General features: G+C 70.2%; 90 protein-coding genes, 3 tRNA genes, 3 pseudogenes and 1 other annotated feature (2 of these 97 cut by a window edge). Of the genes and pseudogenes, 41 read left to right on the top strand and 55 right to left on the bottom strand.

The genetic code is table 11. The features are described 5' to 3' along the window. Nucleotides 1-931, top strand: a pseudogene (locus tag ACNYC2_RS04535) (acyl-CoA dehydrogenase family protein) (it extends 244 nt beyond the left edge of the window). A 172-nt stretch (nt 932-1,103) separates the two neighbouring features. On the opposite strand, the gene ACNYC2_RS04530 reads toward ACNYC2_RS04535, so the two are convergent. After that, a complete protein-coding gene (locus ACNYC2_RS04530) occupies nt 1,104-2,324 on the bottom strand; it encodes a trans-sulfuration enzyme family protein (protein ID WP_419705882.1) in 1,221 nt (406 codons plus the stop codon). 101 nt (nt 2,325-2,425) lie between these two features. Continuing rightward, a complete protein-coding gene (locus tag ACNYC2_RS04525; protein ID WP_419707775.1) occupies nt 2,426-3,733 on the bottom strand; it encodes an MFS transporter in 1,308 nt (435 codons plus the stop codon). A gap of 79 nt (nt 3,734-3,812) precedes the next feature. Here ACNYC2_RS04525 and ACNYC2_RS04520 point away from each other — a divergent pair, with 79 nt between their 5' ends. Continuing rightward, nucleotides 3,813-4,787: a GlxA family transcriptional regulator gene (locus tag ACNYC2_RS04520; RefSeq protein ID WP_419705881.1), complete on the top strand. Its 975-nt coding sequence runs from the start codon at nt 3,813-3,815 to the stop codon at nt 4,785-4,787. 75 nt (nt 4,788-4,862) lie between these two features. Then, nucleotides 4,863-5,558, top strand: a complete 696-nt coding sequence (locus ACNYC2_RS04515; protein ID WP_419705880.1) for an AMIN-like domain-containing (lipo)protein — start codon at nt 4,863-4,865, stop codon at nt 5,556-5,558. Between the two features lie 76 nt (nt 5,559-5,634). On the opposite strand, the gene ACNYC2_RS04510 is transcribed toward ACNYC2_RS04515, so the two are convergent. The 3 genes from ACNYC2_RS04510 to murA form a co-directional block, all read right to left on the bottom strand. Beyond that, entirely contained in the window at nt 5,635-6,669 is a 1,035-nt protein-coding gene (locus tag ACNYC2_RS04510; protein ID WP_419705879.1) for an NAD(P)H-dependent glycerol-3-phosphate dehydrogenase, read from the bottom strand. Further along, nucleotides 6,666-7,421, bottom strand: coding sequence for a lysophospholipid acyltransferase family protein (locus ACNYC2_RS04505; protein WP_419705878.1), 756 nt, complete (start codon nt 7,419-7,421; stop codon nt 6,666-6,668). Before ACNYC2_RS04505 ends, ACNYC2_RS04510 begins: the two co-directional genes overlap by 4 nt. A gap of 142 nt (nt 7,422-7,563) precedes the next feature. Then, complete coding sequence (gene murA / locus ACNYC2_RS04500) at nt 7,564-8,880, bottom strand: UDP-N-acetylglucosamine 1-carboxyvinyltransferase (protein WP_419705877.1); 1,317 nt, start codon at nt 8,878-8,880, stop codon at nt 7,564-7,566. A 300-nt stretch (nt 8,881-9,180) separates the two neighbouring features. Between murA and ACNYC2_RS04495 the strand changes: the two genes are divergently transcribed. Together ACNYC2_RS04495 and ACNYC2_RS04490 are read left to right on the top strand one after the other, a co-directional pair. After that, nucleotides 9,181-10,560, top strand: coding sequence for an MFS transporter (locus ACNYC2_RS04495; RefSeq protein WP_419705876.1), 1,380 nt, complete (start codon nt 9,181-9,183; stop codon nt 10,558-10,560). 62 nt (nt 10,561-10,622) lie between these two features. Further along, a complete protein-coding gene (locus tag ACNYC2_RS04490; RefSeq protein WP_419705875.1) occupies nt 10,623-11,369 on the top strand; it encodes a sulfite exporter TauE/SafE family protein in 747 nt (248 codons plus the stop codon). Between the two features lie 92 nt (nt 11,370-11,461). Here the strand turns inward: ACNYC2_RS04490 and ACNYC2_RS04485 are convergent, their stop codons facing one another. From ACNYC2_RS04485 to ACNYC2_RS04470, 4 genes are all read right to left on the bottom strand, one after another. Then, nucleotides 11,462-12,970 carry a tripartite tricarboxylate transporter permease gene (locus ACNYC2_RS04485; protein ID WP_419705874.1) on the bottom strand — a complete coding sequence of 503 codons (1,509 nt, stop codon included), beginning with the start codon at nt 12,968-12,970 and terminating at the stop codon, nt 11,462-11,464. Between the two features lie 10 nt (nt 12,971-12,980). Continuing rightward, complete coding sequence (locus tag ACNYC2_RS04480; RefSeq protein WP_419707774.1) at nt 12,981-13,484, bottom strand: tripartite tricarboxylate transporter TctB family protein; 504 nt, start codon at nt 13,482-13,484, stop codon at nt 12,981-12,983. 49 nt (nt 13,485-13,533) lie between these two features. Beyond that, nucleotides 13,534-14,538 (bottom strand): tripartite tricarboxylate transporter substrate-binding protein, encoded by a 1,005-nt coding sequence (locus ACNYC2_RS04475; protein ID WP_419705873.1) that lies wholly within the window; start codon nt 14,536-14,538, stop codon nt 13,534-13,536. Between the two features lie 118 nt (nt 14,539-14,656). Further along, nucleotides 14,657-15,697, bottom strand: a complete 1,041-nt coding sequence (locus ACNYC2_RS04470; protein WP_419705872.1) for a cupin domain-containing protein — start codon at nt 15,695-15,697, stop codon at nt 14,657-14,659. A 123-nt stretch (nt 15,698-15,820) separates the two neighbouring features. On the opposite strand from ACNYC2_RS04470, the gene ACNYC2_RS04465 reads away from it, so the two are divergent. The 3 genes from ACNYC2_RS04465 to ACNYC2_RS04455 all read left to right on the top strand — a co-directional run bounded on the left by ACNYC2_RS04465 (nt 15,821) and on the right by ACNYC2_RS04455 (nt 17,910). Further along, nucleotides 15,821-16,660, top strand: a complete 840-nt coding sequence (locus ACNYC2_RS04465) for an NmrA family NAD(P)-binding protein (RefSeq protein ID WP_419705871.1) — start codon at nt 15,821-15,823, stop codon at nt 16,658-16,660. Then, on the top strand, nt 16,657-17,067 hold the full coding sequence (locus tag ACNYC2_RS04460) for a DUF4345 family protein (RefSeq protein ID WP_419705870.1): 411 nt from the start codon (nt 16,657-16,659) through the stop codon (nt 17,065-17,067). The genes ACNYC2_RS04465 and ACNYC2_RS04460 overlap by 4 nt, the downstream gene beginning before the upstream one ends. Before the next feature lie 69 nt (nt 17,068-17,136). Further along, on the top strand, nt 17,137-17,910 hold the full coding sequence (locus ACNYC2_RS04455) for a DUF899 family protein (RefSeq protein WP_419705869.1): 774 nt from the start codon (nt 17,137-17,139) through the stop codon (nt 17,908-17,910). On the opposite strand, the gene ACNYC2_RS04450 is transcribed toward ACNYC2_RS04455, so the two are convergent. The 4 genes from ACNYC2_RS04450 to ACNYC2_RS04435 form a co-directional block, all read right to left on the bottom strand. Then, on the bottom strand, nt 17,907-20,120 hold the full coding sequence (locus ACNYC2_RS04450; RefSeq protein WP_419705868.1) for an MMPL family transporter: 2,214 nt from the start codon (nt 20,118-20,120) through the stop codon (nt 17,907-17,909). The two genes, ACNYC2_RS04455 and ACNYC2_RS04450, sit on opposite strands and share 4 nt — an antisense overlap. Continuing rightward, nucleotides 20,120-21,283, bottom strand: coding sequence for an alpha/beta hydrolase (locus ACNYC2_RS04445; RefSeq protein WP_419705867.1), 1,164 nt, complete (start codon nt 21,281-21,283; stop codon nt 20,120-20,122). The genes ACNYC2_RS04450 and ACNYC2_RS04445 overlap by 1 nt, the downstream gene beginning before the upstream one ends. A gap of 95 nt (nt 21,284-21,378) precedes the next feature. Further along, nucleotides 21,379-22,383 carry an NAD-dependent epimerase/dehydratase family protein gene (locus tag ACNYC2_RS04440; protein WP_419705866.1) on the bottom strand — a complete coding sequence of 335 codons (1,005 nt, stop codon included), beginning with the start codon at nt 22,381-22,383 and terminating at the stop codon, nt 21,379-21,381. Further along, nucleotides 22,380-24,686 carry an MMPL family transporter gene (locus ACNYC2_RS04435; protein WP_419705865.1) on the bottom strand — a complete coding sequence of 769 codons (2,307 nt, stop codon included), beginning with the start codon at nt 24,684-24,686 and terminating at the stop codon, nt 22,380-22,382. Before ACNYC2_RS04435 ends, ACNYC2_RS04440 begins: the two co-directional genes overlap by 4 nt. Nucleotides 24,687-24,751: 65 nt before the next feature. Here ACNYC2_RS04435 and ACNYC2_RS04430 point away from each other — a divergent pair, with 65 nt between their 5' ends. Beyond that, nucleotides 24,752-25,249, top strand: a complete 498-nt coding sequence (locus tag ACNYC2_RS04430) for a MarR family winged helix-turn-helix transcriptional regulator (protein WP_419705864.1) — start codon at nt 24,752-24,754, stop codon at nt 25,247-25,249. Nucleotides 25,250-25,304: 55 nt separating this feature from the next. Here ACNYC2_RS04430 and ACNYC2_RS04425 read toward each other — a convergent pair whose 3' ends face one another. The 6 genes from ACNYC2_RS04425 to ACNYC2_RS04400 all read right to left on the bottom strand — a co-directional run bounded on the left by ACNYC2_RS04425 (nt 25,305) and on the right by ACNYC2_RS04400 (nt 36,268). Continuing rightward, the gene (locus ACNYC2_RS04425) at nt 25,305-26,861 is read right to left on the bottom strand and encodes an FAD-dependent monooxygenase (protein WP_419705863.1); all 1,557 of its coding nucleotides are present in this window, start codon (nt 26,859-26,861) and stop codon (nt 25,305-25,307) included. Further along, nucleotides 26,858-27,574 (bottom strand): HAD family hydrolase, encoded by a 717-nt coding sequence (locus ACNYC2_RS04420; protein ID WP_419705862.1) that lies wholly within the window; start codon nt 27,572-27,574, stop codon nt 26,858-26,860. The genes ACNYC2_RS04425 and ACNYC2_RS04420 overlap by 4 nt, the downstream gene beginning before the upstream one ends. After that, the gene (locus tag ACNYC2_RS04415) at nt 27,571-28,569 is read right to left on the bottom strand and encodes a ScbA/BarX family gamma-butyrolactone biosynthesis protein (protein WP_419705861.1); all 999 of its coding nucleotides are present in this window, start codon (nt 28,567-28,569) and stop codon (nt 27,571-27,573) included. The genes ACNYC2_RS04420 and ACNYC2_RS04415 overlap by 4 nt, the downstream gene beginning before the upstream one ends. Beyond that, nucleotides 28,566-29,657: an acyltransferase domain-containing protein gene (locus ACNYC2_RS04410; RefSeq protein ID WP_419705860.1), complete on the bottom strand. Its 1,092-nt coding sequence runs from the start codon at nt 29,655-29,657 to the stop codon at nt 28,566-28,568. Before ACNYC2_RS04410 ends, ACNYC2_RS04415 begins: the two co-directional genes overlap by 4 nt. Further along, nucleotides 29,654-35,008 carry a beta-ketoacyl synthase N-terminal-like domain-containing protein gene (locus ACNYC2_RS04405; protein WP_419705859.1) on the bottom strand — a complete coding sequence of 1,785 codons (5,355 nt, stop codon included), beginning with the start codon at nt 35,006-35,008 and terminating at the stop codon, nt 29,654-29,656. The genes ACNYC2_RS04410 and ACNYC2_RS04405 overlap by 4 nt, the downstream gene beginning before the upstream one ends. A 213-nt stretch (nt 35,009-35,221) precedes the next feature. Continuing rightward, complete coding sequence (locus tag ACNYC2_RS04400; protein WP_419705858.1) at nt 35,222-36,268, bottom strand: aldo/keto reductase; 1,047 nt, start codon at nt 36,266-36,268, stop codon at nt 35,222-35,224. Nucleotides 36,269-36,471: 203 nt separating this feature from the next. Between ACNYC2_RS04400 and ACNYC2_RS04395 the strand changes: the two genes are divergently transcribed. Beyond that, a complete protein-coding gene (locus ACNYC2_RS04395; protein ID WP_419705857.1) occupies nt 36,472-37,494 on the top strand; it encodes a DUF5937 family protein in 1,023 nt (340 codons plus the stop codon). On the opposite strand, the gene ACNYC2_RS04390 is transcribed toward ACNYC2_RS04395, so the two are convergent. The 7 genes from ACNYC2_RS04390 to ACNYC2_RS04360 all read right to left on the bottom strand — a co-directional run bounded on the left by ACNYC2_RS04390 (nt 37,436) and on the right by ACNYC2_RS04360 (nt 44,462). Beyond that, a complete protein-coding gene (locus ACNYC2_RS04390; protein WP_419705856.1) occupies nt 37,436-38,062 on the bottom strand; it encodes a TetR/AcrR family transcriptional regulator in 627 nt (208 codons plus the stop codon). The two genes, ACNYC2_RS04395 and ACNYC2_RS04390, sit on opposite strands and share 59 nt — an antisense overlap. 4 nt (nt 38,063-38,066) lie before the next feature. Then, complete coding sequence (locus ACNYC2_RS04385) at nt 38,067-40,622, bottom strand: PEP/pyruvate-binding domain-containing protein (protein WP_419705855.1); 2,556 nt, start codon at nt 40,620-40,622, stop codon at nt 38,067-38,069. Further along, nucleotides 40,619-42,085 carry an MFS transporter gene (locus ACNYC2_RS04380; protein WP_419705854.1) on the bottom strand — a complete coding sequence of 489 codons (1,467 nt, stop codon included), beginning with the start codon at nt 42,083-42,085 and terminating at the stop codon, nt 40,619-40,621. The genes ACNYC2_RS04385 and ACNYC2_RS04380 overlap by 4 nt, the downstream gene beginning before the upstream one ends. 118 nt (nt 42,086-42,203) lie before the next feature. Next, nucleotides 42,204-43,382 (bottom strand): NUDIX hydrolase, encoded by a 1,179-nt coding sequence (locus ACNYC2_RS04375; RefSeq protein WP_419705853.1) that lies wholly within the window; start codon nt 43,380-43,382, stop codon nt 42,204-42,206. An 80-nt stretch (nt 43,383-43,462) separates the two neighbouring features. After that, on the bottom strand, nt 43,463-43,915 hold the full coding sequence (locus ACNYC2_RS04370; RefSeq protein WP_419705852.1) for an SRPBCC family protein: 453 nt from the start codon (nt 43,913-43,915) through the stop codon (nt 43,463-43,465). A 26-nt stretch (nt 43,916-43,941) separates the two neighbouring features. Then, the gene (locus ACNYC2_RS04365) at nt 43,942-44,250 is read right to left on the bottom strand and encodes a DUF3140 domain-containing protein (RefSeq protein WP_419705851.1); all 309 of its coding nucleotides are present in this window, start codon (nt 44,248-44,250) and stop codon (nt 43,942-43,944) included. After that, nucleotides 44,247-44,462, bottom strand: coding sequence for a DUF2945 domain-containing protein (locus tag ACNYC2_RS04360; protein ID WP_419705850.1), 216 nt, complete (start codon nt 44,460-44,462; stop codon nt 44,247-44,249). Before ACNYC2_RS04360 ends, ACNYC2_RS04365 begins: the two co-directional genes overlap by 4 nt. Before the next feature lie 183 nt (nt 44,463-44,645). Between ACNYC2_RS04360 and ACNYC2_RS04355 the strand changes: the two genes are divergently transcribed. Continuing rightward, nucleotides 44,646-45,260: a hypothetical protein gene (locus tag ACNYC2_RS04355; RefSeq protein ID WP_419705849.1), complete on the top strand. Its 615-nt coding sequence runs from the start codon at nt 44,646-44,648 to the stop codon at nt 45,258-45,260. 190 nt (nt 45,261-45,450) lie between these two features. Beyond that, nucleotides 45,451-47,100, top strand: a complete 1,650-nt coding sequence (locus tag ACNYC2_RS04350) for an SIR2 family protein (RefSeq protein ID WP_419705848.1) — start codon at nt 45,451-45,453, stop codon at nt 47,098-47,100. A 724-nt stretch (nt 47,101-47,824) separates the two neighbouring features. Here the strand turns inward: ACNYC2_RS04350 and ACNYC2_RS04345 are convergent. The 3 genes from ACNYC2_RS04345 to ACNYC2_RS04335 form a co-directional block, all read right to left on the bottom strand. Next, the gene (locus tag ACNYC2_RS04345) at nt 47,825-49,087 is read right to left on the bottom strand and encodes a DNA sulfur modification protein DndB (protein WP_419705847.1); all 1,263 of its coding nucleotides are present in this window, start codon (nt 49,085-49,087) and stop codon (nt 47,825-47,827) included. Next, a complete protein-coding gene (locus tag ACNYC2_RS04340) occupies nt 49,084-51,642 on the bottom strand; it encodes a sigma-70 family RNA polymerase sigma factor (RefSeq protein WP_419705846.1) in 2,559 nt (852 codons plus the stop codon). Before ACNYC2_RS04340 ends, ACNYC2_RS04345 begins: the two co-directional genes overlap by 4 nt. A gap of 469 nt (nt 51,643-52,111) precedes the next feature. Then, nucleotides 52,112-53,203 carry a DNA cytosine methyltransferase gene (locus ACNYC2_RS04335; protein ID WP_419705845.1) on the bottom strand — a complete coding sequence of 364 codons (1,092 nt, stop codon included), beginning with the start codon at nt 53,201-53,203 and terminating at the stop codon, nt 52,112-52,114. A gap of 40 nt (nt 53,204-53,243) precedes the next feature. On the opposite strand from ACNYC2_RS04335, the gene ACNYC2_RS04330 reads away from it, so the two are divergent. From ACNYC2_RS04330 to ACNYC2_RS04295, 8 genes and pseudogenes are all read left to right on the top strand, one after another. Next, nucleotides 53,244-53,804 carry a very short patch repair endonuclease gene (locus ACNYC2_RS04330; protein WP_419705844.1) on the top strand — a complete coding sequence of 187 codons (561 nt, stop codon included), beginning with the start codon at nt 53,244-53,246 and terminating at the stop codon, nt 53,802-53,804. A 12-nt stretch (nt 53,805-53,816) separates the two neighbouring features. Beyond that, nucleotides 53,817-55,238: a hypothetical protein gene (locus ACNYC2_RS04325; RefSeq protein ID WP_419705843.1), complete on the top strand. Its 1,422-nt coding sequence runs from the start codon at nt 53,817-53,819 to the stop codon at nt 55,236-55,238. Between the two features lie 237 nt (nt 55,239-55,475). Next, nucleotides 55,476-58,271: a DUF1156 domain-containing protein gene (locus ACNYC2_RS04320; protein ID WP_419705842.1), complete on the top strand. Its 2,796-nt coding sequence runs from the start codon at nt 55,476-55,478 to the stop codon at nt 58,269-58,271. Then, nucleotides 58,271-61,729, top strand: a complete 3,459-nt coding sequence (locus tag ACNYC2_RS04315; RefSeq protein ID WP_419705841.1) for a Swt1 family HEPN domain-containing protein — start codon at nt 58,271-58,273, stop codon at nt 61,727-61,729. The genes ACNYC2_RS04320 and ACNYC2_RS04315 overlap by 1 nt, the downstream gene beginning before the upstream one ends. Next, complete coding sequence (locus tag ACNYC2_RS04310; protein WP_419705840.1) at nt 61,729-63,252, top strand: ATP-binding protein; 1,524 nt, start codon at nt 61,729-61,731, stop codon at nt 63,250-63,252. Before ACNYC2_RS04315 ends, ACNYC2_RS04310 begins: the two co-directional genes overlap by 1 nt. Continuing rightward, entirely contained in the window at nt 63,249-64,223 is a 975-nt protein-coding gene (locus ACNYC2_RS04305; RefSeq protein WP_419705839.1) for a PD-(D/E)XK motif protein, read from the top strand. The genes ACNYC2_RS04310 and ACNYC2_RS04305 overlap by 4 nt, the downstream gene beginning before the upstream one ends. Then, nucleotides 64,220-67,294, top strand: coding sequence for a Z1 domain-containing protein (locus ACNYC2_RS04300; RefSeq protein WP_419705838.1), 3,075 nt, complete (start codon nt 64,220-64,222; stop codon nt 67,292-67,294). The genes ACNYC2_RS04305 and ACNYC2_RS04300 overlap by 4 nt, the downstream gene beginning before the upstream one ends. Nucleotides 67,295-67,624: 330 nt before the next feature. Beyond that, nucleotides 67,625-68,871 (top strand): annotated as a pseudogene (locus ACNYC2_RS04295) (IS3 family transposase). A 139-nt stretch (nt 68,872-69,010) separates the two neighbouring features. Here ACNYC2_RS04295 and ACNYC2_RS04290 read toward each other — a convergent pair. Continuing rightward, a complete protein-coding gene (locus tag ACNYC2_RS04290) occupies nt 69,011-70,513 on the bottom strand; it encodes a hypothetical protein (RefSeq protein WP_419705837.1) in 1,503 nt (500 codons plus the stop codon). Nucleotides 70,514-70,848: 335 nt separating this feature from the next. Here ACNYC2_RS04290 and ACNYC2_RS04285 point away from each other — a divergent pair. Next, nucleotides 70,849-72,033: pseudogene (locus ACNYC2_RS04285) on the top strand (IS3 family transposase); the annotation flags it as partial. Next, nucleotides 71,137-71,252, top strand: a sequence feature (AL1L pseudoknot). (Overlaps the previous pseudogene by 116 nt.) Nucleotides 72,034-72,300: 267 nt before the next feature. Beyond that, the gene (locus ACNYC2_RS04280; protein WP_419705836.1) at nt 72,301-72,834 is read left to right on the top strand and encodes a hypothetical protein; all 534 of its coding nucleotides are present in this window, start codon (nt 72,301-72,303) and stop codon (nt 72,832-72,834) included. Nucleotides 72,835-74,472: 1,638 nt separating this feature from the next. Here the strand turns inward: ACNYC2_RS04280 and ACNYC2_RS04275 are convergent. The 4 genes from ACNYC2_RS04275 to ACNYC2_RS04260 form a co-directional block, all read right to left on the bottom strand. Continuing rightward, nucleotides 74,473-75,297: a hypothetical protein gene (locus tag ACNYC2_RS04275; RefSeq protein WP_419705835.1), complete on the bottom strand. Its 825-nt coding sequence runs from the start codon at nt 75,295-75,297 to the stop codon at nt 74,473-74,475. A gap of 1,070 nt (nt 75,298-76,367) precedes the next feature. Beyond that, nucleotides 76,368-77,771, bottom strand: coding sequence for a dihydrolipoyl dehydrogenase (gene lpdA / locus ACNYC2_RS04270; protein ID WP_419705834.1), 1,404 nt, complete (start codon nt 77,769-77,771; stop codon nt 76,368-76,370). Nucleotides 77,772-77,861: 90 nt separating this feature from the next. After that, nucleotides 77,862-78,305 (bottom strand): ribonuclease HI, encoded by a 444-nt coding sequence (gene rnhA / locus ACNYC2_RS04265; protein WP_419707773.1) that lies wholly within the window; start codon nt 78,303-78,305, stop codon nt 77,862-77,864. A 28-nt stretch (nt 78,306-78,333) separates the two neighbouring features. Next, the gene (locus ACNYC2_RS04260; RefSeq protein WP_419705833.1) at nt 78,334-79,251 is read right to left on the bottom strand and encodes an SMP-30/gluconolactonase/LRE family protein; all 918 of its coding nucleotides are present in this window, start codon (nt 79,249-79,251) and stop codon (nt 78,334-78,336) included. Between the two features lie 64 nt (nt 79,252-79,315). Here ACNYC2_RS04260 and ACNYC2_RS04255 point away from each other — a divergent pair, with 64 nt between their 5' ends. Both ACNYC2_RS04255 and ACNYC2_RS04250 read left to right on the top strand, forming a co-directional pair. Next, nucleotides 79,316-79,756, top strand: coding sequence for an Lrp/AsnC family transcriptional regulator (locus ACNYC2_RS04255; RefSeq protein WP_419705832.1), 441 nt, complete (start codon nt 79,316-79,318; stop codon nt 79,754-79,756). An 86-nt stretch (nt 79,757-79,842) separates the two neighbouring features. Further along, nucleotides 79,843-80,715 carry an LLM class flavin-dependent oxidoreductase gene (locus ACNYC2_RS04250; protein ID WP_419705831.1) on the top strand — a complete coding sequence of 291 codons (873 nt, stop codon included), beginning with the start codon at nt 79,843-79,845 and terminating at the stop codon, nt 80,713-80,715. A 91-nt stretch (nt 80,716-80,806) separates the two neighbouring features. Here ACNYC2_RS04250 and leuD read toward each other — a convergent pair whose 3' ends face one another. Then, nucleotides 80,807-81,442, bottom strand: a complete 636-nt coding sequence (leuD, locus tag ACNYC2_RS04245) for a 3-isopropylmalate dehydratase small subunit (protein ID WP_357510914.1) — start codon at nt 81,440-81,442, stop codon at nt 80,807-80,809. A 14-nt stretch (nt 81,443-81,456) separates the two neighbouring features. Continuing rightward, the gene (gene leuC, locus ACNYC2_RS04240) at nt 81,457-83,010 is read right to left on the bottom strand and encodes a 3-isopropylmalate dehydratase large subunit (RefSeq protein ID WP_419705830.1); all 1,554 of its coding nucleotides are present in this window, start codon (nt 83,008-83,010) and stop codon (nt 81,457-81,459) included. An 89-nt stretch (nt 83,011-83,099) separates the two neighbouring features. Here leuC and ACNYC2_RS04235 point away from each other — a divergent pair, with 89 nt between their 5' ends. The 3 genes from ACNYC2_RS04235 to ACNYC2_RS04225 all read left to right on the top strand — a co-directional run bounded on the left by ACNYC2_RS04235 (nt 83,100) and on the right by ACNYC2_RS04225 (nt 85,294). Continuing rightward, the gene (locus ACNYC2_RS04235) at nt 83,100-83,819 is read left to right on the top strand and encodes an IclR family transcriptional regulator (RefSeq protein ID WP_026365378.1); all 720 of its coding nucleotides are present in this window, start codon (nt 83,100-83,102) and stop codon (nt 83,817-83,819) included. A gap of 192 nt (nt 83,820-84,011) precedes the next feature. Beyond that, nucleotides 84,012-84,194, top strand: a complete 183-nt coding sequence (locus ACNYC2_RS04230) for a hypothetical protein (protein ID WP_133249756.1) — start codon at nt 84,012-84,014, stop codon at nt 84,192-84,194. A 128-nt stretch (nt 84,195-84,322) separates the two neighbouring features. Beyond that, complete coding sequence (locus ACNYC2_RS04225) at nt 84,323-85,294, top strand: PH domain-containing protein (RefSeq protein WP_419705829.1); 972 nt, start codon at nt 84,323-84,325, stop codon at nt 85,292-85,294. An 85-nt stretch (nt 85,295-85,379) separates the two neighbouring features. Here ACNYC2_RS04225 and ACNYC2_RS04220 read toward each other — a convergent pair. From ACNYC2_RS04220 to gltX, 6 genes are all read right to left on the bottom strand, one after another. Further along, a tRNA-Glu gene (locus ACNYC2_RS04220) sits at nt 85,380-85,452 on the bottom strand. Between the two features lie 37 nt (nt 85,453-85,489). After that, nucleotides 85,490-85,562, bottom strand: a tRNA-Glu gene (locus ACNYC2_RS04215). Between the two features lie 91 nt (nt 85,563-85,653). Continuing rightward, nucleotides 85,654-85,725, bottom strand: a tRNA-Gln gene (locus ACNYC2_RS04210). Nucleotides 85,726-85,868: 143 nt separating this feature from the next. Further along, nucleotides 85,869-86,675, bottom strand: a complete 807-nt coding sequence (locus tag ACNYC2_RS04205) for an HAD family hydrolase (protein WP_419705828.1) — start codon at nt 86,673-86,675, stop codon at nt 85,869-85,871. Next, nucleotides 86,672-87,721, bottom strand: a complete 1,050-nt coding sequence (locus ACNYC2_RS04200; RefSeq protein WP_419705827.1) for a CPBP family intramembrane glutamic endopeptidase — start codon at nt 87,719-87,721, stop codon at nt 86,672-86,674. The genes ACNYC2_RS04205 and ACNYC2_RS04200 overlap by 4 nt, the downstream gene beginning before the upstream one ends. A 51-nt stretch (nt 87,722-87,772) precedes the next feature. Further along, nucleotides 87,773-89,260: a glutamate--tRNA ligase gene (gene gltX / locus ACNYC2_RS04195; protein WP_419705826.1), complete on the bottom strand. Its 1,488-nt coding sequence runs from the start codon at nt 89,258-89,260 to the stop codon at nt 87,773-87,775. Nucleotides 89,261-89,463: 203 nt separating this feature from the next. On the opposite strand from gltX, the gene ACNYC2_RS04190 reads away from it, so the two are divergent. Then, nucleotides 89,464-90,000 (top strand): hypothetical protein, encoded by a 537-nt coding sequence (locus tag ACNYC2_RS04190; RefSeq protein WP_419705825.1) that lies wholly within the window; start codon nt 89,464-89,466, stop codon nt 89,998-90,000. A gap of 118 nt (nt 90,001-90,118) precedes the next feature. On the opposite strand, the gene ACNYC2_RS04185 is transcribed toward ACNYC2_RS04190, so the two are convergent. From ACNYC2_RS04185 to ACNYC2_RS04175, 3 genes are read right to left on the bottom strand one after another with little or no spacing between them, the layout of a single operon-like run. Then, complete coding sequence (locus tag ACNYC2_RS04185; RefSeq protein ID WP_419705824.1) at nt 90,119-90,562, bottom strand: hypothetical protein; 444 nt, start codon at nt 90,560-90,562, stop codon at nt 90,119-90,121. A gap of 3 nt (nt 90,563-90,565) precedes the next feature. Then, nucleotides 90,566-91,192, bottom strand: coding sequence for an NUDIX hydrolase (locus tag ACNYC2_RS04180; protein ID WP_419705823.1), 627 nt, complete (start codon nt 91,190-91,192; stop codon nt 90,566-90,568). Nucleotide 91,193: 1 nt separating this feature from the next. Beyond that, a complete protein-coding gene (locus ACNYC2_RS04175; RefSeq protein ID WP_419705822.1) occupies nt 91,194-91,976 on the bottom strand; it encodes a fumarylacetoacetate hydrolase family protein in 783 nt (260 codons plus the stop codon). A gap of 168 nt (nt 91,977-92,144) precedes the next feature. On the opposite strand from ACNYC2_RS04175, the gene ACNYC2_RS04170 reads away from it, so the two are divergent. Next, entirely contained in the window at nt 92,145-93,623 is a 1,479-nt protein-coding gene (locus ACNYC2_RS04170) for a serine hydrolase domain-containing protein (RefSeq protein ID WP_419705821.1), read from the top strand. Here ACNYC2_RS04170 and ACNYC2_RS04165 read toward each other — a convergent pair. Further along, a complete protein-coding gene (locus ACNYC2_RS04165) occupies nt 93,595-94,581 on the bottom strand; it encodes a class I SAM-dependent methyltransferase (RefSeq protein WP_419705820.1) in 987 nt (328 codons plus the stop codon). The genes ACNYC2_RS04170 and ACNYC2_RS04165 overlap by 29 nt on opposite strands. A gap of 150 nt (nt 94,582-94,731) precedes the next feature. On the opposite strand from ACNYC2_RS04165, the gene ACNYC2_RS04160 reads away from it, so the two are divergent. Continuing rightward, nucleotides 94,732-96,084, top strand: coding sequence for a heparan-alpha-glucosaminide N-acetyltransferase domain-containing protein (locus tag ACNYC2_RS04160; protein WP_419705819.1), 1,353 nt, complete (start codon nt 94,732-94,734; stop codon nt 96,082-96,084). Here the strand turns inward: ACNYC2_RS04160 and ACNYC2_RS04155 are convergent. The 4 genes from ACNYC2_RS04155 to ACNYC2_RS04140 all read right to left on the bottom strand — a co-directional run bounded on the left by ACNYC2_RS04155 (nt 96,069) and on the right by ACNYC2_RS04140 (nt 99,522). Beyond that, on the bottom strand, nt 96,069-96,944 hold the full coding sequence (locus ACNYC2_RS04155; protein ID WP_419705818.1) for a PhzF family phenazine biosynthesis protein: 876 nt from the start codon (nt 96,942-96,944) through the stop codon (nt 96,069-96,071). The two genes, ACNYC2_RS04160 and ACNYC2_RS04155, sit on opposite strands and share 16 nt — an antisense overlap. Nucleotides 96,945-97,029: 85 nt before the next feature. Further along, on the bottom strand, nt 97,030-97,992 hold the full coding sequence (locus tag ACNYC2_RS04150; RefSeq protein WP_419705817.1) for an aldo/keto reductase: 963 nt from the start codon (nt 97,990-97,992) through the stop codon (nt 97,030-97,032). A 43-nt stretch (nt 97,993-98,035) separates the two neighbouring features. After that, on the bottom strand, nt 98,036-98,953 hold the full coding sequence (locus ACNYC2_RS04145) for a nucleotidyl transferase AbiEii/AbiGii toxin family protein (RefSeq protein ID WP_419705816.1): 918 nt from the start codon (nt 98,951-98,953) through the stop codon (nt 98,036-98,038). Further along, nucleotides 98,950-99,522: a type IV toxin-antitoxin system AbiEi family antitoxin domain-containing protein gene (locus tag ACNYC2_RS04140; RefSeq protein WP_419705815.1), complete on the bottom strand. Its 573-nt coding sequence runs from the start codon at nt 99,520-99,522 to the stop codon at nt 98,950-98,952. The genes ACNYC2_RS04145 and ACNYC2_RS04140 overlap by 4 nt, the downstream gene beginning before the upstream one ends. 198 nt (nt 99,523-99,720) lie before the next feature. On the opposite strand from ACNYC2_RS04140, the gene ACNYC2_RS04135 reads away from it, so the two are divergent. From ACNYC2_RS04135 to ACNYC2_RS04120, 4 genes are all read left to right on the top strand, one after another. Next, a complete protein-coding gene (locus tag ACNYC2_RS04135; RefSeq protein WP_419707772.1) occupies nt 99,721-100,707 on the top strand; it encodes a 3-methyladenine DNA glycosylase in 987 nt (328 codons plus the stop codon). 238 nt (nt 100,708-100,945) lie between these two features. Then, on the top strand, nt 100,946-101,566 hold the full coding sequence (locus ACNYC2_RS04130) for a lytic polysaccharide monooxygenase auxiliary activity family 9 protein (RefSeq protein ID WP_419705814.1): 621 nt from the start codon (nt 100,946-100,948) through the stop codon (nt 101,564-101,566). A gap of 267 nt (nt 101,567-101,833) precedes the next feature. Next, the gene (locus ACNYC2_RS04125; RefSeq protein WP_419705813.1) at nt 101,834-102,496 is read left to right on the top strand and encodes a lytic polysaccharide monooxygenase auxiliary activity family 9 protein; all 663 of its coding nucleotides are present in this window, start codon (nt 101,834-101,836) and stop codon (nt 102,494-102,496) included. Nucleotides 102,497-102,688: 192 nt separating this feature from the next. Continuing rightward, on the top strand, nt 102,689-103,594 hold the full coding sequence (locus ACNYC2_RS04120) for a phosphotransferase (protein WP_419705812.1): 906 nt from the start codon (nt 102,689-102,691) through the stop codon (nt 103,592-103,594). On the opposite strand, the gene ACNYC2_RS04115 is transcribed toward ACNYC2_RS04120, so the two are convergent. Beyond that, the gene (locus ACNYC2_RS04115; protein ID WP_419705811.1) at nt 103,573-104,790 is read right to left on the bottom strand and encodes a DUF418 domain-containing protein; all 1,218 of its coding nucleotides are present in this window, start codon (nt 104,788-104,790) and stop codon (nt 103,573-103,575) included. The two genes, ACNYC2_RS04120 and ACNYC2_RS04115, sit on opposite strands and share 22 nt — an antisense overlap. 168 nt (nt 104,791-104,958) lie before the next feature. Between ACNYC2_RS04115 and ACNYC2_RS04110 the strand changes: the two genes are divergently transcribed. Continuing rightward, nucleotides 104,959-105,753 carry a phosphotransferase gene (locus ACNYC2_RS04110; RefSeq protein ID WP_419705810.1) on the top strand — a complete coding sequence of 265 codons (795 nt, stop codon included), beginning with the start codon at nt 104,959-104,961 and terminating at the stop codon, nt 105,751-105,753. Between the two features lie 43 nt (nt 105,754-105,796). On the opposite strand, the gene ACNYC2_RS04105 is transcribed toward ACNYC2_RS04110, so the two are convergent. Continuing rightward, nucleotides 105,797-106,345, bottom strand: a complete 549-nt coding sequence (locus tag ACNYC2_RS04105; RefSeq protein ID WP_419705809.1) for a CGNR zinc finger domain-containing protein — start codon at nt 106,343-106,345, stop codon at nt 105,797-105,799. A gap of 39 nt (nt 106,346-106,384) precedes the next feature. Between ACNYC2_RS04105 and ACNYC2_RS04100 the strand changes: the two genes are divergently transcribed. The 3 genes from ACNYC2_RS04100 to ACNYC2_RS04090 all read left to right on the top strand — a co-directional run bounded on the left by ACNYC2_RS04100 (nt 106,385) and on the right by ACNYC2_RS04090 (nt 111,583). Continuing rightward, complete coding sequence (locus tag ACNYC2_RS04100) at nt 106,385-107,401, top strand: EamA family transporter (RefSeq protein WP_419705808.1); 1,017 nt, start codon at nt 106,385-106,387, stop codon at nt 107,399-107,401. Between the two features lie 47 nt (nt 107,402-107,448). Beyond that, nucleotides 107,449-110,223: a DEAD/DEAH box helicase gene (locus ACNYC2_RS04095; protein ID WP_419705807.1), complete on the top strand. Its 2,775-nt coding sequence runs from the start codon at nt 107,449-107,451 to the stop codon at nt 110,221-110,223. A 115-nt stretch (nt 110,224-110,338) separates the two neighbouring features. Further along, nucleotides 110,339-111,583, top strand: a complete 1,245-nt coding sequence (locus tag ACNYC2_RS04090; protein ID WP_419705806.1) for a hypothetical protein — start codon at nt 110,339-110,341, stop codon at nt 111,581-111,583. Nucleotides 111,584-111,603: 20 nt separating this feature from the next. Here the strand turns inward: ACNYC2_RS04090 and ACNYC2_RS04085 are convergent, their stop codons facing one another. Further along, nucleotides 111,604-112,353 (bottom strand): sulfite exporter TauE/SafE family protein, encoded by a 750-nt coding sequence (locus tag ACNYC2_RS04085; protein WP_419705805.1) that lies wholly within the window; start codon nt 112,351-112,353, stop codon nt 111,604-111,606. A gap of 69 nt (nt 112,354-112,422) precedes the next feature. On the opposite strand from ACNYC2_RS04085, the gene ybaK reads away from it, so the two are divergent. Further along, nucleotides 112,423-112,923: a Cys-tRNA(Pro) deacylase gene (ybaK, locus tag ACNYC2_RS04080; protein ID WP_419705804.1), complete on the top strand. Its 501-nt coding sequence runs from the start codon at nt 112,423-112,425 to the stop codon at nt 112,921-112,923. A 91-nt stretch (nt 112,924-113,014) separates the two neighbouring features. Here the strand turns inward: ybaK and ACNYC2_RS04075 are convergent, their stop codons facing one another. Then, nucleotides 113,015-113,428 (bottom strand): YccF domain-containing protein, encoded by a 414-nt coding sequence (locus tag ACNYC2_RS04075; RefSeq protein WP_116676562.1) that lies wholly within the window; start codon nt 113,426-113,428, stop codon nt 113,015-113,017. Nucleotides 113,429-113,545: 117 nt separating this feature from the next. Between ACNYC2_RS04075 and ACNYC2_RS04070 the strand changes: the two genes are divergently transcribed. Together ACNYC2_RS04070 and ACNYC2_RS04065 are read left to right on the top strand one after the other, a co-directional pair. Beyond that, nucleotides 113,546-114,331 (top strand): YggS family pyridoxal phosphate-dependent enzyme, encoded by a 786-nt coding sequence (locus tag ACNYC2_RS04070; RefSeq protein WP_419705803.1) that lies wholly within the window; start codon nt 113,546-113,548, stop codon nt 114,329-114,331. Between the two features lie 76 nt (nt 114,332-114,407). Beyond that, the gene (locus ACNYC2_RS04065) at nt 114,408-114,923 is read left to right on the top strand and encodes a GNAT family N-acetyltransferase (RefSeq protein WP_419705802.1); all 516 of its coding nucleotides are present in this window, start codon (nt 114,408-114,410) and stop codon (nt 114,921-114,923) included. A gap of 102 nt (nt 114,924-115,025) precedes the next feature. On the opposite strand, the gene murQ is transcribed toward ACNYC2_RS04065, so the two are convergent. Further along, a protein-coding gene (gene murQ, locus ACNYC2_RS04060; RefSeq protein ID WP_419705801.1) for an N-acetylmuramic acid 6-phosphate etherase crosses the window boundary here: on the bottom strand, nt 115,026-115,343 show its end. Its footprint extends 642 nt past the window's final position; only the last 318 of its 960 coding nucleotides appear in the window; the start codon falls outside the window, past its right edge; the stop codon is at nt 115,026-115,028.

The following is a 115,343-nucleotide window of genomic DNA, read 5'->3' as shown; positions in this document are numbered from 1 at the left end:
GGGTGGGCGTCGGCCGCTACCTGCACGAACGTGGCGACTCGTCGCTGGACTGGCTGCTGGCGGAGGCCGCGTCGGGAGAGATCTTCGGCTTCGGCTACTCCGAGCCCGGCAACGACCTGGTGCTGCTCGGCTCACGTACCGAGGCGCGGCCCGACGGCGCGGGGGGGCTACTCGTTCCACGGCCGCAAGATCTTCACGTCGAACTCCCCCCGCCTGGACGCGGCTGGGCGTGCTCGGGCTCGACTCGTCGAAGAACGGACGGCGCGCCGAGCCCCGGCTCGTGCACGCCTTCGTCACGCGTGACGGCGGCGGGTTCGAGATCCTGGACGACTGGGACACGATAGGCATGCGCGCCTCCCAGTCGCGGTCCACGCTGCTCGACGGCGCGCACGCGCCCGCCGAGCGGGTGCTGCGGCTGCTGCCGCCCGGGCCGTCGCTCGACCCGTACGTCCTGGGCATCTTCACGTCGTTCGAGGTGCTGCTCTCCTCGGTCTACGCGGGGATCGCGGACCGGGCGCTGGAGCTCGCCGTCGAGGCCGCGGGGCGTCGCACGTCGATGAAGACCGGCAAGAAGTACAGCCAGGACCCGGACGTCCGCCGTCGGATCGCCGACATGGCCCTGGCGCAGGACAGCGTCTGGCTCCAGATCGACGGGATCACCCGCGACCTCGACGCCTCGGCGTCGGACAGCACGCTGGACCGGGGCGCGGGCTGGTTCCGGGCGACCGCCGGGCTGAAGGTGCGCGTCACCGAGACGGCGCGCGAGGTCGTGGACCAGGCCGTCCGGGTGTCCGGCGGCTCTACCTACTTCAACGGGTCCGAGCTGGGCCGCCTCTACCGCGACGTGCTCGCGGGGATCTTCCACCCGTCCAGCGACGACTCGGCCCACGCGATGATCGCCCAGTCCCTCCTGGGCCCCCTGGACGACTGACCGCTCCACGAAGCAGAACCCTGGCGAAGCAGAACCCTGGCGAAGTAGAGCGTGCGTCCGGACACCCCCTCTACTTCGGCGTCGTGGTGGGCGCGAGGTAGAGCGGGTGTCCGGACACCCGCTCTACTTCGCGGGGTCGGGTCGGGTGGGTGAGTTGGGTGAGTTGGGTGGGTCAGGGGGTGCGGAGGGCCTGGTCCAGGTCTGACCAGAGGTCCTCCACGTCCTCGATGCCCACCGACAGGCGCAGCAGGTCCTCGGGGACCGTCTGCGCCTCGGTGCCCCAGCGGCGGCGGCGCTCCAGCATGGACTCCACCCCGCCGAGCGACGTCGCGGGGAGCCACAGGCGCACGGCGTCGACGACGGCGTCGGCCCGGCCGACCGGGTCCGCGGCCCCCGCCCGCGCCTTCGGCCGGACGCCGATGATCGCGCCGAACCCGTTCATCTGGGCCTTGGCCCGTGCGTGGCCGGGGTCGCCGGGCAGCGAGGGGTGCCGCACCTCGGCGACCTCGGGGTGCTCGGCGAGGCGCCGGGCCAGCTCGGCCGCGCTCGCCTGGGCGCGCTCGAAACGCAGCGCCAGGGTGCGCAGGCCGCGCAGCGCCAGCCACACCTCGAACGGTCCGGCGATCGCGCCGTGCAGCGTGCGGTGCTCGCGCAGAGTCGCGGCGAGGTCGGCGTCGCGTGTCACGAGCGCGCCCAGCACGACGTCGGAGTGGCCCGCGAGATACTTCGTCACCGAGTGCAGCACGACGTCGGCGCCGTGCTCCAGCGGGCGCTGGCCCAGCGGCGTCGCGAAGGTGTTGTCGACCACCGAGCGGACGCCCGCGGCGCGCGCCGCACCGAGCACGGCGGGCAGGTCGGCGACCTCCAGCATCGGGTTGGTGGGCGACTCCACGAGCAGCAGGTCGGCGCCGTCGAGGGCCGCCACCACGGCGTCGGTGTCGGCGATGTCGACGTACCGCAGGGTCACGCCGTGCCGCTCCGAGATCTGGCGCGCGAGCACCATGCCCGCCTGGTAGGCGTGCCGGGGCAGCACGAGCGTGCCGCCGTCGGGCAGCAGGGAGAAGACGGCGGCGACCGCCGCCATCCCGGACGAGAACACGAGCGCCTCCGCGGGCTGCTGCGCACCGCCCGCCGCGTCGCCGTCCGCCGGCCCGGCCGTGCCGCCGTCCTCGAGGGCGGCCAGCGCCTCCTCGAACGGGTGCCAGGCGTCGTTGTCGCCGCGCGCGTACGACAGCTCGTCCGGCGTGACGACGCCGCGCGAGACGTACGTGGAGTTCATCGGGACGGACGGGTTGATGTGCCCGCCCTGGGCGCGGGCGGGACGCCCGGCGGAGACGACGATCGTGGCGGGCGAGAGCGCGGACCGCTCGGGGTGCTCAGGGGTGGTGCTCATGGCGGCGAGAATACGGCGGCCCCGCGGCCGGCGCCCCGTCCGTCCGCAGGGCGGCCCGACCCGGCAGGCGCCGTGTCAGACCCACAGGTCACCCAGGTGACTCACAGGTCTGACACGTGCACCCGGCGCTTCCGGATCACCAGCGACATGAGCGCGGCGCCCGCGCACAGGACGCCTGCGCCGTACCAGACGGCGTCGTAGGTGCCGGTCAGGTCACGCACCAGGCCGCCCGCGAACGCCACGACGCCGGCGCCGACCTGGTGCGAGGCGAGCACCCAGCCGAACACGATGGGCGCGTCCTCGCCGTAGAACTCGCGGCACAGGGCGAGGGTGGGCGGCACGGTCGCCACCCAGTCCAGCCCGTAGAACACGATGAAGAACACCATCGGCAGCTCCACGGAGGGCGCCATGAGCGACGGCAGGAACAGCAGCGCGACGCCGCGCAGCGTGTAGTAGACGCCCAGCAGGACGCGCGGCGAGTAGCGGTCGGTCAGCCAGCCCGACCCGATCGTGCCGATCACATCGACCACCCCGATGACCGCGAGCAGGCTCGCGGCGACCGTGATCGGCATGCCGTGGTCGTGCGCGCCGGGCACGAAGTGGGTGCGGACCAGCCCGTTCGTCGTCGCGCCGCAGATCGCGAACGCGCCGGCGAGGAGCCAGAACGGGCCGGTGCGGGCGGCGTCGAACAGAGCGGTGACCGCGCGCCTGGCGGCGCCACGGGCGGGCGCGGGCTTCGGCACGTACTCGCCGCCGTAGGGCGCGAGGCCCAGGTCCGCGGGGTGGTCGCGCAGCAGGAACAGCACGAGCGGGATCGCCACGAGCGCAGCGATGGCCACCGTGACCGACGCCGGGCGCCAGCCCTGGTTCTCGACGATCCACGCGAGCAGCGGCAGGAACACGAGCTGGCCCGACGCCGTCGCCGCCGTCAGCACGCCGCTGACCAGGCCGCGCCGCGCCACGAACCAGCGCCCGGTCACGGTCGCGGTGAACGCCAGCGCCATGCTGCCGCTGCCCACCCCGACCAGGAGCCCCCAGCCGAGGATGAACTGCCACGGCTCCGACATCCACACGGTCGACAGCGCGCCCACCGTGATGACGACCAGCGCGGCCGTGACCACCGGACGCATGCCGAACCGGTCCATGAGCGCGGCGGCGAACGGCGCCGTCAGCCCGTACAGGATGACCTGCAGGCCGACGCCGAAGCCGATGGTCGCGCGCGACCAGCCGAGCTCCGCGTTCAGCGGCTCCACGAACAGGCCGGGCGCGGCAGTGAACGCGGCGGCGCTCATGACGGTCACGAAGCTGACCGCGGCGACCCACCAGGCGGGATGGATCCGGGGTGTCCGAGGGCGGGGGGCCGACGGCGGGGCCGACGCGCCACCGGCGTCGGGCACGGGCGTGCTGATCTGTGTCACGGCCTCAGTCTGCTCGGGCGGAGCGACCGGTGACAGTGACCGGAAGGTCACTGTCCAATAGGATCGGGCCATGACCGCACCGCACCGCGTCGCCGTGCTGATCGTCGACGGGTTCATCCCGTTCGAGCTCGGGATCGCGCACCGGATCTTCGGCATCGCACGGGACGCCGAGCGCAGGCCCCTCTACGAGGTGGTGACGTGCACCGCGGGCGCGCCCGGCCCGGTGCAGTCCGACTCGGACGTGGTGGTGCAGGTCGCGCACGGCCCCGAGGCGCTGGAGACGGCGGACACGGTGGTCGTCCCGGCGTCGCACGAGTTCGGGCCGGTGTACGACCAGGGCCGGCTCACCCCGGAGCTCGAGGACGCCTTCCGGCGCATCCGGCCGGGCACCCGGATCATGTCGATCTGCATCGGCGCGTTCGCGCTGGCCGCCGCCGGGATCCTCGACGGCCGCCCCGCCACCACGCACTGGAGCTCGGCCGAGCACTTCCAGGACCTGTTCCCCCAGGTCAAGATGGATCCCGGCGTCCTGTACACGGACGACGGCGACGTGCTCACCGCGGCGGGCGTCGCATCCGGGATAGACCTGTGCCTGCACGTGGTGCGGCGCGACCACGGCGCCGCCGTCGCGCTCGACGTCGCCCGCCGCACCGTGGTGCCGCCCCACCGGGACGGCGGCCAGGCGCAGTACATCGCGCGGCCCATGCCTGACGCCGACGGGCCCGGCACCGCCGCGACCCGCGCCTGGGCGGCCGAGCGGCTGGCCGAGCCCGTGACGCTGGCCGCCATGGCCCGGCACGCGGCGATGTCCGTGCGGACGTTCACCCGCCGGTTCCGCGAGGAGACGGGCGAGAGCCCCGGGCAGTGGCTGCTGCGGCTGCGGGTCGAGCACGCACGGACCCTGCTGGAGTCCACCGACCTACCGGTCGAGCAGGTGGCGCGGCGGTGCGGTTTCGGCACCGCGCAGTCCTTGCGCGCACACGTGCAGGCGACCCTCGGCGTGACGCCGACGGCCTACCGCCGGACGTTCCAGGGGGCCGCCTGAACGCGCAGGTTGCAGTTCGGCGCCGTCCAGCGCCTCACCCGGCCGCACGGCCCCGGACCGGACTAGCCTCGGTCCATGGGGACACGACGGAGAGCTGCCACGTTCACGCGGGCCGGTGCGCTGCTCGCGGCGCTGCTCCTGGTCGGCTGCACCAGCGGTCAGGCAGGGCCCGACGAGCCGTTGCCGGGCGTGTCCGACCCCACGCCGGTCGTCTCGGAGCCGGCCGAGCCGACGCCGTCGGACACCAAGGCCACCGAGGACCCGGGGACGGACGGCACACCCGAGCCGGGCGCCACCGCCACCGAGACGGCCACGGGCCCGCCGTTCGCCGCCGACACCGAGCCGGACACCGCCGAGCCGACGGGCGAGGGCGAGACGTTCCTGTCCGTCACCGACATCCGTGTCGCCGAGCACGACCGCTACGACCGCGTGGTCTTCGACCTCGACGGCACGGGTAGCGGCCGGCCCGGCTGGCGCGTCGAGTACGTCGACGAGGCGACCGACGACGGCTCCGGGCACACCGTCCAGGTCGGCGGCGACGCGATCCTGCGGGTGTCGCTCTCCGGCACGGCGAACCCGATGGACAGCGGCGTCGAGGAGTTCCCGGGCGACCGCATCGAGCCCGACACGGAGTCGGTGGACGAGATCGTGTACCGCTACTGGTTCGAGGGGTACACGACGGCGTTCCTCGGGATCGACGAGGGCAAGCGGCCGTTCCGGGTCTTCCTCCTGGAGAACCCGACCCGCGTGGTGCTCGACGTCCAGCACTGACCCGTCCGCCCTGCGACGTGTCAGAAGCTCAGGTCACCGGAGTGACCTGAGCTTCTGACACGGACACCGGACGCCGTCAGCCGGCGACCTCCGACTTCTTGGGCCGCGCCAGCAGCGTGGCCGCGAGGTCGGCCAGCGGCAGCTTGCCGGCCAGCACCTCGACGACGCCCGCGGTGATCGGCATCTCGACGTCGTGCGCCCGAGCCAGCTCCAGCACCGACTCCGACGACTTCACGCCCTCGGCCGTGCCGCCGGTCACCTTGATCGCCTCAGCGAGCGTGAGCCCCTCGCCGATGTGCTTGCCGAGCCGGTGGTTACGCGACAGCGGTGAAGCGCAAGTCGCCGTCAGGTCGCCCATGCCGGCCAGCCCGGAGAACGTGGCGGGCTCGGCCCCGAGCGCGAGGCCGAGGCGCGTGATCTCCACGAGGCCGCGCGTGATGAGCGTCGCCAGCGTGTTCCAGCCGAAGCCCTGCCCCTGCGCCATGCCGGCGGCCAGCGCGATGATGTTCTTCACCGCGCCGCACAGCTCCACGCCGACCACGTCGGTGTTCGTGTAGGGGCGGAAGTACCCGGTCGAGCAGGCGTCCGCCACGAGCTGGGCGGTGGCCTCGCTGCGCGAGGCCACCACGGTCGCCGTCGGCTGCCGCTCGGCGATCTCGGGCGCCAGGTTGGGCCCGGAGACGACGGCGACCCGCTCGTCGGGCAGGTCCAGCACCTCGGCCATGACCTGGCTCATGCGCTTGTCCGTGCCGAGCTCGACACCCTTCATCAGGGAGACGACGACGGCGTCCGGCTCGACCAGGTCCTTCATCGACGACAGGGTCGCGCGGGCGACCTGGGACGGCACCGAGACGACCACGATCGACGCGCCCTTGAGGGCGACCGCCGGGTCGGTCGTGCCGTGCATCGCGGGCAGCTGCACGCCCGGCAGGTACTTCTCGTTGCGGTGCGTCTGGTCCACGGCGTCGAGCACCACGGCGTCGCGACCCCACAGGGTGACGTCGCACCCGGCGTCGGCCAGGACCATGGCGAAGGTGGTGCCCATCGAGCCGGCGCCGAGCACGGCGACCTTTGTCGGGTCGGGCAGGCTGACGGGCGGGGCGGCGCTCACGGGCGCTCCACCGGGGGGTAGGTAGTCATCTTGGCCTCGTAGTCGGGGTGCTTGCGCAGGTCGAACCTCGGCCTGGGCGCCACCTCGCCGCGGATCTGCTCGAGCTCGGCGGTGATGGCGTCCATGATGCGGCTGGTGGCCTCGCGCAGCGTAGCGGTGTCCTGCGGACGGTCGTACAGGTCGCTCAGGTCGACGGGCGGGCCGGTCTGGATGGTCACCTTCTTGCGCGGCCAGGGCCAGCGCAGCATGCCGTACCGCGGCATGATCTCGGTGACGCCCCACTGCGCCACCGGGAGCACCGGCAGGCGGGTCGTCAGGGCGATCCGGGCCACGCCGGTCTTGCCCTCCATGGGCCAGTACTCGGGGTCCCGCGTCAGCGTCCCTTCAGGCAGGATCGCCACGCAGGCGCCGTCGCCGAGCTGGCTCGCGGCCTCCTTGAGCGACTCGGTCGCCTTGGCGGACTCGCGGTCCACCGGGATCATCTTGGTGCCCCGCAGGGCCCACCCCGTCAGCGGCGAGGTGAACAGGCCACGCTTGGCCAGGATGCGCGGCTCACGGCCCATGTCGAAGAGGTAGTGCGCCAGCGTCAGTGCGTCGAGCTCGGTGACATGGTTGGCCGCGGCGATGAACCCGCCCTTGGCCGGGAAGTTCTCCTCACCCTTCCACTCGTACCTGCACAACGAGAACATGAGGTTCCGCACGATGAACGCGATGAAGCGGTACATGCGTGACTCAGGGCGTGGGATGGACACGGTCGGAAAGGATACTCGGCCCTGCTGCGCCGGGTGGCCGTGGGAGGTCTGTCGAAGTAGAGCGCTTGTCCGGGTCTCCCGGGGCTACCCCGGGGAGGCTCGGACAAGCGCTCTACTTCAACAGATCTCTCACCAGTTAAGGTCAGCCGCGGGTTACGTCTGCGCCCAGGGCGAGGAGCTTGTCCTGGAAGTTCTCGTAGCCGCGGTCGATGAGACCGATGCCGCGCACCGTGGACTGCCCCTTGGCGGCCAGGGCCGCGATGAGGTGGCTGAACCCGCCGCGCAGGTCCGGCACCTCGATGTCGGCCGCGGAGAGCGGCGTCGGGCCGGAGATGACGGCGGAGTGGTGGAAGTTGCGCTGGCCGAACCGGCAGTCGCGCCCGCCCAGGCACTCCTTGTAGACCTGGATGGTCGCGCCCATCTTGCGCAGCGCGTCCGTGAAGCCGAAGCGGTTCTCGTACACGGTCTCGTGCACGATCGACAGGCCGGTGGCCTGCGTGAGCGCGACGACGAGCGGCTGCTGCCAGTCGGTCATGAAGCCGGGGTGGACGTCGGTCTCGAGCACGATGGACTTCAGGTCGCCGCCGGCGTGCCAGAAGCGGATGCCGTCGTCCTGCACCTCGAACCGGCCGCCGACCTTCCGGAAGGTGTTGAGGAACGTCATCATCTCGGGCTGCGTGGCGCCCTTGACGGTGATGTCGCCGCCCGTGGCGAGGGCCGCCGCGGCCCAGGACGCGGTCTCGATCCGGTCGTTCAGGGCGGTGTGGCTGTAGCCCTCGAGGCGGTCGACGCCCTCGATGCGGATCACGCGGTCGGTGTCGACCGAGATGATGGCGCCCATCTTCTGCAGCACCGCGATGAGATCCATGATCTCCGGCTCGATCGCCGCGCCCGAGAGCTCGGTGATCCCGTCCGCGCGGACGGCTGTGAGCAGCGTCTGCTCGGTGGCGCCCACGGACGGGTACGGCAGGGAGATCTTGGTGCCCTGGAGACGGCGCGGCGCCCGCAGGTGGATGCCGTTGGGCCGCTTGTCCACGACGGCGCCGAACTGGCGCAGGATGTCGAGGTGGTAGTCGATCGGCCGGTCGCCGATGCGGCAGCCGCCCAGGTCAGGGATGAAGGCCTCGCCGAGCCGGTGCAGCAGCGGCCCGCAGAACAGGATCGGGATACGGCTGGAACCCGCGTGGGCGTCGATGTCGGCCACGTGCGCCGACTCCACGTTGGACGGGTCGAGGTCCAGGATGCCCGCGTCGGTGTCGTACTTGACGTTCACGCCATGCAGGTCCAGGAGCCCCGAGACAACCTTGACGTCGCGGATCTGCGGTACGTTCCGCAGCACGCTGGGGGTCTCCCCCAGCAGGGAAGCCACCATGGACTTCGACACGAAGTTCTTTGCGCCTCGAACGGTGATGGTCCCGTTCAACGGGTTGCCGCCGTTCACATACAGCAGATCGTTCATATCCTCGTCGTCATCTCGTTGTACCGATGATGGATTTCCGATGGCGGGGTCGGACTCTCAATGGCTGAGGGTGCCCGGGTCGGTCCTGATCCTTGCCCCCCACCGCCGGTCGTGCCAACACGGGCACGGGCGGGAGTATTCACCGTTCACTACACCTTCACTCGCGACGCACGCTGCCGCATCACGACACGCCAGGTGCGCACACGCCCGTGAGGTCGCGCTCGGCAGCCTACGTCAAGGGGCCATCCACACAATGAGACGGCCTTTCCGGATCGCGGACCTCCTCCTAATGTCCCAGGCATGAGCACCTCCGCATCTTCGACCGCCGGGACCGCCTCCGGCGGTCAGGGCGCGCCTCCGGCCGGCAACCCCCGGGGCCGCGTCGTCGTCGCGTCCCTCATCGGCACCTCCATCGAGTTCTACGACTTCTACATCTACGCGACCGCGGCGTCGCTGGTGTTCCCGGCGCTGTTCTTCCCGAACGCCCAGGACCCGACGACGCAGCTCCTGTCGTCCTTCGCCGTGTTCGGCGTCGCGTTCGTCGCACGGCCCGTCGGGTCGGTGCTGTTCGGTCACTTCGGCGACCGGATCGGCCGCAAGACCACCCTCGTCGCCTCGCTGCTGACGATGGGTATCGCGACGATCCTGATCGGCCTCATCCCCGCGGCGTCCACCCCGGGCTGGGCCCTGGCCGCGCCCGCGGTGCTCGTGCTCTGCCGGTTCGCCCAGGGCCTCGGCCTCGGCGGCGAGTGGAGCGGTGCCGCGCTGCTCGCCACGGAGAACGCCCCGCAGGGCAAGCGCGCCATCTACGGCACGTTCCCGCAGCTGGGCGCGCCCATCGGCTTCATCCTGGCCAACACGGTGTTCATCGCCCTGTCGACCGCCCTCACGCCGGAGCAGTTCGCCGACTGGGGCTGGCGCATCCCGTTCCTCGCGTCCGCGATCCTGGTGATCGTCGGCCTGTGGGTGCGGCTCTCGCTGCTGGAGACGCCGGCGTTCCGCAAGGTGCTCGAGGCCGAGGCCGTCACCAAGGTGCCCGTGGCCCGCGTGTTCCGCACGTCCTGGAAGCAGATCGTGTCCGGCACGTTCATCATGCTGGCCACCTACGTGCTGTTCTACCTGATGACGACGTTCACGCTGAACTACGGCGTCGCCCCGACCGCGCCCACCGACGGCGCCCCGGCCGGCCTGGGCTACGAGAAGATCGACTTCCTCTGGATGCTGATCATCGGTGTGGTGTTCTTCGGCGTCTTCACGCTGGTGTCCGGTCCGCTCGCGGAGCGGTTCGGCCGCCGCAAGCACCTGATCTGGGTCACCGTGGCGATCATCCTGTTCGGCGGGTCGTTCGTGCCGCTGTTCGCGGCGGGCGACGTCGGCGTGCAGACGCTGCTGATCCTCGGCTTCACGCTCATGGGCCTCACGTTCGGCCCGATGGCCGCCGTCCTGCCGGAGCTGTTCCCGTCCAACGTCAGGTACACGGGCTCGGGTGTCGCGTACAACCTGTCGTCGGTGCTCGGCGCGGCAGTGGCCCCGTTCATCGCGGTGTGGCTGTGGGCCCAGGCCGGCTCCCCCGTCCTGGTGGGCGTCTACCTGTCCGCGATGGCGGTGATCACGCTGGTCGCCCTGCTCCTGACGCGCGAGACGCGGGACGTCGAGTACGACACCAACGTCAGCGCCTGACGCAACCACGCTGTCCCACCACGCTGTCCCACCGTCGAACGACGGCGGGATAGCGTGGCCGGGTGGAGACGACGGCCCTGATCGCAGCCTGCGTCGCCGTCGTACTCGGGGCCGGCCTGCAGCGCGTCGCCGGGATGGGCCTCGGCATGGTGGCCGCCCCGGTGCTCACCGTGTTCCTCGGGGCGTCGGTCGGCGTCCTGGTCAGCAACGTCGCCGCCATCGTGACGGCGCTGCTCATCCTGCGGGCGCTGCGCGACCGGGTCGAGTGGCGGCGCGTCGTGACGATCCTGCCGCTGATGCTCGTCGGCTCGGTGCTCGGCGCGCTCACCGTGCGCGAGGCCGACGCCGCGTGGCTCGACGTCATCGTCGGCGGGTCGGTGCTGCTCGCGCTGGTGGCGTCGGCGATCCTCCGCCGGCGGGTCCGGCTCGAGGGCCGGTCCGTGGCCGTCGCGACCGGCCTGGCGGCGGGCTTCATGAACACGACGTCGGGTGTGGCCGCACCCGCGTGGACCGCCTACGCGCTGGCCACCCGCTGGGACCACCGGTCGTTCGCCGCGACCCTGCAGCCGCTGCTCGTCGTCATGAACACCATGTCGATAGCCACCAAGCTGGCCTTCGGCGCGATCCCGCCCGGCCACCTCCCGGCGTGGTGGGTCTGGCCGCTGCTCCTTGCCGGCGTGCTCGCGGGCGTAGGACTCGGGGCCCTCCTGGCGCGCCGGATCCCCACCCGGGCCGCGTCGGCCATCGCGCTGACGATAGCCGTGGCGGGCGCGGTCACAGCCCTGGCGCGAGGCCTGCTCACGATCTGAGCTCCCCACGTGTCAGACGCTCCCGGACGTGTCAGATGTACAGGTCACTCGGGTGACCTGAGTGTCTGACACGTGCGGGGGTTTCTGACAGGTCACTCGTCTTCCGCGAAGACAACGTCCCGCTTGCGCCGGATCATCGGCAGCACCGTGACCACCAGCACGACCGCCGCGAGCGCCAGCAGCACCCCGGAGATGGGTCGCGTGACGAAGACGGTAGGGTCACCGCGCGAGAGGAGCAGCGCCCTGCGCAGGTTGTCCTCCAGCAGGGGTCCGAGCACGAACCCGAGCAGCAGCGGCGCCGGCTCGCACCCGGCCCGGATCAGCACGAAGCCCAGCACGCCGAAGACGGCGACCGCGAGCACGTCGTACGGGTTCTGGCTCAGCGAGTAGGTCCCGATGCAGGCGAACACCACGATCGCCGGGAACAGGACCGAGTACGGCACCGAGAGCATGCGCACCCACAGCCCGACGAGCGGCAGGTTGAGCAGCACCAGCAGCACGTTGCCGATCCACATCGACGCGATCAGGCCCCAGACGAGGGCGGGCTGCTCGGTCATCACGTCGGGGCCCGGCGTGATGCCCTGGATGATGAACGCCCCGGCCATGAGTGCCATCACGGGGTTGGCGGGCAGGCCGAGCGTCAGCAGCGGGATGAACGACGTCTGCGCCGCCGCGTTGTTCGCCGACTCCGGTCCAGCCACGCCCGCGATCGCCCCGTGCCCGAACTCGCCCGGGTTCCGCGAGACGCGCTTCTCCACGGCGTAGGAGGCGTACGAGGCGAGGATGTGCCCGCCGCCCGGCAGCACACCGAGCAGGGAGCCGAGGCCGGTCGCGCGGAGCACCGGGCCGACGATCTGCCGCAGCTCCGTCCGGCTGGGCCACAGGTTCGCCACGCGGCTCACGACCCGGGTCCTGGTCCGCGGGTCGTGCAGGTTGCGCAGGATCTCGGCGATGCCGAACACGCCGACGGCGACCGCGACGAAGTTCAGGCCCTGGTACAGCTCGCGCAGGCCGAACGTGAACCGCGGCGTGCCGGTGTAGGTGTCCTGTCCCAGCGTGCCGAGCAGGATGCCGAACACGATCATCGCGAGCGCCTTGAGCGTGGACCCGCTCGCCAGCGCGATCGACGCGATGAGGCCCAGGACCACCAGCGAGAAGTACTCGGCGGAGCCGAACGACAGCGCGGCGCGAGCCAGCACCGGGGCGGCGACGGCGAGCACCACCGTCGCGACGGTCCCGGCGACGAACGACCCGATCGCCGCCACGGCGAGCGCCACGCCGGCCCGCCCGGCGCGCGCCATCTCGTGCCCGTCGATCGCCGTCACCGCTGCCGACGACTCCCCGGGCAGGTTGAGCAGGATCGCCGTCGTCGACCCGCCGTACTGGGCGCCGTAGTAGATGCCCGCGAGCATGATGAGGGCCGACGTCGGGTCGTCGAACCCGAAGGTGATCGGGAGCAGCAGGGCGATGGTCGCCGTCGGCCCGATGCCGGGCAGCACGCCGACGGCGGTGCCGAGCGCCACGCCGAGCAGGCAGAACAGGACGTTCTGCCACTGCAGCGCCTCGGAGAACCCGAGGGTGAGGTTGTCGAGCAGGTCCATCTGGGGCCTCCTACCCGCCGAGCCAGTCGCCGAACAGCGCGAGCCGCAGCTGCAGGAGGACCACGAAGATGATCCAGCTCGCGAGCGTCAGGCCGACGGCGACGGCCAGGGCCCGCAGCGGTCTGGTGCCGGGCCGTGCCATGGCCGCGAGCAGGCCAGTGCCGAAGGTCGCGGGCAGCAGGCCCAGACCGTCGACGGTGAGCGCGAAGAACCCCACGGCGGCAAAGATCGCCACCGTCGGGCGCCACTGGATCCCGGCGAGCGGCCGGGGGTCCGGGACGTCCGGGTCGGGTTTCATACGGTCGGACGGCGGGGCGTCGGACACCTCGCCGTCGGACACCGCGCCCGGCGCCGGGTCCGGGGCGACGTACGCCTTGCCGACGATGACGCCGCCGAGCGCGGCGAGCACCAGGCCCAGTGCGAACGGCACGTACCCCGGCCCCATCTCGAGGAGGGAGCCGAGGTCGTACCCGAGCGCCCCGATGGCGAAGGCCGCGCCGAGCCCGACGAAGATCAGGCCCGAGACGAGGTCACCCGTCGAGCGGGGCCGGAGGACGCCGATGTCAGCCTCCCTGTCCGGCGCCGATGATCTCGCCCCAGGTCGCGATCTGCTCCTCCAGCAGCGCCGCGTGCGCCTCCGGGGTGGCCTGGTCCTCGCTCACGGGCGCCGTGCCGAGGTCTGCCATCTGGTCGATCACCGTCTGGTCGGCCAGGGCCACCTGGAGCGACTCGGTGAGCTTGGTGACGATCTCGTCGGGCGTCTCGGCCGGGACGTACAGGCCGTGCCACACGCTGACCTCGATGTCGGGCTGGCCGCCCTCGGCCGTCGTGGGCAGGTCCGGGAGCGCGTCGATGCGCTCCGGCGTCGTCACCGCGTACGCCTTGACCTCGCCCGCCGTGATCTGGCCGGTCGTGTTCGTGGTCTGGTCGCACATGAAGTCGACCTGGCCGCCGACGAGCTCGGTCATCGCGGGACCCGTGCCGTCGTAGGGCACCGCCGTCACCTCGACGCCGAGGGCGTTCGTCAGGAGCAGGCCGCACAGGTTCGACGCCGAGCCCTCGCCGGCGTGCGCCATCGTCACCGTGTCGGCGTTCTCCTGGACGTAGGTCACGAACTCCTCGAACGTCTCCGGCTCGAAGTCGGAACGCGCGATGATCGTCATGGGCACCTCGGTGACGAGGCCCACCGGCTTGAAGTCGGCCACCGGGTCGTAGGCGAGGTCGTCGTAGAGCGCGGGCGCCGTGGACATGCCGATGTGGTGCATGAGCACCGTGTAGCCGTCCGGGTCGGCCGTGGCGGCCTGGCCCGCCCCGACGGTGCCGCCCGCGCCGTCGACGTTCTGCACCACGAGCTGTACGCCCAGGTCCTCCGACATGGGCTCGGCGACCATGCGGGTCACGGTGTCGGTGGGGCCGCCGGCGGAGAACGGCACGATCACCTCGATGTCGTCCTCGGGGTAGGCGGCGGGGTCGCCGCCACCACCTGAGGAACAGGCGGCCAGGACGAGACCGAGGCCGGCCAGCGCACCGATGCGCGCGGCCACCTTCCGGGGTCCAGCGGGATTCATGTCCGTCTCCGATCATCGTTGATCCGGCAGAGGTTGATCCGTGTACTGATTCGCGACAGTACCGCCGGGCCTGTGACGGCCGCCACAAAGTGGACGCGGTTTTGACCGAACGGTGACCTCAGCGCACGGCGTCCGACGCCGTCCGCAGCGACCCGGCGGACCGGGCCGGCCCGGAGCGGCGCACCGCTCCGGGCGATGCGCCGTGGTGCCGCTTGAAGGCCCTGCCGAACGCCGCCTCGGAGCCGTAGCCCACCTGGCGGGAGATCGCGGCGACCGAGTCGGTCGTGGTGGTCAGCGCGGTGTACGCCTGCTCCAGGCGCCAGCCGGCCAGGTAGCGCATCGGGGGCTCGCCCAGCAGCGCCGTGAACCGCTCGGCGAACGCGGACCGCGACATGCCCGCCTGCCGGGCGAGCTCCACGAGGCTCCAGTCGTGCTCGGGACGAGCGTGCAGCCTGGCGAGCGCACGGCCGACGTGCGGGTCCCGCAGGGCGGCGAGCCAGCCGGTGCTCGCATCGGAGGAGGTGCGCAGCCACTGCCGCAGGACGTGGATGACCAGCACGTCCGCGAGCCTCGTCATCACCGCCTCGCCTCCCGGCTCCAGGGTCTGCGCCTCGTCGGCCAGCAGGCGCAGCACGGTCCCGAACGCGCCGGTCCGGCCGCCGTCCCAGGCATCCACGCGGATCAGCTCGGGCAGCTCGGCGACCAGCCGCGCGGTCAGCGGCTCGTCGACGGTCATCGCGGCATAGGCGATCTGCGTGCGCTCCCCGCCGCCGCCGAACCGCATGCGCTCGTAGGTCTCCCCCACCCGCTCGACCGGTATGTCGAGCAGCCCGGTGCTCGGCGCGCCGGCCGAGCTCAGCAGCCGGTGCGGGACGCCGCGCGTGATCAGCGCGGCGCTCCCCGCCTCCAGGGTGTGCAGCTCGCCGCCGATCTCCAGGACGCACCGGCCCGAGAGCACCACCGGCAGCATCATGCACGGCTCGATCGCCGGGAACGCCACACCCCAGGGCGCGGTGAGGTCGGCCTGGCAGTACAGCGCGCCGGTGAAGCGCAGCAGATGGAGACCGTCGCCGACCGGCGCCGCGTCGTCCTGCGGTCCGGTCAGGACCATCGTCGGCACGGGCAGACCGGTGTCCGGAGCGGGGCGCGAGTTGATCATGCGTCCAGCCTGGCATGCCGATCTACCGTACGTCCGGAATACGTCCAAGGTCCTGGACGCACGGCACAGAACTCCGGACGTGAGGGGATGTTGCGTCCGGCCTGCCGGACCCACGATGGACGCATGGTCACCAACACACACCCCACGCAGCAGCCCACCTTCGCCGTGATCGGCGCCACCGGCAAGACCGGACGGCGCGTGGCGGCCCTTCTCGAGTCCCGCGGCCACACCGTCCGCCGGCTCGCCCGCGGCACCGCGCAGCGGTTCGACTGGGAGCAGCCGGACGGCTGGGCCCAGGCCCTGGACGGCGTCGACCGCCTCTACGTCACCTACGTCCCCGACCTCGCGGCACCCGGCGCGGACGTCGCGATCACCCGCCTCACCGAGGTCGCCAAGGAAGCGGGCGTGCAGCGCATCGTGCTGCTCTCCGGGCGCGGCGAGCTCGGTGCTCGCCGCTGCGAGGACATAGTGCTCGGCTCGGGCATTCCCTCGACGGTGGTCAGCGCCGGCTGGTTCACCCAGAACTTCACCGAGGGCATGCTGGCCGGTGCCCTGGAGACCGGGGTGCTCGCGCTGGCCGCCGGCGACGTGCGGGAGCCCTTCATCTCCGTCGACGACGTCGCCGCCGTGGTCACCGAGGCCCTCACGGGCGACGGGCACGCTGGCCGCCGGTACGAGGTGACCGGTCCCGAGTCGCTGACGCTGGCCGAGGTCGCCGCCCTGCTCACCGAGCTGAGCGGGCGCGACGTCCAGTACCTGCCGATGACGTTCGACGAGTTCCACGCCGCCGTCGCCGCCGAGGCCGGGGCCGAGACCGCGACGCTGCTCACCGAGCTCTGCCGCGAGGTGTTCGACGGCCGCAACGAGTCACCGGCCGACGGCGTCCGCCAGGTCCTCGGGCGCGCGCCCCGTGCCATGCGGACGGTGCTCACCGAGGCGCTGGCGACGGGGCAGCGCGCGTGACACGAGGGCGGAACGTGCTGCGCAGGGTCGTGCTCGCTGTCACGGGCGTCACGCTGGTCGCTGTCGGCGGGGGTGTGGCGCTCGTGCCCCAGGCGTTCTACGGCGGATACGGCATCACCCTGGCCGACGGCGCGCAGCTGCTCGGCGAGCTGCGCGCCTCGGGGCTCGCCCTGCTCCTGCTGGGTGCTCTCGTCGGCACCGGCGCGCTGGTCGGCCGCCTGGCCCCGACATCGGCCCTCGTGGGCACGGTCACGATGCTCGCCCACGCCGCGGGGCGACTACTCTCCTGGATCGCCGACGGCGGCCTGGCCCCCGGGCTGGTCGCCGCCGGCGTGGCTGAGCTCGTCCTGGGCACGGCGTGCCTGTGGGTGCTGCGGCCGCGGCGAGAGCGCAGCGCCGATGAGTAAGGGCCCGGTCGGTCGTCGGTAGGTACGGGGCGCCACGGCCGTGCCGCACCCGACACGTTGGAGGACACCGTGACCGAGACATCCACGACGACCGACCGGCCCGCTCGCCCGCCCGTCGTCGACTGGGCAAGCTGGCAGTCGGCGCGCGACGAGCTCCTGGCCAGGGAGAAGGAGCACACCCGCGCCGGTGACGCCCTCGCGGCTGCCCGACGCCGGCTGCCGATGGTCGAGATCGATGGAACCGTGCAGGTCACGGGGGCCGGCGGGCCCGTGCCGCTCGTCGACCTGTTCCAGGGCCGCGACGAGCTCGTCGTCTACCAGCACATGTGGCACGACGGCGAGCCGTTCGAGCGCCAGTGCCCCGGCTGCACCATCAACACGTGGCACATCCAGCAGTCCGCCCCGTACCTCGCGGCGCGCGGCGTCTCGTTCGCGATGCTCACCGAGGGGCCCTGGGACGAGGTCGCGCCCTACCTGGAGTTCATGGGCTACACCGAGCCCTGGTACTCGGTGCGGGGCCTCGACGCGCCGGTCGGCGTCGACATGGGCCACATCGTCTGCTTCCTGCGTGACGGCGACCGCGTGTTCCTCACCTACCGGACGACCGGCCGTGGCAACGAGCCGGCCTCCGGGATCTTCGGGCTGCTCGACATGACGCCCTACGGCCGCCGCGAGGCCTGGGAGGACGTGCCGGAGGGCTGGCCCGCGGGCAAGGACTCCTGCTGGTACTGGGCGACGGACGCCGACGGGAACGCCACCTGGGGAAGGACGCGCCGGGCGGTGCCGCAGTGGACACGGCCGGGGGCCACTCGGGTGGTCCCCGGCCGTGTCCACAACCACTAGACCGGCGTCTCCTCCCGCACTGCCGCGGGCGCTGCCTGCGGCAGTGCGCCCTGACGCCCCTCGGGCGCCCGCAGCCAGCGCGGCGCCCACCAGTTCGCGCTCCCGAGGAGCTTCACGCTCGCCGGGAGCAGCACGAGCCGCACCAGCGTCGCGTCGACGAGGACCACGAGCGCCATGCCGAGGCCGACCATCTTGAGGTAGACGACCCCCGACGACAGGTACACGAGGAACGACAGGGCGAGGATGCCCGCGGCCGTCGTCACCAGCGGGGCCGACAGCTGCAGGCCGCGCGCGACGGAGTCCTCGAGCCGGCGTCCGGCGTCGTGCTCCTGGAGGATGCGCGACAGCAGCAGCACCTCGTAGTCCATGGAGAGCCCGAACGTCACGCAGAACATGAGGATCGGGATGGACAGGTCGAGGGTCCCGGTAGCGGTGAACCCGAGCAGGTTGCTCAGGTTGCCGTCCTGGAAGACCCAGACGAGCACCCCGCCGAGGACCGACAGGCTCAGCAGGTTGAGCACCGCCGCCTTGAGCGGCAGCACGATGCTGCGCACCGACAGCATGAGCACGAACGTGCTCACCACGATGACGAAGAGGAACACCCAGGGCAGCCGCTCGACGAGCGCCGAGCGGTAGTCGTCGAGCACGGCGGGATACCCGCCGACGACGGCCCGGGCGTCCTGGCCGGCCTCTGCGTTCCAGGCGTCGGCCGCGGCACGCACGTCGGTGACCAGCCCGTACGGGTCGGTGTCCAGGCGCTCCGACGTCGGGACGATGACCACCGGCGCCGCGAACGTCTCGGGCGACGGGCCGACCGCCGCGCCGTCGACGTACCGCTCGCCGCCGCCGTGCACCTCGGTGACGCCGTCGACCGTGGAGAACGCCTGGGCGAGGCCGGCCGACTGCTGCGCCGTCCAGGCCCCGCCCGAGCTCGGGAGGGCGAAGAGGCTGTCGGCCACCTCGCTGTCGAAGTCGGCCCGGATGGCGTCCTGGACCTGGCGGCTGGTCGTCTCGGCGGGCAGGATCCGGTCGTCCGGCGGGCCGACCCGCAGCCCGAGCAGGGGTGCGCCCAGGGCGAGGACGAAGACGCCGGCGAGCGCCGCGTAGACGACGGGGCGCCGCATGGTCCGCCGCGCCACGCGCTCGAACCAGCCGGTCGGCGTGGTCGGCAGGGCGGCGCGCGACAGGTCGAGCCGCTCCCCCAGCAGCGCCAGCACGGCAGGCAGCACGACGACGGCGCCCAGGCTCGCCACCAGCACGACCGCCACGCCGGCATACGCGAACGACCGCAGGAACGGGAACGGGAGGAGCAGGAGGCCAAGCAGCGAGGCCGACACCGCCGCGCCGCTCACGAGCACCGTCATGCCGGCGCCCCGCACCGCCTCGGCCGCGGCCCGCGCGGGCGAGAGGCCCGCCGCTCGCCCCTCCGCGTGCCGGGCGATGATGAACAGGCCGTAGTCGACGCCCAGGGCTATCGCCATGACGAGCACGAGGTTCGCCGCGAACGTCGAGACGTCCGTCAGCGCGGCGACTATCCGGAGCGCACCCATCGACCCGATGATCGTGACGACGCCCAGGGCCAGGATCAGCGCCGCGGGGACGACCCGGCGGAACACGAGGACCAGCAGCAGGAACACGCCGGGGAGCACTATCGCCTCGGCGAGGCCGAAGCCCCGGCGCGCCTCGTCGGAGACCTGGCGGAACACCTCCTCCTGCCCGCCGAACGCGACGGTGACCGGTCCGCGGTCACCGGACCACTCGGCCGACAGCTCGCCCACGAGCGCGCGCGCCTCGGTGGCCTCACCTGCGGCCCGCGCGACGATCAGCGCCTGGCTCCCGTCGCCGCTGCGGAGCACCTCCCAGTCGTCGGACGACCAGTAGGAGAAGACGTCCTCGATGCCCGGCTCGGCGTCGAGCGCCGCCTCGACCTCCCCGGCCGCCGCGGCGACGTCGGCCTGGTCGACGTCGCCGTCGCGCGCCGTGACCAGCACGGTGACGTTGGGCGGTCCGCTGCCGAGGCCCGCGAGCTCCTCCTGGGCGAGCACCGCGGGCGACCCGGGGGTCTCGAAGCGGGCGAGCTGGAGCTGCGGGAGCGTGCCGGCGGCGAGGATCCCGGCGACCACGAGGACCAGGGCGAAGATGAGCAGGACCCGCTTGGGCCGCCGGGTGACGGCCTCGCCGAGCCTGCCGAGCTTGTCGTTCCGTTCCATCAGAGTCCCTCTCCGTCGAGCCAGGAAGAGAGCCCGTCGAGGGCCACCTCGTGCTGGCGGGCAAGGTCGAAGTAGTGGCCGGCGTCGGGCACCTCGACCAGGGTCGTCGACGGTGCGCCGGCGAACAGGGTCTTGTGCACGCCGCCGAGCTGGACGCGCGCGTCGTGCTCCCCGTAGAGCAGCAGGACGGGCACGTCGATCTCGCGCAGCCGCTCCGCGTCGACCATCACGCCGGAGAGCTGGGAGACCATGTCGCCGCACGGGTGCTTGTTCTGCTTTCCCGCGCTGTACTCGACGACCTCCGGGTCGGTGTCCGCGAAGTTGCCCTCGACGAACTCGCGCCGGCCCAGGTCGTACAGGGCGTAGCCGGACGGGTCGTCCGGCTCCTCGGACGGCGTCCCGCCGGACATGCACGAGCCGAGCGCCGCCTGGAACCGGGCGGTCGCCTCGTCGGTCAGCCCGCCGTCCGCCCAGCCGGAGACGACGACGCCGTCCACGTCGCCGTACGAGATCGCCTCGAGCTGGGCGACCTGCCCGCCGTTGGAGTGCCCGAGGGTCGTCACCCGGCCGAACGTCGGCGAGGGCGTCTCGCCCTCCCACTCGTACTCGCCGGACCGCAGCGCCTCGATGATCTGGTGCAGCATGTCCGCCTGCGAGCCGACGCACATGTGCCGCCCGTCGGGCCGGTCGCTGGAGTCGTAGCCGAGCCGGTCGATGGTGAGCGACGTGTGTCCCCGTTCGGCCATCTCGTACGAGTGGTGGAAGCCCTCGACGGGCACCCGCCAGTACCACTCGCCCGAGGCGATGCCGTGCTCGTAGACCGTCACCGCCCCGCCGCCGGCGAGCATGGTCGCGGGTCCCGTGAGGTGCCCGCGGATCGTGTAGGTCTCGCCGTCGGACGGGCACGCGAGCGCGGAGGTGTTGCGGTTGACCACCTCGAACGAGACCGCCTCGTCGACGACGCCCGGCGGCACATCCAGCTCGGGCTCGTCGGCCTCGGTCGCCCGCTGCGCGGGGAGCGCCGGCTCGGCCACGGGAGCGGCGGCAGGCACGTCCTTCTCAGCCTGCGCGCCCGCCGCCGCCGGGCCGACGAGGGCTGCGCCCACGACGGCGACGCCGAGCACGGCGACCGCCAGGGCTCTACCGCGATGTGGTGTGCTCATCAGTGCTGGTTCCTTCACCTCTCGGGTACGGTCTGCCGGCGGGTCCGCCGGCATCGTCGTGCGGGTAGTGCTGGAACGGCTCACACTCGAGCGGCTCACAGGAGCCCCTCCGCCCGGTACCAGGCGGCCTCGTCACGGAGGGTCTCCGCCGCCGGCCGGAACTCGATGCCCAGCTCCCGGCGCACGCGGTCGGAGCTGACGCGCGCCTTGTCTCCCTGGACGAGGACCTCGGCCCCGGCCCGGTTCGCGACGTCCTCGCGGCCCGTCAGCCGGTTGACGGCGCCCAGCCCGCTCGCGAGGGCGAGCGTGAGCCCGCCCGGCAGGGCTCGCGGGGCACGGCTCCCCGTCTCGCTCGCGATCACCGCGGCGACGTCGCGCAGCCGCTCCCACCTGCCCGCGGCGACGTACCGGCGGCCGCTGACCCCCGTGTCGAGCACCCGGACGCAGACCTCGGCGACGTCGCGGGCGTCGACCATGCTGTTGCCGACGTCGGGCAGGACGGGCACCTCGCCCCGGGCGATCGACAGGAAGAGCCGGCCCGACGACGTCGGGCCGCTGTCACCGGGGCCCCACATCCAGCCGGGCAGGACCATCGGGACCGACGGCCCGCGTCCGCGCACCACGTGCGCCTGGACGACCGCCTCGGCCGCGACCTTGCTCGCCGCGTACCCGTTCACCGCGTCGGCGGGCGGGGGCGACTGCTCGTCGGCGGGTGCCGACACGTCCCCCCTGGCGAGCGCCGCGGTGGAGCTCACGTGCACGACGGTGCGGATGTCGTGCCGCTCGGCCGCGGCAAGGAGGCGCCCCAGCGCCGCCACGTTGGTCTCGTACAGGAGGTGCGGGTCGGCGCCCGGCAGGTAGTACTCCCGGAAGTACGCGGCGGCGTGCACCACCGAGCCGACGTCGGGCAGGACCTTGTCCCACACCTCCGGGTCGAGGGTGTCGCCGACGACGACGCGCGCCTCGGGCGGCAGGAGCCGGGCGGCGCGCTCGGCGTCCCGGGCGAGCACCGTGACGGGCCGGTCGTGCTCGACGAGCCGGCGCACCACCGACGAGCCGAGGAGTCCGGTGGCGCCGGTGACGAGGACGGGGTCTGTCATCTTTCCTCCGCGGTGGTGGCGAGGACCGGCACCCGGTCCGACGGGGTCTCGTGCGTGGTGCCGGCAGCCGTGGCGGGCGCCACGACGGGAGCGGGTCCCTCCTCGTGCCACCCGATCCGGGCGTGCAGCCGGCGCAGCGGGCCGGGCGCCCACCACGTCCACCGCCCGGTGAGCGCCATGAAGGCCGGGACCAGGGTGGTGCGCACGACTGTCGCGTCCACGAGGACCGCGAGCGCCACGCCGAAGCCGAGCATCTGCGTGTTGGCGATCCGGGAGGAGCCGATGGCGATGAGCACGGTGGCGAGGATGAGCGCCGCTGCCGTGATGACGCCGCCGGTGCGCTGCATGGCGGTGGCGACGGCCTCCCGCAGGTCGCCCGTGCGCCGGTGCTCCTCCACGGTCCGGGCGAGGAGGAAGACGCCGTAGTCCATGGAGAGCCCGAACGCGACGCACGCCATGAGCACCGGGACCGTCGTGTCGATGTAGCCGGTGGGGGTGAACCCGAGCAGGCCGGCGAGGTTGCCGTCCTGGAACACCCACACGATCGCGCCGAGCATCGCGGTGAGGCTGAGCCCGTTGGCGAGGACCGCCTGCAGGGGCAGGACGACGCTGCCGGTCAGCAGGAAGACGATGATCAGCGCCGAGCCGATGGCGATGGCGAGCGCGATGGGCAGCAGGCTCCCGATCGAGTCCTGGCTGTCGACGAGCGTGGCGGGCTGCCCGCCGACGGAGAAGTTCTCGGCCTCCGGCAGGGCCCGGATCTCGCGCGCCATCTCCTGGGCGCGGGCGCTGGCCAGCGGGATGTCGGCGTCCGCCGTCACGGTGAGCAGCACCGGGTACTCACCGGGTGCGGGTACCACGAGGTCCCCGACGACGGTCGAGACGGAGGCTCCGGTGCCGGGCACCGGTTCGACGTCGTCGATCCCGTCGATGCGCAGGACGGCGTCGCGCACCGCGTCGATGTCGTCGGTGTCGCTGCCCGCCGGGAGCATCAGGGTGGCCATGGACTCGCCGCCGGAGGTGAACTCGTCCCGCAGGAGCTGCTGCGCCGCGCGTACCGGCGAGTCCTCGGCGAGCTGCCGGAAGTCGGCCTCGCCGAAGGCGACGCCCCGGAACGGCAGGGCCAGGATCAGGAGGCCGGCGCCGACGGTGAGGGCGACCACCCACCGGTGCCGCATGACGCGCCGGGTCCACGAGGCCCAGGCTCCGACGGTCGGCCCACCGGACGTCCCGCCGGCCGCGGGCGCCGGCGGCGGTGCAGCGGCCCTCCGGCGGCGGGACAACCAGCTGCGGCCGGGCCGGAGCCGGTCGCCGAGGAGCGTCAGCACAGCCGGCAGCACGAGCAGCGCGGCGAGCGCGGAGAGCGCCACGACCGCGACGCCCGCGTAGGCGAACGAGCGGAGGAAGTACAGCGGGAAGATGAGGAGCGACGACAGCGCGGCCGCGACGGTGATGGCGGAGTAGAGCACGGTCCGGCCGGCCGAGCCGACGGTGTTGTGCACCGCCGTCGCGACGTCGTCGGTGGCGACCAGCTCCTCGCGGAAGCGCCGGACGACGAGCAGCGCGTAGTCGATGGCGAGGCCCAGCCCCAGGGCCGTCGTCAGGTTGATCGAGAAGACCGAGACGTCGGTGAACAGCGTCAGGCCCATCAGGATCGCGTTGGTGCCCATGACGGAGGCGAGCCCGACGGCGAGCGGCAGGCCCGCGGCGAGGAAGCCGCCGAAGACGACGAGCAGGATGACGAGGGTGATGGGCAGCACGATCAGCTCGGCACGGGCGAGGTCCTCGCGGATCGTCGCCTGGAGCTCGGCGTAGACGGCGCCCGGGCCGATGACCGCCACGTCCAGCCCGTCCCGCTCGCCGGCGAACTGGTCCTGGATGTCCGCCACCGCTTCGTTGACCGCCTGCTCGTCGCCCGCCACGCGAGCCGCGACCACCGCGTGCCGGCCGTCCTCGGAACGCAGGGCGCTGACCGGCGTGCGCCAGTACGACGAGACGCCCTCGACGCCGGGCGTCTCGGCCAGCCGCTCGGTCAGGCGGAGACCCGGCGCTGCGACGTCGGGCGACGAGACGTCCTCCGGCGCTGTGACCAGCAGCACGACGTCGGGGGCGGCCTGCGGGGCATGTTCCTCGACGGCCGCCGCGACCAGCGATGACTCGGCGTCGGGGTCGGTCACGCCGCCCGCGCCGAGCCGGCTCTCCACGCCGCTGCCGAGGACCGCGCACAGGGCGATGAGCACCCCCGCCACGGCGAGGAGAAGGCGTGGGCGCCGCGTTGCTAGCGCAGCGATATGGTTGAACATTGAAGGCCTCCGTGGCGCCTACAGTAGAATGTGTCGATCATAGGTCCGGCGTATGGATTTCCGCAATGTTCACGGCTGCGGTCTTCCGCGCCATCAGAAAGGAGCTGGCAGTGGGAATCTCAGAACGAACGCCGCTGTCACAGACCATCGGATACCGCCTGATCAAGGTGGGCGAGATGGCTATGGAGACAGCCGAGCAGGTACTGGCGCCGACAGGGATCAAGCCGAGGCACTTCAACGTGCTCGCGACGCTCTCGGTCGACGCGACCCTGTCTCAGCGCGAGCTGAGCACGGCCCTGGGGATCGACCCGAACGTGATGGTCGACCTCATCGACGAGCTCGAGCGGCAGAGCTTCGCCCGACGTGAGCGGAGCCCTGTCGACCGTCGTCGCCACATAGTCGTGGTGACTCCGAAGGGGAAGGCTGCACTGACGAAGGCCCAGGCCGCGGTCGTCGAGGCCGAGGAGGAGTTCCTCGGCGTTCTCACCGCGGACCAGCGTCAGGTCCTGTTCGAGGCCGTTGGTGTCCTCCTGGGTCTGGCACCGGTGCCGCGGGCGGGCTGAGTCGCCCACCCGCGGACCGACGGGGTGACGTGCCATCGGGCTGGCCGATGGCACGTCAGCCCTTCGCCACCTCGCTCTCCGCCCGGACCGGTCGCGCCTCCGGGCCCGCTGCCGGTCGCCGGCCGAGCAGGCGGAGGATCTGGCCCCGCCCATCCCAGTCCGTCGCTCCGCCGACGACGCCGTCCGGCCGCACCCAGACGACCGACGGCCGTGCCGCTGTTCCGGCTGCAGGCGGGTCGACGACGAGCACACCGGACGGCGCCTCGCCGGCCAGCGCCTCACGCTGCTGCGCCGTCAGACCCGAGACGACCAGGCGGTGCCGGACGGCACAGCCGAGCTCGTCGCGCGGCGGCACGGGCAGACCGCTCCAGTGCCCCACGGCCGGCAGGCCGGTCGCCTGGGGTACCTGCCCCTCGACCAGTGCGGGGCTGTTCCGCAGCCCGAGGTCGAGCTGCGCGAGCCGTCCGACGGCCGCCTGCTGGAACCGCGCCCTGCTGCCCAGGGCCCGCAGGAGGGCGTCCCGCAGCCGGCGGCGCACCGGGTTCGCCACGAGCCACAGCTTGGTCTGGGCGTCGGCCTGCTGGACCGCGCGCTGCGCGGCCGGCCGGCGCTCGGCCTCGTACCCGTCGACCACCACGCCGTCCGCTCCCCCGGACACCGCGGCGATCCGCCAGGCGAGGTCGAAGCCGTCCTGGACCGCGGTGTTGAGCCCCTGCCCGCCCGCCGGCGAGTGCCCGTGCGCCGCGTCGCCCGCCAGCAGGACCGGCCCGCGCCGGAATCCCCGGGCGACCCGCGAGTGCACCCGGAACCGGCTCGCCCAGCGGACGTCGCTGATCGTCGCCGACGGCTGGCGCAGCCGCAGCGCCGCCAGCGCGTCGTCGAAGACCGTGTCGGGTGTGCCCTCGGGCGGGATCTCACGGTCCGCGAAGACCCGGTGGGTCCCGTCCGGCAGCGGCACCACGACGAGCACCCCGTGCGGCCCGAGGTCGTAGCGCGCCTCGTCCGCCGGGAGGTCCGGGCTGACGACGCGGCCGTCGACCAGGAGGAACTCCCGGGTGAACGTCCGGCCCTCCATCTCCACCCCGGCGGCCTCCCGGACCACGCTGCGCGACCCGTCGGCGCCGACCACCCAGCGGGCGGTCACCTCCGTCGGGGTGCCCGCCGTGTTGGAGCTGGTCGTGCCGGCGACCTGGACCACCGCGCGGTCGTCGTCGAGCTTGACCTCGGTGACCCGGTGGTTCCACCGCACGTCCACACCCAGCGTCGCCGCCCGGGCCAGCAACAGGTCGACCACGACGGGCTGCGGCAGGCAGACGGGGCGCGTGAAGCGCGTCCCCGCCAGGGCGCCGAACCCGACGGTGAACAGCGGGCGCGTCACGGACGAGTAGCGGGCCCGCTGCAGGACCAGGCCCTGCTCCAGGATGTCGTCCCCGACGCCGAGGCGGTCGAGCACCTCGAGGCACCCGGCCCACAGCACGAGGGCGCGGGGCTGGTCGTCGGGTCCCTGCCGCGCGTCGTACACCCGCACGGACACGCCCTGCAGCGCGAGCGTGCAGGCCGCGACGAGGCCCGCGGGCCCCGCGCCGACGACGACGACCTCGGGCGAGCTCACGATGCACCCTCGGCCACCGGAGCCGGGGCGGCGCCCGCGGCGAGCACCGCCTCGATCTCCGGCAGGGAGGCGTCCGCGCTCGTCCACAGCACCGCGCCGAACCCGAGGTCGCGGGCGGCCGCGCAGTTCTCCTCCAGGTCGTCGATCATCAGGCACTCCGACGCCGGCTTGTCGAGGCGCTCCAGGAGGCGGCGGTAGATCTCCGGGGCCGGCTTGCGCACGCGCTCCCGGCTGGAGTCGACGACGGCGTCGAACAGGGCGTCGGTGTCGACCTGCGCGCGCCAGCGCGGCTCCCACTCGCGCACGTTGTTCGTGAGCAGCGCCGTGGTGTAACCCCGCTCGCGGAAGCCGGCGATCGCCGCGACCACCGCGGTCTCCGTACGCCGCCCCTTGAACCACCACTCGCCGAACGGCTTGCCCTCGAGGCGGTCGAGCGTGCCGTCGGGCAGGTACGCGGCGAGCCGCTTGATCATGTCGTCCTCGGTGATGGCGGCCACCTCGAGCTCGGCCATCGGGTCCGCCCGATGCTCGCGCGCGGAGGCGACCATGGCCTCCCGCAGCTCCAGCGGCGAGATGCCTACCGCCTTGCAGAAGAGGTAGAACGTCTCCTCGAGCGGGTTGGTCAGCACGCCGCCGTAGTCGAACACGAGCGTGGTGATCCTCTGCCCGCTTGCCTGCCCGCTTGTCTGGCCGCTGAACTGGTCGCTGATCATGATGTGACTCCCATCGTGAGGTCGATCTGGGCTGCGACCCTGCCGGCGTGCAGGATCGAGGTGCGGGTGGAGCACGCGGTGAGCGCGCCCCGCGTGGTCAGCTCGGCGACCTCCGTGACGACCTGCGTGGGGAGGTCCAGCTCGACGAAGGCGTCGAACGAGCCCGTGCACGCGAGGACGACGAGGCCGGCCGGCTGCGGGCCGCCGTGGGCCAGCGACACGGCCGCCGCGGCCGACTGGCGCGCGGCCTCGAGCAGGAGGTTGCCCGGTGCGTGGTCGAGGGGGTGGTCGAACAGGTAGGGGTGCCGGGTGTCGACGTGGAGCCACGACTCCACCCGCCGTCTGCCGACCAGGACCGGCCGGCTCACCACGACGTTGCGTGGGTCCCGCCGGCCGACGGTCCGGGCCCGTGCGGGCGACGGCGGTTGCGCGGACGGCGCGAGCGGACCGGCGGCGCTCACGGTGTGCCGGCGGCCGAGCTCGCGCAGGCTCTTCCACTCCGCGGGAGTCATGACCATGAGCGACCCCTCCCCGGTGAGCGCCAGGCGGCCGTCGGCCGAGACCTGCCCGGAGAACCGGACGCCGGTGACCCGGCCGCCGATCGTCCGCTGCGCCTCGAGGGTCGTGCCGACCTCCAGGTGCGCGGGCCGGTCCCCGACCCGCAGGGCGCCGGGGTCGGCGACGTCCACGTCCAGGTCGCGGAAGAGGAACGCGAGACCCAGCGGGATCCCGAGGTGCCGGTGCGAGACGCTGACGGCCGCCTGCCGGACGGTCTCGACGAGGAGGGAGAAGTCGAGGACCGGCCCCTCCTGCATCAGGTGGCCGCGCGGGAGCTGGGCCGCCACCCGGTACGTCCCGTCGGTACCGGACTCACTGATACCGGACTCACCGGTACCGGACTCACTGGTACCGGACGTGTCGGTCACGAAGACCTCGGCGACGGCCCTGCGGTGCACGTACTCGCGCGCGACGGTCGCGGCGTAGCTGAGGCTCATGATCCCGCCGCTTCCGCCGTCGGGCTGACGGGCGCGACGAGCTCGGACTCGCGCCGCGGACGCGGCGGCAGGACGTCCCGGACGCCCAGGGCGTCCGGCAGCACGCCGTAACCCAGTCCGCGCAGCCGGTCCGACACGTGCAGGAGGGACGCGTTCAGGCTGGTCCCGCGGCGCATCGACACGAGGCTGGTGACGCGCGTGGCGTATCCCTCGAGCGACTGCTCGGCCACCATCGAGAGCGTGGCCTGGGGCCCGAGCTCGACCAGGACGTCGTGCCGCCGGCCCGACGCCGTCCGGATCGCGTCCCGGAACCGGACCGGCCGGATGACCGTGTCGGCCCAGAACGAGGCGTCCAGCGCGGCGACGGGCACCCGCCCGCCGACCGCGCTCGACACGATGTGCCCCTCGCCCCGCGGTGGCGGGACGTCGGCGAGCGCCTCGACGATCGGCCGGCGCATGGCCGCGGCCCGGGGCGAGTGCAGCGCGTGCTGGACGCGGAGCGGGAGCCACCAGCCGCCCGCCGCGCTGACGTCGCCGCTGAGCGCGTCGACCGCCTCGTCGCTCCCGGCGACCACGATGACCGAGGGGGCGTTCACGGCGGCGACGTGGACGTCTCCGCCGTGCGCGGCCAGGATCCGGTCGACGGTGCGCAGGTCGAGGCCGACGGCGGCCATGGTTCCGGTGCCGTCGAACCGCTGGACGGCCTCGGCCCGGCGGACGACGATCCTGAGCGCCTGCTCGACGCTCAGCGCGCCGACGGCGTGCGCCGCCGCGACCTCCCCGAGCGAGTAGCCGACGACCTCGTCGGGGACGACGCCGCGGCGTCGCCAGAGGTCGGTGAGGCAGGCCTGGACGGTGAAGATCGCCGTCTGGGCGGCGACGGCGTCACCCACCTCGGGCGGTGGCGCGTCGGTGCTCAGGTGCTCCAGCAGCGACCATCCGGTGAGCTCGCGTACGGCTTCCTCGCACCGGTGGAGCGTGGGCCACACGCCCGGCTCGGCCAGGAGCGTCCGGCCCATGCCCGGCCACTGCGACCCGTAGCCGCTGTAGACGAAGGTGAGCCGACGGCGTGAGCGGCAGCGGATCATCTGCGCTCACCGCCGATCGCCCGGTCGGCGACCTGGCCGGTCGCGAACGCGTCGAGGTCGTCGTCGAGGCCTTGGTCGAGGCCTTGGTCGAGGGCATCGTCGGGGACGACGTCCGGCAGCCCGTTCGACAGGTGGTCGGCGAGCCGCCGGACGGTCGGGTGGTCGAAGACCACGGTCGCCGGGATCTCGCGCCCGAGCCGCCGCTCCAGCTCGCCGCGCAGCTCGACGACCATGAAGGACGTCAGGCCGAGGTCGAAGAGCGAGGCGTCGGGGTCGAGCTCGTCGGGCCGGTCGAGGCCGAGGGCCGGGGCGAGCCGCTCCCGCAGGAGCTCGAGCACCTCGGCCGGGCTCGTGAGAGGGGCCTCGCCCGCCGTCGGCTGTCCCGCCGTCGACTGTCCCGCCGTCGACTGTCCCAGGGCGGGGTCGGTCGCCTCCGCGAGCGTGACCATGGGGTGCGCGGCCACTCCCGTGGGAGACCAGGACCCGGTGTCGAACGAGTTGGCCGGCTCCGGCAGGCTCGGGCTCGCCGGCCGGTCCGTGGCGACGACGGCCGGTACGCCGGCAGCCGGTGCGCCGGCGGGTGCCGGCGCCTCGGGCAGCCAGTAGGCCCGGCCCTGGAAGGGGTAGGTCGGAAGCTGCGGCACGTGCGCCGGACGCGGGGTCACCGCGCTCCAGTCCACGTGGCCGCCCTCCTGCCAGTACCGCGCGAGCGCCCCGCGCAGGGCCCACTCCGGCCGCGCCGTCGAGACCGACGCCAGACCGCGCAGGGCCCGTCCGTCGACCGCGTTCCGCTCGAGGAGCGGCAGCAGCCCGCCGGGGCCGAGCTCGAGGACCACGCGGGCACCCGCGGCGCGGACGGCGTCGAGCGCCGGGCCGAACCGCACGGGCTCGCGCGTGTGCCGGACCCAGTAGTCGCTGGTGGCCACCTCGGCTCCGGCGAGCTCGCCGGTCGCGTCGGAGACCAGCGGGACGGCGGGAGCCTGGAGCCGCACGCCGTCGAAGGCAGCCCGGAGGCCGTCGAGCACCTGGTCCATGTGGTGCGAGTGGAACGCGCGGTTCACCCCGAGCCGGACGCCCCGCACGCCGCGGCGCGCCATGGTGTCCAGCACCTCGGCGATGCCGTCGGGATCACCCGACACGACCGTGTCCTGCGGGCCGTTGAGCACCGCCACCTCCACGGCGCCCGAGACCAGCGGCGGCAGGTCCGCGAGATCCTCCGGGCGGCAGCGCAGCAGCACCATGGCGCCCTCCGGCGCGCCGTCGGCCATGAGGCGGCCGCGCTCGGTGACGAGCCGGTAGCCGTCCACAGGCGAGAACACGCCCGCGAGGGCCGCCGCCGCGTACGCGCCGACGCTGTGTCCCAGCACCATGGCGGGCTCCACGCCGACCGAGCGCCACCAGGCGCCCAGCGCGACGGCGGCCGCGTACAGGGCCGGCTGGGTGACGCGGGTGGAGGCGAGGGCGTCCATGGCGGACCGGTCGTTCGTCACGAGCACGGACAGCGGCAGCTCGTCCGGCCCGCCGAGGGCGTCGATCACCTCGGTGACCGCCGGGACGCGGCCGTAGATGCCGGCGAGGCAGCCCGCGACGGGCAGGCCGTGGCCCGGTGCGAGGAACGCGACACGGGGCGGCGAGGCCACGACGCGGCTGAGGTCGCCGTCGCCCACCGCGACGCGGAGCAGCCCGCTGAGCAGCTCGGGGCCCGACTCCGCGACGACGGCCGACCGGACGGCCAGGTCGGCGCGCCCGGCCCCAGCGGCCCACGCGAAGCCGCGCAGCCGGCCGGCGTCGGAGGTTCCGTCGGTGAGGGACGCCGAGACCCGCTCGGCGAGCCGGACGGCGGTCGCGCGCACGGCGGCCTCGTCGGCCCCGCTGAGCTTGACCACCACGGGCTCCGGTCCGGCGGCCGGGGTGTCCACCGCGGACCGCACCGGCGGGCTCTGGACCACGACGTGCGCGTTCGTCCCGCCGAAGCCGAACGACGAGACGCCCGCGACGCGGACCGGGTCGGCCCAGCGGACGTTGTTCCCCGGCACCGTCACGCCGAGCTCGTCCCACGCGATGTGCGGGCTGGGTGTCGTGACGTTGAGATGCCTCGGGATCGTCCCGCGTTCGACGGCGAGCAGCACCTTGAGCAGGCCCGCGATGCCGGCGGCGGCCTCCAGGTGCCCGATGTTGGTCTTGACCGAGCCGATGGGCAGCGGCCGCGGGCGGGCGGCGGTGCCGAGGGCCGCGGCGAGCGCCCGGACCTCGATCGGGTCGCCGAGCGGCGTCCCGGTCCCGTGCGCCTCGACGTACCCGACCTCCTCCGGCGCGACCCGCGCGGCGTCCAGCGCGGCCCGGACCACTGCCTGCTGGGCATTGCCGCTCGGCGCCGTGAGCCCGTTGCTCCGGCCGTCCTGGTTCACGGCGGAGCCGCGGATCACGCCCACGACACGGTCGGCGGGACCGACGTCGGACAGGCGGCGCAGCACGACGACGCCGCACCCGTCACCCCGTACGTACCCGTCGGCGGAGGCGTCGAACGCCTTGCAGGCCCCGTCCGGGGAGAGCATCCGGCCCTGGGAGAGCGCCACGGTCGAGTCAGGGGTGAGCACGAGGTTGACCCCGCCCACCAGGGCCGCGTCGACCTCGCCGGACCGCAGGCTCTGCACCGCGAGGTGCACGGCCACGAGCGACGAGGAGCAGGCGGTGTCGACGACGAGGCTGGGCCCGGTGAGCCCGAGGGTGTAGGAGATCCGGTTGGCGCCGAAGTTCCCGGCGCTGCCCGTGGCCGTGTAGGCGTCGATCTGCGCGGGGTCGCCCGAGCGCAGGGTCAGCCGCTCGTAGTCGGACCCGCTCATGCCGACGAACACGCCGGTCCGGCTGCCCCGGAGGGAGTCGGGTGCGATGCCGGCGTCCTCGAGCGACTCCCAGGCCGTCTCGAGCAGCAGGCGGTGCTGCGGATCGATCTTGACCGCCTCGGCGTCGGGGATGCCGAAGAGACCGGCGTCGAACCGGCGTACCTCCTCCAGGGCGCCGAGGTGCCGCGAGTAGGTGCGGCCGGGTGCGCCGGGGTCGGCGTCGTAGACGGAGCCGAGGTCCCACCGGTCCTCCGGCACGTCGACGACGCCGGACCGGCCCTGGACGAGCAGGTCCCAGAACGCCTCGGGGCCCTGCACGCCCCCGGGGAAGCGGCAGCCGATGCCGACGACCGCGATGGGCTCGGTGCGGGGGTCGACGGTGCCCGCTGGGACCGGCGCGCGTCCGAGGACTGGGGTCTCGGCGGGCGCGGTCGTGGCGGGGTCGGTGGCGGTGCCGGTGGCGGTGGTTCGGGCCGGGAGCGGGGACTCTCCGGCCAGTGCCGCGGCCACGGCGCGGATCGAGCCGTGCTCCCAGGCGAACGTCGCGAGAACCTCGATCCCGAGCCAGTCCGAGAGGTCTCCGGCGATCGACACCGCCCCCACGCTGTCCAGGCCGAGGTCGGCGAGGTCTGCCGCGGCGTCGACCTGGGCGAGCTCCAGCCCGCTGTGCCGGGCGACCAGGCGGCACATCCGGTTCTCGATCTCGGCGGCGGTCCGTGGGAGCGCTTCCTCGGACACTGCGACCGGCGTGCCGGCCGAAGGTTCGGCGGCGGCAGGGGTGCGGTCGTCCGCGGTGGTCGGCTCGGGGGCGCCCAGCTCGCCGGCCAGGTACGCCGCCTTGGTGTCGCGCCGGCGGATCTTGCCGCTGGACGTGACGGGGAGGCTCCGGCGGGGCACCAGGACGAGCTCGTGCACCGGGATCTGGTGCTCGCGCAGCACTGCCCTGCGCACTCCCGTGGCGATCTCCTGCCGCGCGGCAGGGTCCTTCTGCGGTCCGGGTGGCACCTCCTGGACGACGACGAGGACCTCGCGCCCGTCGTGCTCGACCGAGAACGCCGCGGAACGCAGCGCCGCGAGGGCTGGGTGGCTGTCCGTGCTCGTCGCCTCCACGTCCTGCGGGTAGACGTTGCGGCCGGTGAAGATCATCAGGTCGCTGGCGCGACCGGTGACGAACAGCTCGCCGTCGACGAGCGCACCGAGGTCGCCCGTGTCCAGGTACGGCCCGTCGCCGGTGGCGAGGTGGTTGGCGAACGTCCGCGCGGTGCGCTCGGCGTCGTCGAAGTACCCCACGGCCACCGCCGCGCCGCGCACCCAGACCTGACCGACGCCGCCGTCGGCGACTGGCAGCCGCGTGGCCTCGTCGACCACCACCACCTCGACACCGGGGCCGACCTGGCCGCTGCTGACCAGCCGGAGAGTCGCCTCGTCGCCCGACCGCGGGCGCATCCGACCCTCGCCCAGGCCCGGCTCGGAGACCTCCCGGATCACCGGCTCCCCGCCCGGCCGGACCCCGGAGACGACGAGCGTGCCCTCCGCGAGGCCGTAGCACGGCTGGAACGACTCCTTGCGGAACCCCGCGCTCGCGAAGGTCTCGGCGAAGCGGTCGAGCACGTCGGCGCGGACCGGCTCGGCGCCGTTGAGCGCGTGGGTCCAGGTCGACAGGTCGAGCTGGGCGCGGACCTCGTCGGAGACCCGGTGCACGCACAGGTCGTAGGCGAAGCTGGGTCCGGAGCCGTGCGTGGCGCGGTACTTGGAGATGGCCTGGAGCCACACCGCGGGGTCCCGGATGAACGACGTCGGCGCCATCAGCACCGACTCCATGCGGCCGTACAGCGGGAACACGATCCCGCCGATGAGGCCCATGTCGTGGTACGGCGGGACCCAGGTGACGCACACGCTCTCGGCGCCGATGTCGAACGTCTCGCAGGCAGTCTCGGAGTTCGCCAGCAGGTTCGCGTGGGTCACCATCACGCCCTTGGGGGCCGACGTCGACCCCGACGTGTACTGCAGGAACGCCACGTCGTCCGGGGCGATCGCGGGCGGGCGCCAGCTGCGCTCCCGGCCGTCGACCGGAGCGGCGCCGACGTCGAGCACGGTGACACCGGGCAGCACGCCGACGGTCCCGTCAGGGAGGTCGGCGTCCGTGACGAGGACGCGCGCCCGCGAGTCCTCGGCGATCGACTCGATCCGGTGCGCGTGGCGCGTCCCTGTCGGCGGGTAGGCCGGCACCGCGACGAGGCCGGCGTACAGGCAGCCGTAGAAGTAGGCGACGTAGTCAAGGCCCGGCGATGTCATCAGGAGTACGCGGTCCCCCGGATCCGCGGACTCGGAGAGTGTGACGGCGACCGCTCGTGCCCGGGCATCAAGCTCGCCGTAGGTCATAACGACGTCTTCAGGTGTGGCGCCCCGGACGGGCGTCAAGAACCGGTACCCCACCCGGTTGGGCTCCTCCTGCGCTCGTCGGCGCAGGAGTTCGACGACAGTCTTCAGATGCTCGTGCGAGTCCATCCGCAGTCCACCTATCCCCTCGTGACATGGGTAGTCCCGGGGAGCGATGAGGCGGCCTCGGGGCTACCGCATCGTTGTCGATGGCCGAGCAGGATCGTATCCAGGACCTATCGTCCATGGGAAACTATTATAGGAGAAACCTGGGTGAAGTCGACAAGTTCACCCAGAGCCGGCTGGGCCCTGGGTGGACGGGGTCGGGCCGGGCCAGGAGAACTAGCTCGCGGCCCGATCGGCCGGACGTCTCCGACGTGGCGCCGGGTCAGCCAGCAGCGGGGCGTCGAAGGCCCCGTTCGGCTCGTAGACGTTGGTCCCGGGCGGGACGATCTCGTCGATGCGGTCCAGGACGGCGTCGTCGAGCCGCAGCCCGGCCCCGGCGACCGTCGCCTCGAGCTGCGGGAGCGTGCGGGGCCCGATGATCACCGACGTCACCGCCGGATGGACCAGCGGGAAGGCGGTGGCCAGCTCCGGCAGCGAGCAGCCCGCCTCCTCGGCGATCCGCACGAGCTCCTCGACGACGTCGAGCTTGCGGGCGGTCACCGGGTCGGCAGGGTCGAACCAGGCGGGCCGCAGTACCGCCCGGCCCTCCGGGAGCGCCGTCCCGCTCTTGCGGTACCGCCCGGTCAGGAAGCCGAACGCGAGCGGGCTCCACGTCAGCACCGCCGTCCCCCAGCGCTGGGCGACGGTCAGGACGTCCCGTTCGACGCCTCGGGCGAGGAGGTTGTACGGCGGCTGTTCGGTGCGCGGTCGCATCAGGCCGCGCGACTCGGCGACGCGGTGGGCATCCACGATCTCGTGCGCCGGAAAGGTCGACGTGCCGAACGTCCGGATCTTTCCCTCGCGAACGAGGTCCGTGAGCACGCCGAGCGTCTCCTCCAGGTCGGTCTCGCGGTCGGGCCGGTGGACCTGGTAGAGGTCGATGTAGTCGGTGTTCAGGCGGCGAAGGCTGGCTTCGACCGCTCGACCGAGATAGCGACGCGAGTTTCCGCTGCGGTTCGGCCCCTCCTCGAGCGCGAAATGTCCCTTGGTGGCCAGGATGACGTCGTCGCGCCTGCCACGCAGCGCCTTGCCCACGATCTCCTCGGACTCGCCTCCGGAATACATGTCCGCCGTGTCGATGAAGTTGATGCCGTGATCCAGGGCCGCGTGGACGATGCGCGCGCACTCGTCATGGTCCGGGTTGCCGGCCGCACCGAACATCATCGTGCCGAGGGCGTAGGAGGACACGGTCATACCGGTCCGTCCGAGTGGTCCGAGCTGCATCAGGTGCTTTCCTTGCGTCGACGGCGGAACGAGTACCGTCGCCCGGGAACCCTCTGCCGGTCGAGAGTCGAAAGCCTGGCCTTATCACTTGGGAATCGCCCGGGGAATCACCTGAGGAATCGCCCGGGGAATCGTGGCCTGGCCGGGGCCGTTCCTGTTTCGAGCTCTTCCACCGAAGCGCGGACCCGAGGACACGTCGATCGATGATCAGCTTCCACCTGACCCCTGCCGACCTCACGAAGGTCAGGTTCGTCCCGACGATCGGGCCGCTGGCCGAGGCGTGGGAGAGCATCACGGTCCTGCGCGAACCACACCCCGGACGGCGCTGGCTGGCGTGGCGGGACCGGATGCGCCGGTCGCTCGCGGCGCCCGACGAGCTGGAGATCAACAGCTTCGCGTCACGCACCGGCTGCATGTTCGACCTCGTGGGCGTCACGGGCCCGGCGCCGACGGCGGCCGGCATGGCCGCCGCCTTCCTCGATGCACCCGCGGAGCGGCTGAGAGCCGAGGTGGACCACCTGAGCCGCTTCGGTGACCCGTCGTTGACGCGGCTCGGGCGCATGCTCGACAGCGACGCCGAACGCCGCGCCTTCCTCCGCGCGCTCCACCGCTATGCCCAGGGTCTGATCGGCGACGAGTGGACGACGATCGAGAGCCACCTCTCCGCCGACCTGCGGGCCCGGACCGCCGAGCTGGCCACGGACGGGCTCGGCCAGGTCCTCCAGCGTCTCCACGGAACGGTCGGCTGGGACCAGCACACCTCGACGCTGACCGTCGAGCAGAGCGCCGACGACGCGCTGGACCTGGGCGGCAGAGGTCTCGTCGTGGCCCCGAGCTACTTCGCGACCCGGGTCAGCGTGCACATCCCGCTCGAGCCGGACGCGCCGCTGGTCCTGACCTATCCCCTGGCGCGCGACGTCGACGGTGCCGAGAACCAGCCATCGCCTCGGGTCGCGGACCTCGCAGGCGTGCTGGGCGGCACCAGAGCGACCATGCTCGCCGCCATCGCGCGGGGGCAGCGAACCCAGCGCGACCTCGCCTCCGCCGCGGGCACGACGACGGTGGCGATCAGTCAGCACGCCGCGAAGCTGCGGGCCGCGGGTCTGATCACCACCGTCCGGCGGGACGGTCGAGCGCACCACTTCCTGACCGACGTCGCAGAAGCCCTCATGGTCTCGGGAGGTGCAGGAGCGGGATCATCACCTCGTCCACGATCTCGACGATGACGTGGTCGGGGATCGGGACGCCCTGGGTGATGAAGTAGTGCCGCAGCATCGCGTGACCGGACTCCAGCCGTCGTTCCGTGACCGAGTCGGGATCCACCTCGCCGCGGTCGACCGCGCGACGCACCACCTCGCGCATCGCGGCCTGGCCGGACCCGCGGGCGTAGGAACGCACACGCTGGGCCTTCTCCGGGTCCCCGAGCGCGTCGCTCAGCACCCCGCCCAGCGCCTGTCCGGCCGGCCCGGCCAGCCGCTCGGCGACCGCGCGCATCACGGCCAGGAGGTCGCCGCGCAGGCTGCCCGTGTCCGGCGGGGATCCGGCGTCGGGGAAGACGTGGTACATCGCGTCCATGACCAGCTCGACCTTGCTGGGCCAGCGCCGGTAGAGCGACGCCTTGCTCGCGCCCGCGCGCTCGGCCACCCGCTCGACCGACAGCCGCGCGTAGCCCGTCTCGGCGAGCCCGGAGAGCACCGCCTCGAGGATCGCGTCCTCCAGGGCCGCCCCGCGCCTGCGGGACCGCTTCCGGTGATCGACATCTGCATCCGCCAGGGGGCGCGCCGGAGAGTTCACCGTCCTAGTCTCCCGTGACGCGGCCCGTCCCGCCGTCGACCGTCACGACCTGTCCGTCGGTCAGGACGCTCGTCCCGACGGCCGAACCCATCACCGCCGGGATCCCGTACTCGCGCGCGACGATCGCGGCGTGCGAGCCGATGCCACCGGTGTCCACGACGACGGCGGCGGCTCGCTGGAAGAGCGGCGTCCACGACGGGTTGGTGTACGGGCAGACCAGCACGTCGCCGGTACGCAGCAGGCGGAAGTCGGCGGCGTCCCGGACGACCCGCACCGGACCCGTGGCCCGCCCACCGCTTGCCGGGGCGCCGGTGACCAGGGCGTCCCCGCCGGTCGCGCGGCCGGGGAACAGCACGTCGGGTGCGATGAGCGGCACGCCCGCCAGCTCCGCGCGGCGCGCCGAGCGGCCTCGGGCCACGACGCGCACCCGGTCGGCGTCGGCAGGAGCGAGCGTGGTGGGTTCGCCGAGGCCCTCCAGCTCCTCCAGGCGCAGGTGCAGGACGTCGTCCGCCTCGCGCAGCACGCCTGCCTCGGCCAGCCGGCGACCCATCTCCAGCACGGCGTGGCGCAGCACCGGCAGCGTGCGGGTGCCGTGGAAGTGGGTGTCCTCGCGGAAGGCGATCCCGGCGCGAGCATCGGCCAGCAGCCGCAGCACGCGCCGCTCGGAGCGGGTCAGGCGCACCAGCGGGTGCGTCAGCAGCTGCCGTTCGGCCCGCTCCGCGCGGTCGTCCGCCTGCAGCGCGGGCGCGTCCTCCACCAGGAGCTTCACCATGCCCAGCACGGTGGCCGGTGCGTCGCCCCAGGTCGGCGCCGACATCAGCAGCGGGCTCGTCGTCTCGCGGTGGCCGTACTCGTCGAGGAACGCCGCGAACGCCGCGCGGAAATCGCTGAACGCCGGATCCTGCGTGATCCGCTCCGCGAGGGCCTCCGGTTCTAGCTCGAACGCGGCGCGCAGCGCTCCGTCGGCGGGCAGTGCCCCGTCGGCGGGCGGCGCCCCGTCGGCGCGCAGTGCCCCGTCGGCGCGCAGTGCCCCGTCGGCGCGCACCTGCTCGGCGAGCCGCAGCAGCTCCCGGTTGGCGTCCTCGGTGCGGGTACGGGTACCCAGGGTCAGCCCGGCGAGGTCTCGGCGGCGCAGCAGCGCCTGCAGCACCCGCAACCGCAGCAGGTCGACCCCGACCCGAGGCAGGTAGTCCACCCGCAGGTCAGTGATCCTGTCCAGGACCTCGAACGTGCGCTGGGGCAGCCCGCGCAGCTCCGCCCAGCCGAGCGTGCGCACATCGAGGTCGGCGAGCTCGTGCGCCTCCTGCTCGAACCGGATGTACCGCTGATCGGCCGTCCAGTCCGCTGGGCGGTAGCGCCGGACCCGCGGCAGGTTGCGGGCGGGCGCGCCGAGCAGCTTCCACGTGGGGCGTGGCTGCGGCGGGACGAAGCGGTCCACCACACCGTCACGCTCCGGCAGCACGTCGGCGAAGTCGAGACGCAGGCCCGGGATCTCCGCGAGCATCCGCTCGACCGTGCGCCCGATGCCGCGCTTGATCCAGCCGCTCGTGTCCATGGGGTAGGGCCGGACCGGCACGTACTCGACGAACTGCGGGCCGGTGATCCGCTGGATCCGGGACAGGTGCAGCGGCGGGGGCGGGAGCGCCGTCATCGGCCGCGCCTGCACCAGCCAGACCCGTCCGTCGGCCCACGCCCACTCGATGTCCTGCGGCCTGCCGAAGTGCGTTGCCACCCTCCGGCCGAGCGCGGCCAGCTCGGCGAGCACTGGGTCGGGCAGCTCCAGATGTGCCTCGTCGGTCCGGTGCTCGACGCCACCACCCTCGACCCCGCGCACGACGACCTCACGCTGCCCCGGCCGACGCTCGCGCACCCGCCCGTCCCCGCCGAGGACGTAGTGATCCGGCGTGACCAGCCCGGACACGACGGCCTCGCCGAGCCCGCTGCTCGCGTCGACCACCACCTCGTCGCGGGCGCCGCTCACCGGGTTGGCCGTGAAGAGCACGCCCGCGAACTCGGCCGGCACCATCCGCTGGACCACTACCGCGATCCGCACCCCCTCGGGATCGACGTCGCGGCGCGACCGGTAGGCGATGGCGCGCTCGGTCCAGAGCGATCCCCAGCAGCAGCGGACCGCGTCGAGCAGCGCGTCGGGGCCTACGACGTTGAGGTAGGTGTCCTGCTGCCCGGCGAACGCCGCGCCGGGCAGGTCCTCCGCGGTGGCACTGGACCGCACGGCGACGGGACCGGACCCGAGCAGTGCGTAGGCGTCGAGGATCGCCGCGCGCAGGTCGGCAGGCATTTCGACGGAGGCGAAGGCCGCCCGCAGCGCGCCGCCCTCGTCGTCGGCGGCCGCGTCGAGGAGCGCCGCGAGACCCGCGCTCCGCACGACCGCAGCGTAGGCATCCGTGGTGACGACGGCGCCGTCCGGCACCGGGAAGCCGGCACGGACCAGCTCGCCGAGGTTGGCGCCCTTGCCGCCCGCCACCGCGAGGTCGTCGCGGCCGACGGCGGCGAGCGGCAGCACGAAGCTGGTGTCTGGGCGGGCGGGCGCGTGGGTCATGGGTCGCTTCTTCCGGACGAGGTGGCGACGTGCGCGGTCTCGCGCAACGGCTGGGCGGGGAGTGCGATGGCCAGCACGAGGGCCAGCACGAGCAGTGGAGCGACCAGCCCGAACACCGGCGGGACGGCGGAACCGAAGGCGTCCCGGACGGCCGCGGGCAGGTGGGCGAGCTGGTCCGGGTCGAGGGCCGTCACGGTGCGCGGATCGGTGCCGGGCGGAAGCGCCGCGGCGAACCGGGAGGTGATCAGGGTGCCGATCAGGGCGACGCCGGTGCTCGCGCCGATCTGGCGCAGGAACGTCACGGCAGACGTCGCCACGCCCAGGTCGCGATGTTCGGCGCCGTTCTGCGCGACAAGGACCATCACCTGCATCACCATCCCCACGCCCAGCCCGATCAGCAACAGGGCGCCGAACACCAGCGGGAGCGGCGTCGCGGAGCCGACCGCGCCGAGCAGGGCCAGCCCAAGCGCGGCGAGGGCCGTTCCGGCGACGGGGAAGGCCTTGTAGCGACCCGTGCGCGTGATGATCCGGCCCGACACCGTGGTGGTGATCAGGACACCCGCCATCAGCGCGGTGATCACGAGTCCGGCCTGCGTGGCCGAGGCGCCCCTGGCCACCTGGAGGAACGCGGGCAGGTAGCTGATCGTCCCGAACAGGGCGAAGCCGATGACCAGGCTGATGGCCATCGGGATCGCGACGGCTCGGTTGCGGAACAGGCGCAGCGGCAGCACCGGGTCGGCTGCCCGGCGGGCGGTGACGAGCCAGCAGGCAGCCGCCAGCACCGTGATCAGAGCCGCGACCACCACAGCCGGTCGCGTGAGGCCGCCACTGCTGAGCAGGATCACGCCCGTCACGGTGAGCGAGAGCAGGAACGCGCCGAGCACGTCGAACGGCCGACGCTCCGCCGGTCGCGGCAGGCGCAGCGTGCGGGCCACGACGACCAGCGCGACCAGGCCGAGCGGCGGATAGAGCGCGAAGATCCAGCGCCACGTGAGGTGGTCGACGGCAAGCCCGCCCAGCAGCGGACCACCCACCGCGGCGACGACGTACACCACCCCGAGCAGCCCGAGGTAGCGGCCCCGCTCGCGCGGGCTCACCACCTCGCCGAGCACCGCCTGGGCGCCGATCATGAGCCCGCCGCCGCCGACGCCCTGGACGATCCGCCCGGCGATCAGCCAGGGCATCGTCGTCGCCGTGGCACAGAGGACTGCACCGAGCACGAAGACCACTATCGCGACCAGCAGCACTGGCTTGCGCCCGAACCGGTCCCCGAGCTTGCCGTGCAGCGGCATCGCGACAGTCGCAGCCGCCAGGTACGCCGTGATCACGGCGGGCATGAGGTCGAACCGTCCAAGGCTCGCGGCCACTGCGGGCAGCGCCGGCGCCATCGCCGTCTGGTCGAGGGCGCCCAGCAGCATCACGAGCATGAGCCCTGGCAGTACCCGACGTGCGCCGGTGTCCATGCGACCCCCTAGTGAACGGTGCGTTCTCTAACCAGCGTAGAGGAAGGCGCTAAGAGACGCAACGTTCACTATGGATTCCGCGCCGGGATGCCGCACGTCATGCCGAGGACTCCGGCGCTCAGGAGACCTCGGCGTCCGCGAGCAGCGCGTCGCGGTTGGTCCGGACGAAGGCCTTCAGCGCGGCGGGCACCAGGTCGATGCCGGCCAGCGACGCGTTGTCGCGCAGGTCGACGTGCTCGACGTCGTAGGTGCCGCGCACCGGTTCCTGGAACTCGGGACCGGACCGCAGCGCCAGGTCCATCGAGACGACCCGCGCGAGGAAGTAGTGCTGCACGCTGATCCCGGTGTCCTTGGGCTGCGACGTCAGGAACACCTGCCGGACGATGCGCGCCGTCGCACCGAGTTCCTCGAACAGCTCGCGGTGCAGCGCGTCCTCCACCGAGGCATCCTCGGGCTCGACGCCACCACCAGGGGTGACCCAGTACGGGGCACGCCCCCGGACCGTCCGCTTGATCACGACGAGCCGGCCCTCGTCGTCCAGCAGGATCGCGCGCGCCGCGCACCGCACCACCTCCGACGGCGGCGTGGAGGTCGCGGAGATCTCGTCGACGACGGGCGCCTGCCGCAGGTACCCCTCGAACAACGGCCCGCCCGCGGCGTCGAGCGTCGCATGCGCCACGGCGACCATCGTCTGGTCGTCGTGCCGGGCGGCCACCCACCGGGCGGCGTACCCGAGGTCCCAGGCACGCAGCTCGCGCAGCAGCCACTTGCCGCCGCCGTCCCACCTCCCGGCCGCCGCGAGCGCCAGGTGCCCGACCCGCTCCCACAGCACCGACCGCACCACGTCGGCCTCGCCGCCGTCGCGGGCGTACGCGAGGTCGTCCAGCAGGTCGGTCACGCCGTACCTGGCGTCCTCCAGCGCGGTGTCCGACGCCGGTCCCGGGCCCGCCTCCAGCACCGCCTGGCACTCGGCCTTCAGCCCGGCGACGTGGGCCTCCCCCACGACCGGCACGCCCGTGGCTATCATCCGGGCCAGCGTCGGCTTCCGCCGCGCCGTCTCCTGCGTGACGAACCAGCGGTGCCCGGCCTCGGTGTTCACGAACAGCTCGGCCGGCCAGCCCCGCCACCGCGTGGCGTCACGATGGCCGACGGCGTCGTCGGGCACGCACACCACGATGTCGAGGTCCGAACCCGCCGTCCGGGACCCCGGGTCGAGCACGCTGCCGGCCAGGAGCGCCCAGCGCGCGTCCGGGTAGCGGTCGGCGACCAGGGCGGCGGCGTCAGCTCGTGGGTCCACGTTCGTCATCCTTGCGCACGCCCCCTGGTGGACCCACCCGTTTTCGTGAAGCTGGTCGTCGCCCTGTGGATCGGCGCGGGCTAGCTGATCGTCGTGGAGTGCTCGGCCCGTCGACGGATGCGCGTCACGATGCTCCGGGTCGCGAGCTTGTGGAAGCGCGAGTCGATCACCAGCAGCCGGTAGATCGCGCCGAGGGCGCCCGGGAAAGTCGCGTCGCTGTGTGCTTCCAGGCGCGTACCCGCATCGGTTGCGACGACGCGGAAGGTGAGCGTGTAGACCGAGAACCGGTGGACGCCGTCGAGCACGATCTCAGTCGGCGGATCCGCCGTCGTCACCTTGAATCCCGGGACCACCGAACCGGCCGCGAGCGGTCGCGGGCCTGAGGCCTGCCTGTCGCGGCAGCCGATCAGGCGCACGTACCAGGACGGCAGCCCGAGCACCTCGACCTGATCGAGGACGGCGCGCCACACGATCTCGGGTGAGGCCGTGAGCGTGGCTGTGCGGACGTCACGGTAGCGCCGGGGGCCGGTCATGCTGGGACTGTACCTGGCCGGTCGGATCAGTCCTTGAGGGGGTCGTGACCCCAGTTCATCAGGGAGTAGCGCCACCGCGTGTGCTCCACGTCCCCGTCCGGACGCTGGGCCAGGTGCCGGTGGACGTACCCGACCACCTTGCGCATGTGCGCCTGGTCGCCCTCCGTCAGGTCACCCTTCTTCTTGCGCAGCAGACGCACGATGTGCCGGCCGGACTCGTGCCCGACCGACTCGCCGCCGTCCGACTGGCCCACCGACCTGGACTCGTCGGTGGCGAGCCACCGCTCCAGCTCGGTCGCCGTCATGTTCACGGCCTGCTCGAACTCGATGCTCATGTGCTGTCCCCCAGCGCTGATGGCTTGTGGACCGCGTCCTTACCGCTCTTGTCGCTTCGCACGCGGTACTGCGGGTCGTCCTTCGAGGCCCGAACCGTCCGACCTGCCGCCTCGGTGTCCTCGGTGATCTCCTCGACGACCTCGCCGTGCACCGTCTGCCCGTGGCTCGACCAGGTGACCTCGTCACCCTTGTGGATCTTCTTCTCACCCATACGTTCAGTCTGTGTCGCCTCGCGGTACCTCGCATGAGCGGCTGCTCGAGCAGCGCGTCGGCAGGACCCGCGGGTACCCGTGAGCCCTGCGAAACCGCCAAAAAGGGCGTCCGACCTGCCAGTACATCGAACGACTTTCAGAACAGGCACAACCATCCCGTCGGCTGATGCGTCTTAGGAGTCATGCGAAACACACAGGCAAAGATAGGTTCGATGGTCCTGCTGGCCGGCCTCCTCGTGGGCCTCACGGCGGGCACGGCGACGACCGCCACCGCCGGCACCACGTCGGTGTCCTGCTCGGCCGCCGCCGACTGCCCCAAGGTCGGGACCGAGGTCAAGCTCGGTGCTCCCACCCCGGGCGCGACCGACAACTGGCAGAAGACCAAGACCAACGGCGTCCACTACAAAGTCCCGGCCAAGTGGACCGGCGAGAAGATCGTGGGCGACGGCGGTAAGGGCCACGAGTGGACCTCCCCCAAGACCATCTCCGAAGAGTCCGACCAGCACTGGCGGATCCTCGTCCAGTCGCCCTTCGTGGACCAGACGATGCCGAAGCCGAAGGAGCTGAACAAGCTCGGTTACTACGCCTCGTACGTCGAGGTCGAGGGCGCCACGAAGGCTGTGCTCGTGGCCGCGCAGACCGAGCACTGGGCCGACTCTTCGGTCAAGACGATCGACTTCCAGCTGTGGGTCAAGTCGGAGCGGACCGGTGTCGTCACTCGGTTCATGGGTGAGCTGCCGCCGGGGAAGAAGGGCAAGTTCCTGCTGAACAACTTCGTTCCTACGATCCAGCCGTGATCCTGGGGTAGGGCGGGTGGAGGCGGGTCCTGGCGGTTTGCCGGGGCCCGCCTTCGTTTGTTCGTTGCGGGTGGCGCCTCCTGCGACTGGGTTGACGTCGCGTGCGCCCGGCCGGCGGCAGGGTGCATTCAAGCTGATCTGTGCCCGGCCCAGTTGCGCGACATGGTGCGTAATCCCATAGCGTTCGCGCATGACGCCTGGTCACCTCTTTGTGGTCAACGGTCGGCTCGACATGTTGAGCGCCGACGCCGTTGTCATCCCTACGGACGAATGGTTCAACGTCGGGGACTGGTGGCGCGGAAGCGCGGGTCTCAGGCCTGACGAATCCTGGCACGACCTTCGCCCAGAAGGGTGGGCCCGCGGCGCTGCACTACCCGCGCGTCGGACGCCTGTCGGCGAGCCCGCTCCCGCGGTGTGGTTCCTCGACGTCGTCGGTGGCTCGCCGTCCGCAGTCGGTGAAGCGGCGGATCGCGCGGTCCAAGCGATCGTTGAGCGCTCAGGCGAGGCCCTGGGCCGCGCCGCGAAGGCAGCGGGCCGTCACCTGCCCCTCATCGCGATGCCCGTCATCGGAACAGGGATTGGCGGTCACGGTCGGCTTCGAGGCCAGGTCATCACTGCACTGGTAGCGAAACTCCGCGACGCCGCGAACTGCCTTGGTGTTGACATCGTGCTCGTCGCCCTGGAGCGGTCGGACTACGCCGCTCTGCAACATCGGCGTCGAGAGGCGGGGAGTTCCGTGCCTTCGGCGATGGTCGAGACAGCCGCGGGGCTCGGTGAACGCATCCGCCGGGGCGAGGTGGCGCTGTTCTTCGGCGCAGGAGTGAGTATCGCGGCGGGACTTCCGTCTTGGAGCGAACTGCTCGCCGAGCTCGTCCGAGACCTAGGACTGAACGAGCTCGAGGACAAGATCGATCGGCTCGGACCGCTCGAGCAGGCGGAACTCGTCCAGGTGACCCTGGCCCGCGCGCGCCACGCCGACCCTGCAGGTTCGGAGGCGGAACTCGGCCGGCATGTGGCCCGGATCATCACTAACGGCGCAGCACGGCCGAGCCTCACTCACGCCCTGCTCGCCAGTCTCGATGTGCGAGAAGCAGTGACCACCAACTACGACCGGCTGTACGAACGCGCTGTCACGGCAGCTCACGGGACGGAGACTGACACCGCCATCGATGTCCTGCCGTGGAGCAGGACGTCGAGCGAGCGGCCTTGGCTGCTGAAGATGCACGGCGACGTGGAGCACCCCGAGTCGATCGTCCTGTCACGAAGCTCGTTCGTGCACTACGACAGCCGCTGGAAGCCGGTCGGCTCGCTCGTGCAGTCACTCATGCTCACCAAGCACCTCCTTGTCATCGGAGCATCGATGCGAGACGACAACCTGATCCGGTTCGCCTACGAGGTAGCTGGCCTTCGGGAGGCAATCGAGACGACCGATCGCGGCGGCTCCGAGATCGGCACGGTGGTCAGCCTCGATGTGGACGATGCATTCAGCCGCCTGTGGGAGGGCCGGTTCAGTGTCGTGGTGCCCCGGGTAAGTGTTGATATTGACGCTCGGGACGTTCTGCCTCTGGTGGAACGGTCGGACCGCGAGCAGGGGGAGGCCTCGGAGCGGCGACAGGCCGCCCGCGCACTCGCCGTCTTCCTCGACACCGTAACGATGCACGCTGTTCGCGAATCGCCGTTCCTCCTGGACCATCGCTACGCGGACGGGCGCAGCAAGGAGGCGGCGCGACTCGTCGACGACATCAACAAGGTTGCCGATCGCGCGAGGGCTTTTGTCTCCGATGACGCCTGGTGTCAGCTTGTACTCGCGCTCGATCAGTTCGGGGCCGGGAATCAGTAGCCGAAGGCACGTCCTTGTGCGTTCACCCACGCCACCGCGGCGGTGCCCTGCCTCGAGGTAGGCCCGTTGGCCGTGGTGTCGCGTCGATGCGTGCGGCGAAGCGCCTTGGATGCACGCTGAGCCGGGCCGCCGTCGAGCGGACGATCTTCTTGCTCACCTGATATTTGCCTGGCCGGCGGTTTGCGCCCTGCCGCCGGGTAGGCGAATGTCTCTAGGGCTTCTAGGGCGAGGCAGAGAACAGGCGGGCCGGGCGGTGCCTAGAAGTTGATCATGTGGTTCTGCGGGGGTGGATCGTTGGAATTCTGCGATTTCTAGGTTAGCGGGGATGGGCCGCGCCTGCTGCGTGCCACTCCGGAGCAGATGCCGGGCGCCAGCCTGCCAGTCCAGCATTTCGAAGACACCTACGAAGCACGCATCTCGTCGATGTCGTTTCGCGCTGTTTCGCGTGACGAGTCAGGCGACTCAGGGGCCGAATACAGCCTGCGTACTGTCCAATCGGCCAAACGGAGGCTGACGCGCCTTCTGTACCATCGCGTGCCGCACTCTAGCGGTGCCGCAGATCGCTTCGATCATCTTGGCGTTCACTTCGGCCCGCAGCGGAAGCGTAAGGCCCTCGCGATCAGCGTACTGACGACAGTGCTCACACAGTCTCCGCAACCACACCCGTTGCAAGGTTGGGGATCCCGCCATCGCCTGCCGCGTGGAGCCGCGCCTTGGGCAGACCTCACCGTCGCGATGCGAACGCCCCTTCCATAGCCCAGTGACTCAGCAAGGACGCCAGGTCCTTGATGTTCTGGGTGCGCGACCCCGGTGCCTCGCTCGTGCGGGCCTCAAAGAGGCCCGTCTCCCACCAGCTGTCCTCGACAGGGACTGCCATTCGATCCGAGAGCCCAGCCATGAGCTTCCGCATCCTGCGATCGCCGGAAGGCGAGATGACGGGGATGCCGTTCCGCTCCTCAACAGCAATGTCGTGATAGGCGCCGGATAGACCCCGGACGATCGTCGGAGAAGCGAGCAGACTGCGTCCCCGCAGATCGGAAGGCGATATCTCACCATCGGCGACCAGGCCCAGGTCCTCGAACTCCTCGCTCAAAGCGCCGAAGTAAGCCATCGCGACAGCCAGGATGGCGGCTTCGTCAGCGTCTCTCTCCCGCCTGGACGTCATAGTGCGCCCCAGTCCCAGTGTTATCGCAGAAACGATATCGGTCACGTTCTTCCCCGAGATCCAGTTCTCGTTGCGCCCACGAACCGTGTCAGATTCGAGCTCGACGTGGTCCTTGAGAAGCGGGTGCTCCTCGATCAATACCTGAGCCACCCGGTTGATCACCTTGCGACGATCGAACGACGCCGTCAGTGACTTCGTGATCCCCTTGGCGTTCGTCGCGATGTCGTGGAAGTACTGCTTGTGATCGTCCAGTGTCACGCCCTCGAGCACTTCCACTGTCACGTACTCGCTCCGAAGCCGGTCTCGTTCCTTACTGAGAAGCGCGATGGTCTCGGCAGCCTCGGCGCTTTTCATTGCTTCGCCACGGTCGTCGGCACGCAGCTTGAGCTCGCGCGCACGGCGGGACTCCTCAGCAACTCGCTTGGCGGTGATTGCCCAACCGAGAATGCGATGCTGACCGTCGAGAATCTGCAGCTCCGACTCCGAACTGTGCGGTAGTCGCAGGATCCCGAAATCGACACCGGAGACGGTCGACTGCACCTCGAAATCTTCGGAGAGTGGGTATGTGGTGTCGAGCAGCAGTGGGGGCGTCGCCCACTTGGTGTTGGAGCGCCAGTAATCGGAGAAGTCTGACGCGCGTTTCGGGCTGACCTTGCGGTTGCCCTCGAAGGGCTCGTCGGGGTCGGGCAGTGGCAGGTGGGTCGGAATCAGGTAGATCGGCAATGCGACGACGAACAGGCTCTTCCCCGCGCGGATATACCGCTGGGCAAGCAGCTCCTTCCGGTCGTCATATCCGCTGAGGTTGAACTCGCGCATCGTCATGCCACCTCTCCCCACATTGCATCCTGGATCTCTTCGACTGTCGTCTCCCGCGACCCCTCGGTACCGAGTGCCGGTGTACAGGGAGCCTCGTGAAAGCGTGGACGAGCCGGTTCGTCGTTGTACCGTCCGTCGAGGTAGTCCTGCAGACGGAGCGACTGCGCCGGCTGCCTGAGTTCCTCGATTGTCTTCTTCTCGATCTGCCGGATGCGTTCACGGGTCACGCCCATGGCGGCTCCGATCTCCTCCAACGTCATCGGATGACCGCCTGAGAGTCCGAATCGCATCGCGATGATCCGCGCCTCACGTTCGGTCAAGGTATCGAGCACATAAGCGATCTGGTTCCGCATCAGTTTCACCGAGACGATCTCGTCGACACCGACGGCTTCTTCCTCCACGAGAAGTGCTCCGATCTCGATAAGGTCCACGGACTCACCGAGCACTCGACGTCCTGAAGGAACGGGTGTCGAGAGGGACAACACCGGCTGGCGGTAGCCTCTGAGGCGTTCCACCTCGTCGGTCGATATGTCGAGTCTGGCTGCCACAGTGCGGGATGACGGCACACGCCCCCGGGCATCCTGCAGCTCTCTCTCGACCTTCGCGATCCGGTCCATGCTCTCGACCACGTGCACAGGCAGGCGGATAGCCCGTCCGCGGTCTGCGAGTCCACGCGTGATGGACTGCCTGATCCACCACGTTGCAAAGGTCGAGAACTTGTTTCCCTTGGTGTAGTCGAACCCTTCGACTGCGCGAATAAGACCGATGTTGCCGTCCTGGATGATGTCGAGGAACAGCGTCCCCCGGCCCGTGTAGCGCTTGGCGATCGAGACCACGAGCCGCAAGTTGGCACGGATGAGGCGGTCCTTGGCCCATTCGCCATCACGCGCGACCGATTGCAGGTCACGACGACGGCGCCGCTCATCCGGTTTCGCCATCGACAGATCCCGGTGCGCGAACTCATGGACGAGACGGCTTTCCGCGAACAGGCCTGCCTCGATCCGCTTGGCAATCTCGACCTCCTCGAGGGCGCTCAACAGTGCGACCTTGCCGATCTGCCGGAGATAGTCCTTGACGGGATCAGCGGTGGCACCTGCAGACATGATCCGCGAGGGTGGCTCGCCATCGCCCGGGCCACCATCATCAAAGGCAGCCTTGCTTATAGCGGGAAGCAGGCCACCGGGCCACGCCGCATTCGAGCGATGCTTTGTTCGAGCAGCTGGCCCTGTCGTCGGAGGCGAGCCAGCGTCAGACCGTGGAAGCTCGAACAATGCGTCGACGACACGTGTGCCGATATCAGTCGTCGACCGCTCGGAGGTAGACCGTGCAGGCTTCCGCGGCTCGTCGGACGGTCCTGCGCCAGAGGCGTCCCACCACTCAGCGAGCGCCTCAGTAATCGCATGGATGTCCTGACGACGCGCACGAGGACTGCGGGCGTCGCGACTCTCCCAAGCACCCGAGCCCCACAGCTGATCCGGCACGGGGCCGCGCATCCGCCGGCCGACCGACGACAGGAACGTCTCGAGCCGTTCGAGGGCGTTGTCGTCGACCACCGGTCCGGAGTCGCTCGCACACCTCACCCGCGAGGCGAAGAGCTCCGCCACGGCCTTCAGGAAGGTGACCGACCCCGCGACACTCACCACGCGGAGGTCGGCGGCTGTCATCGCCCCCTCGGCGACGTCCTGCAGGTCGTCGAAGGCGGCGAACAGCAGGTCGAAGAAGTCCGTGGCCACCGCGAGGATCAAGTCCTCATCGTGTCGGTCGCCGACTTCGGAAGCGGTCTCGAGGCCCAGTGCCCCTCGCACGATCGCAACGACCTGAGCGACGGACAGGATCGCATTCGAACCGGGTGTAACCCGATCTGCCTCACGCTCGACCAGTCCCGCCAAGGAGGAATGCTCGTCGACGAGACGCAGTGCCGCGCGATGCACCACGTCGGAGCGATCGAACGCAGCGGTGACCGATCTCGTGATCCCTTTAGCGTTGCGCGCGATGTCGAAGAACCACTGCTTATGGTCCTCGAGCCCGGTCGAGTCCAATACCTCGACGGTCACCTGCTCGTCGCGCAGACGTGTCCGAAGCAGCTCCAGAGATCGCATGGCGTCCATCGCTGTGGACGCGGCGTCGAGATCACCTCGAGTGGAAGCCGCCTGGTAGCGCTCGGCCACTACCTTCGACCGGTCGGCGAGGTCACGCAGCAGCAATGTCCACCCTAGGACGCGATGCTGGCCGTCGAGTATCTGCAGTCCGGTGACGTCGGGGCGCGGCAGCCGCAGCACTCCCGCTTCCAGGGCACCGGCGGGGAACTTCAGCTCGAACCATGGCTCGAACTCGGCCGACGTGTCGAGGAGAAGTGGCGGCGCGGCCCATTTCTGGTTCTCTTTCCAGTACCGACCGAACTCTCGAGCGTGGTTGGGATCGACAAGACGATTCCCCTCGGAGCGTGTCGCGACATCAGGTATGGGAATGACGTCAGGGATCACGGCGATCGGCAACGCGAAGACGTAGAGGCGGCCTCCGGCGCGGCGACTTCGCTGCGCAATCACTTCCGTCACAGACATGGACCACCCCGGTAAACGACAGTTGGTGTCGTGGCCGTACGCCCCACGACCGACATTCCTGGTGGTCGAAGCTACAACAGTGGGAAGTCAGTGGTCGATGGCCTTCACCCCCTGCAGGTCAAGCCGGATGCCAGGGCTCGAGCGTAGGTCATCGTGTTCCCTGTGACCCGTGTCGATGCACGTCGCGCCTTGGTAGGCGACAGGAACCGCGCGAACATGCCAGTCCACGGGCAGAAATGCGGCCGCAGCAAGGACGGCGAAGAGCGCTTCTTCGTTCGTCGGAGCCCGCCCACTCGGATGCTCGAGGCGATTCCGGACGTGTGGGTGAAGTCGAGTTCCCTGGCCGCCGGGTTCTCCGCAGCAGCAGCACCACCGGAGAACCCGGCGGCATACGCTCCTCGCTCGATGACGGAGGTGACTTCAGCCCGACGGCTCCCACCGCGCAAGTCGCGACACGCTCGGATTCGCGTCATGCGTCGAAGGCACCCAGGATCTCTCGACCCAGCGCCTGCCCGAGCGGAATCGGGACAGCATTGCCTATCTGCCGTGCTATCGCAGTCTTCGAACCGACGAACTTGTAGTCGTCGTCGAACCCCTGAATCCGCGCTGCCTCGAAATGGGTGATCGCCCGGTTCTGCGTCGGGTGAAGATACCGCCCCTTCTCGGGCTTGAAAAACTCGGTTCGAATCGTCACTGACGGCTTCTCCCAGACCAATCGGCCCATGACATCCCCCGATCCGGTGCGGTGCTTGCGCCAACAGGGCGCCTTGAGCTCCTCTGGGAGGTCGAAACGCCCGCCCCCGTAGGGGATAGCTCTGAAGCGGTCGAGCGAGAGGTCCGTGTACGACCGTCCGATGTGTAGCTCTGACGCCTTGAAGACGCCACGCATGGTGCGGTCGAATCGCTCGATGACTCCCGGCGGCAGATCGCGTTCGGCCGCGTGTCGAGGGACCGCCTGAAGGCCGCCGCCCTCGAAGGCATCACGAACGGTCCGATACGCCTCAGGCGCATGCGTAGGGGTCGGCATTGCGATCACAGGGGCGTCCTTGTGTCGACCGAGGACGACGACGCGCTTGCGCACCTGCGCAGTACCATAGTCGGCAGCGTTGAGCACACGGGCTTCGAACTCATAGTGTTCGAGTGCGCCACCCGGAGCGAATGCCTCGGTGAACACTGAGAACTGCGGTGACTTGAGGAACGCCGGGACGTTCTCCATCACGAAGTACTGCGGGCGAGCGCGACGGACGGTCTCGGCGTAGTAGCGCCAGAGCACGTTGCGCTCGTCGTCGACATCCTGCTTCCCGAGGGTGGAGAAACCTTGGCAGGGCGGCCCTCCGACCACGACGTCGACTTTGGGCACGTCTTCCTGCTCGAGCCAACTCTGAATTGGCCCGCAGTGAACGACATCGCCGTAATTCGCCTGATAGGTCGCGGCCGCTTCCGGTTCCAGCTCGACGGCCCGAACAGTACGGAATCGCGACGATGCTGCGTGCATCCCCGCGGTCAGTCCTCCCGCACCGGCGAAGAGATCGAGAACACGCATTTCACGGTCGTCGGCCACGCTATCGTCAGGTGCCGCGACGGGGCGAGAGGATACAGGTGTGGCCACGCAACCGGACCCTATCAGGCCAGCACACACGTTCGACATCCGACACACAGGCGAAGAGCGCGACGCGCCAGACGTCGCATCCACTCGACCGTCGACGACGGCCGATGTGTCGGCTCGGATGTCGCGCCAGGCTCGTAAGGACACCGCGCCGGAGCTGGCGCTCCGACGAGAACTCCATCGTCGGGGACTTCGGTACCGCGTCGAATACCCGGTCCCGGATAGACCACGGCGGCGCATGGACATCGCGTTCACCCGGGTGAAGATCGCGGTGTTCGTCGACGGGTGCTTCTGGCACGCATGCCCGGTCCACGGGACCTCACCACGCGCCAACGGGGACTGGTGGGCAGCGAAGCTGTCCCGCAACATCGCGCGGGATCGCGACACCGACGCCCGCCTCGCGGGCCTCGGGTGGACAGTCGTCCGCGCATGGGAACACGAGCTTGCCGAGACCGTCGCCGACCTGATCGAGGCGCTCGTCCGACCCGGTCCGAGCGTGTTCAATCATGCGCATGCCGCGGGCCGCGAACATTTGGCATCGCGTCCCGCCCGATGACGGAGGCTTGACGTGCCCACACTTCATGACGACCGCGCCCTGTGGATCGCGCGAATCTGCTCCGAGACGCTCACACCCCTCGGCGACAGATACCGCCACCTCGCGGACATGGTCCGTGATGATCTGGGCCCGACGACGGTGGTCGCCGCGTTTCTCAGCGCGCGCGTGGCCGAGTGGGTGGCGCAGAGTGGAGACCTGGTCGACGTTGCCGACCGTGTGGTCGCGACGCACGTGCTACGTCCGGAGTACGCCGGCCGTGGTGAGGTCGAGGAGTTTGTCGATGCCGTGGAGTCAGCGGTCTCGAACCGAGGTTTCGGTGGCACCGACCGATGGGACCTGTTCACTCATGCACGGACACTCGCCGAACTCTGGTGCACCCTTGGTGACGGTCGCTGGTCGACCGACGACCTGCGCCGATTGCTCGTGCGGCGCTGGAACATCGTGGACAGGCAGGGCGTCGAGTACCTTCTCGGACTCGGCCGGGATCCGCTCCTCGGCCTGCGCACCCTGCCGGAGAAGATGGGCGACCTCCTCGACGACCTCCCGCGGGCCATGATCGCGCAGTGCTTCGTGAACGATGAGGTCCAGCGCCGACGTGAGACGGCGATGTCGGCGCAGCACTTCGTCGGCGTGGAGCACCTCCGTCGACTCGCCGTGGATCTGCACACCCTGGGACCGACCATGACGATCCTGCGGAACACGGTCGAGGATGCCTCCTACCCGGTCGCGGCCAGACGCGCGGCAGCCGATGCCCATGAATTCGTCCGGGCACACCACCAGGCGATCGGCGCGGCAATGCAAGACCTGACCATCCACGAATGTGATCGGCTGACGACGGATCCCGAGATCCACTTCCGGCGCGCGTGCCTGGATGCGTTCGCCGCACGTGATCGTCACATCGGTGAGATCGCAACGTTCCGGAGCTATCACGGAACCTTCGGTGACCTGCCGTGGTGGCAGATCGCAGCCGATGACGACGCCGTGGGCGAGCTCAGCGAACTTCTCGCCACCGGAGCAGCAGAGTTCTTGTTCTCGCTCGAGGAGGAGAAGTTCGAGGTGTCACTCGCCGTGGGACCGGTCGGCAGCGAAACGGCCTACGAGTTCGTATTCGAGCTGTGGCACATGGTGTCGGCCTGCGAACTGCTCCACCTGGGACACACGCGTTCCGTAGGCATCGACGTCGATGTACAGCGCGGCGACGCAGTCGAACGTCTCGGGTCGACCTGGCTCACGATCCCCGCCGAGCTCGCCGAACAAATCCTGGACCTCGCCACCATGACGCTCCGAGCGCACACGGGGCAGGAGGCCGAGGGCTACACCGACTACCTGGAGGTCTATGGTGCCGTGGAGGCCACGCTGCTCGAACCCCGCAACCGCACCTGGTCGCGCGCAGGTGGGCAGAGATGGGCGGGCGTTCCACGGTTCGGATACTGACGGCACGTACCCACGACACGTCGTGGGTAGCTCAGAGTGAAGCGCACCGTGGTCCCTCTTCACCCGTTCGACAGTGGGCGCCATCCGCATACCGCCCTACGATGAGGGCCACTGTTTCCTGCGGCATCGGACGATGCATCGCCGGGTGACGCTGCCCCCTACCTGGAGCCCCCATCCATGACGTCGACTGCAGTCCCTGCCTCGGAGGCTGGCGTTCCACGCCGTAAGCTGATCGAGGTGTCGCTCCCCCTTGAGGACATCAATCGGGAGTCGGCACGGGAGAAGTCGATCCGGCACGGGCACCCGTCGACTCTGCACCTGTGGTGGGCACGACGGCCGTTGGCATCGGCGCGGGCCGTGCTGTTCGCACAGCTCGTCGACGACCCGTCATCACACCCCGACCGGTTCCCCGACGAGGCCTCGCAAAAGGCCGAGCGGGAGCGGCTGCATGGCATCATCCGGCGGCTGGTCGTTTGGGAGAACATAGACGACGAGAAGCTCCTTGCGGAGGCCCATGCCGAGATCCTTGCGTCGACGGACGGCAACCCGCCGGCAATCCTCGACCCGTTCGCGGGCGGCGGCACCATCCCGCTGGAGGCGCAGCGTCTGGGCCTTGAAGCACACGCGAGCGACCTCAACCCGGTGGCGGTGCTCATCAATAAGGCGCTCATCGAGATCCCACCGAAGTTCGCCGGCCGCGCTCCGGTATTCCCCGGGGCAGCGGAGTCGCGCATGGGTGACTGGCCGCGCGCCACGGGGCTCGCCGAGGACATCCGCCGATACGGCGCGTGGATGCGCGATCGGGCCCAGGAGCGCATCGGTCATCTGTATCCGAAGGCGACGATCACCGACGAGAAGTCCGGGATGTCCACCGAGGCGACCGTCATCGCCTGGATCTGGGCGCGTACCGTCACCTGCCCCAACCCGGCCTGCGGCATCGAGATGCCGCTCGTACGGTCGTGGTGGCTGGGCAAAAAGAAGGGGAAGGAGGCGTACGTCGTCCCGACCGTTGTGGATGACGCCAAGGCCCCGTCCGGAAGGCGCGTCGAGTTCTCTATCGGCCACGACAGGGTCAAGGCACCGAGTGCTGCTGGCGACGGCACCATGGCGCGCGGTACCGGAACCTGCATCGCGTGTGGGACGCCTGCGGACTCCAAGTACATCCGTGGGCAGGCGACCTCGGTCGGCCTTGGGGCGCAGCTCATGGCGATGGTCGCCGAGGGAAACCGACGGCGCTCCTACGTTGCTTCATCGGCGCATCACGCACAGGCAGCAGTGGTCAAGCGCCCCGCCGATACACCCGACCAACTCGTCACTACACCGAACCACGATGTTGACCGCCTTCCGATGTACGGGATGCCGAGGTGGTCCGATGCATTCACCAATCGACAGCTCACCGCGCTCACGACCTTCAGCGATCTCGTCGGTGAGGCGCGTGAACGGGTGCTGGTCGATACCGCGGCTTCAGGCCTCCCGCACGGCACCCGCCTCGCCGACGGCGGATCCGGCGCCAAGGCATACGCCGACGTTGTCGCCACCTACTTGGCCATGGGCGTCTCCAAGGCGGCCGACATGAATAACGCACTGGCGAGTTGGAAGGCGACGATGGATCAGTCCATCGCTCTTTTCAGGCGCCAAGCGATCCCAATGGTGTGGGATCACGCTGAAACCAACCCGCTAAGCGACCATGCTGGAGGTGTAACGGTATCGCTCGTAGGTATGGCGAAGGTCCTCGATAGGCTCCGGATCGGGCCGCGGGCCGATGTGACGCAGGCCGACGCGGCGACGCTCCCCTATGCGGAAGCAGTTATCTCCACGGACCCGCCTTACTACGACAACATCGGGTACTCCGATCTCTCGGACTTCTTCTACGTCTGGCTCCGCCGTTCGCTCCGGTCGATCCACCCGGCCCTCTTTTCGACGATGCTCGTGCCGAAGGCCGAAGAGCTGGTCGCCAACCCGTATCGACACGACGGCAAGGAGGGCGCAGCCAGGTTCTTCGAAGAGGGCTTCGAGAACGTCTTCGCCCGCGCTCGGCAGTCAGCGTCGGAGAACTTTCCGATCACCGTCTACTACGCCTTTAAGCAGCAGGAGCTCGAGTCCGAGGGCGTCACGTCGACGGGTTGGTCCACCCTGCTCGAGGGCATGATCCGCTCGGGCTGGACGATCACCGCTACATGGCCGATGCGCACCGAGCTCGGCAACCGCATGATCGCGTCCGGCACCAATGCACTTGCGTCGTCCATCGTGCTGTCCCTGCGTCCGCGGCACGCGACGGCGTCCACAACCAGCCGCCGGGGATTCCTCACTGCGCTCAAGGCGGAACTGCCGCAGGCGCTGGTGGAGATGCAGCAGGGCGCCATAGCACCGGTGGACCTGGCGCAGTCGACCATCGGTCCGGGTATGGCTATCTTCTCCCGGTACAGCCATGTACTGGAGAACGACGGCAAGCCCATGACGGTGAAGACGGCCCTCGCGCTCATCAACCAGGTGCTCGATGAGGTGCTTTCTGAAAACGACGGCGACCTCGACGCCGACAGCCGGTTCTGCCTCAAGTGGTACCTACAGTATGGCTGGGCGGTCGCGCCGTACGGTGAGGCCGACGTTCTCGCAAAGGCCACCAACACATCCATCGATGGTCTCCACTCCGCCGGTGTGTTGGCCTCCGGCGAGGGGAAAGTCCGGCTCGTCCGCCCAGCCGACCTCCCGACGTCGTGGAATCCTGTGCTCGACGACCGCATCTCCGTGTGGGAGGTCGCCTGTCACCTCGCGCGGGTACTGTCCGACGAGCAGGGCGGCATCGAACCCGCCGCGCGCCTCCTGGCCGCCGTCCGAGACCGCAGTGAGATCGACCTCGAGGCCGTCCAGCTCCTCGCGTACCGGCTGTACGAGCTGACGCAGGACAAGCGGCCTGAGGACGCCCGTCTCTTCAATGCGCTCGGCGGCGCCTGGGCCGATCTCACCGCCGTCGCCGGCACCATCACCTCGTATGTGACCGTCCAGGACGAGTTCGATCTCGGAGGCGACAGCTGATGCCCACCGCCAGCAACCGCGAGTACGTCGGCCGCGCCCTCGAGCTCCTGGCCGCCGCGCTCGATCCGTTCATCGAGCGGGTCGTCACTCCTCTCCTCCCGGAGGCCACTGAGGACTGGACCTTTGCGCTGGCCACCAAGGACGCCACGAACGGCAAGGGCCCGGGAAACTACGAGCGGACCGACCCGCAGGTGCAGCTCCGGATGATCACCGAACCGATCCCGTCGCTCGGCTACGTGTTCAACAAGGCGCTGTCCCGAACCGAGCAGGGCTACGCGGGTGAGCTGCGGACCGTGCGCAACGACTGGGCGCACAACAAGTCGTTCACCGGCGACCAGGCGCGGCGAGCGCTGGAGACGGTCGAGCTGCTACTCCGGCCCACGGGTGCCGTACGTGAGGCCGACGAGGTCCGCGCAATGCGCCGCGAGGTCGAGCGCGCAGAGTTCGAAAAGGAGACCCGCCGGACCACACGGTCGGTCTCAACCGCCGTCAACACCGCCGACGCCGAGCTCCCCTCGTGGCGCGACGTCCTGACCCCGCACGACGACGTCGCCAGTGGCGATTTCGCATCCTCGGAATTCGCAGCCGACCTCTACCGCGTCGCGGTGAAGGACACTGATGGCCAGGCCGACGCACCGGCAACGGAGTACTCGGACGCCGTCGAGTTCTTCCGCCGCACCTACCTCACCGACGGCCTGCGCGAACTTCTGCGCCGGTCTGCCGCGCGCCTCGCGGGCGACACCAACGCCGATGCGGTCATCAACCTCCAGACCACCTTTGGTGGTGGCAAGACCCACTCCATGCTCGCCGTCTGGCACCTGTTCTCGGGACGTCCGCTCGGCGAGTTCCCGCAGGACGTCCAGGACGTGCTCCACGGTCACCACGAGCAGGCGGTCGGCGCTGCGGTCAAGCGGGTGACGATCGTCGGCAACGAGATCTCGCCCGGTCAGCCGTCGACGAAGCCCGACGGCACCGTCGTCCACACCCTCTGGGGCGAGATCGCCTGGCAGCTCGGCTACGAGGCCGGCGACGGAGCTGCCGGGTACACGTACGTGGCCGACGCCGACCGGACCGGGACCAACCCCGGCGGTGCGCTCCGCGAGCTCTTCGCCGCCTACGGTCCCGCCGTGATCCTGATCGACGAGTGGGTGTCCTACGCCCGCCAGCTCAACACCCCGCGCATCCTGCCTGACGGCAGCCGCGTGCCGCTGCCCGGTGGCGACTTCGACACCCAGTTCACGTTCGCCCAGGCCCTCACGCAAGCAGCCGCCGCTGTGCCAGGCATCCTGCTGCTCGTCTCGGTGCCGGCCAGCACGCGGCTCGCCGACGGCGCCGCTGGCGACATGGACGAGGCGTCCAAGGCGTCCGACCTCGAGGTCGGCGGCGACTTCGGCCATGAGGCACTCGCCCGGCTCGACAACATCGTGCGCCGCGTCGCTTACCAGTGGGCGCCCGCCGCTCGCGACGAGTCGTACGAGATCGTCCGCCGTCGCCTGTTCCACCAGCCCGGCGCGGACCAGGCCAAGCTCATCGCCGCGGCTGCCCGTCGGTTCCGCGAGTTCTACCAGCGCAACCCCGGTGAGTTCCCCACCGAGGTGACCGAGCAGGGATACGAGGCGCGAATCCGTGCGTCGTACCCCGTCCACCCCGAGCTGCTCGACCGCCTATACGCCGAATGGTCCACGCTGGAGAAGTTCCAGCGCACACGCGGCGTGCTACGCCTCATGAGCGCCGTCGTCCACCAGCTCTGGGTCTCCGGCGACAATTCTCCTCTTGTCATCCCCGGCACAGTGGCGCTGGACTCCGCAGCCGTGCGTCGCGAGCTCGTGCAGTACCTGCCGCACGGGTGGGACGCCGTCGTCCAGAACGACGTGGACGGCGACGAGTCGGTCGCACGCCGTGTCGACAAGGACCGCCCCAATCTCGGCAACCGGTCCATGACCGTCCGTGTCGCGCGGACCGTCTTCATGGAGTCCGCGCCCACGGTCGCCACCACCCACAAGGGTGTGGACCGCAAGCGGCTCGTACTCGGTCTCGCCCTGCCCGGCGACGTCGTCGGCAACATCGGGTCCGCGCTCGGCGCACTCCAGGATGCGTCCTCGTACTTCTACACCGGCGACGGACGGTACTGGTACGACACGCAGCCGTCGCTGAACCGCACCGCTGCCGAGCGCGCTCGCCACCTCGACACCTCACAAGTGTGGGAACAAGTCGTAGAACGCTTGCGGAGGACCGCTCCGAAGAACACAGCAGAGTTCGCCGGTGTGGTCGTCGCACCGACTTCGACCGGGGATGTACCGGACGAGGCCTCCGTGCGCCTCGTGATCCTCCACCCGGAGCACACGCACAACGGCAAGGACACGAGCAGCGCTGGCAGCCGCTTCGCGCTCGACCTCCTGCAGAAGCGCGGCAGCGCACAACGCACGATGCCGAACATGCTCGTGATGCTCGCCCCGGACGCCACCCGATGGAAGGAGCTGGAATCCACCGCCCGCTCGTACTTGGCATGGAGCTCGATCCTCGCCGAGAAGGCGCGGCTCGACCTCACCCAGACGAACGAGGCCCAGGCGCAACGGCAGGTCGAGACTACCAACCGGACCGTCGACGACCAGATCGTCAACACCTGGATCTGGGGCCTGCACGCCACCCAGCCTGACCCAGCTGCACCGTACGGAGTCGGGCAGCAGAAGTGTGACGGGCAGGCGCGCCACGGGATCGCCCAGCGGACTGGCGCCCGGTTCGTCAAGGAGGATCTACTCCGTGTCGACATCGCACCGGCCCTGGTACGGATCGACGTGAATGAGTTCCTCCTCGCCCGCTGGAACACGGGCAAGATCCGGTTCGGAGAGCTGTGGGAGTGCTACGCCCGCTATCCCTACATGCCCCGGCTCCGCGACCGACACGTGCTCGTGAAGGCCGCGCAGGACGCGCTGTTCGACGTGGGCTTCGCCGCGCAGGGCTTCGCACTCGCCGAGTCGTATGACGAGACCACCGGCAAGTTCGGCGGGCTCGCTGTACCAATCGACGATGTCGAATTCGGGACGATCACCGACGACACCCTGATCGTGAAGTCCGAGCTTGCCGTCGCCCAGCGCAAGGCGGAAAGCGCTGCAGCATCCTTGCGGCTCGTTGCCCCCGCTACTGTCCAAGTCCCCGGCTCGATCGGTCGCACACCGGACGGTGCACCCTCCCCGCCCGCAGCTGTCCCCTCTGTCGCCAAGAACGCACGGTATGCCGCAAGGGTGGAACTCGACGGTTCCACCGACCTGTCCTCCGCAATGCGGAACGTCGTCGACGAGGTCCTCCTTCACCTGCAACAAGCCGGCCCCGATCTCCTGGACGTGACCCTGGACATCCGTGCGGAGAAGAGCAGCGGGTTCGAGCAACAGACCGTGCGTGTGGTCGCAGAGAACTCGCGGCAGCTGAAGTTCACCGTGACGAGGTTCGAGGACGCCTGATGGACGTGGCCGGTCCGCAGCCCGTCTCATCGCGGCGTGTCGATCCTGACCCGTCGATCACGTCCGCGATCGGCAGGCACCATTCCCTGGCGACCGCTGTCGCCGACCTCGTGGACAACTCGATCGACGCGGGCGCTCGGAACATCCTCGTCCGGTTCGTCCTCGCCGACGGTGTGCCCCGCGGGCTGGAGGTGGTCGATGACGGTCAAGGAATGGATACCGCGGCCGTAGACGACGCGATGACCTACGCCCGCAAGCGCAACTACGGTGAGGCGGACCTCGGACACTTCGGGATCGGTCTTAAGGCCGCGTCCCTCAGCCAGGCGGACTCACTCGTCGTGTGGTCGCGCCGGTACGGAGCCCCCGCCGTCGGCCGACGCATCCTGAGGTCGACGATCGACAGCGGACCAATCGTTGATTCGTATGACTCCGAGGATGCCGAGTCCCGACTGAACCGCACCGAGGTCGACTTCGCACTACGGACCGGGACCGTGGTCGAGTGGGCGGCGGTCCGGACGTTTCTTCGCACCTCGGATACCGACGAGCAGCGCGGCTGGCTCGAGCGCCAAGTAGACACGCTCCTCACCCATCTCGGGCTCGTCATGCATCGGATCCTCGCGCGTGGGGAAGTCCGTATCCACGTCGAGGAGTACGACGTCGAGTTCGGCGCAGGCGCGCCCCGGATGGTTACACCTCTCGACCCGTTCGGCTACGGCCGGTCCGGTGTCCCGGGGTATCCCGCCGAACTCAGGGTCACGTTGCCGGAAGGACACGCCACGGCGGTTGCGCACATCTGGGCAGAGCGTGAGAGGTCGAAGCCTGGCTACGTGCTCGACGGGCGCGGGCCGCTCGACACACAGGGCCTCTATGTCTACCGCAGAGATCGGCTGCTCCAGGTGGGTGGCTGGAACGAGCTTGCGATGCGGTCACGCGATCTCCAGTACGGCCGCATCGCGCTCGAGATCACACCGGAGACCGAGCACCACATCACGATCAACCCCGAGAAGACGGGCGTCGTCCTCGACGCGACGCTCAAGGACTCACTACTCATCGCCCGAGCTGTGGACGGAACGACATTCGGCGATTTCCGGCTAGCGGCGGAGACGGGAGCGAGGACAGCACGGAAACGACAGGCTCGACCTGTCACCGTGATCGAGCCTCGGGGTGGACTACCCGTCGAAGTCCTCGCTGCCTTCGAGGAGGCGGCTCAGTTCGATCTCGACGAGCCGAGCGTAGAGATCCGGTGGAGCAAGCTGCCCGCGGACGAGTTCTTCCGCATCGACCGCGAGACGCCCGCACTCATTCTCAACCTTCGCTACAGGGCTGCCGTCGTGGGTCACCCGAGCATGCGCCGCGACGATGCGCCGCTGGTGAAGGCTCTGCTCTACCTATTGGTGAACGAACACTTCGGTGGCTCGTACCAGGGAGCGAAGGCACGCAGGCACGAATCCGCATGGCAGACCATCCTGGTGGCTGCGGCGATGAGTCAAGCAGAACAACTCGACGGAGGCGATAGCGCGTGACCGAGGTGGACGACCGACTGAGCCCTGAATCGCTCGAGCACTACTTCGCACTGGGGAAGATCTCGACGCACACGCTTTCGACCGAACCACGGTGCATCCTCCGCATCGACCCCCGCGGCGAACGGCTGACGCTCCGTACCCCGTACGACGGGACAGAACCGGCGATCAAGGGTTTCCGCCACGTCCAATCTGACGCAGTCGATCGCGACGACGGCACCTGGGCGACCCTCGCCGTGGATGCCACCGACATGCACTATGAGGCCTACAACCTGCTGCTCGGAGTGACCGAGGCGATGCGCGGTGGCGCGAAGTTCGGGTCGGCCGCCAATGCTGCCGTCACCAATTTGAGGGCGCTCCTCGCCGCGCGGCAGCGGATCAGCGAGTCCCAGCAGCTCGGTCTCGTCGGTGAACTCCTCGTCCTGCAATCCCTGCTCGATGTAGCACCTGAAGCGCACGTGCTCGACTGGTGGCTCGGGCCTGCCTCCGAACAACACGACTACGCCTTCGCAGAGTTCGACGCCGAGATCAAGACGACTCTTTCCGAACGACGCCGACACATGATCTCCGGGCCAGGTCAGCTCCGTCCGAATCCTGGTCGGCCGTTGTGGGTCGTCTCGATCCAGTTGACTCGCGCAGGCGGTGCTCAAGGGGACTCGTTGGCGAGTCTGGTCGCCTCGCTGTACGACCGGTTGATCGACCGCAGCGCGTTCGTCGAGGCGTTGCACGGACTCGGATGGCGGGACGAGGACGCCGACCTCTACGACACGTCCTACCTCCTCCGCACCTCGCCTGCTGCCTTCCTCGTGGACGACAGCTTCCCGGCGATCACCGACTTGCGCCTCGCCGAGTCCGTCCCCAGGCCGGACCTCGTCTCCGAACTCTCGTACCGCGTCGACATCACGGACCTCACGCCGGGTCTGCCCGGCGCCCCGCTCCACACGTTTCTCGACCCGAAGGACACCTCCGCATGAGTGACGCCATCACCGACGCCGTCGTCCGCGCCATGCGCGGCATGGAAGGCTATGAGCCGGCGCCCCTCCTCGACGACGTGCTGCACCACCTCAGGCGTACCGGCGAGGCACTAACCGAGTCCGAGCTCGTCGAGATCGTCACCGCTAGCAATCCCAACGACAAGGCCCGCCTCGCGTTCCACACCCAGCTCATCCGTTGGGATGCCGCTGACGGCGAGGGGTGGACCGAAAACACCGAGCCGTCCACCGCAGCCCGCCGTGATGTCATCGGCCGTCGACTCGCCCTGGGCAATGATGCCCGGAGCGCAGTCGACGACGCGTACCCTCTCGATGCCGGCGCCGTCATCATCTCCAATACCCCTGCTGACTGGGATCCCTGGTACACGGACGAACTCGCCGCGGACAGCGGCTTCTACTGGAACGGCTACCGTCGCGTCCTCGAGAAGAAGATGAGTGGCGAGGCTGTCCATGAACTGGACCGTGTCACCCGAGAGGTCGTCCGTCGGCTCGCCGACCCGACTCGGAAGCAGCCTTACCAGGCCAAGGGCCTCGTCGTCGGACACGTACAGTCCGGCAAGACCGCCAACTTCACAGGGGTGCTGGCGAAGGCGGCCGATGCCGGGTACCGGCTCGTCATCGTCTTAACGGGCACCATCGAGCTTCTTCGCGGGCAGACCCAGCGACGCATCGACATGGAACTCGTCGGCGAGGAGAACATCCTGGGCGGACGCGACAAGCACGACCCGGATCAGATCAAGGACATCGACTACGCAGGTACTGGTGACCTTGACTGGCAGGACGGCAGGTTCCTGCGCTACGGGAAGTACCCACACGACCTCGGCCGACCGGCGATCCGGCGGCTGACGAACGCGGCCGGTGACTACCGCAGTCTCAAGAACGGCTTGGGCTATCTGGACTTCCGGTCCGAGCGTCTGCCGGATCCCGCCAAGAGGCTTTATGACCCCGCAAATCTGTACAGCTCGGATGTCAGGCTTGCCGTGGTCAAGAAGAACTCGACAGTCCTCCAGAAGCTCGTATCCGACCTCAAAGCTATCCGCGCCGACCTCACCGAGATTCCGACGCTGATCATCGACGACGAGGCCGACCAGGCGACGATCAACACTAAGGACCCGCGCAAGGACAGTCCTGAGCGCCGGGAGCGGACTGCGATCAACAAGCTCATCGCCGAACTTCTGGCTGAGCTACCGCGCGCTCAGTACATCGGCTACACGGCGACACCGTTCGCCAACGTGTTCGTGGACCCCGATGATGTCGACGACGTCTTTCCCAAGGACTTCATCGTCAGCCTCGACCCGCCCGCGGCGTACATGGGCGGGCGGCAGTTCCACGACCTCGACAGGGACATCGATGACCCTGTCGGAGGTCTGGCCGAATCCAACGAGGCGGCATTCGTCCGCGGCCTCTACGCCGACCTCGATAACGACGACGCGGAGCGCCGCGAGGAGATTCGGAACGCGCTGGACGCCTATGTGCTGAGCGGGGCCCTGAAACTTTTCAGGAAGTCTGAGGGGTACGACGGCGACTACCGGCACCACACAATGCTCGTGCACGAATCCGTCCGTCAAGCCGACCACGCGGAGCTCGCCGCGACCGTCGAGGACGTGTGGCTGCGTGCAGGATACTCTTCGCCAGAAGGCGGGCGCCGATTGTGGGAGCTATGGACCGGCGACTTTCGCGCCGTGCAGGAAGCTCGGGCGCCCGAAGCCCCGATGCCCCCGGACTTCCGGACGTTGCGCCCGTTCATCGGCGAAGCGACCGGCCGAATCCGCTCGGGCTACCGCCCGGTCATCGTGGTAAACGGAGCGGCCGAGAAGGACTATATCCAGAATGACCTCGACTTCCAGGGAGGCGATGTCTGGAAGATTCTGGTGGGCGGCGCAAAACTCAGCCGCGGGTTCACTGTCGAGGGCCTTACGACGACCTACTACACGCGACGTACAACCGCGGCAGACACTCTGATGCAGATGGGTCGCTGGTTCGGATACCGATTCGGCTATGGGGACCTCGTGCGCCTGTACATCGGCCGCAACGTACCCGGATCCCGCAAGGATACGGCCGTCGATCTGTACAAGGCATTCGAAGCGATCGTGCGTGACGAAGAGGACTTCCGCGAACAGCTGCGCCAGTATCAGGGGATCGGCGAGGACGGGCGTCCACGCGTGCGTCCCATCGACGTACCGCCACTCGTCTTTCAGAGCCTGCCCTGGCTCTCACCGACGGGCCGGAACAAGATGTTCAACGCGCGCCTCACCACCAAGGGCGAGGGCGGCAAGGTCAGGGACTTCTTCCAACAGCCAGACCGTGACCCGGCGATCAATGGACTCCACTTCGCTGCCGTCGAGCCGTTGCTCGACGCGGCGCTTGCCACCGGATCCCGGGGCACCTTCTTCCACATCCCCGACACTCCGGCCGATGCTTCGCCGGCACCTTACTCGGCCCGGTACGCCGTCGTCGACGCACAGACGGTCCTGGACGTCATTCGCAAGTTCCGTTGGAACAAGAACTTCTCGATCGCACCGACTGTCGACTTCATCGAGCAGGCTATGGCTGAGGGGAACCTGACCGACTGGGCAGTGATCGTGCCCGACCTGGCGAGGACAAGTGCGCGGGTCGCCACCCACTCCGTCGACGGCTACTCCCTCGACATCCTCACGCGAACCCGACGCAGCGAGCGTAGCGGGATGTTCTCGGGAAGCTCCCCTCGGCAGCGCCTCGCGCTCGAGACTGTCTCGGGTGGCGCCCTTGCGCCCGGCCATCGTCACCGTGACCGGGTGACCCAGCTACTCGGCGAGCCCGAGTACCGACACATCTCCGAGAAGCTCGTGAGCCCATCCGGCACGCGGGGTGCCGTCCTGCTCACGTTCGCGGCAGACAAGGATGACGTGACCCCGCCGAGCAAGCTGGAAGATCCGACCCCTGCAGGGCACATCGCGACGCTGTTCTCCTTGGTGCTGCCCTACCGCTCGGCGCCGAGCGGGCGAGTGGCCTTCACCGTGAAGTACAAGGACGGACGTGTCACCTACCGGATCAAACCTGGGAGCGATGACTGATGGCCGATGTAGTACCAGTCCGGCGGCGAGCACCTCGAAGGCAACACGGTATCGCTGAGCACATGGACCGTCATCATGTCCCCCACACCCTCCCAGGCCGGGGCCGGAGCGTGTCCACTTAGAGTGGACTCGGGACCGCTCACAGCGTTGTGCATTAGGTGTGTTGCCTTCGTCGGCGGTCCGCGGGACCCGCTGTCCGCTGGTCTCGCCTGCTCGCCATATCCGCGCAGCCACTGCGCCGTGTCAGCCGTATGCCGTGCGTCGTCGCACCGCCTGTGTGTCCCGCCCCGGGTTTGATGGAGACAGCGAAGACCCGGAGGATTGGGAGCTATGTCGGCACCACGGAAGTACCCCGACGAGTTGCGTGAGCGTGCGACGCGTCTGGCCCTCGAGGCGAGGAAGGACCCCGAGTCGCGGGTCGGGGCGGTGAAGCGGATCGCGGACCAGCTCGGGGTGCACCCGGAAGCGTTGCGGACCTGGGTGGCGCGCGCGGAGCGGGACGAGGGACTGCGCCTGGGCCCGACGACTGCCGAGGCAGCCAGAGTCGCGGAGCTGGAGCGGGAAGTGCGTGAGTTGCGGCGCGCGAACCAGATCTTGAAGTCCGCAGCAAGTTTCTTCGCGGCGGAGCTGGACCGTCCGTCAAGGTGAAGGTCGAGTTCGTCGACCAGGAGAAGGTCACTCACGGTGTCCAGCCGGTCCTGCGGGCGCTCCAAGGGACGCCGGCACAGATCGCGCCGTCGACCTACTACGCCCACAAGACCCGACCGGCTTCGGCCCGAGCAGTGCGTGACGCCGGCCTGCTCGAGGTGATCGAGCAGGTCCACGAGAAGAACTACGGCGTCTACGGGGCCCGCAAGATCTGGCACGAGCTGAACCGGCAGCTGGCTGGGCAGGGCGAGCGGGTGGCGCGGTGCACGGTCGAGCGGCTGATGCGTGAGAACGGTTTGCGGGGTCTGCTGCGGGACAAGTCCCCGCGGACGACTCGGCCTGCGGCGGAGACCGGGCGGCCGGCTGACCTGGTCGAACGTGACTTCACTGCCACGAGGCCGAACCAGCTGTGGGTCGCGGACATCACCTATGTCCGCACGGGCGCCGGGTGGGTCCATGCGGCGTTCGTGCTGGACGTGTTCTCCCGGATGATCGTGGGGTGGCAGGTCGCGACCAGTCTCTATACCGATCTGGCGTTGGACGCGTTGCAGATGGCGATCTGGCGTCGTCAGGGTGCTGGCGCGGATCTGGCTGGGCTGACGCATCACTCCGATCGCGGGGTCCAATATCGTGCGATTCGTTATGCCCAGCGGCTCGCGGAGGCCGACGCGGTCGCGTCGGTCGGCTCCAAGGGCGACTCGTATGACAACGCGATGGCCGAGGCGTTCAACTCGCTGTTCAAAGCCGAGCTGGTCCGTAACAAAGGGCCGTGGCGTGGTCTGGACGATCTCGAGATCGCGACGGTGGAGTACATCGATTGGTACAACAACCGGCGTCTGCACGGCGAGCTCGGCCACGTCCCGCCGACCGAGTACGAGGCACTACACGCCGTGGCTGACCCGGTCACGGCAAGCCTGGAAACCAGCTAACCAGCTCTCCACCAAACCCGGGGCTTGACAGTCACCGTCGACATCGACGAAGGAGTGACCGAGCAGTTCGATTTCCCCATACGTCGTTGAGATCCCCGATCCGCCGGCTCTTCCTCGCTCGATCCGATTGGAATCCTGGTCACCGCCCGGAGCGCACGTAATTGCGGAGGGAAAGACTGAAGACGACAAGTGGGATCGCTACGAGGGCACGGAGCACGTAGAGCCACGACGCCGACTCGTCCGAGCTGCCGGTACCAAATATCGCTCCAACAGGGCTGAAGGCTCGGTCAATCCACGCCTTGCCAATGTCCTCCAGGAACCAACCTGCCAACCTAAGCGCGTGGCCAAAATCGACCGGCCAAACAAAAACGTACTCGTGTGCCACCAGTGCGGGGACCGGAGCAAGGACCAGCGAGAGTACGAGCCAGGTGACGAATGGAGGCAAAGGCCGCTCACCGTACCCGAGGAGGCGGTACGCCCCAAGCGCGAAGCGTTCAGTTCTGCCGTGTGTAGTCAAGTGGCGCAACCGCTGGGCGCACCACCCTACCTTCGTGCGAGTAGAGCCAGATGCCCCCTTGCTGCGCGCCAGTTCGCGCATCTTCCGCATTAGTTCCGCGTCGTGACGCAACTGCACTTGGTTCCGCACAGGACGCGTCGTCTTGGGCCGTCGCTGCCACGGGAGCCCACGGAGCAACCGGCGGTCCCAGCCAGGAAGGTCCTTGGTCGACGGCTCAAGGTGGTGGGCATCGTCAAACTCGTTGAGAAGACTCCGTCCCTCCAAGCCGCCTGGCACCATGAACCCACTGACGAAGGCGTCCGCGCACGCCGACTCCGCGCCCTTTGGCCTTGGTGCCACCGAGTTAATGAGGAAGCCCGCAGGGCCGCCTGCCAGGTGCGCTCCACCGATCTGTCCTAGTACGAACTCGCCCGTCACCCCGGTAATCACAGCACCGGGCAGCGCCGCAAGCCGAGGGTGTTGCTCATCCTTCGATGCGAACTCAACGTCGCTCGCCACGGCCGTTCCGCTGAAAGCCGTGAAGACAGCACCGCGGAGGGTTACGTGCTCCGCCGCGTCCTGAATCTGCAGCTGCATCGCCGTGCTCGAATCGGCGTCTATGGTTGCGGCCGTGACGCGACGGACCTTGACGGCCCTGCCGCCAGTGTTACCTGCACGAACTATGGAGAGCACAGGTTGTCGTTGGTTTCCGTCCCCACAGACCACACCGAGCTCAAGCGCCTGTCCCTTGCCGACGGCGAGCTCTGCTGAGCCTATTACGATGAGTCTCTCGATCTTTAGAATGGCGCCGTCGCCAAGCGTGAGCCGACCTTTGTCGCCCAGTCGGATCTCACCATAGACTCCACCAGCGAGGGAGCCGCCAATAGCATTCACGACAGCTTGGCCCAAGCCCTCATCGCCGACGCGGAGGCTACCGTCGTTGAGCGCAACTGTCGCAGTGCATTCCTTGTCGGCACTTACCGTCATCCTTGCCGACGGTTGCACAAGCGCTAGTTCCCCCTGAACCGACCCCTCCAGGTGAATGGAAACATTGGTGCTGGGTTGCTGCTTCGCCACACGGATCGTGCGATCTACGTCGAGGTCCGAAAGCCTCAGGTTCCCAGAGCCCGACACCGTAATGTCCACCGCGCTTCGGACAGGAACGGCACGCATCGAGACACGCACAGCCGCGCTGCTGTTCAACCGAACCCCAAACGCCTCAGATCCAGTTCCGCTGCCAGCTGCGGGCCGAACACCAGGGTTGTCCGACTCGAACTCACCGACCCAAGCAGGCTTCGCGGGTTCCGCAGCCTCCGTCATAGCGACGCACCCTGGACGCGAAGTGTCCGTGACAGGTAAAGGAAGTCGCGCATGGCAGGTCGGCGAGGCATGTCGTCACCGTAGTGCTACGGCCGCGATCACACACTCACCGATGGTATGTCTCGTGACGGGTCTGTTGGAGGCTTTCATTCCCCGAGAGGATGAGAGTTATGGCAGCACCGAGGAAGTACCCGGACGAGCTTCGGGAGCGGGCGATCCGGATGGCGGTCGATCTGCGACGTGACCCTGGCACCCCCAAAGGGCGCTGTGGCCAGGGTGGGTGAGCAGCTGGGGATCAACCCCGAGACGCTGCGCGGCTGGGTCAACCAGGCCGAGATCGATGTCGGCGACCGCCCGGGAACCACGATGTCGGACGCGCAGCGCCTAGCGGAGCTCGAGCGTGAGAACCGGAAGCTGCGTCGGGCCAACGCGAAATTGCGCATCACGTCAGCTTTCTTCGCGTCGCGGAGCTCGACCGCCCACGGCGGTGATCGTGGACTACATCGACGCCCACAAGGACCAGTTCGGGGTCGAGCCGATCTGCACCGAGCCGCAGGTCGCCCCGAGCACGTACTGTGCGGCCAGGTCCCGGCCGCCGTCGGCCCGAACAGTCTCCGATGCGACGCGGTTGGAGCTGATCGGCACGGTCCACGCGGACAACTACGGCGTCTACGGCATGACCAAGGTCCATGCCGAGATAAACCGTCAGGGCCATCGGATCGCGCGTTGCACGGTCCACCGGCTGATGCGTGGTGCCGGCCTGCGCGGGATCAGTCGGGCCAAGGGGCCCCCGCACGACGATCCCTGGCTCCGGGCCGGACCCCGCCCGGACCTGGTGCACCGAGACTTCACCGCCGACCGCCCGAACCGGTTGTGGGTCTGCGACATCACCTACTGCCGCACGTTCTCCGGCTGGGCCGACGCCGCGTTCGTGATCGACGTGTTCTCCCGCCGCGTGGTCGGTTGGCAGCTGGCGCAATCGCTGCGCACCGACCTGGCGTTGGACGCGTTGGAGATGGGGATCTGGTCGCGCACCCGCGAGGGCGGCCGGGCTGACGCACCACAGCGACAAGGGCGCGCAATACGTCGCCGTCCGCTACACACAATGCCTCGCCGAGGCTGGCGAGGTCGCATCGGTCGGCTCCACCGGCGACTCCTACGACAACCGCCCTGGCCGAGGCGTTCAACTCCCTGTTCAAGGCCGAGCTCGTGCGCAACGAGGGCCCTGGAAGAACATCGACGACCTCGAGATCGCGACCGCGGAATACATCGACTGGTTCAACCACCGACGCCTCCACGGCGAGGCCGGCCTGATCCCACCAGCCGAGTTCGAAGCCACCCACTACCGGCACACCCCCGCCCGACGCAGATACGCGTCCGCGCCGACACCCCAGGCGCTCTGCCAGGCCGCGATCCGTGCTCACCCGCCACGGTGGTCTGGGCGCTAATGCCGTCGAAGACCGTGACCCGGCCACCGGGCAGATAGACACGACCGCTACCGGCGATCCAACGCCATGAATTGGATCGCAGGGAGCTAACCTCCCCGGGGCCGACGTTCTCTACCGAAGCATGTCGCACGCGACAGCGGCCCGAGGAGCCGGTAGACCGTGCGTGTGGATTGGATCGCGCCCTTCTCAACTCTCCTCGCAGCGCTCGGCGGTTACGCGCTGGCTGGCTGGAACGACGCTCGACGCGATGAACGCGCTTCAAAGCGGGAGGAGGCTGCCGAGGCGCGAGCACGGGACGCGCGACGGCGGGACTTCCAGCTACAGACGCTCTTGGAGTTGCAGAACGAAGCGCGAAGACTTGCCCAAGCGGCGCTCGACGTCCACATCTTCCACTTGGCGGCCGGCGATGACGCCGACCCCGTTGAAGCCCGAGTTTGGGGAGAACATCGTGCCCGCGCGTCCGGGTTTGAGCTGCTGCTTGGGCGCGTGGTCGATGACGGGCTGCGGCAACAAGGGCGCAAGTTCATCGACGCATGTACCGACCTTGCCGATACCCGGCGCAAGCGCGCCGACACCGACGAGGAGACGGCCCGGATCGACCGCGTGGTGACTGCTGCCGCTGCTATCGAGACCGCAACCATGGAAGCTATCGGAGCGGCGATCCGGCGCGAGCTGGCACAGGGCGCGACTCCGGCTTAGTGAGTAACAGGCATTGGCCCCAAACGGGCTTACATGGGCAGCTTTCGGGATTCACCGCTGTTAATCGAAACGGGCGGAACACGCGGGAGCATATAGCACCTGGACACGTTGGGATGGCTGGGATCGTCGCGCCTGGCCAGCTGCAAAACGAGCCCGCCCTCGCCAGGCTCAGGTCGGCCCGTTGGCGTCACGGTCAGTTCAGTTCGACCCAAAACTGGCCAAGGTAATCAACGACCGACGAGCCACCAATGTGCGTTAACTCGCGCAAGTTCGGATTGGATCGAGGCGTATTCTCTGAGGTCCTCGCGCTGCGTCCTCGTCAGAACAATGTCCACACCTCGAAGGCTAAGCACCCAATCGTCGACGTTCCGCCTCGCTGCAGGACTGCGATATCGCACGACATCCGCGATCCTCTCCAAAGGAACCAGTTCTCGTCCGGCGCTTGCATTCCGACCCAAAGGCATGAGTTCCGATGCAGTTCCTGCGAGATCCTCCAGAGAATCGAAGGTTCGACGCCTCCCCGAAGGATTCGGCCGCCCTTCAACGCCAGCCTCGCGATAAGTCCAAACCTTGTGAAGCCCGAAATCCGCCGGGCTCGCAAACCCGGTCTGCTCTAGCACTTTCCCGGACACTTGGGCACTCTCCAACTCACCGCGTGTGTGAAATGCCGGCGCGGCATACCTGATAAGAACATCCGCACCAAGTCGTTTCTCCAGTTTCCGGAGAACCGCGTGCTGCTGCTCATTTCTCGTAAACCGATAGTATGGAGCATTCCAGATCTGCCATTGTGGCCGACCCTTCCGTACCATAAAATCTGGCCTCTTGAATTGCAGGACAAGGCTCACAAGACTTTCCGGGAGTACGCCTGGCCGTGGTCGCTGCCCCAGTTCCCAGTATCGAGGAATCAATACTACGCCAGCCGGTCGCGGAGCGTTCAGCACGCGCCAAATCAAGTGTGTCGGGTCAGCATCGGCGGCCGTGTCGTACCCAAGGATGTTTTCAAGCACCTGTCCTGACGAGAAGACACGGTTGCCGAGCAATCCATGAGCAAGTTCAATGCTCGCGGCGATTTCATACTGCTTCTCTTCGAACTCGGCTCTCAACCTACCGACACCCTTCACTAGGCACATTTGGAGCTCTGCTACGGACTTCTTTGCCGAGCGTAGCGGTCCGCAGATGCTCGGCTCCGGGGTGCTGGAGGACACCGAAGAGGATGCTGCAGGCGGTGGTCAAGTGTCATCAGGTCGCGGGTTGTGGTCGGTGGAGGACGCGTCTAGCGCGACGTACGCGTGGCTGGTGTCACGGCCGCGCGTCATCGCGACGTACAGGTTCTCCCGGATCGTCCTGCGAGTTACCAGGCAAGGGCCCGGACGCGGCCTGTCTCACTCGGCGGCTCGCGGACGCGATCACCCGCTACGGCGCCGACCACCGCGGCCCCGAGCCGCTCTTTCAGCGGTGACCCACTGGCACCGAGCCCACAGAGACCGCAGCAGCTGCGACCGTCCTGCCGCGACCACACGGCACGCTGACAATCAGATGGTCCGACACGGGACACCCGTGACACGCCGTGGCACTTTGCCATGCGATTCTCTCAGAGCTGGCGGCCCACGATCAGCAGCGACCTACGCAGATCGCCCGTCATCCAACCAAGGTCTTGATCCGCCTCGTCAACTCTTCCTTCATCTTCTCGTGCCCTTCCCCGTTGTTCAGGTACTTGAGCGTGCGGATCGCCTGAAGGTCGAATGGCACATCAGCAAGGCTCTGTGCGAGCTGGATGACATCCCGCCCGAGCGTGTGCGCGATGCCAGTTTCGTAGAAAACGTTGGCATTCTTTCCGGTCAGGTCTGAGACCACCACTCGGGAACGCCAAATCAGGCTGATGACATCGTCCATGATGTGGTGGCTCTCCCAGATGTCGTCCGCTCGTTGGCACCGAAGTCCAAGACTCTCGACCGCTTCCTTGATCGCGCCGTAGACGCGGTCGAATCCCGTGAACGGCATCATAACGGCCACGAGGTCGGGCTCCACTGGAAGATGGATTGGGAGGTCGAAGACCTTTGGGGCGAGCTGGCGAAGGGCGCCGCCACCGAACAGCGCCCCATAAAGATCCACGTCCTTGACGGCCCAGTGAGTTCGATTAAATTCGAATGGCTGGATACCAAGGTCACTCGCTAGCGCCTCAACCTGCTCAGTTCGAATCGTGGGGATTCCCGGGGTATCAACCAGCTTGAAGCTAATTTCGCGGCCATGCGCCCTGAGATTGGTTAGCCTACCGACGCGTGCGATCTGTTTAACATCTGTGAAGCCGGTCTCCGGCATCACCAGTGTCGGGAGTCGCTCTAGGCGCCCCAAGTCGAAAGTATTTCCTTGCCTAAGGAACACCTTAACTTCGTCAGCCGTATACTCCAGCATTCGATCACTGGTTGCCGTGCCGTCGACGAAACCAACTATCAGGTTGAACACGCTTTCCTCGGTTCTCCTCTACGGCGGCCTGGAGCCTCCCACGACCGCAGTATTCACGTAGTGGGCTGTAACGCGGAACCGATCAGACTAAGCTCCTGGCGGTTACACCCGAATTCGAATGGATTCTCGCGCGGCTTCTGTTAGATGTCGAGACCCCAGGTCGATCCTCCAGCTATGGTTCGTCTCGATACGCAGTATGCGAGGCCTGACAGGGAGCCGTCCGGCGCGGTGCACCAGTGCGCGAGGTCGACCCGGATGCGCGGGCCGGGCAGGCCTACCGCCGCCTCTGCGACGAGCTGCTCCTCCGCTCGACATCGTCCCGGTGCGAACGGGTCGGCGGACCAACTGAGCTCGACGTGCGGTTGCCCGATACGCTCCGGTTCAGTCGCGAAAGAACGCTCCTCCAGATCGAACTTGGTCGGAACATCGTACGGCCCAGGCAAGGACCACGGCGCGTCCCATGCATCGACCATGTGTCAGCGTGGTCGATCCATGGACGCCGATCGGTCCCCTGCCGTTGGCCCGACGCTCATCCGGCGCACGTCGGACCTGGGCACCATCAGCCTCACGCCGCGGCGAAGCTGGCCCGCAACTAGGAAGAACCGGCGTGCGCTCTCTGACCTGCCGATATGCCTCGCACAACAGCAGGTTTGTGCCTAGGTGGTGTGCGCAGAACGTGCGCTCGTATGCCACATCGACCTCCCCCGTTGAGCCATTCGCGAGCGTCACCCTTGGTGAGGAACGTCAGTGGCTTGTCGTCCTCGGTCCGCGCCGAGTAGACCTTGCCGTCCGGACCCACAAAACGTGCCTGCCAGCGCTTCAAGGGCAGCTTGCGCAGCCTGCCCCATGCCTCTCGCTTCTGAGGCCGTGCCTCGGTTTCGTGCCCATCGTCGGTTCCCTCCTGGTCGTGTCGGCGTGCCTCCTGCGTGGCTCTCGGGGAGGCAATTCGGGGCTCCTCACGTCCATAGGTGTCCACGACACCCCAGGACGCAAAGAGGCCCGGATCCGCGGAATTCCGCGGATCCGGGCCTCTGACCAGGTTCGACTCCCGAGAAACCGGGAGACCGGTCTCAGAAGTTGATCATGTGCCCAGCAATACCGTGCACCGTCTCCTGCACCGACTCCGACAGCGTCGGGTGCGTGTGCACGTTCCGCGCCACCTCATCAGCAGTCAGGTCCCACTTCTGCGCCAACGTCAGCTCCGGCAGCAGCTCCGACACGTCCGGGCCGATCATGTGCGCACCAAGCAGCTCGTTGTACTTCGCATCGGCGACGAGCTTCACGAAGCCCGTCGTGTCGCCCAGCCCGTGCGCCTTGCCGTTGGCCATCGTCGGGAAGGACGACACCTTGACGTCGTAGCCCTCGTCGCGAGCCTGCTGCTCGGTGAGGCCGAACGACGCGACCTGCGGGGAGCAGAACGTGGCACGCGGCATCATGCGGTAGTCGCCCAGCGTCTGGGTCTCGGCCCCGGCGATGGTCTCCGACGCAACGACGCCCTGCGCCTCCGCGACGTGCGCCAGCATGAGCTTGGCGGTGACGTCACCGATGGCGTAGATGTGCGGCACGTTGGTGCGCATGTGGTCGTCGATGGCAATGGCGCCGCGCTCGGTGAGCTGCACGCCCGTGTTCTCGAGGCCGAACCCGCTGACGTTCGGCGCGAAACCGACCGCCATGAGGACCTTGTCGACGACGAGCTCGCCGGGCTTGTCGTCCTTGACGCCCTTGTAGGTGACGGTGACCGACGAACCGTCATCCTTGACGGTCTGGACGGCGGTCGAGGTCAGCAGGTTGACGCCCAGCTTCTTGTACTGCTTGGCGATCTCCTTGGAGACATCGGCGTCCTCGTTCGGCAGCGCACGGTCGAGGAACTCGATGATCGTGACGTCCACGCCGTAGTTCTTCAGGACGTAGCCGAACTCCATGCCGATGGCGCCGGCGCCGACGATCGCGATCGACTTCGGCAGCTCGCGCGTGAGGATCTGCTCCTCGTAGGTCACGACGTTCGAGGACAGCTCGACGCCGGGCAGCAGGCGCACCTCGGAGCCGGTCGCGATGATCACGTTGTCGAAGGTCACCGTCTCGGTGCCGCCCTTGTTGAGGGCCACCTCGATGGTGTTCGCGTCGCGGAACGTGCCGCGGCCGTCGAGCTCCGCGATCTTGTTCTTCTTCATCAGGAAGTGCACGCCCTTGACGCGGCCGCCGGCCACGTCGCGCGAGCGGTCGAACGCCTTGCCGAAGTCGAAGGTGACGTCCCCGGTCATGCCGAAGAGGTCCTTCTGGTGGTTGAAGATGTGGGCCAGCTCGGCGTTGCGGAGCAGAGCCTTGGAAGGGATGCAGCCCACGTTGAGGCAGACACCACCCCAATACTTCTCCTCGATGATCGCAACGGACTTACCGAGCTGGGCAGCGCGGATCGCGGCGACGTAGCCGCCGGGGCCCGCACCGAGGAGTACGACGTCGTAGTGGGAAGCCATGGGACAAGGGTATTAGGGTGCGCGAATCGTGGTGACGTGACATCGGTCTCGTTACCGCTACGGCTTCCGACAGGCCGTCGGCGCAGGCCATCAGCGCACGCTGTCGACGCCCTTGTTCGCCAGCACGTCGGCCGCCTCGTTGCCCGGGTCGCCGGCGTGGCCCTTGACCCAGACCCAGCGCACCGTGTGCTTGGCGACCTCGGCGTCGAGCTCCTGCCACAGGTCGACGTTCTTCACCGGCTGCTTGCTCGCGGTCTTCCACCCGTTGCGCTTCCAGCCCACGATCCAGGTCTTCATACCGTTCATCACGTACGACGAGTCGACGTGGATGGTGACGTCGCTCGGCTGCTTGAGCGCCCGCAGTGCCTCGACCACGGCCTTGAGCTCCATGCGGTTGTTCGTGGTGAGCTTCTCCCCGCCGAACAGCTCCTTGGAGTGCTCCCCCGCCTTCAGGAGCGCACCCCAGCCGCCCAGGCCGGGGTTGCCCTTGCAGGCGCCATCGGTCCACATCTCCACCACGGGTCGCGTCTCCATCACGGCGCAACCCTAGCTTCGCCGGTGGTCAGCGGGGGTACGCGGCGCCGTTGAAGGTGACCCGCAGCGAGTACAGCGAGGTGCCCGCCGTGATGTAGAGGTGGTTCCGCTTCTGCCCGCCGAAGGTGAGGTTGGCGACCGACTCGGGCAGAAGCAGCTTGCCGATCAGGTCACCGTCGGGAGCGAAGCAGTGCACGCCGTCCCAGGCGGCGGCCCAGATGCGGCCCTCGGTATCGAGGCGCAGCCCGTCGAAGCGGCCGGCGTCGCACGTGGCGTGGATCGCGCCGCCGGTCAGGCGTCCGTCGTCCGTCACGTCGAAGACGCGGATGTGGCTCGGGTCCTGGCGGGTGTCGGCGACGAACAGCCGCCGCTCGTCCGGCGAGAACGCCAGCCCGTTGGGCCGGACGAAGTCGTCCGCGACGACGGTGACCTCCCCGTCGACGGGGTCGATGCGGAACACGTAGCAGGCGCCCCCGAAGTCGGAGTCGCCTGCGTTGCCCTCGTAGTCCCCGGTGATGCCGTAGGTGGGGTCCGTGAACCACACCGAACCGTCCGCGCGTACGACGACGTCGTTCGGGCTGTTCAGCCGCTTGCCGCGGTAGCTGTCCGCCAGGACCGTCACCGAGCCGTCGTGCTCGGTGCGCGTCACACGCCGATTGCCTTGCTCACAGGTCACGAGGCGTCCCTGGCGGTCCACGGTGTTCCCGTTGGCGTACCCGGAGCCGTGCCGCAGGACGCCGACGGCGCCCGTCGTCTCGTCGTAGCGCAGCAGCCGATCGTTCGGGATGTCGCTGAAGACGAGGTACTGCCCGCCCGCGAAGTACGCGGGGCCCTCGGTCTTCCGCGCGTCCGAGAAGTGGCGCTTGACGACGTAGTCACCGTCGCATCCGGCGAACCGCTCATCAAGAACGACAAACTGGGCAGAAAATGTCTCAGAAGTGAACACGATTCGGAGGGTAGACTCATACGCCGATTCCTGTACAGCCAGCACCATCGGTATAGTCCCTGTCATGGATGACGTCGACCGGGAGCTCCTGAAGCTGCTGCAGCAGGACGCGGGTATGCCGTACACAGCGCTGGGAAAGGCCGTGGGGCTCTCCGCCGGCGCGGCTCACGACCGCGTGCGCAAGCTCCGAGAACGCGGGGTGATCCGCCGGACGACCATCGAGATCGACCCCAACGCCGTCGGCCGCGGCGTGCTCGCCTTTGTCATGGTCGACGCGAACGCCTGGATGGGCGACCCGTCCACCCGCGAGGCGCTGGCCCGGATCGCGGAGATCGAGGAGGCGCACATCGTCGCGGGAGCGGCCTCGGTCCTCGTGAAGGTACGCACCGCGTCCACCGAAGAGCTGCAGCAGGCACTGCGCCAGATCTTCGGCGTCGACGGCGTCACCGGGACCGACGCGATAGTGGTCCTGGAGACGTTCTTCGAGCGCCCCGTCCACATCTGACCCCACCTGACCTGAGGAGTGTCAGAGGCTCGGCGTAGCGTGCTGGGTGACGTCGGACAACCACCTGGGCCACCCGGAGGAACGGTATGAAGTTCGGATTCATCAGCAGCTTCGGCACGATCGACCAGCACATCGCCCTCGCGCGCGAGAGCGAGGAGCATGGTTGGGACGGCTTCTTCACCTGGGACGCGATCAGCCTGGACGGCGAGTGGGCGATGCCGGTCTACGACCCGTTCGCCGTCCTCGCCGCCGCTGCCACGGTGACGGAGCGCATCACGCTCGGCGCGATGGTGTTCGCCGTACCGCGACACCGCCCGTGGGAGCTCGCGCAGCGCGCCCTCACCGTGGACCGACTGTCCGGTGGTCGCCTGGTCCTGCCCGTGGGTGTCGGGGTGGGCGACGACCGCGGCTTCACCTCTGCTCCCGGTCAGGCGACGGGCCTGAAGGAGCGAGCAGCGCTGCTGGACGAGACGCTGGCCTGGCTCGAGCAGTCCTGGTCCGGAGAGGGCTTCGAGTTCCACGGGGAACACATCAATACCGGCCCGTTCCGCTTCCCCGAGAAGCCGGTGAACGGCCGGATCCCGGTGTGGCCGGTCGGCGTCTGGGACGCCGAGCGTCCGCCCGCCAAGAACCTCAAGCGCACGCTCCGCTGGGACGGGATCGTCCCGCAGCTGCGCGGCACGGCGGACGATCTGACGACGGAGCACATCACCGGACTGGTCGACTGGCTCACGGCGCACCGGTCGGACGAGACCGAGGGGAACGGCACGGAGGGCGACCGGCCGTTCGAGGTGATCTTGCAGGGCAAGCTCTCGCCCGATCCTGCCGAGGCCGCCGAGCAGGCCCGCGTCATGGCCGACGCGGGCGTCACCTGGTGGATCGACTCATGGTGGGACCCGGCCACGGTCACGCCGGAGCTGCTCCTGGAGAAGGTGCGCCAGGGCCCGCCGGCCATCTAGTGCAACAGCTGGTGAAACGACGTTGGTCGAGCTTGTCGAGACCCGGGTCTCGACAAGCTCGACCAACGAAGGCCGGCGAACGACTGCCCGGTCAGACCGGGCGGGCCGCCTCGATCTCGACGGACGGCAGGTGCCGCGCCGGCAGCGTCTTCGGGCGCCAGGACGCCCGGGTCGCCTCGAACGCGGTGATCTTGTCCTCCTGCTGCAGGGTGAGCCCGATGTCGTCGAGCCCCTCCATGAGCCGCCACCGCGTGTAGTCGTCGATCTGGAACGGCACGGTGACGTCGTCGGCGGTCGCGGTCTTGGCCTCGAGGTCCACGGTCACCTCGGTGCCCGGCTTGGTCTCGAGGATCTTCCAGAGGATCTCGATGTCCTCGGGCGAGACCACGCCCGCGACGAGGCCCTGCTTGCCCGAGTTGCCGCGGAAGATGTCGGCGAACCGGGACGACAGCACCACCCGGAAGCCGTAGTCCTTGAGCGCCCAGACAGCGTGCTCACGCGAGGAGCCGGTACCGAAGTCGGGCCCGGCCACGAGCACGGAGCCTGCCGAGTACGCCTCCTGGTTCAGCACGAACGAGGGGTCGCCCCGCCATGCGGCGAACAGCGCGTCCTCGAACCCGGTGCGCGTGACCCGCTTGAGGTACACGGCAGGGATGATCTGGTCGGTGTCGACGTTGCTGCGCCGCAGCGGGACGCCGACACCGGTGTGGGTGTGGATCTTCTCCATGGTCTGTGCTCCTCTCAGCGCAGCGCGGGCTGGCCGGCAGCGGACCCGCTGGCGGATCCGATCGCCACGGGAATGGGCAGGTCGACGACGGACTCGCCCAGCGGGGACGCGCCCACGCCGTCGAGCGGCGTGCCGTCGAAGGTGGTGATGTCGATGTCGTACGGCAGGTCGAGGTCGGCGACGCTCGACAGGGTGCCCCGGATCGCCGTCGCGGCAGCGACCAGCGGCGAGACCAGGTGGGTACGCCCGCCCTTGCCCTGCCGCCCCTCGAAGTTGCGGTTCGACGTGGACGCCGACCGCTCCCCCGGTGCGAGCTGGTCCGGGTTCATGCCCAGACACATCGAGCAGCCGGCGTTGCGCCACTCGGCGCCGAACTCCTTGAAGATCACGTCGAGACCCTCGGCCTCGGCCTGCAGCCGCACGCGGGCCGAGGACGGGACCACCAGGACGCGCACGGAGTCGGCCTTCGTGCGGCCCTTGACGACCTTCGCGACGGACCGCAGGTCCTCGATGCGCCCGTTGGTGCAGGAGCCGATGAAGACCGTGTCGACAGGGATGTCGCGCAGCGGCGTGCCGCCGGTCAGACCCATGTACTCCAGGGCCTTCGCCGCGGTCTCACGGTCGCCCTCGTCGGCGATCTCCGCCGGCACCGGGACGGCCGCCGAGAGCGGCAGGCCCTGGCCCGGGTTGGTGCCCCAGGTGACGAACGGCTCCAGGTCGGAGGCCTCGAGCACCACCTCGGCGTCGAACTCCGCGTCGTCGTCCGTGCGCAGCGTCCGCCAGTACTCGACGGCGGCGTCCCAGTCCTCGCCCTCCGGCGCGTGGGGACGGCCCTCGAGGTACTCGAACGTGGTCTCGTCCGGCGCGATCATGCCGGCGCGGGCGCCGGCCTCGATCGACATGTTGCAGATGGTCATGCGGGCTTCCATGGACAGCGCCCGGATGGCCTCGCCGCGGTACTCGAGCACGTAGCCCTGACCGCCGCCGGTGCCGATCTTGGCGATGATCGCCAGGATGATGTCCTTGGACGTCGTGCCGGCGGGCAGCGTCCCGTTCACCGTGATCGCCATCGTCTTGAACGGCGCCAGCGGGAGCGTCTGGGTGGCGAGCACGTGCTCCACCTCTGACGTGCCGATGCCGAACGCGAGCGCGCCGAACGCGCCGTGCGTCGAGGTGTGCGAGTCGCCGCACACGACCGTGAGGCCGGGCATCGTCAGCCCGAGCTGCGGGCCGACCTGGTGCACGATGCCCTGGTCGGCGTCGCCGAGGCTGTGCAGCCGGACGCCGAACTCCTTGGCGTTGGCGCGCAGCGTGTCGATCTGCGTGCGGCTCGTCAGGTCGGCGATGGGCCGATCGATGTCGAGCGTGGGGGTGTTGTGGTCCTCGGTAGCGATGGTGAGGTCGGGGCGCCGCACCTGCCGTCCGGCGAGCCGCAGCCCCTCGAACGCCTGCGGGCTCGTGACCTCGTGCACCAGGTGCAGGTCGATGTACAGAAGATCGGGTGAGCCGTCCTCGCCTCGACGCACCAGGTGCGCTTCCCAGACCTTCTCCGCCAGCGTGCCGGCCATTGCGGTTCGCCTCCCTGTAACTACCTCTGTCAGAAACAACTTTGGGCCTCGACTTGCAATCTCACGTTCCGAGACGGCAATATCGCGGTATGGACGATACTAGCGGAGTCGGCGTCTTGGACAAGGCGGCGTCCGTCCTCGGGGCACTCGAGGCCGGACCGGCCACCCTGGCGCAGCTCGTCTCCTCGACCGGTCTGGCCCGCCCGACGGCGCACCGCCTGGCCGTTGCACTCGAGCACCACCGCCTCGTGGCCCGCGACATGCAGGGCCGTTTTGTGCTGGGCCCGCGCCTCAACGAGCTGGCCACGGCCGCCGGCGAGGACCGCCTCCTGGCGGCCGCGAACCCCGTGCTCATCGCGCTGCGAGACCACACAGGCGAAAGTGCCCAACTCTACCGTAGGCAGGGCGACCACCGCGTGTGCGTCGCGGCCGCCGAACGCCCGGTCGGCCTGCGCGACTCCATCCCCGTGGGTGCGACGCTCAGCATGAGCGCCGGCTCCGCGGCGCACGTCCTGCTCGCGTGGGAGGAGCCGGACCGCCTCCACCGCGGCCTGCGTGACGCGACCTTCACGGCCACGATCCTCTCCGGCGTCCGACGCCGCGGGTGGGCTCAGTCCGTCTCAGAACGTGAGCTGGGCGTGGCATCCGTCTCGGCACCGGTGCGCGGCCCGTCCGGCCGCGTGGTGGCCGCCGTGAGCGTGTCCGGACCCGTGGAGCGCCTCTCCCGGCAGCCCGGCCGGCTGCACTCCGCCGCGGTCGTCGCCGCGGCGAACAAGCTCACCGAGGTCCTGCACCGGTCCGGCGAGTAGCCCGAGCGTCCCCCGCGGAGCCCGGCACGCACAGGGCTCCGCGGTGCACACGGCGTGTGCGGCAGGTGAGCGGTCGGTGAGCGTTGGTCCGCCACGCCGAGCCAGGTGATTCCCCAGGTCCGGGTCCTTTCAGTACCCTCTTGAGGGACGTGTGCACACCAGGGCACACACCCCTACGTCGTGAGGAATCTGATGCCGCCCAAGGTGAGGCTCATCATCATCTGGATCGTCGTGATCTTCCTGCTGTACTCGGTCGTCAACGACCCCGAGCGCTCCGCCGACGTCGTGCTCGCCCTCTGGGACGTCATCTGGGGTGCCATCGCGAACATCGGCAGGTTCTTCGAGGAGCTCTTCACCGGGTCGATCGGCCGCTGACCACGTAGGGTCAGCGGCGAGACCCGACCACCGGACCGGGCCGTCGGATCGAACCTGTCGGATCGATCCACCGGCCGTCCCGGTCCGGCTCGCGCACCGCATCCGACCGCACCCCCGGGGAGACCCGCATGAGCGCAACAGCGGACTTCGTCGTCCCCAACCGCGCCCTGCAGCGGTACATCCTGGCGGACGAGAAGATCATCATCGCCACGCACCGGCACTGGTCGATGCTCTGGGAGCCGCTCCTCACGACCGCCGGTGCGTTCGTGCTGGCACTGGCCCTCCTCGTCGCCGTCGACCCCAACGTCCGGAACGACATGGGCTGGGTATGGATCCCGTTCGTCATCCTCGGCGGGCGCCTGCTGTACAAGTGGCTGGAGTGGCGGGCCCGCTGGTTCGTCCTGACCGACCGCCGGCTGCTCGTTCTCGACGGCTTCCTCATCCACCGGGTGGCGATGATGCCGACCGAGAAGGTGACGGACCTCGGGTACGAGCGCACCCCGATGGGTCAGCTGCTCGGCTACGGCACCTTCATCTTCGAGACCGCAGGGCAGGACCAGTCCCTCGACCGGGTCACCTGGATACCTCAGCCCGACTCCCGGTACCGGCTCATCATCGCGTCGCTCTTCCACCCGGACGCCGCCGACGCCGAGGCGGCCGCGCAGGCCAACCCGGACATCCGGCCGCAGGCCACGCCTTCGGCCGAATCGCCGTCCGGCCCGCCGCCGCCCGCGCTCATGCCCCGGATCGGACGGCGCATCAACCCGCCGACGCAGCGCATCGAGCTCCCGCCCGCCCGGAGCGACGCCGGCCAGGCCGCCATCCCCGGGAGCGCCGTCCCGGGCAGCGCCGTCCCGGCCGGCGCAGCCGACGAGAGCACGACCACGGACGGCACCGTCCCCGCGAGCGGGGAGCCGACCCGGCCCAGCTGGTCGTCGGCGGGCGGCGCGACGGCGCCCGCGGCGTCGGGCGGCGGCACTGCCGCGAGCGGCGGCGCGCACCACGGGGGCCACGTGCCCGGCGGGGCCACCGCCGACCCGGACTCCGAGGTGCGGCCCGAGCCGTTCATCGAGGGCGGCAAGGATCCGAAGATCCGCTGAAGGCCCGCTAGCCGGAGTTCGGCGAGGGAAACACTTCCCGCAGACGGCGAAAGGCCCGGTCCGCATGGACCGGGCCTCTCTGCTGTACCCCCAGTGGGATTTGAACCCGCGCTACCGCCGTGAGAGGGCGGCGTCCTAGGCCGCTAGACGATGGGGGCCTGAACGGATCCACCGGCCGGAGCCGACGGACCTGCGTACCCCCAGCGGGATTTGAACCCGCGTTACCGCCGTGAGAGGGCGGCGTCCTAGGCCGCTAGACGATGGGGGCCTGAACTACCGGATACGGACCGGTTGCCGGTGAGAACCGTAGCGCACCATGAAACCGACCTGCATCGGCTACGCGTGCGCTGCGCTCTGCGCTGGGGTACCAGGACTCGAACCTAGACTAAGTGAACCAGAATCACTCGTGCTGCCAATTACACCATACCCCATGGGGGTAATGACCTTCTGGATACACCTGTTTCCGCCAGGCTTTCCGTGTGGGCCCTACCGCTGGAGAACACTACCTGACCTCGGACGGTGGTCAAAACGCAAAGGGCGTGCTGTCCGTCACGCGTACCGATCCGGGTCCGGCTCAGGGCTCTTCCGGGCCCGTTCTGCGCGGTTCGGAGCCGTAGCCGAGGGCGGCCGGTAGCTCCGCGAGCGTCTCGATGACCAGCACACCCGCCGCGCGCAGGGCGTCCGGGTCCTGCACGTCACGGAACCCGCCGTCGGGCGCAGGAGAGCCGCCGTAGCCCGGTCCCCGCCTGTGACCCGCCCGGTCCAGCCAGACGCCCGTCAGACGCGCCTGGTGGGCCGCCAGCGCGTCCACCGTGGGCTCGTCGCCCACGTACGCCGTCCGGGCCGGATCGGTGCCCAGCAGCCGGGCGCCCTCGAGGAAGACGCGAGGGTCGGGCTTGCCGAAGCCGAGGGTATCGACCCCGACGAGCACGGGCAGGTCCGCGAGACCGGCCACCCGCAGCTTGTGCTCCTGCAGCGCGGTGGCCGCGTTCGTCACCACGCCCACCCGGATCCCCGCGGCGACCACCGCGTCGACGGCGGCCCGGGCGTCGTCGTGCGCCGTCCACGACTTCTCGAACGTGCCCCAGAACAGCGCGTCCCAGGCGGCGAAGGACGTCTCCGTGACGGGCGCGCCGCCGTACGTCTCGTGCAGCAGCACAGCCCGGAGCCGACGCTGCGTCACGTGGTCCGTCTCGCCGCGCGTGTACCGGCTGTAGAAGCCGCCCGGATCGGTGCGCCAGTGCGCCAGGATCTCCGGCTCCCGCTCGGGCGGGACGTGCGGCAGGTACTCGGCCCGCACGGCCGCCAGCGCCGTCGCGAAGGCTCCCTTGGTGTCGACGAGGGTGTCGTCGACGTCGAACAGGACACCGTCCATGGTCATGCGGTCTCTCCGTTCGCCGGATCGGGCCGCATCGGCTCAGGCCGCACGGGGTCGGTCACCACCAGGTCCGGGCTGTGCCGCCGGGCCCACCACAGCAGCACCATTCCGGTGAGGATCGTGATGGCGATGCTCACCGCTCCGTCGAGGGGTGGTATCTCGGTGATCAGGAGCGATTCCTCCAGCCTGTCGTAGGCGATGGCGAGGCCGAACGCCAGCAGGTTGTTCGCCGCGTGCATCGCGACGGCGATCTCCAGCCCGCCGGTACGCCAGACGAGCAGGCTGGCGAGCAGGCCGAACACCAGCCGGTCGGCGAACAGCCACGGGCTCTGCGCGCCGTGCGCCAGCGCGAACAGGAGTCCCGTCACGAGGGCGGGGACGACGACGGCGAGCCAGCGCCACCGCAACCAGCTGCCGATCCACTGCGACAGCCAGCCGCGGAAGAAGTACTCCTCACCCGCGGACTGCAGCGGCGTGGTCAGCAGGATCACGATCGAGAGCGCGATCCAGCCGGATGCCGGGGTGAGCGGCCACGGACCGGTCTCGTCGGCGCTCGAGCCGGCGCCGGCGTCCTCGCCGCCGGCGGGGAAGCCGAGCTGCGTCAGGAGGAGGTCAGCGCCCACGGTGAGCGGCACCAGGAGCAGCAGCGCGAGGCCCAGCCCGCCGAGCAGGAGGCGCCAGCGCACGCGGCCCAGCACCGACGACACCAGGCCCGCGCGGCCGGCCTGCGCCCAGGTCGCCGCCAGCGCGAGCGGGATGCCGAGGGCGAGGCCGAGGTTGGTGACGAGCATGCCCGCCGGCGAGACGAGGAAGGCGTCCGACGCCGGGTCCGGCAGCTCGGCGCCCATCGACTCCGCGACGACGAAGCCGAGCACGCACAGGAGCAGAGCCCCGGTCACCACAGCGAGGCCGGCGACGATCACCCCCAGCCCGAGCAGGGGCCGCCACCATCGGTGTCTCGGCCCGCGCAGGGCCTGGGGGTACTCGCGTGGGGCGTCGGCTGTCGCTGCTGGGGGCGGCACGGCGTCAAGCATCATGGCGTCGGTCACGCCCGCCACCGTACAGAACTCGTCCGGCCCGCACGCGCTCACCCCGCGACCTCACTCCGCGGCGGCGGTCACCTCCGCCGGAGCCTGGGCCGCGAGCTCGGCCAGACGGGCCTGCGCCGCGTCGATCCGGGCGAGCGTCCGCTCGCGGCCGAGCACCTCGAGCGACTCGAACAGCGGCAGACCGATCCGGCGTCCTGTCACCGCCACGCGGACCGGGGCCTGCGCCTTGCCGAGCTTCATGCCGTGCGCCTCCCCCGCCGTCGTGACGGTGTCCTTGAGCACCTCGGCCTCCCAGGCCACGTCCGCGAACGCGGCGCGGACGTCGGCGAGCAGCTCGGCGGCACCCGCCTTCATCGCCTTGTTCCAGGAGTCCTCGTCGATGACCGGCTCGTCGAGGAACAGGAAGTCGACGTTGTTCGTGATCTCGGACAGCAGGGCCACCCGGGAGTGGGCGAGCGGCGCGACGGCGTCGAACACCTTGCTGTCGAACTGCTCCTCGCTCCACGGGGCGCGGGGCGCGTGCAGCCACGGGCCGCAGGCCTCGGTGAACTCGGGCACGCTCAGGGCGCGGATGTACTCGCCGTTGAACGCGGTGAGCTTCTTGATGTCGAAGAACGCCGACGAGGAGTTGATGTCCTCGACGCGGAACCGGCGCACGAGCTCCTCGAACGGGAGGATCTCCTCGTCGTTGCCGGGCGCCCAGCCGAGCAGCATCAGGTAGTTGACCATCGCGTCGGGCAGGATGCCCTCGGCGAGGTAGTCCTCCAGCGCCACCTTGTCGCGGCGCTTGGAGAGCTTCTGGCGCTTCTCGTTGACGATCACCGGCATGTGCGCCCACTGCGGCGGGGTCTGGCCCAGGGCCTCCCACAGCAGCTGCTGCTTCGGCGTGTTGGGCAGGTGCTCCTCGGCGCGCATGACGAGGGTGATGTTCTCGTCGATGTCGTCCACGACGTTGGCAAGGAGGAAGACCGGCGAGCCGTTGCCCCGCGCGATGACGAAGTCCTCGAGGTTCTTGTTCGGGAACGTCGGGTTGCCGCGGATCAGGTCGACGACCCTCGTCTCGCCCTCGTCAGGCGTGCGGAAGCGCAGCGCGCGGCCCTCGGCGTACTCCAGGCCGCGGTCGCGGCAGAAGCCGTCGTAGCCGGTCTGCTGGTTGCCGGTGCGCGCCATGACGGCGTCCCGGGTGCAGTCGCAGTAGTACGCCTTGCCCTCGGCGAAGAGCCGCTGGGCGGCGTCCTTCTGGATGCCGGCGTTCGCCGACTGGAAGTACGGCCCCTCGAACGCCGGGTCCTCCTTGCGGATGCCCAGGGCCTCCATGGCCGACAGGATCCCGTCCACCCACTCGGGCTGGTTCCGCGAGGCGTCCGTGTCCTCGATGCGCAGCACGAACGTGCCGCCCTGCTGCTTCGCCACTGCCCAGTTGAACAGCGCGGAGCGGGCGCCGCCCACGTGGAACATGCCGGTCGGGGAGGGCGCGAAGCGGACGCGGACGGGCGCGTTCGCCGCCGGGTCGGTCGAGGTGTCGGTTACTGAAGTCACGGGCCCCAGCCTACGGCGCTGCGTCCTCTGGCAGCGTCCCCTGGGGGTGGCCGAGGCCGTCCGGCACGGGGACGAGGTGTCCTAGGCCTCCGGCACCTTTCGGTTGTGGCCGAAATTCATCCACGGACGACGGGCACTCATGCCAAATTTCATCCCGGCGCCGGCCCACAGGTCGGCTGCCGAGACGACGAGAAGGAGACAACATGTCTGGATCGACGGCTTCACGGCGGGCATCCCGGCTCCGGCCGGTGGTGGCCGCGACCGCTGCGCTGCTGATCACCCTCACCGGGGCGACGGCGGCCACGACGTCCGCCGCCGCGTCAGAGGGAGCGACGGAGGCCGCCACGAAGACGGTGACCCACACGGCACCCGCGGCACCGGCTTCGGCAGCCGGCGCAACGGGTGGCGCGGAGTTCGGCGTCACCGCGGTGCCCTCGATCTCGCCGTCCACGCGGGTCACGTACGTCCCGGCCGGAAGCGACTACCCGTGCAACACCGGCGAGCTCTGCGCCCTGGCCTGGGACTCCAGCCGCGGCATGTTCGCGGTGTTCCACCTGTACAACTGCGCCCGGTACAGCGTGTCCGGCTGGACCGGGCAGGGCTACTACGCCAACCAGCAGACGAACGGCACCGTCGCCACGTTCTACAACCAGTCCGGCGGCACGCTCTGGACGTCGCGCGCTCCCTCGGGGCACCAGGGCGCCGGCTGGGACCCGGTGTGGTCGATCCGCAACTGCTGACGCACCACTGACGGGACGCACCACTGACCGCGACGCGCGGTGGCCGGGGATCCGGCCACCGCGCGTCGCGCGTCAGCGACTCAGACGACGAACCTGCCGGGCGGAGCGCACAGCGGACCTAGGTCGCGGGAACGACGGCGCCGTCCCGCGCCGCCCGGTGGCGCCGGCCGCCGACCAGGAGCCCGAGGGAGAACGTCAGCCAGGTGGGGACCTGCACGCCGGCGGCCGTCAGGAGCGCGAACATGTTGAACCCCGGGTCGCCGGGCTGCATGGACGCCGCGATGCCCGCGTAGACGATCCCGAGGACGACGACGGCCAGGCCGAACGCCAGACCCAGAGCGGCCCAGGCACTACCTACCCTCACGAGCCGGAGCAGGCCGATCGCGACGAGGATCAGCGCGAGCACCGTCGCGGTGGCCAGGAGCGCGATCAGCAGGCCGAGGCCGATCTCCAGCAGGCCGAACTGACCGCTGCCACCGAAGACGTAGAGAACCAGGAACACCACGGCGCCGACGGCGACCGCCACCGGGGCCAGGACGAGGAACCGCCGCATGATCGCCATGGCTCATGGTGACGGAAGCACGCCCGAAGGGCCACGATTCCTGCCGCCTCGGTCCGAGGCTTCACCCCACCGTGCCCGCGACAGGGCCACCAGCTCGGCCAGCTCCGGATCCGGCAGCGCGTCGGCGTCCCACCAGCGCACGTCCAGCGACTCGTCCGAGACGACGGGTTCCGCGCCCTGCTCGGCCACGGCGAGGAACCGCACGTCCAGGTGATGTACCGGACGTGCGGCGTCCCCGGTGCCGGGCCGGCAGAACGGCACCACGTGCTCGTCCAGGTGCACCGGCACCGGGTCGACCGACAGCGCCATCAGCCCCGACTCCTCGTGCGCCTCCCGCTCGGCGGCGCCGGCCAGCGTGCGGTCCCCGACCTCGAGGTGCCCGCCGAACTGGAACCACCGCTTCGCCTTGCCGTGCAGGGTCAGGAGCACGCGTGCGCCGTCGTGCGAGAGCACGAGCGTCGACGCCGTGAGGTGGTCGGGCACGCAGCCGCGAAACACCCCGTCGTCGTGCCCGTCGAGGTGCCGCACGTACCGTGCCCTGAGCCGCTCCTGCTCCGCCGTCGGCCCGGTCCAGGCACGCAGCACCCGGGACGCGTCGTCGTGCAACGACGCGCCGTGGTCCGACGCCACGTCAGCGGCGCCGCATCACCGGGTTGGCCAGGACGCCCAGGCCCTCGACCTCGCACTCGACGCGGTCCCCGTGGTCGATCCTGCCGACGCCCGCGGGCGTCCCGGTCAGGATGACGTCGCCGGGCAGCAGGGTCATGGCCTCGGAGATGTACGACACGAGGAACGGCACGTCGAACACCATGTCCCGGGTGCGGCCGTCCTGGCGCGGCTCGCCGTTGACCCGCGAGCGCACGCCGACGTCCTCCGGGTTCAGGTCGGTGTCGATCCAGGGCCCGAGCGGGCACGAGGTGTCGAACCCCTTGGCGCGCGCCCACTGCCCGTCGGTGCGCTGGGCGTCACGTGCGGTGACGTCGTTCGCGACCGTGTAGCCGAGGATGTACGACGACGCCCTCTCCGGCGTGACGTCCTTGCACACCTTGGAGATGACGACGGCGAGCTCGGCCTCGTAGGAGACCTCCTGCGTGAAGTCCGGCAGCACGATCGGGTCGTCCGGGCCGACCACCGACGTGTTCGGCTTGAAGAACAGGAGCGGGCTCGACGGGACGTCGTTGCCCATCTCCTTGGCGTGGTCGACGTAGTTCCTGCCCACGGCCACCACCTTGGAGCGCGGGATCACCGGGGCGAGCAGCCGGACGCCGTCGCCCAGCTCGACGCGCTCGCCGGTCGGCATGGCCGGCATGTACAGGGGGTCGCCACCCAGGACGGCGAGGAAGGTCTTGTCGCCCTCCTGCTGCACGAGGGCGAAGCGGGGGTCGTCTCCGTTGGTGAATCTAGCTATACGCACGGGGCCAGCGTAAGCCTGCCTCGCGGGCCCGGGCGCTCGGGGTCCGTTCAGGGTCGGCCAAGGGCTCCGACCCAGGTCATCCCCGATGCCTCCGTCCCCGGCCGGTCCATAGCGTGTCGGACGGACGGTCCGGCTGATCGAGACGCCGGGCCCTGACGAGGAGCGAGCATGCGGAACTATCGGGCCGGGGTGCGGCGGCACACCGCTCTGCGGGCAGCCCTCGCGGTGGCGGCGATGACGGCGCTCGTGGCGACGGCGACGGCGGCACCCGCCGAGGTCGACGGCTACCTGGCCGAGTACGTACGGGTCCACCGCGCGCCGGGCGTGGCCCTCGTGACGCTCGCCGACGGCGACGTGCGCGTACGGGTGCACGGCGTGACCGGCGACGGCGACCCGGTCGCCGAGGACACCCCGATGCGGATCGGATCGATGAGCAAGGCGTTCACCGCGCTGGCCGTGCTGCAGCAGGCGGACGCCGGGCGGTTCGACCTCGACGACCCGGTCGCCGAGGTGCTCCCGGAGCTGCGGATGGCCGACGACCGCTACCGGCGGATCACGGTGGAGGACCTCCTGAACCACCGCTCCGGCCTGGCCGTGACGGACCTGGAGTACTCGTCCGACCCGGCCTCCGCCCCGGCAGAGACCGTCGAACGCCTGGCCGACGAGGAGCTGGCCGCCGACCCGGGCACCACCACGATGTACAGCAACGCGGGCTACACGGTGCTGGCCCGGCTCGTCGAGCACACCTCGGGCATCGGCTTCGGCGAGTACCTGGAGCAGCGGGTGTTCACGCCGCTCGGCATGGACTCCAGCACGGCGACCGAGCTGTGCGACGCACCGTCGCCCGGCCTCGCCCGTGGGTTCTCGGGGCTCGGCCCGCTCCTGGTGGCGGTACCGGAGCTACCCCAGGGCTGCGCCGGGAACGGCGGCATCGTCTCCACCGCGGGAGACATGGCGTCCTGGCTGCGGTTCCAGGTAGGGGACGGCACGTCGCCGTCGGGCGAGCGCCTGCTGGACGCCGACACCTTCCGCGCGTTCCACGACGTGCCGGCCGACGCCGCGGAGTACGGCTACGGCTGGCACCGAACCACCACGGAGGACGAGACGGCGCCGCTGATCGGGCACGGCGGCACGCTCGCGACCTTCGCCTCCGGGATCGAGTTCTCCCCGGTCACGGGGACGGGCGCCGTGGTGCTCAGCAACGCCGCCGGGGAGCCCATGGCGCTGACGCACAACGCTGTGGTGGCGGTGGACGGCGGTACGCCGCGGTCGACGTCCAACCCGTTCGACGTGTTCAACGCCGTCGTCCTCGGGATCGCGGCGCTCGTGCTGGTGGCCGGGGTGGTCGTCGTCGTGCGATCGAGGACGTGGGCGGCGCGGCGCGCCGCCGGGGCGCCGCACTGGCGCGTGCTGCGGCTGGTCCCGCTCGCGGTGCTCACCGCGCTCGGCGCCCTGCTGCCCTGGCTCGGCGCCCAGCTCATGGGCCTCGCCGAGCCCGTGGCGGCCTACCGGGTGGTGCTCTGGCTGTACCCGGCGGTCGTGCTGCTCGGTCTGGCGATCTTCCTGGCCGCCGGCGGTGGGCTCACCGCACGGCTCGTCCGCCTCCGGGACGCGACGGTCAGGCCCGAGCCAGCACCTCACCGTTGAGCACCGCGAACCAGCCGTCCGGGGCCGCGGCCCACTCCCGCCAGCCCTGGGCGAGCTGCTCCAGCGCGACGTCGTCCGCGAGCGCCGAGTCCTTGGCCTGCACCGCGAAGTTCGACTGGGTGCAGCGTTCGGCCCACAGGCCGCCCCACCAGGTGCGGTCGTCGGGGGTGGCGTAGCACCAGACGCTGGCGCCGGGTTCGATCGTGGCGGGGTCGAACCCGGCGTCGCGTACCCAGGAGGCGAGGCGGCGTCCGGCGTCGGGCTCGAAGCCGTAGGTGTGCGTGACCTCGTGGTAGAGCATGTTCCACTCGGTGAGCTCGGGGGACTCCGGGAACCAGGTCATGGCCTCGTAGTCGGCGTCGCGCACGGCGACGAACCCGCCGGGCTTGGCGACGCGCTTCATCTCGCGCAGCGCGGCCACCGGGTCGGACAGGTGCTGCAGGAGCTGGTGTGCGAAGACGACGTCGAACGAGCCGTCCTCGAACGGCAGCTCGTACGCGTTGGCGTGCTCGAAGCTGATGTTCTTGGTGCCGTGCGCGTCGGCGAGGCCGCGGGCGGACTCGAGCACGTCGTCGGAGGCGTCCACGCCGACGACGCTGCCCTGCGTCAGCCGCTCGGCCAGGTCGACCGTGACGGTGCCGGGGCCGCAGCCGACGTCGAGCAGCGTCATGTCGGAGAGCAGGTGCGGGAGCAGGAAGGCCGCGGAGTTCGCCGCCGTCCGACGCCGGTGCGAGCGCAGCACGGACTCGTGGTGCCCGTGCGTGTACGACTCGGACTCCTTGGTCAGGTCCGTCCCGGCGACCGGGCTGTCCTGGCCACCGGCCAGCCGCGACAGGCTGCTGGGGGCGTCGACCGCGTCGATGGGGTCGGTTCCCGCGGGCTGGGTCCTGTGTCGGGACGTGTCGCTGCGGGGGGTGTCGCTGCGAGCGATGTCGTGCTCGTTGGCGCTGCCAGTCATGGCCGCACTGTATGTGCGCCGGGCGGTGCGGCACATCTGCGTTCTCATCCCTCGGACGGCCCGTCCCGAGAGCGCACGGCTTTTCGACGGTGTTCGGCCCGACGGCGTGGCCCGCGCGCGTCCGCGCCGCCGTCGCGCAAGGATGCCCGCATGCCGACGCCTGACCAGCCCTCCGCCGCGCCGTCCGCGGTGTCCCGTGGACCGTTCCGGGGCGCCCTCGACCGGATGGGCCGCAACCTGCTCGGTGGTCCCGGCCGGGTGCCCGGGGCCGACATCGCGCGCGGCATCGCCGTGCTGGGCATGTTCACGGCGCACGTGGGCGTCACCTCCGACGACATCAGCACGCTGGAGGGGTGGCTGAGCCTGGCGCACGGGCGCTCGTCGATCCTGTTCGCCACCGTGGCCGGGCTGTCCCTGGCGCTGTTCACGGGCGGCGCCAAGCCGTTCACGGGTGAGCTGATGCGCACCGCGCAGGCCCGGATCCTGGTCCGGGCCGTGCTGCTCATGGCGCTGGTCGCGGTGCTCGACCTGCTCGACGGGCGCGTGCTGCTCATCCTCGGGTTCTACGCCGCCTACTTCGTGCTGGCGCTGCCGTTCCTGCGCCTGTCGCCGGCCCGGCTCGCCGCGATGGCGGTGCTCGTCGCGGTGGTCGGACCGTTCCTCGCCTACTACGGCCCGGAGGCCCTCGCGCGGGCGGGCCTGCGCGCGCCGCACGACGGTTCGGGCGCCGCCACCGACTTCCTCCTCACCGGCCACTACCCGGCGGTGGTCTGGATGGCGTACGTGTTCGCCGGCCTCGCGGTGGGGCGCTGCGACCTGCGCTCGCCGGCGCTGCGCCTGGGCCTGGTCGCCGGCGGGTTCGGGCTCGCCGCCGTCACCTCGCTCGTCTCGTCCACCCTGGTGGCCGGTGCCGGAGGTATCGAGGCCATCGACCGAGAGCTCGCCATGACGTCGTACGAGTACCTCAACTCGACACCACCCACCCTGACCGACCCGTGGCCGCCCCTGGCCGGCCTGTACCTGGAGGGGCCGCACGACGACACGATGTTCGAGGCCCTGGGGTCCGGGGGCTTCGCGCTCGGCGTGCTTGGGTTGTGCCTGCTCGTCGGAGCGCGGGGCGGCACGGACGCCGACGGCGGCGGCCGGGGGCGGCAGGTCGCGCGACGGGTGGCACTCGTGGTGACCGCCCCGCTGGCGGCCGTCGGCGCCATGGCACTGACGGTGTACTCCGCGCAGCTCGTGGTCATCTGGTGGTGGAGCCGCGCCGGCGTGGACCTGCTCGTCTACCCGGACAACGGGCCGCTCGGCGTGATGGTGCTCTGGGCGCTGGCCGGGGCGACGCTGTGGCGGGCGCTGTTCGGGCGCGGCCCGCTGGAGCGGGTGTTCACGGGGGTCGCGCGGAAGGCGTTCCCGACGCCGGTCCGTGATTCGGACGCGGCGTCCGGCGCCGCGCCCGACGCTGCTCCGGACCTGGCGTCAGCCCCTGCTCAGAAAGCCACCTGACCGACGATCGTCGTGACGGTGTCGCCGCCGACCCACACCTCGCCGTCCGGCAGCTTGTCGACGTGCACGCGGCCCTCGCGGCCCAGCGCCGTCCCCTGCGACGCGACATAGGACGACGGCAGCACGTCCCCCGCGAGCCACTGCCCCAGGCCGGCGTTGAGGCTGCCGGTCACCGGGTCCTCCCCCACTCCGATCGACGGCACGAAGGCGCGCACCTCGATCGCGGGCTCGCCCGCCGGGTACTCGCCGACGACGCCCACGCCGTACTCGCCGACCACACCCAGCTTCAGCTCCCCCATCGCCGCGAGATCGGGCTCGAGCGCGAGCACGGCAGCCGCGTCGCGGAGCTGGACCGCCACCCAGCCGGGTCCGTTGTCGACCCAGGCCGCGCGGACGACGTCGGACGGGCCGATCCGCAGCGACCGCGCGATCCGCACGAGGTCGGCGCCGTCGACGTCGCCCGAGCGGATCAGGGGCGGGCCCGCGAAGGCCAGGCGGTGCCCGTCGCCGACGGCGGTGCGCCGCAGCCGCACCAGGCCGACGCCGCACTCCTGGACCACGCCCTCACCGGCGGGCTCGCCGCCGGCCTCGAGCCACGCGTGCGCGGTGCCGAGCGTGGGATGCCCGGCGAACGGCAGCTCGCCGCCCGGGGTCCAGATCCGCACGCGGTAGTCGGCGCCGCCGTCGCGCCCGGCGTCGGTCGGGGCGAGCAGGAACGTCGTCTCCGACAGGTTGGTCCAGCGGGCGAAGGCGGCCATCTGGTCGTCGGTGAGCCCGTCGGCGTCGTGCACGACGGCGACGGGGTTGCCGCCGGTCAGGGCCGGGGAGAACACATTGACCTGCCGAAACGAAAGCCTCATGCGCCCACGCTACCCACCGTGTCAGACGTACAGGTCACCGGAGTGACCCGTACGTCTGACACATGCGGCCGGGTCTGACAGGTGGTCAGGTTGGGAAGATTGCGTCCAGCTCCGTGAGGTCCTCCGGCGTCGGGGTCCACGTCCACGCCTCGGCGTTGCGGCGGATCTGCTCCGGACGCGTGGCCCCGGCGATCACCGAGGTCACCTCCGGTCGGGACAGCAGCCACGAGAACGCGACGTCGATCTCGGCGACGCCCCGCTCGCGGCAGAACGCGCCGAACCGGTCCAGCGCCTCCCACGGCGCGGACTCCAGCAGGTGGGGCTTCGCGACCACGAGGCGCGAGCCGTCCGGCCGGGCCCCCGCCGAGTACTTCCCCGTGAGCAGGCCGTTCGCCAGCGGGAAGTACGGCAGCACGCCGACGCCGAACGCCTCCGCCGCGGGCAGCACCTCGCGCTCGACGCCGCGGGACAGCAGCGAGTACTCGTTCTGCGCGGAGACGAACCGGGTGCCGCCGAGCGACCGCGCCACGTGCTCGGCGTCGGCCACCTGCCAGCCCTTGAAGTTCGAGTGGCCCACGTAGCGCACCTTGCCCGAGGTGACCAGGTCGTCGAGCGCGGCGAGCGTCTCGTCGATCGGGGTCGCCGGGTCGGGCGTGTGCAGCTGGTAGAGGTCGATCCAGTCGGTGCCGAGCCGGCGCAGCGACGCCTCGGCGGCGCGCACGATGTACCGGCGCGAGCCGCGAGCGCCGAAGTCGTTCCCGTTGGCGCCCTGCATGTCGAGGCCGAACTTCGTGGCGACGAGGACGTCGTCGCGGCGGCCCTTGAGCGCGGCGCCGAGCAGCTCCTCGGACAGGCCGCGGCGGGCGCCGTACGCGTCGGCGGTGTCGAAGAAGGTCACGCCGGCGTCGATCGCGGCGTCGATCAGGGCCGTCGCACCTTCAGCGGTCTCGGTGACGGTGCCGGTGCGGCCGAGGTTGTTGCACCCTAGGCCGACGACGGGAACGGACAGGCCGGAGCGCCCGAGGCGGCGCAGAGGAAGATCGGACATGTTGGCACCCTACGACGGCGGCCGGGGCGAACGCGCCGGACCTCTACGGGGTCGTCGAGGCCGCCCGTCGCGCCTGCCACACGCGCGCTTCGGGATCCCACGTCCGGCTCTCGGAACTGCCATCAAGCGCTGGGTCCGTGAAGACGACGATCTCGTCCAGCAAGTCCTGGAATCGTTCTGGTGTGCCGACTTCAAGACGTTGCTTGCGCCGCCACTGGGCCCACCGGGTCTGGGCGACGTCAGCCATGCCATCAAGTACGACTTTCAAGGGTTGCAGCTCGACGCCCCGGTAGACGGCCACGTGTTCGATTGCCGGAGCCAGGTCGGCCAGCCGAATGGGCCGGATCCGCGCGAGAGCAACGATGTCGACGAAGTCGCGCCAACGCGTGTTCGCGGTGCCCCGTTCGACGGCGGTGACGATCTTCTCCGCGAGAACCATGTGGTCTGGGTAGCCCATCAATTCCACGACGCCTCCGAGCAGGCGGGGCACTTCGGTACGCGCAGGTGCGGGCCAGATCGGATCTCCGAAGTTCACGTCCACGTGCAGCGCGATGCGGGACGTGGCGAGCCGTGCTGTGACCTTCGCGCGCACACCCGTGTAGTCGGCCTCGTCCCGGATCTCCTCGCCGAAGACCGACGCCAGATCGAATTCCAGCCCGTCGTCGAGATCGACAGCGACGATCTGGCGGACGCGCTCGGCGACGTCGTCGATGTCGTTCGGGAAGCCTGACGCTGCAAGATCGACGTCGCGCGTGGGACGGCGGGCGGCGAAGGCTGCCATCAGGACACCACCCTTGAGGACGAAGTCGCTGACGTGCTTCGACGCGGCCAAGCGGGTCAGGAAACCTTCGAGGGCGTAGAGCGTCAGGTATTCGGCGACGTCACGACCGTCGCGGCGAGCCAGGTTGCGCAGGTCGTTGTACGCACGGCCTGCCGATGTGCCGCGGGTAGGTCGAGTCACAGCAGAATCTCCAGAGCTTGTCGAATGCGAGGCACGGACCTCGGGAAAGCGCGAGCCGTCGCAAGAAGGGCAGCGGGCGAGTTGCCTCGCTGGCGTACCCAGCGGCGCAGCGCTGTATGGGCGGCATCGAGGCCTTCGCGATGAGCCAGCCGGAAGCTGTCGACGATGGTTCGTTCGGCGGAGTAGACCCACAACTTCAGATCGTCCGTGTCTTCCAGTCTGAGGCGCCCGACCTCGAACGTCGCAGGATCGAAGCTGTGCCAGGTCACGTGGTCGAATCCCGCTGGGCGACGATTTCCCCGCGGCAAGGCAATGTCCGGACCGAACGGGATCGCGTCGCTCAGCCCGTGATGGACCAAAGCACTGGTCAGACACATGGTCGCTTGAGGTCGGAGCGCCGTAGCCGCTGCGAGAGGAACCAGTGTCGGATCGATCCGGTCTGGACGGACGAACACGCCCCTCGCGACCCGTTCCAGCTCACCGTTCTCGACCATGCGATACACCTGGTCCTTGCGCAGCCCAGCAGCACGCGCGTCGTCAAGCGTCAGCACGGCCGACGGGAACGTCATGAGTAGTACTCCTAACTGCTTACACCTCAAGGGTACCTGTATACGTTTAGGACGCATCGTGCGTAGTGGGGCGCCGGCGCAGGAACGCTTCAGCCGCATCCGCCGGGTGCGGCGCCGACTTACCCTGGACCGGTGAGCACAGTCCTCGGCGAGCCGATCGCGCCCGGTGCGCCCGACGCCGTCGGGCACCAGCCTGTCGTGCGCGACGCCGGGACTAGCCCGGCCCGGGTGCTGCTCCCCGAGGAGTGGCTGCCGCTCGCGGCCGCGCACGCCGAACGGGCCGACGCGCTCACCGCCGTCTGGCGCGCGGCCCGCGACGCCGGGCGCAAGCACGCGATCGAGGACTTCCTCTTCACGTACTACCCCACCCGCCTCACCCACCTGCGCCGCTGGCACCCGGGCGTGGGTGTCGCGCTCCTGCTGCCCGACGGCGGGGCGGGCGCCCTCGAACCGGACGCCGGCGATGCCGCACCCGACCCCGAGGACCGCAGGACGTGGCGGTGGCACACGACCGCCCCTGACGACGCCGCGCCGGACAGTCGCGAGGCGCCCCAGGCCGTCATGCTCGACCGCGACGCCTTCCTCGCCGACCGCGGCGACACCGTGCGGTACGTGCGCGAGCTGCTGTCCGCCACGACGTCGCGCCCGGGCACATTCGGCTGCTTCGGGCTGCACGAGTGGGCGATGGTCTACCGCGACCGGGAGGCAGGCCGCGACCAGCGGCACCCGCTGCCGCTGCGGCTCGGGCATGCCGGGACGGACGCCGTCGTCGAGGCGAACCCCGTGCGCTGCTCCCACTTCGACGCGTTCCGGTTCTTCACGCCGGAGGCGACGGGACGCAACCAGCTGCGACCGACCCGTGCGACGCAGGTCGGCCTGGAGCAGCCGGGCTGCCTGCACGCCAACATGGACCTCTACAAGTGGTGCCTGAAGCTCGGCCCGGCCGTGCCCGGCGACCTGCTGCTCGACGCGTTCGAGCTGGCGCGTGACATCCGCTGGACCGACATGGCGGCCTCGCCGTACGACGTCTCGGAGTACGGCGTCGCCGCCGTCGAGATCGAGACGCCGCACGGCAAGGCGGAGTACGTGCGGCGGCAGCGCGAGTACGCCGAACGGTCGAACGCTCTCCGCCTCCGGCTGATCGAGGTCTGCGACGCGGCGCTCGCCCCTCGTTCGATCGGATGAGCGCGGGCGCACACCGCTGACGCGAAGGTCCGCTTCCACCACACGATTGCGCATGGTTTTCGGCCGTAGAGCATGCCCAATCGTGTGATGGAGGCGGACCTTTGCCCCGATGTCGGCCAGGACAGTACGTAGTAGCCCTACTTGTCGCGGGCTCATCCGCTTTCTAGCGTCGTGGTGTCGCACCAGCACACAGGAGTACTTCAGGAGATTCCCAACTTCACACCACGAGGTGAGCCCGATGAGAGTCACCGCACTGAGAACGCCCGCCGCCCGAGTCCTGCTCGGCGTCTTCGCCGTCCTGGCCCTGACCCTGACGGCGCTGGTCGCCGCACCGAGCTCCACGATGCCGAGGGCCGAGGCCCACGGCTGGGTCGTGTCGCCGCCCAGCCGCCAGGACCACTGCGCCAAGCGGACCGTGAGCTGGTCCTGCAACGGCGTCGAGTGGGAGCCACAGAGCGTCGAGGCCCCGAAGGGTTCGATGCTCTGCTCCGGAGGCAGCCGCTTCACCACTCTCGACAACGGCTCGCTCGCCTGGCCGCGCACGGGCATCAACAGCACCCACACGTTCCAGTGGACACTGACGGCCTTCCACCGCACGGCCAGCTGGGAGTACTTCGTGGACGGCCGGCTCTTCAAGACCGTGAACGACGGCGGTGCCACCCCGGCGCCCACCGTCACCCACACGCTGTCCGGCCTGCCGAGCGGGAACCACACGATCCTCGCCCGGTGGAACGTCTACGACACCGCCATGGCGTTCTACGCCTGCATGGACGTGAACGTCCGCAGCGGCAGCGCGCCGGCGGGCACCAGCAGCGAGCTCCTGGACGGGAACGGACGCCTGGTGGCGACGCGCCTGTGAGGACCGGCTGTGCAGGTCCCGCGCACCCGGAGAACAAACCCGCGGGCTGATACGAACGGCTGGTGTCCAGCGTCGGACACCAGCCGTTCGTGCGTCTCAGCACAAGAAATACGGGGATACGCGTACGAATTCACCCTCATTGTCAGCAGGGCTTTCGTTTCCTAGGTTCGGTGCCCAGCACGAAATTTCACCCGCTCCCGGTTCTGGCCCGACCACCAGGCAGAAGCGGGACCGCCAGCGCACGTACGACCGACGGAAGGCACCACCGTGAACCGTTCACGCACAGCCGGCCCGCACCCCAGCCGCACGCACACCCATGCCCTGCAGGCCCGCGCCACACAGACCCGCTCACTGCTCGCCGCCCTCGCGACGACGGCTCTCGCGGCGGCGTTCCTCGTTGTCGCCCCGAGCGCGCTCGTCCCCCAGGCGCAGGCCCACGGCTGGATCACCAGCCCGCCCAGCCGCGCGGACCACTGCGCCACGGGAGCAGTGAGCTTCGACTGCGGCGGCCTGCAGTACGAGCCGCAGAGCATCGAGGCGCCGAAGGGCTCGACGCAGTGCTCGGGCGGCAGCGGCTTCACGGTGGTCGACGACGACTCGCTGCCCTGGCCGCGCACCACCATCAGTGGCGACACCACGTTCCGCTGGCAGATCACCGCCCGGCACGCCACCTCGACGTGGGAGTACTTCGTGGACGGCCAGCTCTTCAAGACCGTGGACGACGGCGGAGCCCAGCCCGGGGCGACCGTCGAGCACACCCTGACCGGCCTGCCCGCCGGCGACCACACGATCTTCGCCCGCTGGAACGTCGCCAACACGGTCAACGCGTTCTACCAGTGCGTCGACGTCACGGTCTCCGGCACGGCGGCATCGGGCTCGGCCGCGCCGGCAGGCACCCTGGGCACACACGGTGCACCGAGCGCCGTCTGACGTTCGCGCGGCCCACCACGGAGGCCGGGTGCGCAACGTCGGTCCACGACGTCGCGCACCCGGCCTCACCCGCGAGCGCCGTCACCTGGCCGCGTCCACCGATCCACCTCCTCGGCCGACCGTGTTGCCCAGTGCCCGCGGCCGCTCCGAATCAGGAGCACTTTTTCACCCGCTTCATGGGACGATCATGGGGTGTCGAACGCGCTCGTCGGCATCGGTCCGACGCCCGTCGAAGTGCCGTCCGTCGTACATGACCTGGCCGATCAGCTGCGGTCCGGGGCGACGGTCGTACCGGTGTGGCGCAACGAGTACGGCGGCTTCACGGTCCGGCTCGAGACGGAGGGCGGCAGCCGGCGGTCGTACCTCAAGTGGGTGCCCGACGGCGCACCCTGCCCCGACCCGCTCGCCGAGGCCGACCGCCTGCTCTGGGCGGCCTCGTTCACCCCGGTCCCCCGCGTGCTGGACGCCGGGCGGGACGCCCAGGGCTCGTGGCTGCTGACGGCGGCCGTCGAGGTCCGCGGCGAGATCGCGTCGTCGGCCATCGAGCCCCGGTGGCACGACCAGGCCGAGCGCTCCGCCATAGCGATCGGCATCGGCCTGCGCCGCTTCCACGACGCGCTCCCCACCGACACCTGCCCGTTCGTCCGCACCGCCGAGACCCGCGTCGCCGCGCTGAGCGCCGCGCTGAGCGCCGCGCTGGGTACGGCGGAGCGCGCGAGAACCGCCGCCGCACTCGGGACCCCGCCGCCGGCCGACCGGCCGGTCGTCTGCCACGGGGACGCCACGGTGCCGAACACGCTCCTCGACCGGGCCGGCGGGTTCGTGGCCCACGTCGACGTCGGCGACCTGGGCGTCGCGGACCGCTGGTCCGACATCGCGGTGACCACGCGCAGCGTCACGCGCCGCTACGGACCCGGGCTCGAACCCCTGGTGCTCACCGCCTACGGCGTGGCACCCGACCGCGAGCGCACCGCCTACTACCGGGCGCTGTGGGACGCCGAGGAGAGCCTCCGCGTCCGGCAGGGGGCGCCCGCGGTCGGCGGCGCCCGGTCGACGGCCAGGTCAGCGGGGCTCCGTCAGCGGCGCCGCGCGTCGTAGACGCGGTGCATCAGGAGCTCGATCGGCCCGCGCGGCCACCGCCGCAGCCAGAGCGGCGCCAGGATCATCAGCGCGAGCGAGATGCCCGCCCACATCGCCACGACCTGCCAGGGTCCGCCTCCGGCGAGCCCCAGCCCCCAGTCGTAGCAGAGCGCCGAGGCCAGCACGTTCTGCAGCACGTAGCACGACAGCGCCGTCCGCCCGACGCCCTCGACACCACGGCGGAGCAGACCCGGACGGGTCCTCGCCCGGGCGACGAGGGTGGTGCCCAGCGCCAGGATCCCCGCGGCCACCAGCGGCGGGACCAGGTACCGGTCGACGAGGAACCAGTCCGGCCCGGCCCAGGTCGTCAGCGCGTTGAGCGGGACGCCGACACCCAGTCCCACCCCTGCGAGCCGACGGCGCACCCGCGCCCCGTCCTCGGTCGTGGTGAACAGGCCTGCGCGCACGAGCCGCGAGCCGACCAGGAACAGCACGGTGGCCGACGGCACGATCAGGAGCAGCTCGATCCGGAACAACCCCATGTGCTCGAGACGCAGCAGGACCTGGTCGAACCAGCTCGCCGTCGACATGGTCGTCGTGTCGGCCGCCTGCGTCCCGCCGTCCGACGCCGTCCCCGACCCGCCCGTCGCGACCATCAGCGCCGTGGCGCCCGCGATCGCCACCACGAAGAGCCCTGCCAGCACACCGCCCCAGGCGCGCACGGCCCGGTCGCTCCGCCCGATGAGGTACGCGGCCACGAGGGACGCGATCGCGTAGCCCATCAGGACGTCGAACTCGAAGACGAGGACGTAGTGCACCAGGCCCTCGACGAACAGGATCCCGGCGCGCAGCGCGTACCGGCCCGGCCACGGCATGCCGCGGCGGACCATCGACCGGTACTGCAGCTCGAGACCCACCCCGAACAGCAGGGTGAGCAGCCCGAGGAACTTGCCGTTGGACAGCGCCTGCAGCACGCGCTGCACCGGCTCCGCGCCGGCGAAGCCGTCGGAGATCCACTCGGCGGGACCGCCGGGCGCGTTGAAGATCCAGATGTTGCTGGCGAGGGTGCCGACGATCGCGATCCCGCGCAGGACATCGAGCGCGGCGATCCGGCCGCCGGTGCCCGGCGGGGCGCTCGGCGGCGCGGTTGCGGACGCCGGCGTCCGTTCCGGCGTCCGCGAGGGTGACGTGCTCAATGGTGTGTCGGCAGGCATGTCCCGACCCTGTCGCGGCCGGCCCGCCGCGTCGTCGGCCGGACGGACGATCTCCGTCCGCCCTCGTACATCGTTCGGACGACCCGCGGCCGACGCATCTCGGCCCACCCGGCGCGGCGTCCGTAAGACACGTCGTGGCGTCGCTGCGAGGTCTGGCACGCTGACCACATGACGATCCCCACCGGCGAGATCTCCGTGCCCGACGTCGTGCGGGAGCTCGCCGGCGAAGCGCTCGTCACGCCGGCCTGGAGCAACGAGCTCGGCGGCCTCACGTTCCGCGTCGACCCGGTGCCGACGTCGCTGCAGCGGCCCGCCTACTTCGTGAAGTGGGCGCCCCGCTCGGAGCGGGCCACCATCGAGGGCGTCGACCTCGCCGGCGAGGCGGCACGGATGCAGTGGGCGGCTCAGTACACGCCGGTGCCGGAGGTGCTGGAGGTCGGCGCCGACGAGGACGCCGAGTGGCTAGCGACGCTGGCGATCGACGCGCGCTCCGCCGTCGACCCCCGGTGGCTCGCCGAGCCCGAGACCGCCGCCCGGGCGATCGGCGCAGGGCTGCGCGCGCTCCACGACGCCCTTCCTGTCGACGAGTGCCCGTGGACCTGGAGCATCGACGACCGGATCGCCGTCGCCGAGGCGCTGGCGGCCGGCGGCCAGGCGTCCGACGGCTGGTCCGCGGAGGCGCGCGCACGCGCCGCCGACGCACCGGACCACGACCGGCTGGTCGTCTGCCACGGTGACGCCTGCGCCCCGAACACCCTGCTCGACGACGACGGCCGCTGGGCCGGCCACGTGGACCTCGGCGCGCTCGGTGTCGCCGACCGCTGGGCCGACCTGGCCATCGCCACCTACAGCCTGGACTGGAACTACGGGCCCGGCTACGAGCATCTCGTCTACGACGCGTACGGGATCGACGAGGACCCCGACCGCGTCGCCTACTACCGGCTCCTGTGGGACCTGGGCTGAGCACGCCGGCGAGCAGCCCCGCGGTGCGGTCGGGACGAACCCGCTACGCGCTCACCGTCTGATCCGCCCGGCGTGCCCGGTGGGCCGCCTGGGCGTTGCGGTTGCTGCACGTGGTGGAGCAGTAGCGGCGGGAGCGGTTGCGGGAGAGGTCGAGGACTATCCCCTCGCAGTCGCTGTCCGCGCAGACCGCGAGGCGGGACAGCTCGTCGTCCCGGATCACGTCGATCATCGCCATCGCCGTCTCCACGAGGATGCGCGTGGCGAGCGGGGCGTCCGAGGGCACCGCGTGGATGTGCCAGTCGAGGGGTGGGTGGCGCACGAGCTGAGGCATCGCGCCTGCGTCGGCCAGCATCTTGTTGACCAGGTGCGCCGCCGAGTCCCGGTCCGCCGTGAGCAGCTCGCGCAGGGGTGCCTGGAGCTCCAGCACCTCGTCGAGCTCGGCCCGGGTGCTGTCGTGCCGCCCCGTGTAGCCGTGCCGGACGAAGAACGCGTCCAGCTCCGCGACGGTCGTGAGCGTGACCGGCGGCTCGGCGGCGTTCACCAGCGCGACGGTGGCCTGGAGCGCTTCCTCGGTGTCATGAGTGAAAACCACGTTGACACCTTATCCCGACGGCCCCTACTGTCAGGACCCATGAGCGCTGTGACACCTGACACCGGCGGGACGGGCCTGATCACGACCAGGGCCGGCGCCGTCCCGACGCCGCCGACCCGCCGCCTGGCCACCGGCCTGGTGTTCGCAGGTCTCTCCGCCGCGGCCTTCAGCCTGTCGGGGGTCTTCGCCAGCGGGCTGCTCGACACCGGCTGGAGCCCGGGCGCCATGGTCCTCGCCCGCGTCGTGCTGGCGGCGGTGGTCGTGCTCCCGCTCGGCATCGTGTCGCTGCGCGGGGACTGGCGCCCCGTGCGGCGCAATCTCGGGCTCATCGCGATCTACGGCGCGGTGTCGGTCGCGGGCTGCCAGTTCGCCTACTTCTCCGCCGTGCAGTACATGGCGATCGGCCCGGCGCTCCTCATCGAGTACACGGCGCCGGCGGCCGTGGTGCTCTGGTTCTGGCTGCGGCACGGCCAGCGGCCGACCAGGGCCACCGTCATGGGCACGCTGCTCGCCGCCGTCGGGCTCGTCCTGGTGCTGGACCTGGTCTCCGGCGACCCGGGCGCCACCGCCGTCGACCCCGCGGGCGTCGCCTGGGCCCTTGTCGCGATGCTCGGCGTCTCCACCTACTTCGTCATCAACGCGAACCCCGACACGGGCCTGCCGCCGCTGGCACTGGCCGCCGGCGGTCTGACCACCGCCTCCCTCGCCCTGGGCCTGCTCGGCGCGACGGGGATCATGCCCCTGACCTACAGCACCGCGTCGCCCGTCTACGCGGGCACGGAGGTGCCGTGGTGGCTGCCGGTCCTGGGCCTCGGCATCGTCACGGCCGGGTTCGCCTACGTCGCGGGCATCGCCGCCGGCCGCCTCCTCGGCCCGCGGCTGTCCTCGTTCGTCGGGCTGTTCGAGGTCGTCGCGGCCATCGGGTTCGCCTGGCTGCTGCTCGGCGAGCTCCCCCGGCCGATCCAGCTGGTGGGCGGCGTCCTGATCCTCGCGGGGGTCGTCGCGGTCCAGGCCGGCGAGAAGCGGTCGGGGGCCGCTCCGGCGCGCGAGGCGTAGCCCTGTCCCACAGCACGCTTCACCCGCCTGCAAGAATGGGCAGCACCATGACGGCGCCCTCCTCGACAACCTCGACCTCCGCGACAGCCTTCTCCGCCACCAGCGATCCCAGACCGGCGTCGGCCACCCCGAAGCCTGCCGGGACCCTCATCCCGTACCTGCCCGCACCGACGGGCAAGGACCCCGACCCGGACGTCCTGTTCGAGAGCTTCAGCGAGTGGGCCGCCGGGGGCGGGCGCGCGCTCTACCCGCACCAGGAGGAAGCCCTCCTGGAGGTCATGACGGGTTCGCACGTCGTGCTCGCGACGCCCACGGGCTCCGGCAAGTCGATGGTCGCCATGGGCGCGCAGTTCGCTGCCCTGGCCGCCCACCGGTCGGGGCGCGGCGGGCGCACGTACTACACGGCGCCGCTGAAGGCGCTGGTCAGCGAGAAGTTCTTCGACCTGGTCGCGGCGTTCGGCTCGAAGAACGTCGGCATGATGACCGGCGACTCCGCCGTCAACCCGGACGCCCCCATCATCTGCTGCACCGCGGAGATCCTCGCGAACGTCGCGCTCCGCCGCGGCGACAGCGGGAGCGGCAGCGGCGTGGACGCCGACGACGACGCCATCTCGCAGGTCGTCATGGACGAGTTCCACTACTACGGCGACCCCCAGCGCGGCTGGGCCTGGCAGGTCCCGCTGCTGGAGCTCACGGACACCCAGTTCATCCTCATGAGCGCCACCCTGGGCGACACGTCCCGGCTGCGCGAGGACATCGAGGAGCGCACCGGCCGGCCCGTCGCCGAGGTCGCGGGCGCCGAGCGCCCGGTGCCGCTGACGTTCTCCTACGTCGTCGAGCCGCTCACCGACGTCATCCAGGAGCTCGTCACCACCCACCGTGCCCCGGTGTACGTGGTCCACTTCACACAGAAGGACGCCGTCGACCGGGCGCAGTCCATGCTGTCCATGAACGTCTCCACCAAGTCCGAGAAGGAGGCGATCATCGCGGAGATGGGCGCCTTCCGGTTCGGCACCGGGTTCGGCAAGACGCTCAGCAAGTTCCTGCGGCACGGGGTCGGCGTGCACCACGCGGGCATGCTGCCGAAGTACCGCCGCCTCGTGGAGCGCCTCACGCAGAAGGGCCTGCTCAAGGTCGTGTGCGGCACGGACACCCTGGGCGTCGGCATCAACGTGCCGATCCGTACGGTGCTGCTGACGAGCCTCGTGAAGTACGACGGCGAGCGCATGCGCCACCTGAGCGCCCGCGAGTTCCACCAGATCGCGGGCCGGGCGGGCCGCGCCGGGTTCGACACGGTGGGCGAGGTGCTCGTCATGGCGCCCGACCACGTCATCGAGAACCGGAAGGTCCTGGCCAAGGCCGGCGACGACCCGAAGAAGCTGAAGAAGATCGTGCGCAAGAAGGCGCCGTCGGGCAGCGTGAACTGGACCGACGCGACCTTCGAGCGCCTGCGCGACGCCGATCCGGAGCCGCTCGTCTCCCAGTTCCGCGTGAACCACGCGATGGTGCTGAACGTCCTGGCCCGCGCGTCGGCCCGGTCGGCGGGTCACGGGATGGCGGGCGCCGCCGGCGATCCCGTGGACGCCATGCGCCACCTCCTGACGGCCAACCACGACACCGAGACGCAGCAGGCCGAGCACGTGCGGCAGGCGTTCCGGATCTACCGGTCGCTGCGGATCGCGGGCGTCGTCGAGAAGGTCCGGGTGCCCGACGCCGAGGGCCGCCTCCGCCCGTCGGCCCGCCTCATGGTCGACCTCCCCCGCGACTTCGCGCTGAACCAGCCGCTGTCGCCATTCGCCCTCGCCGCGATGGACCTGCTCGACGTCGAGAGCCCGACGCACGCGCTCGACGTCGTCTCCATCATCGAGGCCACCCTCGACGACCCGCGCCAGGTGCTCATGGGCCAGCAGAACCGGGCCCGCGGCGAGGCGGTCGCGGCGATGAAGGCCGAGGGCCTGGAGTACGAGGAGCGCATGGAGCTCCTGGAGGAGGTCACGTGGCCCAAGCCGCTGGCCGACCTCCTGGAGCCCGCGTTCCAGGCCTACCGCCGCACCAACCCGTGGGTGGCGGACGCCGAGCTCTCCCCCAAGTCCGTGGTGCGCGACATGGTCGAGAAGGCCATGACGTTCGCCGAGATCGTGAGCGTCTACGGCCTGGAGCGCACCGAGGGCGTGGTCCTGCGCTACCTCGCGGACGCGTACCGCGCCGTGCGCCAGGTGGTCCCCGACGAGCACCGCACCGAGGAGGTGCAGGAGATCATCGAGTGGCTCGGCGAGCTCGTGCGCGGCGTGGACTCGTCGTTGCTCGACGAGTGGGAGCGCTTGGCCAACCCCGTGGACGACGATGCCGACCTCGTGACGGACGGCGAGCTGGCCGACGCCGGGGCCGAGGCCCCCGCACGACCGGTCACCGGCAACCCGCGCGCGTTCCGCCGGCTGGTCCGCAACGCGATGTTCCGCCGCGTCGAGCTGATCGCCCGCGAGTCCTACGGCGCTCTGGCCGCGCTGGGCGGCGGCTGGGACGCCGACGCGTGGGCGGACGCCCTGGACCCGCTGTTCGAGGAACAGGGCGACGACGCCGTCGGCTTCGGCCCGGAGGCGCGGTCGGGCGCGCTGCTGACGATCCTCGAGCCGGGTGCCGAGCTGCCAGGAAGCGCCGACGGCGACACCGTCCGCGTCGAGGCGGGGACCTGGTGGGTCCGGCAGGTGCTCGACGACGCCGACAGCAACCGCGACTGGGCCTTCACCGCCCTGGTCGACCTCGCGGCGAGCGACGAGGCGGGCGAGGTAGTGCTCACGGTGCTGGGCGTCGGGCAGATCTGATCAGAATCCGCACTTGGGTTAATATTTACCATTCGAGGTAAGTTTCGTACGCTTCTGTTACTTGAGTCAGGGTCAGCAACGTCGCTGGCCCGGCCCGGACGACAGGAGTGTTTCCATGCGCTTCCGCCCTGCCACACTCACCGCACTGTTCTCGCTCATCGTTCCAGCCGCACTCGTCGCGGCGTCGCCCGCGTCCGCCGCCCCCCTGGCCGCCGACGGCCCCGGTGTCGGGACACCGTGGGTCGTCACCCTCGGCGACTCCTACATCTCCGGGGAGGCCGGCCGCTGGGCCGGCGCCTCCAACGCCGACTACCGGCGCGCCGACGCGCTCGGCCCGAACGCCTACCACGACAACGCCGGCGGCACCGGCGAGACCATCGCCCGCTGCCATCGGGCGTCGTCCGCCGAGGCCCACATCGGCGGCGGGGTCAACGGGCTCAATCTCGCCTGCAGCGGGGCCCGGACCGCCACCGCGGCCGGCACGAACTTCAAGCCCGGCATCGACTTCTTCAACAGCTCGGCGGGCAAGGGCCAGGCGCTCATGCTCCAGGAGGCCGCCACCACCAGGAACGTGCGCATGGTCGTCGTCTCGATCGGCGGCAACGACTTCGAGTTCGCGAGCGCCGTCCAGACCTGCGTCGTCAACTTCCTCACGTCGCCGTCCTGGTGGAAGAACTACTGCCACGACGACAGCTCCGTCGCGGAGAACTTCACCGCCGCGAACGTGGCCGCCATCCGGTCCCGGGTGGCCGGAGCCCTCGGCAACGTCGCGACCGCGATGAGCAACGCCGGGTACAGCACCTCCCAGTGGACCCTGGTGGTCCAGACCTATCCGTCGCCCATGCCGAGCAGCTCCGGCTTCCGGTACTCCGAGTCCGGCTACACACGGCAGTCCGTCGGCGGGTGCGGCATCTGGAACCGGGACGCCGACTGGGCCAACGCCACGGCGCTGCCGACCATCAACGGCGCGCTGCTGGGTGCCGCGTCCGACGTCGGGCTATCGAACGTTCGCACACTTGACATGACGCACGCGTTCGACGGCAAGCGGCTGTGCGAGAAGGGGGTCGGGCTGTACGAGGAGATCGGCCTGCCGAGCTGGCAGTCGCCGGGCGCCGCCGACCGGACCGAGTGGGTCAACCAGATCCGCACGGTCACCACGATCGGCGACTCGCCGTACTTCGTCCAGGAGTCGCTGCACCCCAGCTACTGGGGGCAGCTCGCGATGCGCAACTGCCTGCGGCAGGTGTGGAACGGCGGGGCCCCGCGCAGCGGCAGCTGCACGGTCGGGAACCTCGGGACGGCCAGGCTCACGCCGTCGGGCGAACCGTCGATGGTCCTGGGGCCGCTCGCCAAGGGCTGACCGGTGTGGTGGTGATCGCGTCAGAGGGAGAGGAGGCCGCGGGTCAGGGTCGCGAGCCCTCCGACGTAGGCGAGCGTCACGAGCACCTTGCGCGTGGCGCTCGCCGAGATCCGTCCCACGAGCAGCTCGCCCAGCCCGACGGAGGCCAGGAGGGCGACCAGGACCACCGCCCACTCCCAGATGGCCAGGTCCGGGAACGTGGCGTCGGCGACCAGGAGCTTCGCCGCCATCGCCGCGAGCGCGTTGGTCAGGAAGATCGGCTGGACCGTTGCCGCGAACGCTCGTGGGTCCCACCGGTCGAGCACCGAGTAGACGGCGATGGGCGGGCCGCTGATCCCCGCCGCGACGCTGCCGAACCCGGCCGCCGCGCCCGTGATCAGCAGCGGCAGGCGCGCCTCCGGTGCGAACGCGCGCTCCGCCCCGCGCAGGCGTGAGGTGACCTGGGCGAGCGCCATCGCGCCCACGACGATGGCACCCATGCCGATCTCGAGCGCGGACGTGCTGGCGTCCCGGATGACCAGGGCGGCCGGCACGGTGACGAGGACCGACGCCGTCACCAGCCAGCGGTAGCGGCGCCAGTCGACGCCGCGGATCGTCCGCCCGAGCACCAGCAGCGCCATCATCGCGCCGGCGAGGTTGACGAAGAGCACGCCCTCGACGGGGCCGATGAGGAGCACGATGAACGGCCCGGCGACGAGCCCGAAGCCCATCCCCGCGACACGTTGCAGGGAGCCCCCGACGAGGATGGCGAGGACCAGGAGGGCTAACACGTTACCCACGCTAACTGATTTCCCCGGAAGCCCGTGCGCCGCCCGGGCCCGAGGGGGCACAATCACGTCGTGGTCAAGAAGACAGCGCGCGCCAGCCATGGGACACCGGCCGTCGTGGCCCTCGAGAAGGCCGGTGTGCAGCACACCCTGCACCCGTACGAGCACGACCCGTCGAGCGACCTCAGCTACGGCATGGAGGCGGCGGAGGCGATCGGCGTCGACGCCCCGCAGGTGTTCAAGACCCTGCTGGCCGACGTCGACGGGAAGCTCGTCGTCGGCATTGTGCCGGTGGACCGCAAGCTGGACCTCAAGGCCCTCGCCCGGGCCGCCGGCGGCAAGAAGGCCGCGATGGCCGAGCCCGCGGCGGCGGAGCGGGCGACCGGGTACGTGGTGGGCGGCATCTCGCCGCTCGGCCAGAAGACGCGGCACCTCACCGTGCTCGACGAGTCCGCGGAGGCGTACGACGTCGTCTACGTCTCCGGCGGCCGACGCGGCCTGGACATCGGCCTGGCCCCCTCCGACCTGGTCACGTTGACGGCCGGCAGGACGGCCCCGATCGCCCGCGACTGAGCCGGCCCCGGTGTTCGGTGGTCGAGCTTGTCGAGACCTGGGTCTCGACAAGCTCGACCACCGGGCGCCAGTTGTCAGCGGACGTGCTCGATCAGGCTGCGGTTACCTGCTTGCGGTAGGTCGGCAGCAGGGCGTCGCTGGAGACGATCTGCTTGCCGAGCGGCATGAGCGAGACCGGGATGAGCTTGAGGTTCGCCCAGGCCATCGGGATGCCGATGATCGAGATGGCGAGCGGGATCGCGGTGACGATGTGCCCCAGCGCGAGCCACCAGCCGGCCACGATCACCCAGATGACGTTCCCGATCAGGGCGAACGCCCCGGAGCGGGGGCTCTCGACGACCTCACGGCCGAACGGCCACAGGGCGTACCCCGCGATGCGGAAGGACGCGATGCCGAACGGGATGGTGACGATGAGCAGGCAGCAGATGATCCCTGCGAGCATGTATCCGAGCCACAGCCCGAACCCCGCGAAGATGACCCAGATGATGTTCAGCAGCGTCTTCATGGGTCCCATCCTTCCGTAGCGAACAGGTCCTCGGAACCGGGAAACCCCCTGATCCCACCCTGAACCGCCCGCGGACGAACGTGCAACCGCACGGCCCGGCCGAAATAGACTCGCCGCGTGCCCGACCAGTCCCAGCCCTCCGTCGCCGAGCGCCTCGCGCTCGTCCGCGACCGCATCACCGCAGCCGCCGTCGCCGCCGGACGCGACCCGGCCGAGATGCGGCTCCTCGTCGCGACCAAGACGCAGACGCCGGAGGCCGTGCTCGAGGCGCTGGCGGCGGGCGTCGACCTGATCGGCGAGAACCGCGTGCAGGAGCTGGTCGCGAAGGCGCCCGCCGTCGCGGACCGGGTAGCGGCCGGTGCGCTGCAGGTCCACATGATCGGCCACCTGCAGCGCAACAAGATCAACCAGGTGCTGGCCACCAGCACGGGCCTGGAGACGCTCGACTCGCTGGAGCTCGCCCAGGCCGTCTCGGACCGCTGCGTGCGCGACGGCCGCACCGGCGACCGCGCCCTGGACGTGATGGTCCAGGTCAACGTCACGGGCGAGGAGAGCAAGTACGGCGTCCGGCCCGACGACGCCGTACCGCTCGCGATCGCGGTCGCCACGCTGCCGGGCCTGCGGCTGACCGGGTTCATGACGATCGGCGCGCGCCTCCCTGAGCCGGCGGGCGAAAGCCCGGCGGAGGACGGCTCCGCGGAGGACACGGTCCGGGCGGGGTTCGCGCGGCTGCGGGCCGTCCGTGACGAGGTCCGCGCGTCGGGCGCCCCGGGGACGAGCGCTGCCACTGAGCTCTCCATGGGCATGACCGGCGACCTGGAGCTGGCGATCGCCGAGGGCGCGACCATCGTGCGGGTGGGCACAGCGGTGTTCGGGCCACGAGTGACCGCCACCACTCTTTGACGCAGGTCACAGACCCGAGCGGGCGAAACGGCTAACGTCGGGGGCTCCCCCTCGAACTCCTTGGAGTGATCGCGCCATGCCCATGGCCACCCTGCTGCGCCCCGCCACTGACGCCGACATCTCTCGCCTGGTCACGCTCAACAACGCGTCGATCCCCGCCGTCCCGGACACCCCTGCCGACGACATGGTCGAGCTGCTCGACGCCTCGTCGCTCGCCCTGGTCGCCGTCGACCCCGAGACGCCCGCGGACCCGCTCGGCTTCGTCGTCGCCCTGGAGGGCGGCGAGGACTGGGCCGGCGAGAACTACGCGTGGTTCGAGGAGCGCGGCCTGGACCACCTGTACGTGGACCGCATAGTGGTGGGCGAGGGGGCCCGGGGCCGGGGCATCGGCAAGCTCTTCTACGACGCGGTGTTCGACGCCGCCCGCACCGCCGGCCACGACGTCGTCACCTGCGAGGTCAACCTGGACCCGCCGAACCTCGGTTCGCTGCGCTTCCACGGTCGCCTCGGGTTCGAGGAGCGCGGGCAGCAGCTCACCAAGGGCGGCGACATCCTGGTCGCGAAGCTGGCCGCCGAGGTAACCCCCGCCTGACGCCGGCGAGGTGGGTTCCGCGAAGTAGAGCGCCTGTCCGGGTCTTCCTGGTTTCGCCAGGGAGACCGGACAGGCGCTCTACTTCGCGGAACCTACCTCGCGCTACGCCGGGTCTATGCCCAGCGCCGCCAGCGCCTCACGCACCGACGGGCCGCCGACCCGGCCCGGGACGACGGCCAGAGCACGCGTCGCCGCCGACCGGTCGACGCCCGCCACGAGCATCACGAGCGCGGCCCGCAGGTCGCCGTCGGTCGCGGCCAGCGCGTTCTCGCACACGTCGTCGTCCAGGTCCGTCGCCTGCGTGAGCAGCCGGACCAGTCGCCTGCGCAGCTTGGCGTTGGTCGCGAGCACCTCGACCATGAGGTTCGAGTAGGTCTTGCCGAGCCGCACCATGACCGCCGTCGAGAAGGTGTTCAGCAC

The organism is Promicromonospora sp. NFX87 (assembly GCF_048564965.1).
Taxonomy (GTDB): Bacteria; Actinomycetota; Actinomycetes; order Actinomycetales; family Cellulomonadaceae; genus Promicromonospora.
This window is presented reverse-complemented; position numbering and strand designations above follow the sequence as displayed.

Coding starts and splice junctions, on each gene's coding strand:
- ACNYC2_RS04530 (WP_419705882.1), bottom strand. CDS start 2,324: ATGAGCACCACCCCTGAGCACCCCGAGCGGTCCGCGCTCTCGCCCGCC.
- ACNYC2_RS04520 (WP_419705881.1), top strand. CDS start 3,813: ATGACCGCACCGCACCGCGTCGCCGTGCTGATCGTCGACGGGTTCATC.
- ACNYC2_RS04515 (WP_419705880.1), top strand. CDS start 4,863: ATGGGGACACGACGGAGAGCTGCCACGTTCACGCGGGCCGGTGCGCTG.
- murA (WP_419705877.1), bottom strand. CDS start 8,880: ATGAACGATCTGCTGTATGTGAACGGCGGCAACCCGTTGAACGGGACC.
- ACNYC2_RS04495 (WP_419705876.1), top strand. CDS start 9,181: ATGAGCACCTCCGCATCTTCGACCGCCGGGACCGCCTCCGGCGGTCAG.
- ACNYC2_RS04485 (WP_419705874.1), bottom strand. CDS start 12,970: ATGGACCTGCTCGACAACCTCACCCTCGGGTTCTCCGAGGCGCTGCAG.
- ACNYC2_RS04475 (WP_419705873.1), bottom strand. CDS start 14,538: ATGAATCCCGCTGGACCCCGGAAGGTGGCCGCGCGCATCGGTGCGCTG.
- ACNYC2_RS04470 (WP_419705872.1), bottom strand. CDS start 15,697: ATGATCAACTCGCGCCCCGCTCCGGACACCGGTCTGCCCGTGCCGACG.
- ACNYC2_RS04465 (WP_419705871.1), top strand. CDS start 15,821: ATGGTCACCAACACACACCCCACGCAGCAGCCCACCTTCGCCGTGATC.
- ACNYC2_RS04450 (WP_419705868.1), bottom strand. CDS start 20,120: ATGGAACGGAACGACAAGCTCGGCAGGCTCGGCGAGGCCGTCACCCGG.
- ACNYC2_RS04445 (WP_419705867.1), bottom strand. CDS start 21,283: ATGAGCACACCACATCGCGGTAGAGCCCTGGCGGTCGCCGTGCTCGGC.
- ACNYC2_RS04440 (WP_419705866.1), bottom strand. CDS start 22,383: ATGACAGACCCCGTCCTCGTCACCGGCGCCACCGGACTCCTCGGCTCG.
- ACNYC2_RS04435 (WP_419705865.1), bottom strand. CDS start 24,686: ATGTTCAACCATATCGCTGCGCTAGCAACGCGGCGCCCACGCCTTCTC.
- ACNYC2_RS04430 (WP_419705864.1), top strand. CDS start 24,752: ATGTTCACGGCTGCGGTCTTCCGCGCCATCAGAAAGGAGCTGGCAGTG.
- ACNYC2_RS04420 (WP_419705862.1), bottom strand. CDS start 27,574: ATGATCAGCGACCAGTTCAGCGGCCAGACAAGCGGGCAGGCAAGCGGG.
- ACNYC2_RS04415 (WP_419705861.1), bottom strand. CDS start 28,569: ATGAGCCTCAGCTACGCCGCGACCGTCGCGCGCGAGTACGTGCACCGC.
- ACNYC2_RS04410 (WP_419705860.1), bottom strand. CDS start 29,657: ATGATCCGCTGCCGCTCACGCCGTCGGCTCACCTTCGTCTACAGCGGC.
- ACNYC2_RS04405 (WP_419705859.1), bottom strand. CDS start 35,008: ATGGACTCGCACGAGCATCTGAAGACTGTCGTCGAACTCCTGCGCCGA.
- ACNYC2_RS04400 (WP_419705858.1), bottom strand. CDS start 36,268: ATGCAGCTCGGACCACTCGGACGGACCGGTATGACCGTGTCCTCCTAC.
- ACNYC2_RS04395 (WP_419705857.1), top strand. CDS start 36,472: ATGATCAGCTTCCACCTGACCCCTGCCGACCTCACGAAGGTCAGGTTC.
- ACNYC2_RS04385 (WP_419705855.1), bottom strand. CDS start 40,622: ATGACCCACGCGCCCGCCCGCCCAGACACCAGCTTCGTGCTGCCGCTC.
- ACNYC2_RS04380 (WP_419705854.1), bottom strand. CDS start 42,085: ATGGACACCGGCGCACGTCGGGTACTGCCAGGGCTCATGCTCGTGATG.
- ACNYC2_RS04370 (WP_419705852.1), bottom strand. CDS start 43,915: ATGACCGGCCCCCGGCGCTACCGTGACGTCCGCACAGCCACGCTCACG.
- ACNYC2_RS04365 (WP_419705851.1), bottom strand. CDS start 44,250: ATGAGCATCGAGTTCGAGCAGGCCGTGAACATGACGGCGACCGAGCTG.
- ACNYC2_RS04360 (WP_419705850.1), bottom strand. CDS start 44,462: ATGGGTGAGAAGAAGATCCACAAGGGTGACGAGGTCACCTGGTCGAGC.
- ACNYC2_RS04355 (WP_419705849.1), top strand. CDS start 44,646: ATGCGAAACACACAGGCAAAGATAGGTTCGATGGTCCTGCTGGCCGGC.
- ACNYC2_RS04350 (WP_419705848.1), top strand. CDS start 45,451: ATGACGCCTGGTCACCTCTTTGTGGTCAACGGTCGGCTCGACATGTTG.
- ACNYC2_RS04345 (WP_419705847.1), bottom strand. CDS start 49,087: ATGACGATGCGCGAGTTCAACCTCAGCGGATATGACGACCGGAAGGAG.
- ACNYC2_RS04340 (WP_419705846.1), bottom strand. CDS start 51,642: ATGTCTGTGACGGAAGTGATTGCGCAGCGAAGTCGCCGCGCCGGAGGC.
- ACNYC2_RS04315 (WP_419705841.1), top strand. CDS start 58,271: ATGCCCACCGCCAGCAACCGCGAGTACGTCGGCCGCGCCCTCGAGCTC.
- ACNYC2_RS04310 (WP_419705840.1), top strand. CDS start 61,729: ATGGACGTGGCCGGTCCGCAGCCCGTCTCATCGCGGCGTGTCGATCCT.
- ACNYC2_RS04300 (WP_419705838.1), top strand. CDS start 64,220: ATGAGTGACGCCATCACCGACGCCGTCGTCCGCGCCATGCGCGGCATG.
- lpdA (WP_419705834.1), bottom strand. CDS start 77,771: ATGGCTTCCCACTACGACGTCGTACTCCTCGGTGCGGGCCCCGGCGGC.
- rnhA (WP_419707773.1), bottom strand. CDS start 78,305: ATGGAGACGCGACCCGTGGTGGAGATGTGGACCGATGGCGCCTGCAAG.
- ACNYC2_RS04255 (WP_419705832.1), top strand. CDS start 79,316: ATGGATGACGTCGACCGGGAGCTCCTGAAGCTGCTGCAGCAGGACGCG.
- ACNYC2_RS04250 (WP_419705831.1), top strand. CDS start 79,843: ATGAAGTTCGGATTCATCAGCAGCTTCGGCACGATCGACCAGCACATC.
- leuD (WP_357510914.1), bottom strand. CDS start 81,442: ATGGAGAAGATCCACACCCACACCGGTGTCGGCGTCCCGCTGCGGCGC.
- leuC (WP_419705830.1), bottom strand. CDS start 83,010: ATGGCCGGCACGCTGGCGGAGAAGGTCTGGGAAGCGCACCTGGTGCGT.
- ACNYC2_RS04235 (WP_026365378.1), top strand. CDS start 83,100: ATGGACGATACTAGCGGAGTCGGCGTCTTGGACAAGGCGGCGTCCGTC.
- ACNYC2_RS04230 (WP_133249756.1), top strand. CDS start 84,012: ATGCCGCCCAAGGTGAGGCTCATCATCATCTGGATCGTCGTGATCTTC.
- ACNYC2_RS04225 (WP_419705829.1), top strand. CDS start 84,323: ATGAGCGCAACAGCGGACTTCGTCGTCCCCAACCGCGCCCTGCAGCGG.
- ACNYC2_RS04205 (WP_419705828.1), bottom strand. CDS start 86,675: ATGACCATGGACGGTGTCCTGTTCGACGTCGACGACACCCTCGTCGAC.
- ACNYC2_RS04190 (WP_419705825.1), top strand. CDS start 89,464: ATGTCTGGATCGACGGCTTCACGGCGGGCATCCCGGCTCCGGCCGGTG.
- ACNYC2_RS04185 (WP_419705824.1), bottom strand. CDS start 90,562: ATGGCGATCATGCGGCGGTTCCTCGTCCTGGCCCCGGTGGCGGTCGCC.
- ACNYC2_RS04170 (WP_419705821.1), top strand. CDS start 92,145: ATGCGGAACTATCGGGCCGGGGTGCGGCGGCACACCGCTCTGCGGGCA.
- ACNYC2_RS04165 (WP_419705820.1), bottom strand. CDS start 94,581: ATGACTGGCAGCGCCAACGAGCACGACATCGCTCGCAGCGACACCCCC.
- ACNYC2_RS04160 (WP_419705819.1), top strand. CDS start 94,732: ATGCCGACGCCTGACCAGCCCTCCGCCGCGCCGTCCGCGGTGTCCCGT.
- ACNYC2_RS04155 (WP_419705818.1), bottom strand. CDS start 96,944: ATGAGGCTTTCGTTTCGGCAGGTCAATGTGTTCTCCCCGGCCCTGACC.
- ACNYC2_RS04150 (WP_419705817.1), bottom strand. CDS start 97,992: ATGTCCGATCTTCCTCTGCGCCGCCTCGGGCGCTCCGGCCTGTCCGTT.
- ACNYC2_RS04140 (WP_419705815.1), bottom strand. CDS start 99,522: ATGACGTTCCCGTCGGCCGTGCTGACGCTTGACGACGCGCGTGCTGCT.
- ACNYC2_RS04130 (WP_419705814.1), top strand. CDS start 100,946: ATGAGAGTCACCGCACTGAGAACGCCCGCCGCCCGAGTCCTGCTCGGC.
- ACNYC2_RS04115 (WP_419705811.1), bottom strand. CDS start 104,790: ATGCCTGCCGACACACCATTGAGCACGTCACCCTCGCGGACGCCGGAA.
- ACNYC2_RS04110 (WP_419705810.1), top strand. CDS start 104,959: ATGACGATCCCCACCGGCGAGATCTCCGTGCCCGACGTCGTGCGGGAG.
- ACNYC2_RS04100 (WP_419705808.1), top strand. CDS start 106,385: ATGAGCGCTGTGACACCTGACACCGGCGGGACGGGCCTGATCACGACC.
- ACNYC2_RS04095 (WP_419705807.1), top strand. CDS start 107,449: ATGACGGCGCCCTCCTCGACAACCTCGACCTCCGCGACAGCCTTCTCC.
- ACNYC2_RS04090 (WP_419705806.1), top strand. CDS start 110,339: ATGCGCTTCCGCCCTGCCACACTCACCGCACTGTTCTCGCTCATCGTT.
- ACNYC2_RS04075 (WP_116676562.1), bottom strand. CDS start 113,428: ATGAAGACGCTGCTGAACATCATCTGGGTCATCTTCGCGGGGTTCGGG.
- ACNYC2_RS04065 (WP_419705802.1), top strand. CDS start 114,408: ATGCCCATGGCCACCCTGCTGCGCCCCGCCACTGACGCCGACATCTCT.